Annotated in this window: 100 protein-coding genes, 1 pseudogene and 1 riboswitch (1 of these 102 running past the window's edge); of the genes and pseudogenes, 73 read left to right on the top strand and 28 right to left on the bottom strand. The window is 71.7% G+C overall.

The window, feature by feature from the left end; all coding sequences use genetic code 11:
- On the top strand, positions 1-1,319 hold the 3' portion of the coding sequence (gene ffh, locus ACFYXV_RS00505; RefSeq protein ID WP_383343276.1) for a signal recognition particle protein. Its footprint begins 253 nt before the window's first position; the window shows 1,319 of its 1,572 coding nt (coding positions 254-1,572); its start codon lies beyond the left edge, outside the window; the stop codon is at positions 1,317-1,319.
- Positions 1,320-1,446: 127 nt separating this feature from the next.
- Positions 1,447-3,375 (top strand): ATP-dependent zinc metalloprotease FtsH, encoded by a 1,929-nt coding sequence (gene ftsH, locus ACFYXV_RS00500; protein ID WP_389381699.1) that lies wholly within the window; start codon positions 1,447-1,449, stop codon positions 3,373-3,375.
- Positions 3,376-3,403: 28 nt separating this feature from the next.
- On the opposite strand, the gene ACFYXV_RS00495 is transcribed toward ftsH, so the two are convergent.
- On the bottom strand, positions 3,404-4,081 hold the full coding sequence (locus ACFYXV_RS00495; RefSeq protein ID WP_389381698.1) for a methyltransferase type 11: 678 nt from the start codon (positions 4,079-4,081) through the stop codon (positions 3,404-3,406).
- A gap of 131 nt (positions 4,082-4,212) precedes the next feature.
- On the opposite strand from ACFYXV_RS00495, the gene proS reads away from it, so the two are divergent.
- The 18 genes and pseudogenes from proS (at position 4,213) to ACFYXV_RS00405 (ending at position 18,871) form a co-directional block, all read left to right on the top strand.
- The gene (gene proS / locus ACFYXV_RS00490) at positions 4,213-5,625 is read left to right on the top strand and encodes a proline--tRNA ligase (protein WP_385477387.1); all 1,413 of its coding nucleotides are present in this window, start codon (positions 4,213-4,215) and stop codon (positions 5,623-5,625) included.
- 212 nt (positions 5,626-5,837) lie between these two features.
- Positions 5,838-6,437, top strand: a complete 600-nt coding sequence (locus ACFYXV_RS00485; protein WP_383343287.1) for a hypothetical protein — start codon at positions 5,838-5,840, stop codon at positions 6,435-6,437.
- 179 nt (positions 6,438-6,616) lie between these two features.
- Positions 6,617-7,057, top strand: a complete 441-nt coding sequence (gene rpsP / locus ACFYXV_RS00480; protein WP_030162461.1) for a 30S ribosomal protein S16 — start codon at positions 6,617-6,619, stop codon at positions 7,055-7,057.
- A 2-nt stretch (positions 7,058-7,059) separates the two neighbouring features.
- Positions 7,060-7,299: an RNA-binding protein gene (locus ACFYXV_RS00475; RefSeq protein ID WP_030011889.1), complete on the top strand. Its 240-nt coding sequence runs from the start codon at positions 7,060-7,062 to the stop codon at positions 7,297-7,299.
- A gap of 96 nt (positions 7,300-7,395) precedes the next feature.
- Complete coding sequence (rimM, locus tag ACFYXV_RS00470) at positions 7,396-7,953, top strand: ribosome maturation factor RimM (protein WP_383343291.1); 558 nt, start codon at positions 7,396-7,398, stop codon at positions 7,951-7,953.
- Positions 7,953-8,774 (top strand): tRNA (guanosine(37)-N1)-methyltransferase TrmD, encoded by an 822-nt coding sequence (trmD, locus tag ACFYXV_RS00465; protein WP_383496874.1) that lies wholly within the window; start codon positions 7,953-7,955, stop codon positions 8,772-8,774. Before rimM ends, trmD begins: the two co-directional genes overlap by 1 nt.
- A 133-nt stretch (positions 8,775-8,907) precedes the next feature.
- Positions 8,908-9,258, top strand: coding sequence for a 50S ribosomal protein L19 (gene rplS, locus ACFYXV_RS00460; protein WP_008737520.1), 351 nt, complete (start codon positions 8,908-8,910; stop codon positions 9,256-9,258).
- A 44-nt stretch (positions 9,259-9,302) separates the two neighbouring features.
- The gene (gene lepB, locus ACFYXV_RS00455) at positions 9,303-10,073 is read left to right on the top strand and encodes a signal peptidase I (protein ID WP_385468100.1); all 771 of its coding nucleotides are present in this window, start codon (positions 9,303-9,305) and stop codon (positions 10,071-10,073) included.
- A gap of 202 nt (positions 10,074-10,275) precedes the next feature.
- Positions 10,276-11,250: pseudogene (gene lepB / locus ACFYXV_RS00450) on the top strand (signal peptidase I); the annotation flags it as partial.
- Positions 11,222-12,121: a signal peptidase I gene (gene lepB / locus ACFYXV_RS00445; protein WP_385468267.1), complete on the top strand. Its 900-nt coding sequence runs from the start codon at positions 11,222-11,224 to the stop codon at positions 12,119-12,121. The pseudogene lepB (ACFYXV_RS00450) and the gene lepB (ACFYXV_RS00445), both read left to right, overlap by 29 nt.
- A 44-nt stretch (positions 12,122-12,165) precedes the next feature.
- Positions 12,166-12,969: a signal peptidase I gene (gene lepB / locus ACFYXV_RS00440; protein ID WP_389381697.1), complete on the top strand. Its 804-nt coding sequence runs from the start codon at positions 12,166-12,168 to the stop codon at positions 12,967-12,969.
- Positions 12,959-13,465, top strand: a complete 507-nt coding sequence (locus tag ACFYXV_RS00435) for an NUDIX hydrolase (RefSeq protein ID WP_389381696.1) — start codon at positions 12,959-12,961, stop codon at positions 13,463-13,465. The genes lepB (ACFYXV_RS00440) and ACFYXV_RS00435 overlap by 11 nt, the downstream gene beginning before the upstream one ends.
- A gap of 55 nt (positions 13,466-13,520) precedes the next feature.
- Complete coding sequence (locus ACFYXV_RS00430) at positions 13,521-13,829, top strand: DUF2469 domain-containing protein (protein WP_006139554.1); 309 nt, start codon at positions 13,521-13,523, stop codon at positions 13,827-13,829.
- A 163-nt stretch (positions 13,830-13,992) separates the two neighbouring features.
- Positions 13,993-14,364: a YraN family protein gene (locus ACFYXV_RS00425; protein WP_385468108.1), complete on the top strand. Its 372-nt coding sequence runs from the start codon at positions 13,993-13,995 to the stop codon at positions 14,362-14,364.
- Positions 14,364-16,004, top strand: coding sequence for a YifB family Mg chelatase-like AAA ATPase (locus ACFYXV_RS00420; protein WP_389381695.1), 1,641 nt, complete (start codon positions 14,364-14,366; stop codon positions 16,002-16,004). The genes ACFYXV_RS00425 and ACFYXV_RS00420 overlap by 1 nt, the downstream gene beginning before the upstream one ends.
- Positions 16,001-17,215: a DNA-processing protein DprA gene (gene dprA, locus ACFYXV_RS00415; RefSeq protein WP_385468114.1), complete on the top strand. Its 1,215-nt coding sequence runs from the start codon at positions 16,001-16,003 to the stop codon at positions 17,213-17,215. Before ACFYXV_RS00420 ends, dprA begins: the two co-directional genes overlap by 4 nt.
- A gap of 209 nt (positions 17,216-17,424) precedes the next feature.
- Positions 17,425-18,261, top strand: a complete 837-nt coding sequence (gene whiG, locus ACFYXV_RS00410) for an RNA polymerase sigma factor WhiG (protein ID WP_383343321.1) — start codon at positions 17,425-17,427, stop codon at positions 18,259-18,261.
- Positions 18,262-18,313: 52 nt separating this feature from the next.
- The gene (locus tag ACFYXV_RS00405) at positions 18,314-18,871 is read left to right on the top strand and encodes a TetR/AcrR family transcriptional regulator (protein ID WP_385468270.1); all 558 of its coding nucleotides are present in this window, start codon (positions 18,314-18,316) and stop codon (positions 18,869-18,871) included.
- 133 nt (positions 18,872-19,004) lie between these two features.
- On the opposite strand, the gene ACFYXV_RS00400 is transcribed toward ACFYXV_RS00405, so the two are convergent.
- Positions 19,005-19,469 (bottom strand): M23 family metallopeptidase, encoded by a 465-nt coding sequence (locus ACFYXV_RS00400; protein WP_385468117.1) that lies wholly within the window; start codon positions 19,467-19,469, stop codon positions 19,005-19,007.
- A gap of 250 nt (positions 19,470-19,719) precedes the next feature.
- On the opposite strand from ACFYXV_RS00400, the gene rpsB reads away from it, so the two are divergent.
- From rpsB to ACFYXV_RS00355, 9 genes are all read left to right on the top strand, one after another.
- Positions 19,720-20,625, top strand: a complete 906-nt coding sequence (gene rpsB, locus ACFYXV_RS00395; protein WP_389381694.1) for a 30S ribosomal protein S2 — start codon at positions 19,720-19,722, stop codon at positions 20,623-20,625.
- Positions 20,626-20,760: 135 nt separating this feature from the next.
- Positions 20,761-21,597, top strand: coding sequence for a translation elongation factor Ts (tsf, locus tag ACFYXV_RS00390; RefSeq protein ID WP_030162520.1), 837 nt, complete (start codon positions 20,761-20,763; stop codon positions 21,595-21,597).
- Positions 21,598-21,760: 163 nt separating this feature from the next.
- The gene (gene pyrH / locus ACFYXV_RS00385) at positions 21,761-22,540 is read left to right on the top strand and encodes a UMP kinase (RefSeq protein ID WP_030162523.1); all 780 of its coding nucleotides are present in this window, start codon (positions 21,761-21,763) and stop codon (positions 22,538-22,540) included.
- Between the two features lie 85 nt (positions 22,541-22,625).
- Positions 22,626-23,183 carry a ribosome recycling factor gene (frr, locus tag ACFYXV_RS00380; protein ID WP_030162526.1) on the top strand — a complete coding sequence of 186 codons (558 nt, stop codon included), beginning with the start codon at positions 22,626-22,628 and terminating at the stop codon, positions 23,181-23,183.
- The gene (locus ACFYXV_RS00375) at positions 23,183-24,256 is read left to right on the top strand and encodes a phosphatidate cytidylyltransferase (protein ID WP_385468124.1); all 1,074 of its coding nucleotides are present in this window, start codon (positions 23,183-23,185) and stop codon (positions 24,254-24,256) included. Before frr ends, ACFYXV_RS00375 begins: the two co-directional genes overlap by 1 nt.
- A 161-nt stretch (positions 24,257-24,417) precedes the next feature.
- Entirely contained in the window at positions 24,418-25,530 is a 1,113-nt protein-coding gene (rlmN, locus tag ACFYXV_RS00370) for a 23S rRNA (adenine(2503)-C(2))-methyltransferase RlmN (protein ID WP_030859822.1), read from the top strand.
- 74 nt (positions 25,531-25,604) lie between these two features.
- Positions 25,605-25,714, top strand: a riboswitch (TPP riboswitch).
- Positions 25,715-25,798: 84 nt separating this feature from the next.
- The gene (locus ACFYXV_RS00365; RefSeq protein WP_385468127.1) at positions 25,799-26,896 is read left to right on the top strand and encodes a thiamine ABC transporter substrate binding subunit; all 1,098 of its coding nucleotides are present in this window, start codon (positions 25,799-25,801) and stop codon (positions 26,894-26,896) included.
- A gap of 41 nt (positions 26,897-26,937) precedes the next feature.
- Positions 26,938-28,554 carry an ABC transporter permease gene (locus ACFYXV_RS00360; RefSeq protein WP_385468273.1) on the top strand — a complete coding sequence of 539 codons (1,617 nt, stop codon included), beginning with the start codon at positions 26,938-26,940 and terminating at the stop codon, positions 28,552-28,554.
- Positions 28,554-29,588 carry an ABC transporter ATP-binding protein gene (locus tag ACFYXV_RS00355; RefSeq protein ID WP_389381693.1) on the top strand — a complete coding sequence of 345 codons (1,035 nt, stop codon included), beginning with the start codon at positions 28,554-28,556 and terminating at the stop codon, positions 29,586-29,588. Before ACFYXV_RS00360 ends, ACFYXV_RS00355 begins: the two co-directional genes overlap by 1 nt.
- A 70-nt stretch (positions 29,589-29,658) precedes the next feature.
- Here ACFYXV_RS00355 and ACFYXV_RS00350 read toward each other — a convergent pair whose 3' ends face one another.
- The 6 genes from ACFYXV_RS00350 to ACFYXV_RS00325 form a co-directional block, all read right to left on the bottom strand.
- Complete coding sequence (locus ACFYXV_RS00350; protein WP_383343341.1) at positions 29,659-30,561, bottom strand: hypothetical protein; 903 nt, start codon at positions 30,559-30,561, stop codon at positions 29,659-29,661.
- 95 nt (positions 30,562-30,656) lie between these two features.
- On the bottom strand, positions 30,657-31,775 hold the full coding sequence (locus ACFYXV_RS00345) for an LOG family protein (RefSeq protein WP_389381692.1): 1,119 nt from the start codon (positions 31,773-31,775) through the stop codon (positions 30,657-30,659).
- Positions 31,776-31,801: 26 nt separating this feature from the next.
- Positions 31,802-32,875 (bottom strand): hypothetical protein, encoded by a 1,074-nt coding sequence (locus ACFYXV_RS00340; protein ID WP_389381691.1) that lies wholly within the window; start codon positions 32,873-32,875, stop codon positions 31,802-31,804.
- Positions 32,857-33,657: an ABC transporter ATP-binding protein gene (locus tag ACFYXV_RS00335; protein WP_389381690.1), complete on the bottom strand. Its 801-nt coding sequence runs from the start codon at positions 33,655-33,657 to the stop codon at positions 32,857-32,859. The genes ACFYXV_RS00340 and ACFYXV_RS00335 overlap by 19 nt, the downstream gene beginning before the upstream one ends.
- Positions 33,658-33,840: 183 nt before the next feature.
- Positions 33,841-35,202, bottom strand: a complete 1,362-nt coding sequence (locus ACFYXV_RS00330) for an aspartate aminotransferase family protein (RefSeq protein ID WP_030162551.1) — start codon at positions 35,200-35,202, stop codon at positions 33,841-33,843.
- 3 nt (positions 35,203-35,205) lie between these two features.
- Complete coding sequence (locus ACFYXV_RS00325) at positions 35,206-35,709, bottom strand: Lrp/AsnC family transcriptional regulator (RefSeq protein ID WP_030298396.1); 504 nt, start codon at positions 35,707-35,709, stop codon at positions 35,206-35,208.
- Between the two features lie 169 nt (positions 35,710-35,878).
- Here ACFYXV_RS00325 and ACFYXV_RS00320 point away from each other — a divergent pair, with 169 nt between their 5' ends.
- From ACFYXV_RS00320 to ACFYXV_RS00310, 3 genes are all read left to right on the top strand, one after another.
- Complete coding sequence (locus ACFYXV_RS00320) at positions 35,879-37,318, top strand: gamma-aminobutyraldehyde dehydrogenase (RefSeq protein ID WP_389381689.1); 1,440 nt, start codon at positions 35,879-35,881, stop codon at positions 37,316-37,318.
- A gap of 115 nt (positions 37,319-37,433) precedes the next feature.
- Positions 37,434-38,612 carry a PotD/PotF family extracellular solute-binding protein gene (locus ACFYXV_RS00315; protein ID WP_385468149.1) on the top strand — a complete coding sequence of 393 codons (1,179 nt, stop codon included), beginning with the start codon at positions 37,434-37,436 and terminating at the stop codon, positions 38,610-38,612.
- 105 nt (positions 38,613-38,717) lie between these two features.
- Entirely contained in the window at positions 38,718-39,218 is a 501-nt protein-coding gene (locus ACFYXV_RS00310; protein ID WP_389381688.1) for a hypothetical protein, read from the top strand.
- On the opposite strand, the gene ACFYXV_RS00305 is transcribed toward ACFYXV_RS00310, so the two are convergent.
- The 5 genes from ACFYXV_RS00305 to ACFYXV_RS00285 form a co-directional block, all read right to left on the bottom strand.
- Entirely contained in the window at positions 39,185-40,390 is a 1,206-nt protein-coding gene (locus ACFYXV_RS00305) for a serine hydrolase domain-containing protein (RefSeq protein ID WP_389381687.1), read from the bottom strand. The genes ACFYXV_RS00310 and ACFYXV_RS00305 overlap by 34 nt on opposite strands.
- Positions 40,391-40,536: 146 nt before the next feature.
- Positions 40,537-41,274, bottom strand: a complete 738-nt coding sequence (locus ACFYXV_RS00300; RefSeq protein WP_389381686.1) for a response regulator — start codon at positions 41,272-41,274, stop codon at positions 40,537-40,539.
- Positions 41,271-42,458 (bottom strand): sensor histidine kinase, encoded by a 1,188-nt coding sequence (locus tag ACFYXV_RS00295; RefSeq protein WP_385468276.1) that lies wholly within the window; start codon positions 42,456-42,458, stop codon positions 41,271-41,273. The genes ACFYXV_RS00300 and ACFYXV_RS00295 overlap by 4 nt, the downstream gene beginning before the upstream one ends.
- Complete coding sequence (locus tag ACFYXV_RS00290; protein WP_385468161.1) at positions 42,458-43,165, bottom strand: glycerophosphodiester phosphodiesterase; 708 nt, start codon at positions 43,163-43,165, stop codon at positions 42,458-42,460. The genes ACFYXV_RS00295 and ACFYXV_RS00290 overlap by 1 nt, the downstream gene beginning before the upstream one ends.
- Positions 43,166-43,187: 22 nt before the next feature.
- On the bottom strand, positions 43,188-44,213 hold the full coding sequence (locus tag ACFYXV_RS00285) for an adenosine deaminase (RefSeq protein WP_383343370.1): 1,026 nt from the start codon (positions 44,211-44,213) through the stop codon (positions 43,188-43,190).
- Between the two features lie 108 nt (positions 44,214-44,321).
- Here ACFYXV_RS00285 and ACFYXV_RS00280 point away from each other — a divergent pair, with 108 nt between their 5' ends.
- The gene (locus ACFYXV_RS00280) at positions 44,322-45,011 is read left to right on the top strand and encodes a DUF4190 domain-containing protein (RefSeq protein ID WP_389381685.1); all 690 of its coding nucleotides are present in this window, start codon (positions 44,322-44,324) and stop codon (positions 45,009-45,011) included.
- A 4-nt stretch (positions 45,012-45,015) separates the two neighbouring features.
- Here the strand turns inward: ACFYXV_RS00280 and ACFYXV_RS00275 are convergent, their stop codons facing one another.
- Positions 45,016-46,611, bottom strand: coding sequence for a TROVE domain-containing protein (locus tag ACFYXV_RS00275; RefSeq protein WP_389381684.1), 1,596 nt, complete (start codon positions 46,609-46,611; stop codon positions 45,016-45,018).
- A 459-nt stretch (positions 46,612-47,070) separates the two neighbouring features.
- The gene (locus tag ACFYXV_RS00270) at positions 47,071-47,622 is read right to left on the bottom strand and encodes an NADAR family protein (protein WP_389381683.1); all 552 of its coding nucleotides are present in this window, start codon (positions 47,620-47,622) and stop codon (positions 47,071-47,073) included.
- A gap of 182 nt (positions 47,623-47,804) precedes the next feature.
- Between ACFYXV_RS00270 and ACFYXV_RS00265 the strand changes: the two genes are divergently transcribed.
- The 8 genes from ACFYXV_RS00265 to ACFYXV_RS00230 all read left to right on the top strand — a co-directional run bounded on the left by ACFYXV_RS00265 (position 47,805) and on the right by ACFYXV_RS00230 (position 57,608).
- A complete protein-coding gene (locus tag ACFYXV_RS00265; RefSeq protein ID WP_389381682.1) occupies positions 47,805-49,322 on the top strand; it encodes a gamma-aminobutyraldehyde dehydrogenase in 1,518 nt (505 codons plus the stop codon).
- A gap of 72 nt (positions 49,323-49,394) precedes the next feature.
- Entirely contained in the window at positions 49,395-50,645 is a 1,251-nt protein-coding gene (locus ACFYXV_RS00260) for a spermidine/putrescine ABC transporter substrate-binding protein (RefSeq protein WP_389381681.1), read from the top strand.
- A 70-nt stretch (positions 50,646-50,715) separates the two neighbouring features.
- Positions 50,716-51,885 carry an ABC transporter ATP-binding protein gene (locus tag ACFYXV_RS00255; RefSeq protein WP_389381680.1) on the top strand — a complete coding sequence of 390 codons (1,170 nt, stop codon included), beginning with the start codon at positions 50,716-50,718 and terminating at the stop codon, positions 51,883-51,885.
- On the top strand, positions 51,882-52,811 hold the full coding sequence (locus ACFYXV_RS00250) for an ABC transporter permease (RefSeq protein ID WP_385468182.1): 930 nt from the start codon (positions 51,882-51,884) through the stop codon (positions 52,809-52,811). Before ACFYXV_RS00255 ends, ACFYXV_RS00250 begins: the two co-directional genes overlap by 4 nt.
- Positions 52,811-53,605, top strand: a complete 795-nt coding sequence (locus ACFYXV_RS00245) for an ABC transporter permease (RefSeq protein WP_366100860.1) — start codon at positions 52,811-52,813, stop codon at positions 53,603-53,605. The genes ACFYXV_RS00250 and ACFYXV_RS00245 overlap by 1 nt, the downstream gene beginning before the upstream one ends.
- A gap of 21 nt (positions 53,606-53,626) precedes the next feature.
- Positions 53,627-55,045, top strand: coding sequence for an NAD(P)/FAD-dependent oxidoreductase (locus ACFYXV_RS00240; RefSeq protein ID WP_385468186.1), 1,419 nt, complete (start codon positions 53,627-53,629; stop codon positions 55,043-55,045).
- Between the two features lie 198 nt (positions 55,046-55,243).
- A complete protein-coding gene (locus tag ACFYXV_RS00235) occupies positions 55,244-55,708 on the top strand; it encodes a hypothetical protein (RefSeq protein ID WP_385468189.1) in 465 nt (154 codons plus the stop codon).
- 97 nt (positions 55,709-55,805) lie between these two features.
- On the top strand, positions 55,806-57,608 hold the full coding sequence (locus ACFYXV_RS00230) for a chitinase (protein WP_389381679.1): 1,803 nt from the start codon (positions 55,806-55,808) through the stop codon (positions 57,606-57,608).
- A gap of 53 nt (positions 57,609-57,661) precedes the next feature.
- On the opposite strand, the gene ACFYXV_RS00225 is transcribed toward ACFYXV_RS00230, so the two are convergent.
- Together ACFYXV_RS00225 and gabT are read right to left on the bottom strand one after the other, a co-directional pair.
- Positions 57,662-58,198: a phosphatase PAP2 family protein gene (locus tag ACFYXV_RS00225; protein ID WP_385468195.1), complete on the bottom strand. Its 537-nt coding sequence runs from the start codon at positions 58,196-58,198 to the stop codon at positions 57,662-57,664.
- A gap of 382 nt (positions 58,199-58,580) precedes the next feature.
- Positions 58,581-59,927, bottom strand: coding sequence for a 4-aminobutyrate--2-oxoglutarate transaminase (gene gabT, locus ACFYXV_RS00220; RefSeq protein ID WP_383343407.1), 1,347 nt, complete (start codon positions 59,925-59,927; stop codon positions 58,581-58,583).
- Between the two features lie 249 nt (positions 59,928-60,176).
- Here gabT and ACFYXV_RS00215 point away from each other — a divergent pair, with 249 nt between their 5' ends.
- The 11 genes from ACFYXV_RS00215 to ACFYXV_RS00165 all read left to right on the top strand — a co-directional run bounded on the left by ACFYXV_RS00215 (position 60,177) and on the right by ACFYXV_RS00165 (position 76,792).
- On the top strand, positions 60,177-62,603 hold the full coding sequence (locus ACFYXV_RS00215; RefSeq protein ID WP_389381678.1) for an ATP/GTP-binding protein: 2,427 nt from the start codon (positions 60,177-60,179) through the stop codon (positions 62,601-62,603).
- Positions 62,604-62,727: 124 nt separating this feature from the next.
- Positions 62,728-64,308, top strand: a complete 1,581-nt coding sequence (locus ACFYXV_RS00210; RefSeq protein ID WP_385468201.1) for a PucR family transcriptional regulator — start codon at positions 62,728-62,730, stop codon at positions 64,306-64,308.
- A 150-nt stretch (positions 64,309-64,458) separates the two neighbouring features.
- Positions 64,459-65,904 (top strand): aldehyde dehydrogenase family protein, encoded by a 1,446-nt coding sequence (locus ACFYXV_RS00205; RefSeq protein WP_389381677.1) that lies wholly within the window; start codon positions 64,459-64,461, stop codon positions 65,902-65,904.
- Positions 65,905-66,057: 153 nt separating this feature from the next.
- A complete protein-coding gene (locus ACFYXV_RS00200) occupies positions 66,058-68,001 on the top strand; it encodes an acyl-CoA dehydrogenase family protein (protein WP_389381676.1) in 1,944 nt (647 codons plus the stop codon).
- Positions 68,002-68,098: 97 nt separating this feature from the next.
- Entirely contained in the window at positions 68,099-69,448 is a 1,350-nt protein-coding gene (locus tag ACFYXV_RS00195) for a hypothetical protein (RefSeq protein ID WP_389381675.1), read from the top strand.
- 21 nt (positions 69,449-69,469) lie between these two features.
- Positions 69,470-70,723, top strand: a complete 1,254-nt coding sequence (gene dxr, locus ACFYXV_RS00190) for a 1-deoxy-D-xylulose-5-phosphate reductoisomerase (RefSeq protein ID WP_385468213.1) — start codon at positions 69,470-69,472, stop codon at positions 70,721-70,723.
- The gene (locus ACFYXV_RS00185) at positions 70,720-72,021 is read left to right on the top strand and encodes a M50 family metallopeptidase (RefSeq protein ID WP_385468216.1); all 1,302 of its coding nucleotides are present in this window, start codon (positions 70,720-70,722) and stop codon (positions 72,019-72,021) included. Before dxr ends, ACFYXV_RS00185 begins: the two co-directional genes overlap by 4 nt.
- Positions 72,022-72,206: 185 nt before the next feature.
- The gene (gene ispG, locus ACFYXV_RS00180; RefSeq protein ID WP_053693180.1) at positions 72,207-73,364 is read left to right on the top strand and encodes a flavodoxin-dependent (E)-4-hydroxy-3-methylbut-2-enyl-diphosphate synthase; all 1,158 of its coding nucleotides are present in this window, start codon (positions 72,207-72,209) and stop codon (positions 73,362-73,364) included.
- A 169-nt stretch (positions 73,365-73,533) separates the two neighbouring features.
- A complete protein-coding gene (locus ACFYXV_RS00175; RefSeq protein ID WP_385468219.1) occupies positions 73,534-74,379 on the top strand; it encodes a GNAT family N-acetyltransferase in 846 nt (281 codons plus the stop codon).
- Positions 74,380-74,479: 100 nt separating this feature from the next.
- Positions 74,480-75,052, top strand: a complete 573-nt coding sequence (locus ACFYXV_RS00170; protein WP_383499880.1) for a GNAT family N-acetyltransferase — start codon at positions 74,480-74,482, stop codon at positions 75,050-75,052.
- Between the two features lie 42 nt (positions 75,053-75,094).
- Positions 75,095-76,792 (top strand): proline--tRNA ligase, encoded by a 1,698-nt coding sequence (locus ACFYXV_RS00165; protein ID WP_385468222.1) that lies wholly within the window; start codon positions 75,095-75,097, stop codon positions 76,790-76,792.
- 10 nt (positions 76,793-76,802) lie between these two features.
- On the opposite strand, the gene ACFYXV_RS00160 is transcribed toward ACFYXV_RS00165, so the two are convergent.
- Genes ACFYXV_RS00160 through ACFYXV_RS00145 form a run of 4 tightly spaced genes read right to left on the bottom strand, consistent with a single transcriptional unit; the run spans position 76,803 to position 79,728 of the window.
- Positions 76,803-77,705, bottom strand: a complete 903-nt coding sequence (locus ACFYXV_RS00160; protein ID WP_385468225.1) for a slipin family protein — start codon at positions 77,703-77,705, stop codon at positions 76,803-76,805.
- A gap of 46 nt (positions 77,706-77,751) precedes the next feature.
- Entirely contained in the window at positions 77,752-78,654 is a 903-nt protein-coding gene (locus tag ACFYXV_RS00155) for an aminoglycoside phosphotransferase family protein (RefSeq protein WP_389381674.1), read from the bottom strand.
- 16 nt (positions 78,655-78,670) lie between these two features.
- Positions 78,671-79,129: a ferritin-like domain-containing protein gene (locus tag ACFYXV_RS00150; protein WP_385468231.1), complete on the bottom strand. Its 459-nt coding sequence runs from the start codon at positions 79,127-79,129 to the stop codon at positions 78,671-78,673.
- Positions 79,126-79,728, bottom strand: coding sequence for a hypothetical protein (locus ACFYXV_RS00145; protein WP_389381673.1), 603 nt, complete (start codon positions 79,726-79,728; stop codon positions 79,126-79,128). Before ACFYXV_RS00145 ends, ACFYXV_RS00150 begins: the two co-directional genes overlap by 4 nt.
- 114 nt (positions 79,729-79,842) lie before the next feature.
- Here ACFYXV_RS00145 and rimP point away from each other — a divergent pair, with 114 nt between their 5' ends.
- The 8 genes from rimP (at position 79,843) to ACFYXV_RS00105 (ending at position 88,150) form a co-directional block, all read left to right on the top strand.
- Positions 79,843-80,340: a ribosome maturation factor RimP gene (rimP, locus tag ACFYXV_RS00140; RefSeq protein ID WP_385468236.1), complete on the top strand. Its 498-nt coding sequence runs from the start codon at positions 79,843-79,845 to the stop codon at positions 80,338-80,340.
- Between the two features lie 2 nt (positions 80,341-80,342).
- Positions 80,343-81,353: a transcription termination factor NusA gene (gene nusA / locus ACFYXV_RS00135; RefSeq protein ID WP_099889207.1), complete on the top strand. Its 1,011-nt coding sequence runs from the start codon at positions 80,343-80,345 to the stop codon at positions 81,351-81,353.
- 119 nt (positions 81,354-81,472) lie between these two features.
- On the top strand, positions 81,473-81,760 hold the full coding sequence (locus ACFYXV_RS00130) for a YlxR family protein (protein WP_078622365.1): 288 nt from the start codon (positions 81,473-81,475) through the stop codon (positions 81,758-81,760).
- Positions 81,761-81,908: 148 nt separating this feature from the next.
- On the top strand, positions 81,909-85,043 hold the full coding sequence (infB, locus tag ACFYXV_RS00125; RefSeq protein ID WP_385468241.1) for a translation initiation factor IF-2: 3,135 nt from the start codon (positions 81,909-81,911) through the stop codon (positions 85,041-85,043).
- A 153-nt stretch (positions 85,044-85,196) separates the two neighbouring features.
- On the top strand, positions 85,197-85,490 hold the full coding sequence (locus ACFYXV_RS00120; RefSeq protein WP_030651158.1) for a DUF503 domain-containing protein: 294 nt from the start codon (positions 85,197-85,199) through the stop codon (positions 85,488-85,490).
- Positions 85,491-85,518: 28 nt separating this feature from the next.
- A complete protein-coding gene (gene rbfA, locus ACFYXV_RS00115; protein WP_030859756.1) occupies positions 85,519-85,971 on the top strand; it encodes a 30S ribosome-binding factor RbfA in 453 nt (150 codons plus the stop codon).
- Positions 85,968-86,879, top strand: a complete 912-nt coding sequence (truB, locus tag ACFYXV_RS00110) for a tRNA pseudouridine(55) synthase TruB (protein WP_389381672.1) — start codon at positions 85,968-85,970, stop codon at positions 86,877-86,879. The genes rbfA and truB overlap by 4 nt, the downstream gene beginning before the upstream one ends.
- Before the next feature lie 314 nt (positions 86,880-87,193).
- Entirely contained in the window at positions 87,194-88,150 is a 957-nt protein-coding gene (locus ACFYXV_RS00105) for a bifunctional riboflavin kinase/FAD synthetase (RefSeq protein ID WP_385468251.1), read from the top strand.
- A gap of 60 nt (positions 88,151-88,210) precedes the next feature.
- Here ACFYXV_RS00105 and ACFYXV_RS00100 read toward each other — a convergent pair whose 3' ends face one another.
- The 3 genes from ACFYXV_RS00100 to eccE form a co-directional block, all read right to left on the bottom strand.
- Positions 88,211-90,676, bottom strand: a complete 2,466-nt coding sequence (locus ACFYXV_RS00100; protein ID WP_389381671.1) for an SCO5717 family growth-regulating ATPase — start codon at positions 90,674-90,676, stop codon at positions 88,211-88,213.
- 224 nt (positions 90,677-90,900) lie between these two features.
- The gene (locus tag ACFYXV_RS00095; protein ID WP_385468257.1) at positions 90,901-91,599 is read right to left on the bottom strand and encodes a hypothetical protein; all 699 of its coding nucleotides are present in this window, start codon (positions 91,597-91,599) and stop codon (positions 90,901-90,903) included.
- On the bottom strand, positions 91,596-92,870 hold the full coding sequence (gene eccE / locus ACFYXV_RS00090; RefSeq protein ID WP_383343468.1) for a type VII secretion protein EccE: 1,275 nt from the start codon (positions 92,868-92,870) through the stop codon (positions 91,596-91,598). The genes ACFYXV_RS00095 and eccE overlap by 4 nt, the downstream gene beginning before the upstream one ends.
- A gap of 277 nt (positions 92,871-93,147) precedes the next feature.
- Between eccE and eccB the strand changes: the two genes are divergently transcribed.
- From eccB to ACFYXV_RS00070, 4 genes are all read left to right on the top strand, one after another.
- Positions 93,148-94,728 carry a type VII secretion protein EccB gene (gene eccB / locus ACFYXV_RS00085; protein WP_385468260.1) on the top strand — a complete coding sequence of 527 codons (1,581 nt, stop codon included), beginning with the start codon at positions 93,148-93,150 and terminating at the stop codon, positions 94,726-94,728.
- An 11-nt stretch (positions 94,729-94,739) separates the two neighbouring features.
- Entirely contained in the window at positions 94,740-96,035 is a 1,296-nt protein-coding gene (mycP, locus tag ACFYXV_RS00080) for a type VII secretion-associated serine protease mycosin (protein WP_389381670.1), read from the top strand.
- A 213-nt stretch (positions 96,036-96,248) separates the two neighbouring features.
- Positions 96,249-96,584: a WXG100 family type VII secretion target gene (locus ACFYXV_RS00075; protein ID WP_054220986.1), complete on the top strand. Its 336-nt coding sequence runs from the start codon at positions 96,249-96,251 to the stop codon at positions 96,582-96,584.
- A 64-nt stretch (positions 96,585-96,648) separates the two neighbouring features.
- On the top strand, positions 96,649-96,960 hold the full coding sequence (locus tag ACFYXV_RS00070; RefSeq protein WP_383343478.1) for a WXG100 family type VII secretion target: 312 nt from the start codon (positions 96,649-96,651) through the stop codon (positions 96,958-96,960).
- A gap of 85 nt (positions 96,961-97,045) precedes the next feature.
- On the opposite strand, the gene ACFYXV_RS00065 is transcribed toward ACFYXV_RS00070, so the two are convergent.
- Entirely contained in the window at positions 97,046-97,291 is a 246-nt protein-coding gene (locus tag ACFYXV_RS00065) for a DUF397 domain-containing protein (RefSeq protein WP_030161442.1), read from the bottom strand.
- 156 nt (positions 97,292-97,447) lie between these two features.
- Positions 97,448-101,413: a type VII secretion protein EccCa gene (gene eccCa / locus ACFYXV_RS00060; RefSeq protein WP_385476652.1), complete on the bottom strand. Its 3,966-nt coding sequence runs from the start codon at positions 101,411-101,413 to the stop codon at positions 97,448-97,450.
- 218 nt (positions 101,414-101,631) lie between these two features.
- Here eccCa and eccD point away from each other — a divergent pair, with 218 nt between their 5' ends.
- From eccD to ACFYXV_RS00030, 6 genes are all read left to right on the top strand, one after another.
- Positions 101,632-103,137: a type VII secretion integral membrane protein EccD gene (eccD, locus tag ACFYXV_RS00055; protein ID WP_385476649.1), complete on the top strand. Its 1,506-nt coding sequence runs from the start codon at positions 101,632-101,634 to the stop codon at positions 103,135-103,137.
- Between the two features lie 173 nt (positions 103,138-103,310).
- Entirely contained in the window at positions 103,311-103,598 is a 288-nt protein-coding gene (gene rpsO, locus ACFYXV_RS00050) for a 30S ribosomal protein S15 (protein ID WP_383351492.1), read from the top strand.
- 310 nt (positions 103,599-103,908) lie between these two features.
- Positions 103,909-106,131 carry a polyribonucleotide nucleotidyltransferase gene (locus ACFYXV_RS00045; protein ID WP_030161432.1) on the top strand — a complete coding sequence of 741 codons (2,223 nt, stop codon included), beginning with the start codon at positions 103,909-103,911 and terminating at the stop codon, positions 106,129-106,131.
- Positions 106,128-107,507 (top strand): M16 family metallopeptidase, encoded by a 1,380-nt coding sequence (locus tag ACFYXV_RS00040; RefSeq protein WP_383351489.1) that lies wholly within the window; start codon positions 106,128-106,130, stop codon positions 107,505-107,507. The genes ACFYXV_RS00045 and ACFYXV_RS00040 overlap by 4 nt, the downstream gene beginning before the upstream one ends.
- A gap of 75 nt (positions 107,508-107,582) precedes the next feature.
- On the top strand, positions 107,583-108,338 hold the full coding sequence (dapB, locus tag ACFYXV_RS00035) for a 4-hydroxy-tetrahydrodipicolinate reductase (RefSeq protein ID WP_385476645.1): 756 nt from the start codon (positions 107,583-107,585) through the stop codon (positions 108,336-108,338).
- Between the two features lie 19 nt (positions 108,339-108,357).
- Positions 108,358-108,825 carry a hypothetical protein gene (locus ACFYXV_RS00030; RefSeq protein ID WP_383351483.1) on the top strand — a complete coding sequence of 156 codons (468 nt, stop codon included), beginning with the start codon at positions 108,358-108,360 and terminating at the stop codon, positions 108,823-108,825.
- 107 nt (positions 108,826-108,932) lie between these two features.
- Here the strand turns inward: ACFYXV_RS00030 and ACFYXV_RS00025 are convergent, their stop codons facing one another.
- Positions 108,933-109,499, bottom strand: coding sequence for a PH domain-containing protein (locus ACFYXV_RS00025; protein WP_385476641.1), 567 nt, complete (start codon positions 109,497-109,499; stop codon positions 108,933-108,935).
- A gap of 47 nt (positions 109,500-109,546) precedes the next feature.
- Positions 109,547-109,786, bottom strand: coding sequence for a hypothetical protein (locus ACFYXV_RS00020; protein WP_385476639.1), 240 nt, complete (start codon positions 109,784-109,786; stop codon positions 109,547-109,549).
- A 246-nt stretch (positions 109,787-110,032) separates the two neighbouring features.
- Between ACFYXV_RS00020 and thyX the strand changes: the two genes are divergently transcribed.
- The 3 genes from thyX (at position 110,033) to ACFYXV_RS00005 (ending at position 113,740) form a co-directional block, all read left to right on the top strand.
- Positions 110,033-110,773, top strand: coding sequence for an FAD-dependent thymidylate synthase (gene thyX, locus ACFYXV_RS00015; RefSeq protein ID WP_359182060.1), 741 nt, complete (start codon positions 110,033-110,035; stop codon positions 110,771-110,773).
- A 248-nt stretch (positions 110,774-111,021) separates the two neighbouring features.
- Entirely contained in the window at positions 111,022-111,921 is a 900-nt protein-coding gene (gene dapA / locus ACFYXV_RS00010; protein ID WP_383351477.1) for a 4-hydroxy-tetrahydrodipicolinate synthase, read from the top strand.
- Between the two features lie 133 nt (positions 111,922-112,054).
- The gene (locus ACFYXV_RS00005; RefSeq protein WP_366100821.1) at positions 112,055-113,740 is read left to right on the top strand and encodes a ribonuclease J; all 1,686 of its coding nucleotides are present in this window, start codon (positions 112,055-112,057) and stop codon (positions 113,738-113,740) included.
- The last annotated feature ends 463 nt before the right edge of the window (positions 113,741-114,203 follow it).

Genomic DNA, 114,203 nt, shown 5'->3' with positions numbered 1-114,203 from the left:
TCCTCGGCGGCGAGACCCGGCGGCTGCGCTTCGCCAAGACCGCGCCCACCGTGATCATGCTCGCCGGCCTCCAGGGTGCCGGTAAGACCACCCTCGCCGGAAAGCTCGGCCTCTGGCTCAAGGGCCAGGGCCACTCCCCGCTGCTCGTCGCCTGCGACCTCCAGCGCCCCAACGCCGTCAACCAGCTCAGCGTCGTCGCCGAGCGCGCCGGAGTCGCGGTCTACGCACCCGCCCCCGGCAACGGTGTCGGCGACCCGGTGCAGGTGGCCAAGGACTCCATCGAGTACGCCCGCACCAAGCAGTACGACATCGTCATCGTCGACACCGCCGGCCGCCTCGGCATCGACGCAGAGCTGATGCAGCAGGCCGCGGACATCCGCGACGCCGTCAGCCCCGACGAGATCCTCTTCGTCGTCGACGCCATGATCGGCCAGGACGCGGTCAACACCGCGGAGGCCTTCCGCGACGGCGTCGGCTTCGACGGCGTCGTGCTCTCCAAGCTCGACGGCGACGCGCGGGGCGGTGCCGCGCTCTCCATCGCGCACGTCACCGGCAAGCAGATCATGTTCGCCTCGAACGGCGAGAAGCTCGACGAGTTCGACGCCTTCCACCCCGACCGCATGGCGGGCCGGATCCTCGACATGGGTGACATGCTCACCCTCATCGAGCAGGCCGAGAAGACCTTCAGCCAGGCCGAGGCCGAGAAGATGGCGGCCAAGCTCCAGAAGGGCCCGAAGGAGTTCACGCTCGACGACTTCCTGGCCCAGATGGAGCAGGTCCGGAAGATGGGCTCCATCTCCAAGCTGCTCGGCATGCTCCCCGGCATGGGGCAGATCAAGGACCAGATCAACAACATCGACGAGCGCGACGTGGACCGCACCGCCGCGATCATCAAGTCGATGACCCCGGCCGAGCGCCAGGACCCGCACCTCATCAACGGCTCGCGCCGCGCCCGTATCGCCAAGGGTTCCGGCGTCGAGGTCAGTGCCGTCAAGAACCTCGTCGAGCGCTTCTTCGAGGCCCGCAAGATGATGTCCCGCATGGCGCAGGGCGGCGGCATGCCGGGGATGCCGGGCATCCCCGGGATGGGCGGCGGCCCCGGCCGGCAGAAGAAGCAGGTCAAGCAGGCCAAGGGCAAGCGCAAGAGCGGCAACCCGATGAAGCGCAAGGAAGAGGAGGCCGCAGCGGCGGCCCGCCGCGAGCAGGGCCCCCAGGCGGTCGAGCCCGCCCCCGGCGGCAACCCCTTCGGCCTTCCCGCCGGCGGCCAGTCCGGCCAGGACTTCGACCTTCCGGACGAGTTCAAGAAGTTCATGAAGTAAGCGCGGTCGTACGCGAGAGGGCCCTGGCCGGATGATCCGGCCAGGGCCCTCTCGCGTACGCCCTGGGGGCGCCGAGGTGCGTTTTGTCCCTTATGGTCGGCCACGAGGACGGCAGTAAGGAGGCCACGTGCCCAGCCCCACCCCCGTACCGCCTCGCGACCGCGCCGACACGCCCTGGCGCTCGGAGGGCGCGCCGCCGGCCCCGCCGCCCAAGAGGAAGATGCCCGGGGGCTGGCGCGGACTCGTCCTCGCCGCACTGATCGTCTTCCTCCTCGCCAACGTGGCCCTGTCGTTCTTCAACCAGGGCGACGAGCCGACCGTCTCCTACACCGAGTTCAGCAAGCAGGTCGCCGACGGCAACGTCTCGAAGATCTACTCCAAGGGCGACGCCATCCAGGGCGAGCTGAAGAACAAGCAGCCGCTGCCCGACGGCGGCAAGGGCGACTACACCAAGTTCGTCACCCAGCGCCCGGCCTTCGCCGACGACGACCTGTGGGCGAACCTCAGCAAGCACAACGTCGTCGTCACGGCCTCCCCGGTCGTCGTCCAGCGCAGCTTCCTGGCCAACCTGCTGATCTCGCTCGCCCCGATGCTGCTGCTGGTCCTCCTGTGGGTGTTCATCGCCCGCCGGATGGGCTCGGCCATGGGCGGCGTCGGCGGCCTCGGCCGCAAACAGCCGCCCAAACCCGTGGAGCTGGACGGCGGCAAGCGCACCACCTTCGCCGACGTGGCCGGCATCGACGAGGTCAAGGGCGAACTGGGCGACATCGTGGACTTCCTCAAGAACCCCGGCCAGTACCGGGCCCTCGGCGCCCGGATGCCCGGCGGGGTCCTGCTCGCCGGACCGCCCGGCACAGGCAAGACCCTGCTGGCGCGGGCGGTCGCGGGCGAGGCCGGGGTGCCCTTCTTCTCCGCCTCCGCCTCCGAGTTCATCGAGATGATCGTCGGCGTGGGCGCCTCCCGGGTCCGCGAACTCTTCTCCGAGGCGCGCAAGGTGGCCCCCTCCATCGTCTTCATCGACGAGATCGACACCATCGGCCGGGCCCGCGGCGGCGGCGCCGCCATGGGCGGCCACGACGAGCGCGAACAGACCCTGAACCAGATCCTGACCGAGATGGACGGGTTCTCCGGCTCGGAGGGCGTCGTCGTCATCGCCGCCACCAACCGGCCCGACGTCCTCGACCCCGCCCTCACCCGCCCCGGCCGCTTCGACCGCACGGTCTCCGTCGCCCCGCCCGACCGGGCCGGCCGCGAGTCCATCCTGCGCATCCACACCCGCGACATCCCGCTCGCCGCCGACGCGGACCTCGACCAGGTGGCCCGCACCACCCCCGGCATGACGGGCGCCGACCTCGCCAACCTCGCCAACGAGGCCGCCCTGCTCGCGGTGAAGCGGAAGCAGACCCAGGTCACCCAGGCCGACTTCATGGACGCCCTGGAGAAGGTCCAGCTGGGTGCGGCACGGTCGCTGGTCATGCCGGAGGAGGAGCGCCGCCGCACGGCCTACCACGAGAGCGGCCACGCCCTGCTCGGCATGCTCCAGCCGGGTGCCGACCCCGTACGCAAGATCACGATCGTGCCGCGCGGCCGGGCGCTCGGCGTCACCCTCTCCACCCCCGACGCGGACCGCTACTCCTACACCGAGGACTACCTCCGCGGCCGCATCATCGGCGCGCTGGGCGGCATGGCCGCCGAGCACGTCGTCTTCCAGGTCATCACCACGGGCGCGGAGAACGACCTGGAACAGGTCACCAACCTCGCCCGCGGCATGGTCGGCCGCTGGGGCATGAGCGAGCGCGTCGGCCGCCTCACCGCGATCCCGGCCGACGCGCAGAGCCCGTACGGGCTGCTCGCGGCCCCCGCCACCCTCGACGTCGTGGACCACGAGATGCGGCGCATCGTCGACGAGTGCTACGAGGAGGCCTGCCGGCTGCTGCGCGAACACCGGCCGAAACTCGACGCGCTGACCGAGGCCCTGCTGGCGAACGAGACCCTGGACGAGCCGGCCGCCTACGAGGCCGCGGGCATCCCCCGCCTCTCGAAGGAGGCCACGTAGCCGCAGCCGCCGCCCGCGACCGTCACGGTCAACGCACGCGGGCGATCACATAGCGAAAGATGTTCGGCAGCCACACGGCGCCGTCCGGGCGCTCGAACGGGTGAAGGGCCTCTGCCAGCTCCTTCTCGACCTGGGCCGGATCGGACGCGGACTCGTACAGCCCCGTCGACAGCAGCCCCCGTACCGCGCTGTCCACGTCCGCGTACCCGAAGGGGCAGAACACCCGCCCCGAACCGTCGGGCGCGAGCCCGGCCCGCTCCACCGCCCCGTCCAGGTCCCGCGGCGCGGGACCGCCGCCCAGCACCGCCGGCACCGTGCACCGCTCCGCCGGACCCCAGTCGGCCAGCACCACCGCCCCGCCCCGCCGGACCGCCGACAGGGCCGCGTCCAGGGCCGCCGCGGACGGCGAGAAGGCCAGCAGCACGTCGTACGGGCGCGCGCCGTCCGGCGGGCCCGGGACCACCTCCAGCAGCCGCTCGCGCGCCAGCGCCCGGCGCGCCGGATCCGCCTCCACCCCCGTGGCGGCGGCTCCCCGGCCCGCGGCCAGCAGCAGGGCCAGCCCGGACCCGCAGTCCAGGCCGAGCAGCCGGTCGCCCGGCCCGACCTCCAGCCGGTCGTAGACCGCTTCGTAGAGCGGTACCAGCATCCGTTCCTGGATCTCCGCCCAGTCACGGGCGACGAGCGTCGCCGTCGGCGTCGGTGTCATCGAAAGAGCGCTCCTGATTCCTTGTCGCCCCCTTGCCCCCGTTGCCAGAGAACTCCCCATTCGCCCCCGCGTCCAGAGGAGTGCGCCACCCGATTCACGCATCGAGTGCCCGGCGCCGTACCATTCGCGCCATGGCAAAGGCACCCGTTCTCACCCCCCAGGCGGAGGATTTCCCCCGCTGGTACCAGGATCTGATCAACAAGGCCGAGCTGGCCGACAACGGTCCGGTACGCGGCACCATGGTCATCCGACCGTACGGCTACGGGCTGTGGGAGCGGATGCAGCAGGAGATGGACGCGCGCATCAAGGACGCGGGCGCCCAGAACGCGTACTTCCCGCTGTTCATCCCGCAGTCGTACCTGACGCGCGAAGCCGAGCACGTCGAGGGCTTCGCCCCCGAGCTCGCGGTCGTCACGCACGGCGGCGGCAAGGAGCTGGACGAGCCGGTCGTCGTCCGGCCCACCTCCGAGACGATCATCAACGACTACTTCTCCAAGTGGGTCCAGAGCTACCGCGACCTGCCCCTGCTGATCAACCAGTGGGCGAACGTGGTCCGCTGGGAGATGCGCCCGCGCGTGTTCCTCCGTACGAGTGAGTTCCTCTGGCAGGAGGGCCACACCGCCCACGCCACGTACGAGGACGCCCGCGACTACGCCGCCCGCATCCACACGGACGTCTACGGCGACTTCATGACGAACGTGCTCGGCATCGACGTCGTGCTCGGCCGCAAGACCGCCAAGGAGCGCTTCGCCGGCGCCATCAACACCCTCACCCTCGAAGGCATGATGGGCGACGGCAAGGCGCTGCAGCTGGGCACGAGCCACGAGCTCGGCACCAACTTCGCCAAGGCCTTCAACACGCAGTACCTGTCGAAGGAAGGCAAGCAGGAGCTCGTCTGGCAGACCTCGTGGGGCGTCTCGACCCGCATGGTCGGCGGTCTGATCATGTCCCACGGCGACGACAACGGCCTGCGCGTCCCGCCGCGCCTGGCCCACGTCCAGGTCGTCGTCATGGCGATCAAGGGCGACGAGGCCGTGGCGAAGGTCCGCGAGCTCGGCGCGCAGCTGAAGGCCGCCGGCATCCGCGTGCACGTGGACGACCGCGTCGACACCCCCTTCGGCCGCCGCGCCGTGGACTGGGAGCTCAAGGGCGTTCCGGTGCGCGTGGAGATCGGCCCCCGCGACCTGGAGGCCGGCACCGCGATGCTGGCCCGCCGGATCCCGGGCGGCAAGGAGCCCGTGCAGATCGACGCGCTCGCCGACCTGCTGCCCAAGGTGCTCGACGAGGACCAGGCGCAGCTGCTGCGCGAGTCCCGCGAGCGCCGCCTGGCCCGCACCTCCGACGTCTCCACCATCGAGGAGGCCGCCGAGGCCGCCGTCGCGGGCGGCTGGGCGCGGATCCCGTGGGCCGACCTCGGCCCCGAGGGCGAGGCCAAGCTGGGCGAGCAGGCCGTCTCCGTACGCTGCCTGATCGCCGAGGACGGGTCGGTTCCGGAGGCGGACGACGCCCCCGGTACCCTCGCCGTCGTCGCGCGCTCGTACTGACCGCCACCGTCTGATCCAGGGCCCGGGCCCGGCGCACGGCACGAGCCGTGCGCCGGGGCCGGGCCTTTTGGTCGACGTTACGTACCGACTCCTCCTGGGATCGGCGCACCCGTCCTCGTCGGGACGCATGAGACTGAACTGACTGGTACGTGCAAAAAATTTGGAATGGCCCGGAATCGGAACACCGGGGGCCCCCGGCTCGTTGTCACGACGTGAGCACGACACCACCTGTTCTCGCCGCAGAGCTGGCGCAGGCGTGGGCCGACATTCAGCGGTACCACCCCGAGCTGCCTGACCTTGCCGCGCCCGAGTCCCTGATCGGAGAGTCCTCGTCCGCCTGTGGCGCCGAGCTCTCCTTCGAGCGACTGCTGCACGAGGCAGTCCACGGCATCGCCGCCGCCCGCGGAGTACGCGACACCTCGCGGGCAGGCCGCTACCACAACCGCAGATTCCTCGCGATCGCCGAGGAGATGGGGCTGGACCACTCCGACGAGCCGCATGCCAGCAGCGGCTTCTCACTGGTCACGCTCAACCCCGAGGCGAAGAAGCGCTACCGCCCCACCATGGAGCGGCTGCAGCGCGCGCTCAAGGCGCATACGGCCGCGACGGCCGCCGACACCAAGCGAAGCTTCCGCGGGCCAGCCGCCCGGCACGGCTCCTCCGGTGGCGGCGTCCGCGTCAAGGCGGTCTGCGACTGCGGGCGCAACGTGCGGGTGGTCCCCTCCGTGCTGGCCCAGGCGCCGATCGTGTGCGGCGGCTGCATGAAGCCGTTCCGCATCCCCGAGGTGGCCCTCTCCGCCGCTGCTTCCTGAGCCCGGCCGACTCCCCGCGAGAAGCGCCGCAGGCATGTGGCACAATGGCTAGCTGTACTCGACAGTCGCATAGGACCCCTCTCTCCTCCGGCTGACGCGTCCATCGGGCACCCGAGTACCGCAACCCCACGTGGCATCTCATGTGCCCAACCACGTCAAGTTCAGGAGACACCACTCCAGTGGCAGTCAAGATCAAGCTCAAGCGCCTCGGCAAGATTCGCCAGCCGCACTACCGCATCGTCGTCGCCGACGCCCGTACCCGTCGGGACGGTCGCGCGATCGAAGAGATCGGTATCTACCACCCGACGTACAACCCGTCGCGCATCGAGGTCAACGCCGAGCGTGCGCAGTACTGGCTGTCGGTCGGCGCCCAGCCCACCGAGGCTGTGCTCGCCATCCTGAAGCTGACCGGTGACTGGCAGGCGCACAAGGGCCTCCCGGCCCCCGCGCCGCTGCTGCAGCCGGAGACGAAGGAGAGCAAGCGTCGCTCCTTCGACGAGTTCGCCAAGGCCCTTGAGGGCATCGGCGAGACCAAGGGCGAGGCCATCACGCAGAAGGCCAAGAAGGCCGACAAGAAGGCGGACGAGGCTGAGGCCGCCGCCGAGTCGACCGAGGCCTGATCATGCTCGAGGAGGCTCTTGAGCACCTCGTGAAGGGCATTGTGGACAACCCCGACGAAGTGCAGGTCGCCTCGCGCAACCTGCGTCGCGGGCAGGTGCTTGAGGTCCGGGTTCACCCGGACGACCTCGGGAAGGTGATCGGCCGCAACGGCCGCACCGCACGTGCTCTGCGTACCGTCGTGGGCGCCATCGGCGGCCGGGGGATCCGCGTCGACCTCGTCGACGTGGACCAGGTCCGCTGAGACTTGGTTCATTGAGAACGTGAATCACCGGCACGGGCCGGGGAGGGCATTCGTGCCCGCCCCGGCCCGTCGTCGTCTGAACAGGAGAAAACACAAGTGGAGCTGGTTGTCGCGCGGATCGGCCGCGCCCACGGGATCAAGGGTGAGGTCACCGTCGAGGTGCGGACCGACGAGCCGGAGCTGCGGCTCTCGCCCGGCGCCGTTCTGCGGACCGAACCGGCGTCGGCGGGTCCGCTGACCATCGAGACGGGCCGCGTGCACAGCGGGAGGCTCATGCTCCGCTTCGCCGGCGTCAAGGACCGCACCGGCGCCGAGGCGTTGCGCAACATCCTCCTGATCGCCGACGTCGACCCGACGGAGCTCCCCGAGGAGGAAGACGAGTACTACGACCACCAGCTGATGGACCTGGACGTCGTGCTCGAAGACGGCACCGAGATCGGCCGGATCACCGAGATCTCCCACCTGCCCTCGCAGGACCTGTTCATCGTGGAGCGCCCCGACGGCACCGAGGTGATGATCCCCTTCGTCGAGGAGATCGTCGCCGAGATCGACCTGGAGGAGCAGCGCTGCGTCATCACGCCCCCGCCCGGGCTGATCGACGACCGCGCCGAGATCGTCTCCACGCGCGACGCCGAGCCCGAGGGCGAAGCCTGATGCGTCTCGACGTCGTCACGATCTTCCCCGAGTACCTGGAGCCGCTGAACGTCTCCCTCGTCGGCAAGGCGCGGGCCCGCGGGCAGCTCGACGTACACGTCCACGACCTGCGGGACTGGACGTACGACCGGCACAACACGGTCGACGACACCCCGTACGGCGGCGGTCCCGGCATGGTCATGAAGACCGAGCCGTGGGGCGAGGCCCTGGACGAGGCCCTGGCCGACGGGTACGAGTCCGGTGCGCACGGGCCGGTCATGGTCGTCCCGACGCCCAGCGGCCGCCCCTTCACCCAGGAACTGGCCGTCGAGCTCTCCGAGCGGCCCTGGCTGATCTTCACGCCGGCCCGGTACGAGGGCATCGACCGCCGCGTCATGGACGAGTACGCCACGCGCATGCCGGTCTACGAGGTCTCCATCGGCGACTACGTGCTGGCGGGCGGCGAGGCCGCCGTCCTGGTGGTCACCGAGGCCGTGGCCCGGCTGCTGCCCGGCGTGCTCGGCAACGCCGAATCGCACCGCGACGATTCCTTCGCCCCCGGCGACATGGCGAACCTGCTGGAGGGGCCGGTCTACACGAAGCCCCCGCAGTGGCGCGGCCGGGAGATCCCGGACGTGCTGCTCAGCGGCCACCACGGGAAGATCGCCCGCTGGCGCCGGGACGAGGCCTTCCGCCGTACCGCGCGGCACCGCCCCGACCTGATCGAGCGCTGCGAGGCCTCCGCCTTCGACAAGAAGGACCGCGAGATCCTGAGCATCCTGGGCTGGCGCCCGGCCGCCGACGGCCGATTTTGGCGTAGGCCGGAGGCCGTGGAAGAATAGGCGGCTGCTGTGTGCTCGCGGACGCCCCTGCCACAGGGGGACAGTCGTCCGGCGAGTGACGCGGCTCCCGAATTCTCTCCGGAAACCCGCACCGGCGGCCTGTGGCGTCGTGCGAAGAAAGCAGACGAAGAACATGTCTCACCTGCTCGATGGCGTCAACGCCGCCTCGATCCGCTCCGACGTCCCGGCCTTCCGCCCGGGTGACACGATCAACGTGCACGTCCGCGTCATCGAGGGCAACCGCTCCCGTATCCAGCAGTTCAAGGGCGTCGTCATCCGTCGCCAGGGCTCCGGCGTCTCCGAGACCTTCACCGTTCGCAAGGTCTCCTTCAGCGTCGGCGTCGAGCGCACCTTCCCGGTGAACTCCCCGATCTTCGAGAAGATCGAGCTCGTCACCCGCGGTGACGTGCGTCGCGCCAAGCTGTACTTCCTCCGTGAGCTCCGCGGCAAGGCCGCGAAGATCAAGGAGAAGCGCGACCGCTGATCTCCTCTCCGGGTCCCGGAGGCGGCCGGATAGGCTCGCCCTCGATGGACACGGAAGCAGAGCTCACACCACGCGGCCACTCCTCCCCCGAAACGGGGGAGGGGCGGCCGCGTTTGGCGTTGTGGGGGCGGCGCCCGCTCCCCGGGTGGCGGGCCTTCCTGACGCTGCGGGGGGCCGCGGTGCTCGGCGTGCTCTGCACGGCCTTCCTGCTGCTGCTCAGCAATTTCGTCGTACAGCCCTTCCTGATCCCGAGCCGGTCGATGGAGCCGACGCTGCGGGTCGGGGACCGGGTGCTGGTGAACAAGCTGGCGTACCGTTCCGGAGACCGGCCGAAGCGCGGGGACGTGGTGGTCTTCGACGGCACGGGGTCCTTCGTACGGGAGAGCGCCGGGGGCAATCCGATCGGCGAGGCCCTGCACGGCGCGGCCTCCGCGCTCGGGATCGGCGAGCCGTCCGAGACCGACTTCGTCAAGCGGGTCGTGGGTGTCGGCGGGGACGACGTGGTGTGCTGCGACGCCGGCGGCCGGATCAAGGTGAACGGGGTCCCGGTGGAAGAGCCGTACGTGTACCCGGGCGACGCGCCCTCGAAGGTGCCCTTCCGGATCGTCGTGCCCCTTGGGACCCTGTGGGTCATGGGTGATCATCGATCCCAGTCCCGGGACTCCCGGGACCACCTGGGAGAACCGGGCGGGGGGATGGTGCCGGTGGAGAAGGTGATCGGACGGGCCGACTGGATCGGCTGGCCGGTGTCGCGCTGGGGATCCCTTCCCGCGGCTCCCGCCCCGACCGTGTCCTCCGGCGGCGGTCATGGGTAGCCGGGGGCGTTCCAGAGGCGGCCGGATCCCCGAGCCGGATCCGGAGCCCGAGTCGAGACGGACGCCCCAGCCCCCGACCCGGTCCACGCCCGCGCCCGCGCCCGCGCCCCGATTCTGGCGTGCGCCCGAGACTCCGGGCGGCCCCGAGCCCCGGTGGGAGCCCGAGCCCGAGGCGGCCCCCGAGGCGGCCCCCGAGCGGCCCGTGCGGGAGCCCGGGTCGCGGCGAGGGGCCACGGCGCAGCCCGTCGCGGCCGAGACCGGCGGCCGGGCGGCGCGGCGCCGGCTGGCCCGGCGGGTCAAGCGGCGCAGACGCACCCGCCGCGTGGGTGAGGTGCCGCTGCTGATCATCGTGGCGCTGTGCATAGCGCTCGTCCTCAAGACCTTCCTCGTCCAGGCCTTCTTCATCCCGTCCGGATCCATGGAGCAGACCATCCGGATCGGCGACCGCGTGCTGGTCGACAAACTGACCCCGTGGTTCGGCTCCAAGATCGAGCGCGGCCAGGTCGTGGTGTTCAAGGACCCCGGAGGCTGGCTCAAGGGCGAGGCCGCGCGCCCGCCCGAGGACCCGGTGGGCGTCAAACAGATCAAGGAGACGCTGACCTTCATCGGCCTGCTCCCCTCCGCCGACGAACAGGACCTGATCAAGCGGGTCATCGGCGTCGGCGGCGACACCGTCGTGTGCTGCGACGCCGAGGGCCGCGTCACCGTCAACGGGACGGCGCTCGACGAGCCGTACGTGAGCCCCGGCAACGCACCCTCCGAAATCCGGTTCGAGGTGCGCGTCCCCAAGGGCCGGCTCTTCGTGATGGGAGACCACCGGGCCAATTCGGCCGATTCCCGCTACCACCTCGACGAGGCCTTCGACGGCACCATCGACGAGAACGGTGTCGTGGGGCAGGCCGTCGTCATCGCCTGGCCGTTCGACCACTGGCGGAAGCTCGAACAGCCGGCCACCTTCCGTTCGGTCCCCGATCCGGCCCCGGGCGGGCGACGCGGCCGCCGCGGGCGCCGACGGGGCCCGCCGTTCGCATAGTGTGTCCTCGGTCTCCCGCGCCTTAGGGAACTCCCGCTCGTTAAGGGAGGGGAGGGCCCGTGCCTGCTTCGGCGCGGGCGGCGATCTGCGAGGTTGAGGAGTGGATGTGGGGGATGTGGCGGTAGGCGCGCGATCCGGACGCGATGAAGGCGAGGAGCGGCCGGACGATGCCGAGCGCGGAGCCGAGGACGAGGACAGCGGTGTAGAGGCGAAGCCGCACCGCTCGTTCTGGAAGGAGCTCCCGCTCCTCATCGGCATCGCCCTGCTGCTCGCCCTGCTGATCAAGACCTTCCTGGTGCAGGCGTTCTCGATCCCGTCCGACTCGATGCAGAACACCCTGCAGCGCGGTGACCGGGTCCTCGTGGACAAGCTGACCCCGTGGTTCGGCTCGGAGCCCGAGCGCGGCGAGGTCGTGGTCTTCCACGACCCCGCGAGCTGGCTGGCCGGGGAGCCCACCCCGGAGCCCAACTTCGCGCAGACGATCCTCAGCAAGATCGGCCTGATGCCCTCCGCGGACGAGAAGGACCTGATCAAGCGGACCATCGCCATCGGCGGTGACACGGTCGAGTGCAAGAAGGGCGGACCGGTCGTCGTCAACGGCAAGGAGCTCGACGAGCCGTACATCTACCCGGGCAACACCCCGTGCGACGACGCCCCGTTCGGTCCGATCACGGTGCCCAAGGGCAAGATCTGGGTGATGGGCGACCACCGCCAGAACTCGCAGGACTCCCGCTACCACATGCAGGACTCCACCCAGGGCTTCGTGCCGGTCGACAAGGTCGTCGGGCGGGCCGTGGTCGTGGCCTGGCCGATCACCCGCTGGGCGACCCTGCCCATCCCGGACACCTTCGACCAGCCGGGCATCGGGAACCAGACCAAGGCCACCGCGATGGGTCTCGGGGCGGCCGGGCTGGCGCCCGTCGGACTGGGCCCGGCCGCGCTCGGCCTGGCCGGAGCGGTGCCGGTCGTGATGTGGCGCCGGCGGAGGCTGACCAGCGGGACTACCGGCAGGTAGGGTGCCGCCCAGGTCGTCGATCCCGGAAGCATGGGGGCGCTGCAATGGGCGAAACGCTGCAAACGCAGACAAGCGGTACTGAAGGAATACGCGGTGCCAAGGACGGCCGCGGCGGTCTCGGCAACGTACTGTCGGGAGTCGCCGTGGCCGTCGGCTTCGTGCTCTTCCTGGGAGCCTTCGCGTGGGGGGCCTTCGTCTACCGGCCGTACACCGTGCCCACCGACTCGATGATGCCGACGGTGAACCCCGGGGACCGCGTGATCGCTCAGCGGATCGACGGCGGTCAGGTGCGGCGCGGCGACGTGGTCGTCTTCACCGACCACCTGTGGAGCGACACGCCGATGGTCAAGCGGGTCGTCGCCATCGGAGGCGACACCGTGAAGTGCTGCGGGGCGGGCGGCCGCCTCACCGTGAACGGCAACGAGCTCGACGAGCCGTACCTCGAGCACGCCCTGCCCGAGGGGGCGGCCGAGAGCAGCGCCGCCGTGCCGGCCTCCGACATCCCCTTCGAGGTCAAGGTGCCCGAGGGCAACCTCTTCCTGCTCGGCGACCAGCGCGCCGCCTCCCTCGACTCCCGGGCCCACCTCCAGGAGGCCGGCCAGGGCACCGTGCCCCGCTCCGCGGTCCAGGCCCGGGTCGACGCCCTCGCCTGGCCCTCGATGAAGATGCTCGAACGGCCCGCCACCTACGCCTCCCTGCCCGGCGGGATCTCCCGGCCCGGCCCGCTTCGCCTCCAGCTGGCCGCAGTGGCGGCCGGAGCCGCCCTGGTGCTGCTGGGAGCCGCGTACGGGCCCCTCGTACGGATCCTCGGGCGAGGGCGGCGGCGGGAGCCGGCCGGTGCCCGCTGACGCGGCCGCCGCGGGCGGCCCCCGCCAGGTGTCCCGGGTGATCCTGCTGGACCCCTCGGACCGGATCCTGCTGCTCCACGGTTTCGAACCGGACAATCCCGCGGACCACTGGTGGTTCACCCCGGGCGGCGGACTCGAAGGCGGCGAGACCCGGGAGCAGGCCGCACTGCGGGAGCTTGCCGAGGAGACGGGGATCACAGAGGTGGACCTGGGGCCCGTCCTGTGGCAGCGCTACTGCTCCTTCCCCTTCGACGGGCGCCGCTGGGAGCAGGACGAGTGGTACTACCTGGCCCGGACCACGCGGACGCGGACCGACATGGGCGGCCTCACCGAGCTGGAGCGGCGCAGCGTCAGCGGTGCCAGGTGGTGGACCTCCGAGGAACTTCTCTCGGCCCATGAGACGGTGTACCCGACCAGACTCGCCGAGCTGCTCCGTACGCTGCTCGACGACGGTCCTCCGGGTGCGCCGGTGGTCCTGGCCCCGGAAATCGTTTAGGGGCGCGGGGGCCTGGCGCACAATAGGGGGACGCACGGCTGAAGGGGAACATGCCATGAGCGCCGAGGACCTCGAGAAGTACGAGACCGAGATGGAGCTGAAGCTCTATCGCGAGTACCGCGACGTCGTCGGGCTGTTCAAGTACGTGATCGAGACGGAACGTCGTTTCTACCTCACGAACGACTACGAGATGCAGGTGCACTCGGTTCAGGGGGAGGTGTTCTTCGAGGTCACGATGGCCGACGCCTGGGTGTGGGACATGTACCGGCCGGCCCGGTTCGTGAAGCAGGTGCGCGTGCTGACCTTCAAGGACGTGAACATCGAGGAGCTCAACAAGAGCGATCTCGAACTGCCCGGCAGCTGACGCCCGGCCCCGAGCCGCCCGCGCCCCGCCCGCACGCCCACCGCCCCGGCCTCCCCGGCCTCACCCCCAAGGGTGAGCCGGTTGTCCACAACGCCCTCGCCGTCCACCAAGATCCACAGGGTGGGCGGGGCCACGGGATCGTCGGGGGCGGAGGTGGTGCCCGATGGACGCGAAGAGCGCGGCACGGCAGGCATTGGGGCGGTACGGCGAGGAACTGGCGGCACGACGGCTCACCGAATCCGGGATGACGGTCATCGCCCGCAACTGGCGGTGCCGCAGCGGAGAGATCGACATCGTCGCGCGGGACGGGGACGCCCTCGTCGTGTGCGAGGTCAAAACACGCCGCACGGGGGATTTCGAACACCCCATGGCCGCCGTCCGGCCCGGCAAGGCCGAGCGCCTGCGCCGGCTCGCCGGGCGCTGGCTCGCCGACCACGGCGGACCACCCCCCGGCGGAGTACGGATCGACCTCGTGGGAGTCCTGCTGCCACGGCGCGGCGCACCCGTCGTGGAGCACGCCCGGGGGGTGGCGTGATGGGGTTCGCACGAGCCTGCTCGGTCGCCCTGGTCGGCGTCGACGGCGTGGTGGTCGAGGTCCAGGCCGACCTGGAACCCGGGCTCGCCGCCTTCACCCTCGTGGGGCTGCCCGACAAGACCCTGACCGAAAGCCGCGACCGGGTGCGCGCCGCCATCGTGAACTCCGGCGCCACCTGGCCCCAGAAGAAACTCACGGTCGGGCTCAGCCCGGCCTCCGTACCGAAATCGGGCGCCGGATTCGACCTCGCCGTCGCATCGGCCGTGCTGGGCGCCGCCGAAGTGATCGACCCCGCCGCCATCGCCGACCTGGTACTCATCGGCGAACTGGGACTGGACGGCCGGGTACGACCGGTGCGCGGCATCCTGCCGGCCGTCCTCGCCGCGGCCGACGCCGGCTACCGGAACCTGGTGGTGCCACAGCAATGCGCCGCCGAGGCCATGCTCGTCCCCGATGTCAGCGTGCTCGGCGTCCGCAGCCTGCGCCAGCTCATCGCCGTCCTCACCGACGCGGAGCTCCCCGAGGAGGAACCACCGGATCGACTCGGGCGGCCCGATCCCATGCTGGCCGGACTGGTGGTCCCGGGCGCGGGCATCGGCACCGGAATCTCCCGCGGCGCCGGCCGCGCCGGGGACGGCGAGACCCCCGACTACCCCGACCTCTCCGACGTCGCCGGACAGCACGGCGCCCGCCGCGCCCTCGAAGTGGCGGCCTCGGGGGGCCACCACATCTTCCTCAGCGGCCCCCCGGGAGCCGGCAAGACCATGCTGGCCGAACGCATCCCCTGGATCCTCCCGCCGCTCCGCCGACAGGACTCCCTGGAGGTCACCGCCGTCCACTCCGTCGCCGGGCTCCTGCCGCCCGGCGAACCGCTCGTCGCCCGGCCCCCGTACTGCGCACCCCACCATTCGGCGACCATGCAGTCCCTGGTCGGCGGCGGAGCGGGCGTACCGCGCCCGGGAGCGGTCTCCCTCGCCCACCGCGGCGTGCTCTTCCTGGACGAGGCCGCCGAGTTCAGCACGAAGGCGCTGGACGCGCTGCGCCAGCCCCTCGAATCGGGGCACGTGGTCATCGCCCGGGCCGCCGGCGTGGTCCGGCTGCCGGCCAGGTTCCTGATGGTCCTCGCGGCGAACCCCTGCCCCTGCGGGCGGCACACCCTGCTCGGCACCGGCTGCGAATGCCCGGCCTCGGTGATCCGGCGCTACCAGGCCCGGCTGTCGGGGCCGCTGCTGGACCGGGTCGACCTGCGCGTGGAAGTCGAGCCCGTCACCCGCTCCGACCTCCTGGGGCACGGCGGCCGCGGGGAGAGCACCGCGGCCGTCGCCGACCGGGTGCGCGAAGCCAGGGACCGCACCGCGGCCCGGCTCGCCGACACCCCGTGGCAGCTCAACGCCGAAGTACCGGGACACGAGCTGCGCACCCGCTGGCAAGCCGCCCCCGGGGCACTGGCCCAAGCCGAGCGGGACCTGGAGCGCGGACTGCTCACCGCCCGCGGCCTCGACCGGGTGCTGCGCGTCGCCTGGACCGTGGCCGACCTGCGCGGCCGCGACCGCCCCGAGGCCCTGGACGTGGCCGTCGCCCTGGAACTGCGCACCGGCATCGCCCGCGGCGCCACCCTGGCCATGGGAGCCCAGCCATGACCGCCACCGGAACCGGACCGCAGAGCGCATCCCGGGCGCACACCGAGCCCGATCCGGAGTCGCTGGCGCGGGCCGCGCTGACGCGGGTGCTGGAGCCCGGCGACGAGACCGGAGGGCGATGGCTGCGCGAACACGGAGCCGTCGGGCTGATACGGCTGCTGACCGGCCCGGACGGCGAGACGGCGACCCTGACCGGGGTGCGCGAGGCGCGGCTCGCGGGCTATCGCAGACGGGCCGCGCTCGCCGACCCCCGCCGGGACCTGGCGGCCGCCGCCCGCACCGGAGGCCGGTTCATCCGCCCCGGCTCCCCGCAATGGCCGACCCAGCTGGACGACCTCGGCGACGCCCGGCCCATCGGACTCTGGCTGCGGGGCAGGCCGGACCTGCGGACCTGGGCACTGCGCTCCGTCGCCGTGGTCGGAGCGCGGGCCTGCACCCCGTACGGGGCACACATGGCCCAGACCCTGGCCGCCGGCCTCGCCGAACGGGGCTGGGTGGTGGTCTCGGGGGCGGCGTACGGAGTCGACGGCGCGGCCCACCGAGGAGCCCTCGCCTCCGGCGGCGCCACCGCCGCGGTGCTCGCCTGCGGCGCGGACGTCGCCTACCCGCGCGGCCACGCCGAGTTGCTCGGCCGGATCGCCGAGCAGGGGATCGTCCTGGGGGAGCTGCCACCGGGAAGCCACCCGACCCCGAGCCGGTTCGTCCTGCGCAACCGGGTCATCGCCGCCCTGACCCGGGGCACCGTGGTCGTCGAGGCGGCCCACCGCAGCGGCTCCCTGGTCACCGCCCGCCGGGCCCAGCGGCTCGGGCGGGCCACCATGGGCGTCCCCGGACCGGCCACCAGCGGGCTCTCGGGAGGGGTCCACGAACTGCTGCGCGGCGAAGCCGTGCTCGTCACGGACGCCGCGGAAGTCATCGAGCTCGTCGGAGACATGGGCGAACTGGCCCCGGAGCGGCGCGGCCCGGTGCTCGCCCGGGACCTGCTGGACCCGGACACCGCCCGCGTGCTCGAAGCCCTCCCGGCCGGCCGCCCCGCCCACGCGGACGAAGTGGCCCTCGCCGCGGGCACCGACACCGATGAAGTCATCGGCAGACTGTACGAACTTCACTCTCTGGGGTTCGTCGAACGGCAGGGCGAGGGCTGGCAGTTGACCACACAATCACCTGAAGGAGGCACACAAACCGGTGGCACCCGGCGAGGCGGTCATTGACCTGGGGTGTTCCGGTGAAAGAGTGAAGCCGATGAGAGACGCGGTCTCCCCGGTGGCAGCGGCCGGGACCGAGCGCCAGGCGCCGGTCCCGGGTCGCCCGCGCGAGTCAGGACGCCCCGGTGGCCGTGCGCGATCCCGTACTCTTCGCGCACCGCGACACTTCCGTCACGCTACGCTCCCACCCAATCCCGCTCCGGCAAAGGCGAAGCATGCCCCAGCACACCTCAGGGTCTGACCGCGCTGCGGTGCCCCCCGCTGCCCGCGGCAGCGGGCGGACCACCGCGCCCTCGTCCCTTGAGGTGCTGTGGCGCACGTACAAGGAGAGCGGTGACGAGCGGCTGCGGGAGCAGCTGATCCTGCACTACTCGCCCCTGGTGAAGTACGTGGCCGGCCGGGTCAGCGTGGGCCTGCCGCCCAATGTGGAACAGGCCGACTTCGTCTCCTCCGGCGTCTTCGGGCTGATCGACGCCATCGAGAAGTTCGACATCGACCGGTCCATCAAGTTCGAGACGTACGCGATCACCCGCATCCGGGGCGCGATGATCGACGAGCTGCGCGCACTGGACTGGATCCCGCGCTCGGTCCGGCAGAAGGCGAGGGCCGTGGAGCGCGCCTACGCCACCCTCGAAGCCCAGCTTCGCCGCACCCCGACCGAACACGAGGTGGCCGGGGAAATGGGCATCGCCGTGGAGGAACTCCACGCCGTGTTCAGCCAGTTGTCGCTGGCCAACGTCGTCGCCCTGGAGGAGCTGCTGCACGTCGGCGGCGAGGGCGGAGACCGCCTCTCACTGATGGACACCCTGGAGGACACCGCCGCCGACAACCCGGTCGCGGTGGCCGAGGACCGCGAGCTGCGCAGACTCCTGGCCAGGGCGATCAACACCCTGCCGGAGCGGGAGAAGACCGTCGTCACGCTCTACTACTACGAGGGCCTCACACTGGCCGAGATCGGCAACGTGCTCGGGGTCACCGAGAGCCGGGTCAGCCAGATCCACACCAAGTCGGTGCTCCAACTGCGCGCCAAGCTGGCGGATGTCGGACGATGAGCTTGCGCCACCTCCGTAGAGTGGAGGTGTGCCCAGGATTCGAGCGGCCTCCGTGGCCGAGCACCGGTCGATGCAGCGAGGCGCCCTGCTGGACGCCGCGCGCTCCCTGCTGTCCGAAGGCGGAACGGAAGCGCTGACCTTCCCCGCCCTGGCGGAGCGCACCGGCCTCGCCCGGTCCTCCGTGTACGAATACTTCCGCTCCCGCGCGGCAGTGGTCGAAGAGCTGTGCGCGGTGGACTTCCCCGTGTGGGCCGCCGAGATCGAGGCGGCGATGGAGCGGGCCGATGCGCCGGAGGCCAAGGTCGAGGCCTATGTGCGCAGCCAGCTGGGACTCGTCGGGGACCGGCGGCACCGGGCGGTGGTCGCGATCTCGGCCAGTGAGCTGGACGCGGGGGCGCGGGAGAAGATCCGCGCCGCGCACGGGGGGCTCGTGGCGATGATCGTGGAGGCGCTGGGCGCCCTCGGGCACGAGCAGCCCCGCCTCGCGGCGATGCTGCTCCAGGGAGTCGTCGACGCGGCGGTGCGGCGCATCGAGCTGGGCGCCGCCGAGGACCCCGGTGTGGTGACGGAGGCGGCCGTGACCATGGCACTCCGGGGCGTGCAGGGCTGAGGCCGGGAGGCTCATCCCCCCGCCCCCCCGGCCCCCCCCGCCCCCTCACCCCCTGCCCCCTGCCCCGCCCCTCGCCCTCCCGGAGCCCCGCCCTCGCGGCGTGCTCCCCCGGCCCCGGCCCGCGTCGCCCCCCTCAGTCGTCCTGGGGTGTGAGGGGCAGGAGTCTTGGTGTCGGGCGGGGGAGGACCGTCAGGGGGTTCAGGTACGTCGTGCCTGAGAGGAGCCCCCAGTGGAGGCAGGGGGTCGCGCAGTGCGTGCCCTCCGTGAGGACCGCCACCAGCTGGCCGGCCGTGACCTCCTCGCCCTCCGCGACCAGCGGCCGGACCGGTTCGTACGTGGTGCGCAGGCCGCCCGGGAGGGTCAGGGACAGGACCCCGCGGCCGGCCACCGGCCCCGCGTGGTGCACCCGGCCCGGGCCCACCGCCCGGAGCTCCGCGCCCACCGGGGCGGCCAGGTCCACCCCTCGGTGCCCCGCCGCGTACGGGGTCGGGGGAGGGTCCCACCAGCGCGTCACCACCAGGGGCGGCGGCAGTGGCCGGGCCCCCGGGGAGAACGCCTGGGCGAGGGTCAGGAGCAGGGTGAGCAGCAGTGTCGTCATGCCGTCCAGGTTGCCGCCGGGTCGCGCCGCGTGAGCGGGGCTGTGGACGACCGGCCGGGTGTGGACAACGGCGTCACCTGGCATACCGCCCGGTCCCGTACACTTCTTACGGCGATCCGGGTCACCGGGTCGACTTCGCACGCCCCAGCACCAGCCGCTCAGGCCGGGTGAAAGCGTCTCTCGGTCCCCTCGTCGGGGGCAGGACGCGGTGGGGCGTCAGGAACCAAACCGAGAAACCAAGGAGATGGCCATGGCCGTCGTAACGATGCGGGAGCTGCTGGAAAGCGGCGTCCACTTCGGTCACCAGACCCGTCGCTGGAACCCGAAGATGAAGCGCTTCATCTTCACCGAGCGCAACGGCATCTACATCATCGACCTGCTCCAGTCGCTGTCGTACATCGACCGCGCCTACGAGTTCGTCAAGGAGACCGTCGCCCACGGCGGCTCCATCATGTTCGTCGGTACCAAGAAGCAGGCCCAGGAGGCCATCGCCGAGCAGGCGACGCGCGTTGGTATGCCGTACGTCAACCAGCGCTGGCTGGGTGGCATGCTCACCAACTTCTCCACCGTCTACAAGCGCCTCCAGCGTCTGAAGGAGCTTGAGGCGATCGACTTCGAGGACGTCGCCGCCTCGGGTCTCACCAAGAAGGAGCTCCTGGTCCTCTCCCGCGAGAAGATCAAGCTGGAGAAGACCCTCGGTGGTATCCGCGAGATGTCGAAGGTTCCCAGCGCCGTCTGGATCGTCGACACCAAGAAGGAGCACATCGCCGTCGGTGAGGCGCGCAAGCTCCACATCCCGGTCGTCGCGATCCTCGACACCAACTGCGACCCCGACGAGGTCGACTACAAGATCCCGGGCAACGACGACGCGATCCGCTCCGTCACCCTGCTCACCCGCGTGATCGCCGACGCCGTCGCCGAGGGCCTCATCGCCCGCTCCGGCGCTGCGACCGGTGACTCGAAGCCGGGCGAGAAGGCCGCCGCCGAGCCGCTCGCCGAGTGGGAGCGCGACCTGCTTGAGGGCGAGAAGAAGGCCGACGAGACCGAGGCCGCTCCGGCTGCCGAGGCTGTCGCCGAGGCCCCGGCCGCCGAGGCCGAGGCTGCCGAGGCTGCCGAGGCTGTCGAGGCTCCGGCCGCCGACGCCGAGCAGGCCTGACCCTCTGAGAGCGCCCGGCGTTCATCCGCCGGGCACTCGCAGCACGGACGATGACGGCGGGGGAGCCGCGCCACGAGCGCGCCTCCTCCGCCGTTCACCCGTAGATCTACGACTTCGAGAGAGAATCACAGACTCATGGCGAACTACACCGCCGCTGACGTCAAGAAGCTCCGCGAGCTCACCGGCGCCGGCATGCTGGACTGCAAGAACGCGCTGGTCGACTCCGACGGTGACGTCGACAAGGCCGTCGAGGCGCTCCGTATCAAGGGCCAGAAGGGCGTCGCCAAGCGCGAGGGCCGTTCTGCCGAGAACGGTGCCGTCGTGTCCCTCATCGCCGACGACAACACCTCCGGTGTCATCGTCGAGCTGAAGTGCGAGACGGACTTCGTCGCGAAGGGCGAGAAGTTCCTCGCCGTCGCCAACGAGCTGGCCGCGCACGTCGCCGCCACCTCCCCGGCCGACATCGAGACGCTGCTCGCGTCCGAGATCGCCCCGGGCAAGACCGTCACGGCCTTCGTGGACGAGGCGAACGCCAACCTCGGCGAGAAGATCGTCCTGGACCGCTTCGCGCAGTTCACCGGCGGTTACGTCACCTCGTACATGCACCGCACCATGCCCGACCTGCCGTTCCAGATCGGTGTCCTGGTCGAGCTCGACAAGGAGAACGCCGAGGTCGCCCGCGGCGTCGCGCAGCACATCGCCGCGTTCGCGCCGAAGTGGCTGTCCGCCGAGGACGTCCCGGCCGAGGTCGTCGAGTCCGAGCGCCGCGTCGCCGAAGAGGTCACCCGCGCGGAGGGCAAGCCCGAGGCCGCCCTGCCGAAGATCGTCGAGGGTCGTGTCAACGGCTTCTTCCGCGACAACACGCTGCTCGGCCAGGCGTACGCCCTGGACGCCAAGAAGTCCGTCCAGAAGGTCCTGGACGAGGCCGGTGTCACCCTGGTGCGTTTCTCGCGCATCAAGGTCGGCATCTGAGTCCGTCCTTACAACGACGGACACCGGACCCCGGTAGGGTCTGAAGCAGTCGTCCGCGTGCGCGCGGAACGACCGCAGATCTGACGAGGAGGCCATTGCCGTAGAGGGAACCGCGAGGACCCACCGGCAATGGCCTTCTTCGTATGTGCACGAGGAGATCTCCATGAATCAGGGCGTGGACCCCCACACCGCTTCCGACGACAAGAGCGACCACGACAAGAAGGGCCGCCGCTTCATGCTGAAGCTGTCGGGCGAAGCCTTCTCCGGTGGTGGAGGACTGGGCGTCGACCCCGACGTCGTCCATGCCATCGCGCGCGAAATCGCCGCGGTGGTCCGTGACGGCGCGGAGATCGCCGTCGTGATCGGCGGCGGAAACTTCTTCCGCGGCGCCGAACTCCAGCAGCGCGGCATGGACCGTGCGCGGTCCGACTACATGGGCATGCTGGGCACCGTCATGAACTGCCTCGCCCTCCAGGACTTCCTGGAGAAGGAAGGCATCGACTCCCGCGTGCAGACCGCCATCACCATGGGCCAGGTCGCGGAGCCGTACATCCCGCTGCGCGCCGTACGGCACCTGGAGAAGGGCCGCGTCGTGATCTTCGGCGCCGGCATGGGCATGCCGTACTTCTCCACCGACACCACGGCCGCCCAGCGGGCCCTGGAGATCGACGCCGAGGCCCTGCTCATGGGCAAGAACGGCGTCGACGGGGTCTACGACTCCGACCCGAAGAAGAACCCCGACGCGGTGAAGTTCGACGCGCTGGAGTACAGCGAGGTGCTGTCCCGCGACCTCAAGGTCGCCGACGCCACCGCCATCACGCTGTGCCGCGACAACAAGCTGCCGATCCTGGTCTTCGAGCTGCTCGCCGAGGGCAATATCGCCCGCGCCGTCAAGGGTGAGAAGATCGGCACGCTCGTGAGCGACCAGGGCACCCGGGCCTGAGCGTCCCGACGCCGGGCCCGGCCCCGCTGGGCCGAGCCCGTCCCGCCCGCCTGAACCATCCATATCTGACATGCAGGAGCACGTGGTGATCGAAGAAATCCTCCTCGAGGCCGAGGAGAAGATGGAGAAGGCCGTCGTCGTCGCCAAGGAAGACTTCGCGGCGATCCGCACCGGTCGTGCGCACCCGGCGATGTTCAACAAGATCGTGGCGGACTACTACGGCGCCATCACGCCCATCAACCAGCTCGCGTCCTTCTCGGTGCCCGAGCCGCGCATGGCGATCGTGACCCCGTTCGACAAGAGCGCCCTGCGCAACATCGAGCAGGCCATCCGCGACTCCGACCTGGGTGTCAACCCCAGCAACGACGGCAACATCATCCGGGTGACCTTCCCCGAGCTGACGCAGGACCGCCGCAAGGAGTACATCAAGGTCGCGCGCACCAAGGCCGAGGACTCCAAGGTCTCGATCCGCGCCGTCCGCCGCAAGGCGAAGGACTCCCTCGACAAGCTCGTCAAGGACAAGGAGTCCGGCGAGGACGAGGTGCGCCGCGCGGAGAAGGAGCTCGACGACACCACCGCGAAGTACGTCGCGCAGGTCGACGAGCTGCTCAAGCACAAGGAAGCCGAGCTCCTCGAGGTCTGATGAACGACTCTCCCTGGGCCACGGAGCCGGTTCCGGCGGGTCCCGCATACGATGCGCTGGTGGGCCCGCACACTCGGCCCATGCCCATCGTGCCCGATGCCGCCGGCCGTGACTTCGACGACCGGGAAGCACGCGATCGGGGGGCCGCCGCCGAAGGCGGCCCCCCCTTCCGCGCCGAGACGCCGCCGCAGGAGCCCATGCCCAGCCCCCCGCCCCCGCCCTCGCAGGCACCGCAGGACGCCACGCCCCCGCCGAAGAAGCGGGCGGGGCGAGACCTGCGTGCTGCCATAGGGGTCGGTGTCGGCCTCGGTGCGGTGATCTTCGCTTCGCTGTTCATCGTCAAGGCGGTCTTCGTCGGCGTCATCGTCGTCGCGGTCGTCGTGGGCCTGTGGGAGCTCACCTCCCGGCTCCAGGAGAAGAAGGGCATCAAGGCCCCGCTCGTCCCGCTCGCGGTCGGCGGCGCCGCGATGGTCATCGCCGGGTACGTCCGGGGTGCCGAGGGCGCCTGGGTGGCCATGGCCCTGACGGCACTGGCGGTCCTGGTCTGGCGGATGACGGAGCCGCCCGAGGACTACCTCAAGGACGTCACCGCAGGCGTCTTCGCGGCCTTCTACGTGCCCTTCCTGGCCACCTTCGTCGCGATGCTGCTCACCGCCGAAGACGGCCCGGAGCGCGTGGTCACCTTCCTGCTGCTGACCGTGGTCAGCGACACCGGGGCGTACGCGGTGGGCTGGCGCTTCGGCAAGACGAAGCTGGCGCCGCGCATCAGCCCCGGCAAGACCCGCGAGGGGCTGTTCGGCGCGGTGGCCTTCGCGATGGCGGCCGGCGCGCTGTGCATGGAGTTCCTGATCGACGGGGGCGCCTGGTGGCAGGGCCTGCTGCTCGGTCTCGCGGTCGCGGTCAGCGCCACGCTGGGCGACCTCGGCGAGTCGATGATCAAGCGGGACCTGGGCATCAAGGACATGGGCACGCTGCTCCCGGGCCACGGCGGCATCATGGACCGCCTCGACTCCCTGCTGCCGACCGCCCCGGTGGTGTGGCTGCTGCTCGCCGCTTTCGTCGGCACCGGCTGAAACCGGGCCCCCGCAGCTTCCGGCCGGCGGGCGGTTCACCAGGGCAACCCCGCTGAGCTGGGACGACGTACGTCTGAAGGCTTTGGGTGGGTCCGGGCGGTTACTCTTGAAGGGCGCGCTGCTTCTGCGGCGCGCCTTTCGTCTTACGAGGAGTACCAGCCATGGCCCGCCCTGTCCCGGGAGAGCTCACCTTCGTCGCCCCTCGCGGGGCCAAGAAGCCGCCCCGGCATCTCGCCGACCTCACCCCCGAGGAGCGTCGCGAGGCGGTCGCCGCGATCGGCGAGAAGCCCTTCCGGGCCAAGCAGCTCTCGCAGCACTACTTCGCCCGGTACGCGCACGACCCGGCCGAGTGGACCGACATCCCGGCGGGCTCGCGCGAGAAGCTCCGCGACGAGCTGCTGCCGGACCTGATGAGCGTCATCCGCCACATCTCGTGCGACGACGACACCACGCGCAAGACCCTGTGGAAGCTGCACGACGGAACGCTCGTCGAGTCCGTGCTCATGCGCTACCCCGACCGGGTCACCATGTGCATCTCCTCGCAGGCCGGCTGCGGCATGAACTGCCCGTTCTGCGCAACCGGCCAGGCGGGCCTGGACCGCAACCTGTCCACCGCCGAGATCGTCCACCAGATCGTCGACGGCATGCGCGCGCTGCGCGACGGCGAGGTCCCCGGCGGCCCGGCCCGGCTGTCCAACATCGTCTTCATGGGCATGGGCGAGCCGCTGGCCAACTACAAGCGGGTCGTCGGCGCCATCCGCCGCCTCACCGACCCCGAGCCCGACGGCCTGGGCCTGTCGCAGCGCGGCATCACGGTCTCCACCGTCGGCCTGGTCCCGGCGATGCTGCGCTTCGCCGACGAGGGCTTCAAGTGCCGCCTCGCGGTCTCCCTGCACGCCCCGGACGACGAGCTGCGCGACACCCTCGTCCCCGTGAACACCCGCTGGAAGGTCCGCGAGGTCCTCGACGCGGCCTGGGAGTACGCCGAGAAGTCCGGCCGCCGGATCTCCATCGAGTACGCCCTGATCCGCGACATCAACGACCAGGCCTGGCGCGGCGACCTCCTCGGCCGTCTGCTCAAGGGCAAGCGCGTCCACGTCAACCTGATCCCGCTGAACCCGACGCCGGGCTCGAAGTGGACCGCCTCGCGCCCGGAGGACGAGAAGGCCTTCGTCGAGGCCATCGCCCGCCACGGGGTGCCGGTGACCGTACGGGACACCCGCGGCCAGGAGATCGACGGCGCGTGCGGCCAGCTGGCCGCCTCGGAGCGCTAGCCTGCGGTTTTCGCGGGCCTGCGGGCCCGCGGGGCCGATTCGGCCTCGGGGTACCCTGTGGCCGAACCAATTGCATATTCCGACAGGGGAGCGCCACAGCGCTGAGAGTGCGGTAACCGTCATCCGCAGACCCTCTGAACCTCGCCCCGGTCATTCGGGGTAGGAAGTTCGGTCATCACTCAAGCTGTTGCGCCCTGCCCGGCGACCGCTCGCACTGAGCGCCGGGCAGGGCCGCGTCTTCTCCTGGTCATCCCAGGAGGAATCACCAGTGAGCACCACCAAGAAGTTCGCGGGCGCTGCGCTCGCGGCCGCGCTCGGCGTCGCCACGCTCAGCGCCTGCGGCGGCGCCAAGGACGAGTCCGCGTCCGGCGCCAGTGACGCGCCGAAGTCCAAGACCGTCACGCTCGTCTCGCACGACTCCTTCAACGTGACCGACACGGTTCTCAAGGAGTTCGAGCAGCAGAGCGGCTACACCGTCAAGGTCCTGAAGTCCGGGGACGCGGGCGCCGCCCTCAACCAGGAGATCCTCACCAAGGGCTCGCCGCGCGGCGACGTGTTCTTCGGCGTGGACAACACCCTGCTCTCCCGCGCCCTCGACAACGGCATCTTCACGCCGTACGAGGTCAAGGGCCTGGCCGACGTGAAGCCCGAGTACGTGCTCGACAAGGAGCACCGGGTCACGCCCGTCGACTCCGGCGACATCTGCGTCAACTACGACAAGGCCTACTTCGCCGAGAAGAAGATCGCCCCGCCGCAGACGCTGGACGACCTGGTCAAGCCGGAGTACAAGAACCTGCTGGTCACCGAGAACGCGGCGACCTCCTCGCCGGGCCTCGGCTTCCTGCTCGCCTCCGTCGGCAAGTACGGCGAGGAGGGCTGGAAGGACTACTGGAGCAAGCTCAAGGCCAACGGCGTCGAGGTCGTCGACGGCTGGGAGCAGGCCTACAACGAGCGCTTCTCCGGCTCCGCGGGCGGCAAGAAGGCCAAGGGCGACCGGCCGCTGGTCGTCTCGTACGCCTCCAGCCCGCCGGTCGAGGTCCTGTACGGGGAGCCGCAGCCGGCCGAGGCCCCCACGGGCGTGGCCACCGGCACCTGCTTCCGCCAGGTCGAGTTCGCGGGCCTGCTCAAGGGCGCGAAGAACGAGGAGGGCGGCAAGGCGCTCCTCGACTTCCTGGTGGGCAAGAAGTTCCAGGAGGACATGCCGCTCCAGATGTTCGTGAACCCGGTGGTCAAGGACGCCAAGCTGCCGGAGTTGTTCACGAAGCACGGCGTGGTCGTCGAGAAGCCCGAGAACGTCGCTCCCGAGACCATCGCCAAGAACCGTGAGCAGTGGGTCAAGACATGGTCCTCGCTCGTCGTGAAGTAGGACGCGAGAGCGCACGCGGTACGGCCGTCCGGCTCGCGCTGATGGCCGTACCGCTCGCCTTCTTCGGGCTGTTCTTCGCGTATCCCGTGGCCGCGATCGTCGGGCGCGGGATCAAGACCGACGAGGGCTGGCAGTTCGGCCGGATCGGCGAGGTGCTGGCCCGGCCGGACATCGCCGACGTGCTCTGGTTCACCACCTGGCAGGCGCTCGCGTCCACGGCGCTCACGCTCCTGATCGCACTCCCCGGCGCGTACGTGTTCGCGCGCTTCGAGTTCCCCGGCAAGCAGCTGCTACGGGCGGTGGTCACCGTTCCGTTCGTGCTGCCGACGGTGGTCGTCGGCACCGCCTTCCTGGCGCTGGTCGGGCGGGGCGGGCTGCTGGACGAGCTGTGGGGCGTCCGGCTCGACACCACCGTGTGGGCGATCCTGCTCGCGCACGTCTTCTTCAACTACGCCGTCGTCGTACGGACGGTCGGCGGGCTCTGGGCGCAGCTGGACCCGCGCCAGGAGGAGGCCGCCCGGGTGCTCGGCGCCGGGCGGTTCGCCGCCTGGCGGCGGGTGACGCTGCCCGCGCTCGGGCCCGCGGTGGCCGCCGCCTCGCTGATGGTGTTCCTGTTCACCTTCACCTCCTTCGGCGTCGTGCAGATCCTCGGCGGGCCCTCGTACGCCACCTTGGAGGTGGAGGTCTACCGGCAGACCGCGCAGCTGCTGGACCTGCCTACGGCCGCCGTCCTCACGATGGTCCAGTTCGTGGCGGTCGGCCTGATCCTCGGGATCCACGCCTGGACGGTGCGCCGGCGGGAGACGGCCCTGCGGCTCGTCGATCCGGCGCGGACCGCGCACCGGGTCGCCGGGCCGGGGCAGCGCGCCCTGCTGGGCGGGGTGCTGCTGACGGTGGCACTGCTGATCGTGGCCCCGCTGGCGGTGCTGGTGGAGCGCTCCCTCGACGTGCCCGGCGGGTACGGGTTCGGCTTCTACCGGGCGCTCCAGGACGTGGGCGCGGGTGGCGGAACGTTCCTGGTGCCCCCGCTGGAGGCGATCTGGAACTCCCTCCAGTACGCGCTCGCCGCCACCGCCATCGCCCTGGGTGTCGGGGGGCTCGCGGCGGCGGCACTGACCCGGCGTGCGGGCCGGTTCGTGCGCGGGTTCGACGCGCTGCTGATGCTTCCGCTGGGGGTGTCGGCGGTGACGGTCGGCTTCGGGTTCCTGATCACCCTGGACGAGCCCCCGCTGGACCTGCGGACCTCGTGGATCCTGGTGCCGCTCGCGCAGGCGCTGGTGGGCGTGCCCTTCGTCGTACGGACCATGCTGCCGGTACTGCGGGCCGTGGACGGGCGGCTGCGCGAGGCCGCCGCCGTGCTCGGGGCCTCCCCGCTGCGGGCCTGGCGGGAGGTGGACCTGCCGCTGGTGCGGCGGGCGCTGCTGATCGCGGCCGGATTCGCCTTCGCCGTATCGCTGGGGGAGTTCGGGGCGACCGTCTTCATCGCGCGGCCCGACCGTCCGACGCTGCCGGTGGCCGTGGCGCGGCTGCTGGGGCGGGCCGGTGAGCTGAACTACGGGCAGGCGATGGCCCTGAGCACGATTTTGATGCTGGTGTGCGCGGTGTCCCTGCTGGTGCTGGAGCGGCTGCGCCCCGACAAGACCTCGGGAGAGTTCTGATGACGTTGCTCGAACTGGCCGGGGTGTCGGTGCGCTTCGGCGAGCGTGCCGTCGTCGACGCGGTCGACCTGGAGGTCGCCGAGCACGAGATCGTGTGCGTGCTCGGGCCCAGCGGCAGCGGCAAGTCCACGCTGCTGCGGGTGGTGGCCGGGCTGCAGCCGGTCTCGGCGGGGCGGGTGCTGCTGGGCGGGGCGGACCAGGCGCGGGTGCCGGTGCACCGGCGCGGGGTCGGCCTGATGTTCCAGGACCACCAGCTGTTCCCGCACCGGGACGTGGGCGGCAACGTCGGGTTCGGGCTGCGCATGCGGGGCTCGGCCCGGGGGTCCGGACGTACGTCGTACGAGTCCCGGGTCGCGGAGTTGCTGGAGCTGGTCGGACTCCCCGGGGCCCAGGGCCGCTCGGTGGCTTCGCTGTCGGGCGGTGAGCAGCAGCGGGTCGCCCTGGCGCGGGCGCTGGCGCCGTCGCCGAGGCTGCTGATGCTGGACGAGCCGCTGGGGCAGCTGGACCGCGGGCTTCGGGAGCGGCTGGTGGTGGAGCTGCGGGAGCTGTTCTCCCGGCTGGGGACCACGGTGCTGGCCGTCACCCACGACCAGGGGGAGGCCTTCGCGCTGGCCGACCGGGTGGTGGTGATGCGGGAGGGGCGGATCGCGCAGGCCGGGACCCCGCTGGAGGTGTGGCAGCGGCCGGCCTCGGAGTTCGTGGCGCGCTTCCTCGGCTTCGAGAACGTCATCCCGGCGGTGGTGGCGGGCGGGGCCGCGGTGACGGCGTGGGGGAAGGTGCGGGTGCCGGCGGGATCGCCGCAGGGGGAGCAGAACCTTCTGATCCGTCCGGCCGGGGTGGTGCAGGCGGCCGCGGGGCTGCGGTGCGAGGTGCTGTCGCGGACGTTTCGCGGGACGCACGTCGCGCTGCGTTTGCGGCCGGAGGCGGGGCCGGAGCTGGAGGCGGAGTGCGGGCTGGCCGGGGCTCCGGGGGTGGGGGAGCGGGTCGCGGTGGCCTTCTCGCCGGCCGAGGTGGTCGTGCTCCCGGCGGCGTAGCCGCTGCGCCGGGCCCCGGACCCGGCCCCGGCCCCGCCGCCGGGCAGGTCCGGGGCGGGACCCGGCTACCTCAGACGCCGGCGGGGGCGGGTTCCTTCGCAGGGGTCTCGGCGCCCTCGTGGTTGCCGTACCAGGCGACGGCCACGGCGCCCGCGACGGCCAGGACGAAGCCGAGGACCGCCAGCCAGGCCAGGCCCGGGCGGGAGGCGTCGCCCAGCCACAGGACGCCGATCGCACCCGGCAGGACGGTCTCGCCGACCACCAGCGCGGCCGTCGCGCCGTTCACCGAGCCGATCTGGAGGGCGACCGTGTGCAGGTACATGCCGCCGACGCCGGCCAGCACGATCGCGTAGAGGGCCGGGTCGGCGAGCAGCGTGCCCAGGTCGAACGGGTCGATGCCGTCGAGGATCCGGACGCCGACGCCCAGCGCGCCGAAGGCCAGGCCCGACAGCAGGCCCGCCAGGATCGCCGCCCGGGAGCCGAGGAGGCGCACGGCCACCGTGCCGCCCGCGATGATCAGCAGGGTCACCGCGAACAGCCACCAGTGCGTGGACATCGGGGCGTGGTGGCCGCCCTCGTGGCCCGCCGCCGTCGCCAGCAGCACCAGCGCCGCGCAGACGACGCCGATCGAGGTCCATTCCTTACGGGTCAGCCGGATGCCCAGCATCTTCACGCTGAGCACGGCCGTGATCACCAGGTTGGCGCTGATCACGGTCTGCGAGAGGAACAGCGGCAGCAGCCGGGCGGCCAGCGCGCCCAGCCCGAAGCCCACGAAGTCCAGGATGGTGCCGACGATGAACTCCCACGTCATCGCCGCCTTCGCGGTGGACGAGAGGTTCGGGCCGCCGTGCGCGGTCACCCCCGCGGCGGCCGGGGACATCCGCGCCGCCCTGCGGGAGCCCACGGCTTGAAGGACGGACCCCGTGCCGTAGCAGATGGACGCCGCGATCGCGGTCAGCAGGCCTATGAGCACCGAGGGCTCCGTTCACGTCTGGCAGGTTTTGCGAGTTGATTACCTATGGCAGACGTGTGATCGGGCCGGGAAGTTGCCTCGGGCCGGCCGATAGTTCAGTTCGTCCCGTCGGCCGCCGTCATCGCCGCGAGTGCCGCGGGGACCTCGTCCACCGAGTCGACCAGCGCGATACGCGACTCCATCGCGCGGCCGCGCGCCAGCGCCCGCAGCAGCGGCCACGCCGGAAGGTGCTCGGTCCAGTGCGTACGGTCGACCAGCACCATCGGGGTCGGCTCGCCCCGCGACCCGTAGTAGTTCGGTGTCGCGTTGTCGAATATCTCCTGGAGGGTGCCGGCGGCACCCGGCAGGAAGACCACGCCCGCGTTCGACCGGGCCAGCAATCCGTCCTCGCGGGTGGCGTTCGCGAAGTACTTGGCGATGTGGCCGGCGAAGGCGTTCGGCGGCTCGTGCCCGTAGAACCAGGTGGGGATGCCCACCGAGTCGCCGCCGCCGGGCCAGCGCTCGCGCACGGCGAACGCCGCCCGCGCCCAGTCGGAGACCGAGGGGACGAAGGAAGGGGCCTTGGCCAGGATCTCCAGGGCCTCCGCCAGGGCCTCGTCCGGGGCCGCCGCCAGGTAGGCGCCGAGGTTCGCCGCCTCCATCGCACCCGGGCCGCCGCCGGTGGCCACCGTCAGCCCGGACCGGGCCAGCTTCCGGCCGAGCTCGGCCGCGCCCTGGTAGTCGAGGCCGCCGCGGGACATCGCGTGGCCGCCCATGACGCCCACCACCCGGGCGCCGGCGAGGTGTTCGTCGAGGGCGTCGGAGATCGCGTCGTCGTGGATGGACCGCAGCATCGAGGAGAAGACGTCGCCGTCCGCCTTGGTCTCCTGGAACCAGGCGTACGACTGGGCGTCCGGAGTGGTCTCGTAGCCCGCGGGCAGCCCCGTGAACAGCTCGTCGGCGCTGTACAGGAGGCCGCGGTAGGGGTTGAACGGGAGGTCCGGGACGGGCGGGAAGACGAGCGCGCCGTCGGCGCGCACCTTCGCCGAGGCGTCGGGCTCCATCGCGCAGCCGAGGAAGACGGCCGCGGAGGTGTCGCAGGACAGCAGGGCGAACGTGCGCTCCAGCAGGTTGACCGACTGGACCCGGTAGCCGCTGAGCGAGCCGCGGGCCGCGACCCGGTCGAATTCGGCGAGCGTCTCGATCTCGATGTCTGCGTTGTCTGCGTTGACCATTCGGCCCACCCTATGGGCTGCCCTCGTCAGCGGGTCAATGCCAGAGACGTCAGCTGTGCCACACCCCACACGACCGGTCCGCACACGGCCACCAGGGCGGTCGCGCGCAGGGTCGCGGCCGTGCGCAGGACTCCGCCGGGGGTGCCCATGTCGCGCAGTGCGGTCCGGGTGGCCGAGCGGTCCTGGCGGACCTCGACGGCCCGGGTGATCAGGGTCGCCGCCGCGCACAGCACGACCAGGGCGCAGGCCGGTCCGGTCAGCGGGCCCGGCGGGACGCCGAGGCCGCCGCGGGCGCGCAGGGCCGCGGCGGTGAGGGCGCCCGCGGCGATCGCGCACAGGACTCCGAGGGGTCGGCCCAGCCGGGGCGCCTCTTCCTGGAGGGTCCGCCCGGCCAGCAGTCGCATGGCGCCCGGGCGGACCGCCTGGACCAGCGCTCCGCAGGCGTAGGCGAGTCCGGGGCCCGCGAGGGAGAGGCCGACGGCGGTGAGGGCCCAGCCGGCCGGCGTCCCGGCGCGGCCCGGGCCCGCGTACGCCAGGGCCGCCAGTCCGCAGGCGGTGAGGGCGATGCCCCAGGGCAGGGCGGTCTGCGGGGCCAGCGGCGGGTGCGGGCGCAGGGCGAGCGCGGTGGCGGCGGAGGCGCTCAGCGGGATCAGGGCCAGCAGGGTGAGGGCGGCCGCCACGGGCAGCGGCCGGTCGGCGTGCAGCAGTCCGGCCGCGGCCCCGTCGAAGGGCAGGCCGGTGAGCTCGCCCCGCAGGTGCAGGAAGGCTGCCAGGGCCAGGGCGCTGCCCAGGGTGCACGCGATGGCGGTGGAGACCGTCGCGACGAGGGTGAGCCGTACGGGTCCCAGCCCGACGGCGTCCAGCCCCTCGCGGGGCCGGGTCGCGGGGTCGGTCCGCGCGACGGCGACGGCGAACTGCACGGTGACGGCGAGCGGGACCATGGCCCACAGCAGACGGGGGAACGATCCGGCAGGCCGGGCGGTGGCTTCCGCGAGCACGTACAGCAGGAGGAAGCCGGTGCCGGCGCAGGCGGCGGCGACCAGCAGCCGGCGCAGCTGGACGAGCGGGCGGGACCCGCGGGCTAGGCGGAGAGCGAGCACGCGGCCTGGCCCTCCGGGGTCTCGTCGGAAGGACCGCCCACGCCGCCGGCACCGCCCGCGTCGCCCACGCCGCCGATGGCGTGGGTGGCGTGGGTGGCGTGGCGGCCGTCGAGCAGTTCGACGCTGCGGTCGGCGACGGCCGCGCTCTCCTCGTCGTGGGTGGCCAGCAGCACGGTGATCCCGTGCGAGCGGGCCGCGGTGGTGAGCGTACGGAGCAGCAGGGAGCGCTCGGCCCGGTGCAGCGGGGCGGTCGGCTCGTCGGCGAAGACCACCGACGGCTCCTTGACCAGGGCCCGGGCGAGGGCGACCCGCTGGGATTCGGCACGGGTCAGCGCGCCGGGGCGCTTGCGGGCGAAGGCGCCGATGTCGAGCCGGTCCAGCCATTCGCAGGCGGCGGCCTTGGCGGTGCGGTGGGAGGCGCCGGAGACCAGCAGCGGCAGCGCCGCGTTCTCCCACACCTTGAGCTCGGGCAGCAGCAGGGGATCGGGGCCGATCCAGCCGAACCGGTCGCGGCGCAGCCGTTCGCGGGCCACGGCGCCCATGGTGTGGACGGGCACGCTGTTGAACCAGATCTCGCCCTGCTCGGGCACCAGATGCCCGGACAGGCAGCGCAGCAGGGTGGTCTTCCCACTGCCTCGCGGGCCGGTCAGGGCCAGGATCTCGCCCTGGCGGACGCCCACCGAGACCCCGATCAGGCCGGGGGAACCGCTGTGGGAGTAGTGAACGGACCGTGCCCAGAGGACGTCATTGTCCGGTGGGGCGTTGTCCGGTGGAGCCACCATGGCGTACACCTCCGTCCGGGGGAACGAAGCGGAACCGGCTTAAGTCACTGGCGCCGCAATGAGATGTAAAGAGATGAACGTCTTGGATGGTGACAGCACACGGCCCGGACCCCCGCGTTCTCACTCGAACGGGGGATCCGGGCCGTGTGGTTCGGACTGTTCACTGCTCGTCGGCAGCGCTTTTTACAGCTTGGTCCACGCCTCGGTGAGCACCGAGCGCAGGATGCCCTCGATCTCGTCGAAGGTGCCCTGGTCCGCGATGAGCGGCGGGGCCAGCTGGATGACCGGGTCGCCGCGGTCGTCGGCCCGGCAGTACAGGCCGTTCTCGAAGAGCGCCTTGGAGAGGAAGCCGTAGAGCACGCGCTCCGTCTCCTCGTCCGTGAAGGACTCCTTGGTGACCTTGTCCTTGACGAGCTCGATGCCGTAGAAGAAGCCGTTGCCGCGGACGTCGCCGACGATGGGCAGGTCGTGCAGCTTCTTCAGCGTCGAGAAGAAGGCGTCCTCGTTGTCCAGCACGTGCTGGTTGAGGCCTTCCTTGTCGAAGATGTCGAGGTTGGCGAGCGCCACCGCGGAGGACACCGGGTGTCCGCCGAAGGTGTAGCCGTGCAGGAAGGTGTTGTCGCCCTTGTAGAACGGTTCGGCGATGCGGTCCGAGACGATGCAGGCACCGATCGGGGAGTAGCCCGAGGTCATGCCCTTGGCGCAGGTGATCATGTCGGGCACGTAGCCGAACTTGTCACAGGCGAACATCGTGCCGAGGCGGCCGAAGGCGCAGATCGTCTCGTCGGAGACGAGGAGCACGTCGTACTCGTCGCAGATCTCGCGGACGCGCTGGAAGTACCCGGGCGGCGGCGGGAAGCAGCCGCCGGCGTTCTGCACCGGCTCCAGGAAGACGGCGGCGACGGTGTCGGCGCCCTCGAACAGGATCTCCTGCTCGATCTGGTCGGCGCACCAGCGGCCGAAGGCCTCGGGGTCGTCGCCGTAGATCGGGGCGCGGTAGATGTTGGTGTTCGGCACCTTGTGCGCGCCGGGGACCAGCGGCTCGAAGGGGGCCTTCAGGGCCGGCAGACCGGTGATGGACAGGGCGCCCTGCGGGGTGCCGTGGTAGGCGACCGCACGCGAGATGACCTTGTACTTGGTGTGCTTGCCCTGCAGCTTGAAGTACTGCTTGGCCAGCTTCCAGGCGGTCTCGACGGCCTCGCCGCCGCCGGTGGTGAAGAAGACCTTGTTCAGGTCGCCCGGGGCGTAGTCGGCGAGGCGCTCGGCGAGCTCCACGGCCTTGGGGTGCGCGTACGACCAGATGGGGAAGAACGCGAGTTCCTGCGCCTGCTTGTAGGCGACCTCGGCCAGTTCCTTGCGGCCGTGACCGGCGTTGACCACGAACAGTCCGGCGAGACCGTCCAGGTAGCGCTTGCCCTTGTCGTCGAAGATGTAGGTGCCCTCACCCCGCACGATGGTGGGGACGGGGGAGTTCTCGTACGACGACATGCGGGTGAAGTGCATCCACAGGTGGTCGTACGCGGTCTTGGAGAGGTCCTGGCTCACGGGCTATCGAGTTCCCCACATGTAGGTCTGCTTCTTCAGCTTCAGATAAACGAAGCTTTCGGTTGATCGCACGCCGGGGAGCGCGCGGATCTTCTTGTTGATCGTCTCCAGCAGGTGGTCGTCGTCCTCGCAGACGATCTCCACCATCAGGTCGAACGAGCCCGCGGTCATGACCACGTACTCGCACTCGGCCATCTGGGTCAGTGCGTCGGCCACCGGGTCGAGGTCTCCCTCGACGTTGATGCCGACCATGGCCTGGCGTCGCAGGCCCACGGTGAGCGGGTCGGTGACGGCGACGATCTGCATGACGCCCTGGTCGAGCAGCTTCTGCACGCGCTGGCGCACGGCCGCCTCCGACAGGCCGACGGCCTTGCCGATCGCTGCGTAGGGACGGCGCCCGTCCTCCTGCAGTTGCTCGATGATCGCCAGGGACACAGCATCGACCGAAGGGGACGGTTGTCTGTTCCTGGAATCTGCGCTTCGACTGACCACGACCTCACTGTGCACGAGGAGTCGTCTGTTCCGCAAGACGGAATCGATGAAATCCGTTGTTTGGCATCCCGGATCTCACTGATTTCGTAGTTGGTGGCATCCGGCCCTGCCGAAAGCGTCCGCCTAGGGGCTAGGATTGGGATTCGTCTCAATCGTTGGACATGTGATCAGGAGTGTGGCTGGAGTGACCACCGAACTGCGTCGTCTGCGCAACTACATCGGCGGAGAGTTCAAGGACGCCGCCGACGGGCGGACCACCGAGGTGGTCAACCCCGCCACCGGCGAGGTGTACGCCACCGCCCCGCTCTCCGGCCAGGCCGATGTCGACGCCGCCATGGCCGCCGCCGCGGCCGCCTTCCCGGGCTGGCGCGACACGACCCCGTCGGAGCGCCAGAAGGCCCTGCTCAAGATCGCGGACGCCTTCGAGGCGCGCGCGGACGAGCTCGTGGCCACCGAGTCGGAGAACACCGGCAAGCCGCTGGGCCTCACGGCCAGCGAGGAGCTGCCGCCGATGGTGGACCAGATCCGCTTCTTCGCGGGTGCGGCCCGCCTCCTGGAGGGCCGCTCGGCCGGCGAGTACATGGACGGGATGACCTCGATCATCCGCCGCGAGCCGGTCGGCGTGTGCGCCCAGGTCGCGCCGTGGAACTACCCGATGATGATGGCCGTGTGGAAGTTCGCCCCGGCCATCGCCGCGGGCAACACCGTGGTGCTCAAGCCCTCGGACACCACCCCGGCCTCCACCGTCCTGATGGCGGAGATCATCGACTCGATCCTGCCCAAGGGCGTCTTCAACGTCGTGTGCGGCGACCGTGAGACCGGCAAGGCCATGGTCGAGCACTCCACCCCGGCGATGGCCTCCATCACCGGCTCGGTGCGCGCCGGCATGCAGGTCGCCGAGAGCGCCTCGAAGGACGTCAAGCGCGTCCACCTGGAGCTCGGCGGCAAGGCCCCGGTCGTCGTCTTCGAGGACGCCGACCTCGCCAAGGCCGTGGAGGACATCGCGGTCGCCGGCTACTTCAACGCCGGCCAGGACTGCACCGCCGCGACCCGCGTGCTGGTGCACGAGTCCATCCACGACGAGTTCGTGACCGCCCTCGCCAAGGCCGCCGCCGACACCAAGACCGGCGCCCCGGACGACGAGGACGTGCTCTACGGCCCGCTGAACAACCCGAACCAGCTGAAGCAGGTCGCGGGCTTCATCGAGCGCCTCCCGGCGCACGCCAAGGTCGAGGCCGGCGGCCACCGGGTCGGCGACAAGGGCTACTTCTACGCCCCGACCGTGGTCTCGGGCCTCAAGCAGGACGACGAGATCATCCAGAACGAGGTCTTCGGCCCCGTCATCACCGTCCAGTCCTTCACGGACGAGGCCCAGGCCCTGGAGTACGCGAACGGCGTCGAGTTCGCCCTCGCCTCCTCCGTGTGGACCAAGGACCACGGCCGCGCGATGCGGATGTCCAAGAACCTCGACTTCGGCTGCGTGTGGATCAACACCCACATCCCGCTCGTCGCCGAGATGCCCCACGGCGGCTTCAAGAAGTCCGGCTACGGCAAGGACCTCTCCGCCTACGGCTTCGAGGACTACACCCGCATCAAGCACGTGATGACCTCGCTCGACGGCTGACGGTCTCCACGGGGGTCTCCGCAGGGATCGCATCGATCACCGGAGGGGCTTGAGAGGGCGGGCAGTAGACAACATGTCTATTGCCCGCCCTCCTGTGTTCCCCGAGGCTTTGCCCATGCCTGAACTCGCCTTCTCCCGCCGCGCGGCGCTGCGCGGCATCGGTGCCGCCGGCCTGTTCGCGGCCCTGACCGGCTGCGGTGTGCCCGCCGCGTTCGTCCCCGAGGACCGGCGGGAGGGCCCGGACCGCTCCGAGCGGGACAAGCGGGTCGCCTTCTCGAACTGGCCGCTCTACATCGACACCGACGAAGAGGACGAGGAGCGCCGGCCCACGCTGGACGCCTTCTCGGAGAAGACCGGCATCGAGGTCCGGTACTCCGAGGAGATCAACGACAACGACGAGTTCTTCGGCAAGGTCAGCCCGGCCCTGATGAACCACCAGGAGACCGGCCACGACCTGGTGGTCGTCAGCGACTGGATGGCCGCCCGCTTCGTCCACCTGGGCTGGGCCCAGAAGATGGACCGCTCGGCGCAGCCCAACGTGGCCGCCCACCTCGACCCGCAGCTGCGGTCCCCCGCCTTCGACGAGGGCCGCCTGCACACCGTCCCGTGGCAGTCGGGCATCACCGGCATCGCCTACAACCGCAAGGCGCTGGGCCGGGAGATCAAGTCGGTGGGCGACCTGTGGCAGCCGGACCTGGCCGGCAAGGTCACCCTCTTCTCCGGCCTGGACGAGTCCTTCGCCCTGCTGATGCAGGGCGACGGCGTGGACGTCACCCGGTGGACCGAGTCCGACTTCCACCGGATGTGCGACCAGGTGGAGAGCATGGTGAAGAAGAAGCACATCCGCCGCTTCACCGGCAACGACTACACCTCCGACCTGAGCAAGGGCGACGTCCTGGCCTGCCAGGCGTACTCCGGTGACGCCATCCAGCTCCAGGCCGACAACCCGGACATCGAGTTCGTCGTCCCGGAGGAGGGTGCCGAGCTCTGGGCGGAGAGCCTGCTCGTCCCCAACCTGGCCCGGCACAAGGCTAACGCCGAGGCCCTGGTCGACTACTACTACGCGCCGGAGGTGGCCGCCGAGCTCGCCGCCTCCGTCAACTACGTCTGCCCCGTCCCGGCCGCCCGCGAGGTCCTGGCCGCCTCCGAGGACAAGGAGACCGCCGAACTCGCGGAGAACCCGCTGATCTTCCCCGACGCGGAGATGCGCAAGCGGCTCGTGGTGGCCCGGGACATCTCCTCGGCCGAGCGCCGCTCCCTCGCCCAGCGCTGGAACGCCATCGTCGGCCTCTGAGCACCGGCCGGGGCCGGAACGATCACGATCGCGACCCCGTCACGGAACTGAACATGTTCAGCAATTTGGCTGAACGCGTTCAGAAACGGGCGTAGGCTTCCTTCCATGAGCGAGAGAAGCGCCCTTCAGCGGCGTATCCGTGCCTGGCTGGTCCTGTTCATCGTCTGCCTCGTGCTCAGCGGCCTCACCGCCTTCCCCCTCGTCAGCGAACTCCACTGGGCCAACTCCCTGGTGTCCCACGCGTGGCTGCGGCGGGTGGGGGACGGACTGGACCAAGCCGACCGGGACCACCCCTTCCTCCTCTACGGCACCGACTGGCTCGCCTTCGCCCACCTGGTGATCGCGGTCTTCTTCTACGGGGTCCACCGCGACCCCGTCCGCAACGTCTGGATCGTCGAAGCCGGCATGATCGCCTGCGCCGGTGTGATCCCCCTGGCCCTGATCTGCGGACCCGTCCGGGGCATCCCCTTCGGGTGGAGCCTCATCGACATCTCGTTCGGCGTCTTCGGGGTCGTACCCCTGCTGGTGCTCCGCCGCATGATCAAGCGCCTGGAGGCCATGCCGGGCGAGGGCTACCGGGCGAAGGCCGCCATCACGATCCCGTAGGCCACCTTGTTCATGTCCTGCCCCTTCGCATCGGTGGAGTTGACGGAGTAGACGAGGGTGCGCGAGAGATCGCGCGCCCCGCCGATCACCGTGCTGTAGCCGTACCGGGAGCCCGTCTTGCCGTAGACCACCGTGCCGTCGGGCAGGACGAACCGCTTCATCCCCGCGGTCTGCACCGCGTCCTCCCCGGAGTCGAAGTCCTTGACCGCGGGAACCGTGAACATCTCCTCCAGCTGTGCCTTCGGCACCACCCGGCCTGCGAACAGGGCCTGGGTGAACCTCTCCAGGTCCTCCGTGGTGGATATCAGGTCCCCGGCGGCCCAGTTGGACGAGGAGTTCCAGTCGGTCACGTCCACCAGGGTGCTCCCACCGCCGGGCTCCTCCACGGCCTGGTAGCCGTGGTGGTGCGGGCCCGGTATCCGGTTCTCCCCGCGCGCCGGAACCGAGGTGTGGCGCAGGCCGAGCGGCTTCAGGATCCGCTCGGACAGGGCCTGTTCGTACGTCGTCCCCGTCAGCTTCTCGATCAGCACGGCCAGGACCGTGTAGTCGATGTTGAGGTAGTGCTGCTTCTCGCCCGGCTTGAACTCGGGTCCCTTCGCCACCGCCTCGGCGATCAGCGCGTGCGGATCGACCACGTCGAACCGGTGCGCGTACTGCGCCTCGAAGGAATCCCCCGGCCCCTCGGCCGGCTGTATGCCGCTCGTGTAGTTCAGCAACTGCCGCACGCTGATGGGCTCGAAGCCCTTCGGTCCCGACGGCAGCAGCCCGGGCAGGTACTGCTGCACGGGCCTGTCCAGATCCACCCTGCCCTCGGCGGCAAGCCGGAGCACCAGCGCCGCCGTGAACGTCTTCGTCACCGAACCGGCCCGGAACCGGGCGTCGTCGAATGCCTTGCGTCCGGTGCGGACATCGGCCACACCGGCACGGCCCACCCATTGGCCGCTCGTACCGCCCACCCGGACCAGCGCGGCCGTCGCGTCCCCGTTGCCCGGGCCGATGCCGGCGATCGCCTTGCGCAGCGCCGTCGCATCGGGCGCGGTCGTGTACACGGGCGGGTCCACATCGCGGGCCGACATCGGCACGGCGGCCGGAGCGGCATGGGCCACGGCCGGTCCGGCCGCGATGCCCAGGACCAGGGCGGTGGCGATCAGTGCGCGCGTACGTACCTTCATGACGGAATCCCCCCGGTTGTCATCCGGGCCCCAGCGGCCCCGATGACTCAATGCTGCAGGTCACAGGGGTCCTCGCGGATCACCACCAAGAGGGGTCTTCACCGGTACGACAACTCACCGGCGCGAGGGAGCCCGCCCCCGCCCCCTCACTCCCCGGAGGGAGATACCCCAGAGGTACCCGCGCCCCCGGCCCCCGCCCCGGCCCCCGCCCCGGTCCCCACTCCGGCCGCGATCAGACCCGTCTCGTACGCGCAGATCACCGCCTGGATCCGGTCCCGCAGCCCCAGCTTCGCCAGCACGTTGCCCACGTGCGACTTCACGGTGTGCTCGCTCACCACCAGCGCGGCGGCGATCTCCGCGTTCGACAGCCCCCGCCCCAGGTGCAGCAGAGTCTCCCGCTCCCGCGCCGTGAGCACCTCCAGCCGCTGCACGGACAGCGCCCCCACCGCCGCCGGCCGCGCCGTCACCGCCGTGTACTCCTCGATCAGCCGCCGCGCCACCGAAGGCGCCAGCAGCGAATCGCCCGCCGCCACCACCCGTACCGCGTGCACCAGATCGTCCCGCCGCACGTCCTTCAGCAGGAACCCGCTCGCCCCCGCGTGCAGCGCCTCGTACACGTACTCGTCCGAATCGAAGGTCGTCAGCATCACCGTCCGGCACGAGGTCCCGCCGGAGATCGCCCGGCAGGCCTCGATCCCGTCGAGCACCGGCATCCGCACGTCCAGCAGCGCCACGTCCGGCCGCAGCTCCCGCACCGCCGCCACCGCCGCCGCGCCGTCCCCGGCCTCCGCGACGACCTCGACGTCCTCCTGCGCGTCCAGGATCATCGCGAATCCGCTGCGCACCAGCTCCTGGTCGTCCGCCACCACCACACGAATCGTCAACGCCCCACCTCCAGCGGCGAGGTTACAAGGACGACGCGCAGCGAGAACCCCCGGCCGCCTGGCCCCGGGCCGTACTCCGCCGTACCGCCGTGCGCCGCCGCCCGCTCCCGGATCCCGATCAGCCCGTGCCCGCCCGCGGCGGCGGCCGCCGGTCCCGGACCCCGCCCGTCGTCCGTCACCCTCACCGTGAGCGCCCGCTCCCCGTACTCCAGCCGCACGGACACCACCGACGCCCCGGCGTGCTTCACCACGTTCGTCAGCGCCTCCTGCACCACCCGGTGCACCGTCGCCTCCAGCGCCGCCGGCAGCGCGCGCACCGCCCCCGTCCGCTCGTACGACACCCGCTGCCCGCTGCCCCGGACCCGCTCCAGCAGCCCCGCCAGCTCCGCGATCCCGGGCTGCGGGGACCGCGGAGCGGCCTCCTGCGCCGCCGCCCGGTCCGTCCGCAGCACGCCCAGCATCGTCCGCAGCTGCGCCATCGCGTCCCGCCCCGTCTCGGCGATCGCCTCGAAGGCCGCCTCCGCCCGCTCCGGGGCCCTGCGCACCGCCACCGGGCCGGCCTCCGCCTGCACGATCATGATGCTGACCGCGTGCGAGAGGATGTCGTGCATCTCCCGTGCGATGCGGGCCCGTTCACGCGCGGCCGCCTGCTCCGCCTCGATCCGGTTCGCCCGCTCCAGCTCGGCGGCCCGCGCCTCGACGGCTTCGGTGTACGCCTGCCGGGTGTACTGGAGCCGCCCCAGCGCGAACGCCGCCGCGAAGACGAACAGCGCGAACAGCAGCTCCCTGGCCGTCCCCGTGTTGAGCGCCACGGAGGCGAGGATCAGCCCGGTCAGCGTCACGCCCATCGCGATCCGCACCCGGGCCGGGCACAGCAGCGCCATCGTGTACACGCCGATCAGCGGGGCGTAAGGCAGCGGCTGGCCGGGGCCGTCCAGCGCCAGCGTGTAGAGCGTGCCGGCCGCGACCATCCCGAAGATCGCCGGCACGGGCGCCCGCCGCCGCCACACCAGCGGCACGTTGCCGAGCGTGGTCAGCAGGTACGCGGGCCAGGTGGCCGGCGAATCCAGCGGATCGCGCGGCACGACGAACGGAATCGTCGTCGCCACCTGGACCAGCAGCGTCAGCCCCAGGTCCTGCCACCGCGGATCCGCCCGCCGGATCCGTTCCCCCCAGGCGCGTATCACCGGCCCGGTACGCCGAGTTCCGCCCGTACGCGGGCCAGTGCGTCCAGCCGGTTGGTGGTGATCGCGTCCACCCCGGCCGCCACCAGCCCGCGCATCGCCCGCGTCGTGTCCGCGGTCCAGGCCGAGACCAGCAGGCCCTCCCGGTGGAGGGCGTCCGTCAGCTCCCGGTCCACCAGCCCGAAGCGGTAGTTGAGCCAGGACGGCGCCACCGCGTCGATCAGCACCCGGCGCGGCGGCGCCAGCGTGGTCCAGGTCAGCGCGATCTCGGCGCCCGGATCGGCGGCGCGCACGGCCAGCATCGTGTCCGGGCCCGCGCAGTAGTACGTACGGTCGCGGGCCCCGCACTCCCGGACCTGCCCGACGACCGTCCGCACGGCCTCGGCCGTGGCTCCGGGCAGGTCGATCATCACCCGGCCCGCGCCGGCCGCCATCAGGGCCTCGCGCAGCGTCGGGATCCCGCCCCGCGTCAGCTCCTTCAGCTGTGCGGCCGTGACGGCGTCGAGCCGCACGTCATGGCCCCACAGCCGCTGGAGCGTCTCGTCGTGGAGCAGGACCGGCTGCCCGTCGCGGGTCAGCCGTACGTCGATCTCCACCGCGTCCGCCCCGCGTGCGAAGGCGGAGCGGATCGAGGGGAGGGTGTTCTCGCGGACACGGTAGGGATCGCCGCGGTGGCCCACGGCCGTCAGGGTGCGCATGACCGCCATTGTCGGCGTTCCCGGCGGTCCGTCAGCGTGCGAGCCAGGCGGAGGTGTACGTGTCGATCTCCGCGGTGAGCTTCGCCTTGCCGGCCTCGTCCAGGAAGGAGGCCTCGACGGCGTTCTTCGCCAGCTGCGCGAGCCCGCGCTCGTCGAGGTCGAGGAGGCGCGCGGCCACCGCGTACTCGTTGTTGAGGTCGGAGCCGAACATCGGCGGGTCGTCGCTGTTGATGGTGACGAGCACGCCCGCCCGCACCATCTCCTTGACGGGGTGGAGGTCCAGGTCGGTCACGGCGCGCGTGGCGATGTTGGAGGTCGGGCAGACCTCCAGCGCGATCCGGTGCTCGGCGAGGTAGGCGAGGAGCTCCGGGTCCTGCGTGGCGCTGGTGCCGTGGCCGATGCGCTCGGCGCCCAGCTCGCGGATGGAGTCCCAGATGGTCTCCGGACCGGTGGTCTCGCCGGCGTGCGGCACGCTGTGCAGGCCGGCCGCGCGGGCGGCGTCGAAGTACGGCTTGAACTGCGGGCGCGGCACGCCGATTTCCGGGCCGCCGAGGCCGAAGGAGACCAGGCCCTCCGGACGCAGCTCGACGGCGAGGCGCGCGGTCTCGGCGGCGGCTTCCAGGCCGGCCTCGCCGGGGATGTCGAAGCACCAGCGCAGGATGACGCCGAGCTCGGTCTCGGCGGCCTTGCGGGCGTCCTCGATGGCCTCCATGAAGGCCTTCTCGTCGATGCCGCGGCGGGTGGAGGAGTACGGGGTGATGGTCAGCTCGGCGTAGCGGATGTTCTGCCGGGCCATGTCGCGGGCGACCTCGTACGTGAGGGTGCGTACGTCGTCGGGAGTGCGGACCAGGTCGACGACGGACAGGTAGACCTCGATGAAGTGCGCGAAGTCGGTGAACGTGAAGTAGTCGGCGAGCGCCTCGGGGTCCGTGGGGACCTTGGAGTCGGGGTGGCGGGAGGCGAGTTCGGCCACGATGCGCGGGGAGGCGGAGCCGACGTGGTGGACGTGGAGTTCCGCCTTGGGCAGCCCCGCGATGAAGGGGTTCAAGTCGGGCATGAGGGAGCCTCCGGGAGGACGGGTGCGGACAGATCGGGCTTCATCGTAGGCAGCTCCGGGACCGTCGGTGGCAGCACATAGCATGGGCGTACGAGAGGGGGGCGCCGCATGACCGATCAGAGCCCCGAGCCGCAGGACCCGTGGGCGCCGCCGGAGCGGCCGGCGGTGGAGCTCGGCAAACCGCAGGCCGCACCGGGGATGTCAGGGCCGCCGTCCGTGCACGACCAGCCGACGATCGCGGGGATGCCGGGGGGCGACACCCCGCCGGCGCAGATACCCGGGCCGGCGCCGGCCACCGCTCCGGCGCCCGCTCCCGCGCCGGGCGCGGCGCTGCCGCCCGCGTACGGGTACCCGGCGCAGCCGGACCCCGGGGGCTACGCGTACCCCGGACCGCCGCCCGCGCAGCCGGCGTACGGCTATCCCGGCCAGCAGGGCTATCCGGGGTACCCCGGGTACCCGGGCTACGGATATCCGGCCAAGAGCAACGGCTTCGGGATCACCGCCATGGTCCTCGGCATCATCGGCGTGGTCACCTGCTACCTGGGCGTGCTGTTCGGCGTCCCGGCGCTCGTCTTCGGCATCCTGGGCCGCAAGAAGGCCCAGCGCGGCGAGGCCGACAACGGCTCGATGGCGCTGGCCGGCATCATCCTGGGCGCGATCGGCATCGTGATCAGCATCCTGATGATCGGCCTCGTCATCGCCGGCGTCCTGCTCGGCGGCTCGGGGAACGGCTCCGGTTCCGACTACGACTACGACTACGACGGCGGCTCGTCCTCGCACGTGCGCGAGCACGTCTGACGGCCTACGCCGCCCACGGCCAGTCGGCGTCCCGGCCGCCCTCGATCAGGGAGACCATCCGGAAGGCCGCGTCGCTGAGCCCGCCGAAGGTGTGCCGGTTCGCGGAGCCGGAGGGCGCGTGGCCCGTCCGGTACCCGGCCAGGTTCCAGGTGTACACCGGGACCTCGTCCGGGACGAGGGCCGTCGGGTCGCCGCCGTGGTGGTACGCCGCCTGCTCGTCGGTGACGATCAGGACCCGGTCGTGTCCCCTGTAGTACCGCCGCACGGCCTCGGAGGTGTTGGTGCCGCCGAGGTCCTCGAACCGCTCCAGCACCTTCAGCACGGACTCGCCCCGGTCGTAGGGGACCTGCTTGCTGTCCGTGCCGAACTGCACCAGGTCCGCGTCCTCGGCGCGCAGCGCGAGCGCGGCGCCGAAGACGGCGGCCGCGTCCGCCCGGTTGAGCTCGGAGCGGTCCGACAGCCGCGCCCACATCGACCCCGAGCGGTCCACGAGGACCAGCGTCCGCCCCGGCAGGGCCGGTACGTTGGCCAGCGAGTGGCGCAGCGCCCGCTCCAGCGGGTACGCCCAGCGCAGCGAGGGGGCGTGCTGGTAGGCGGCGAGGTAGCGGAACGGGAACTGCCGGGACCGGGCGACGACCTCGGGGTCGGCGATCTTCGCCGCGACCCGCGCGGCCACCTCGTCCGAGACGCCGGCCTGGTCGAAGTTGCGCAGGTTGCGCAGCAGCGCCATCGCGCCCATGGACGGGATGACCGCCTCCCAGGCGGCTGCGTCCATCGGCCCCTGGAGCCAGCCGGCCAGCGCCTCCCAGGTGATGCCCGCGGCGGCGAGCCTCTCGGCTCCGTCGGGCGCGGTCACCACGGCCCGGCGCTCCTCCACCGGCAGTTCCATGAGCTCCCGGTGCGCGAGCAGGGTGCGGTGTGCGGCCGGCACCTCGGCCGTCTCCGGGTGGTGCCGCCGGTCGAGGGCGTAGCGGAACAGCTCGCCCTGCCAGGGCTTGGCGGGATCGGGGGAGGCGTGCACGAGGTTCAGCACGTCGCCGAAGCGGAAGCCCTTGGAGGCGGTGTCGTACTTCAGCAGCGAGGTGGCGCCGTAGAGCCTGCGCACGGCATCGGCGATACCGCGCTTGACGGGCTTGGGGACGCTGCGCCCGTACGTCGCCGTCCAGTAGGCCAGCAGCTCGCCGGGCTCGTCCGCGCGCCGCAGCACGGAGTCCACGACCGTGCGGTTGGACGGCCCGCCGGTGGCTCCGGCGTCGAGCCGCGCCTTCACGTACTCGGCCGCTCCGACCAGCGAGGCCGTGCGCATGTTCCCCTCGGTGCGCAGCCAGCCGAGCAGGCCCGCGGTCCACGCGGGGTCCTCGACGGCGAGGCGGCGCACGAGCGCGGAGAACCGGTCGTCGCGGGCCTCGCCGCTCTCGTAGAAGGTCCGCTGCGTCACGAAGTTGGCGACGGCGAGCAGGAGCAGCTCGGAGCGCGCGTCGCGGACGAAGCCGCGGCCGCCCTGGTGGTTGGCGGCGCGGCTGCCGGTGGAGCGCACGGGAGAGGCGGGCCCCGCCGCGGCGGAAGCCTTCTTGGGTGCGCGCAGGTTGAAGCGAGCCATGGTGAATCCCCCCGAATCCAGTGGAACGTGGGGGAGGCGTGACGTGCGGGATGCCCGAGATCGGAATCGGCGGCGGACTTTTATCCAGGCGAGCTGCCGAGCTGCTCCACCGGCCGGAGCCGGGCGGGATTCGAACCCGCGACCTCCTGGTCCCCGAAGCAACCGTCGCCTGCGCACCGGGCGTCCCGCACGCGTGCCTCCCGAGATCAAGGTGGCGGCGGCTTGGGTTTCTTGGGAAGAAGGAGCCGCAGCCCGCGCACCGGGAGGTGCGTGACGTAGGTGTCCAGAGATCGAGGTCGGCGAAACCGACGTGCTGCTCTGCCAACTGAGCTACACCGGCCCGGAAGCCGGTGGCGGGACTCGAACCCGCGACCTGCCCATTAAGAGTGGAAGTAGGTCTCGCCTGCGCACCTGGACGAGTCTTACCGTAGGCGGGCCGCTCGCCCGCCCGCCACGCATTTACGCCGCCGTGCGCAGCCGCTCGCGGGCCTCCATCAGCGCGAAGCCCAGCAGGTTCAGCCCGCGCCAGCGCGAGGGGTCCAGGGCGCGCTCGTCGTCCGCCGCGAGTCCGATGCCCCAGATGCGGTCCATCGGGCTCGCCTCCACCAGCACCCGGTCCCCGGTGGTCAGCAGGTACGCGCGCAGCGCGGGGGTGGACGCGAACTTGTGCACGCTGCCCTCCACCACGAGCGCGAACCGCTCCCGCGCCCATGTCGCGTCGTCGAAACCGCGCACCAGGCGACCGGCCTTCTTGGCTTCCGCCGGGGTCTTCGCCTCCAGCGCGATGCGCTCCGCGTCGGCGTCCCCGAACAGCCGGGCCTTGCCGGCCATCATCCAGTGCTCGGCCGTGTCGTAGCGGACGTCACCCACGGTGAACGGCGACGGCCACCACTGGCTCATACAGCTGGGGCCGAGCGTCCCGTCGGGGCGCGGCCGGTGCCCCCAGAACGGCAGGTACTTCACCCGCTCACCACGGCTGACCTGCTCGATCAAATTGTCGATCTTCTCCATGCACGCGAGTGTGGCAGTCGCCACTGACACTTCGTACGGGATTTGCGGCGCGCCTCGACACATGGTCGACCGATTCCGTCGCGTAATCAAAAGGCAACAACGGAATCACTTGGCGGTGGGGAACACCTCTGCCAGGATCGGCACTCAATTCGAGCTGAAGCTACGGAGAGCGTGAGAGCGTCATGGGTAATCGCTTCCAGGTCAAGGACCGCTTCGCAGACGGCGCGCAGTACATCGACGGACAGCTGAGGTCCGGCACGTCCGGGCAGTCGCACACCGTCGTCAACCCCGCCACGGGCGAGGAGGTGCTCACGTACGAGCTGGCCTCCGCCGCCGACGTCGACGAGGCCGTCGCCGCCGCCAAGCGGGCCTTCCCGGCCTGGTCCGCGGCCACCCCCGGCGAGCGCTCCGACGCCCTGCACCGGCTGGCCGCCGTGCTGGCGGAGCAGGCGGAGGACTTCGCGTACGCGGAATCCCTGCAGTGCGGCAAGCCGATCAAGCTGTCCACCGAGTTCGACGTACCGGGGACCATCGACAACACCGCCTTCTTCGCGGGCGCCGCCCGGCACCTCCAGGGGCAGGCGGCAGCTGAATACTCAGGAGACCACACCTCCTACGTGCGCCGCGAGGCCATCGGGGTCGTCGGTTCCATCGCGCCCTGGAACTATCCGCTCCAGATGGCCGCCTGGAAGATCCTCCCGGCGATCGCCGCGGGCAACACGATCGTCCTCAAGCCCGCCGAGCTGACCCCGCTGACCTCCCTGATGTTCGCCCAGGCGGCCAAGGACGCGGGCCTGCCCGACGGCGTGGTCAACATCGTCACCGGCGCCGGCCGGGACGCGGGCGAGCACCTGGTGGGCCACCCCGACGTGGTCATGACCTCCTTCACCGGCTCCACCGCGGTGGGCAAGCGGGTCGCCGAGATCGCCACCGCCACCGTCAAGCGGCTCCACCTGGAACTCGGCGGCAAGGCGCCCTTCCTGGTCTTCGACGACGCCGACCTGGAGGCCGCCGCGCACGGCGCCGTCGCCGCCTCCCTGATCAACACCGGCCAGGACTGCACCGCCGCCACCCGCGCGTACGTCCAGCGCCCCCTGCACGACGCCTTCGTCGCCCGCGTGGCCGAGCTGATGGAGACGGTCCGCCTGGGCGATCCCTTCGACTGGGCCACCGACCTCGGTCCGCTGGTCTCACACGCCCAGCGCGACCGGGTCGCGGGCTTCGTGGAGCGCGCCCGCGGCTACGCCACCGTCGTCACCGGCGGCGAGGTTCCGGGAGGCGAGCTCGCCGAGGGCGCGTACTACCGGCCCACGCTCGTCTCCGGCGCCGCCCAGGACAGCGAGGTCGTCCAGTCCGAGATCTTCGGGCCGGTCCTCGTCGTCCTGCCCTTCGACACCGACGACGAGGGCATCGCACTGGCCAACGACACCCCCTACGGACTGGCCGCCTCCGCCTGGAGCCGCGACGTCTACCGGGCCGGGCGCGCGACCCGCGAGATCAAGGCGGGCTGCGTCTGGGTCAACGACCACATTCCGATCATCAGCGAGATGCCCCACGGCGGCTACAAGGCGAGTGGCTTCGGAAAGGACATGAGCGCCTACTCCTTCGAGGAGTACACGCAGGTCAAGCACGTCATGTACGACAACACCGCGGTGGCCGCCAAGGACTGGCACCGCACCATCTTCGGGGACCGCACCTAACCGTCTTCGGCTGCCGCCGAGTGGCAGCCGGCCGCCCGACCAGCGGCGCCACCCCTCCCGAAAGGGCAGCTCATGGAGCAGTTCGAGCCCGACCGCCTCTCGGCGGCGCAACTCGCCGCGATGCGGCGCAGCATCACCGGCGGGCGCGGCGCCCTCACCCGCCGCTCACTGCTGCGCGCCTCCGGAGTCGGAGCGCTCACCCTCGGCGGCCTGGCCTCCCTGTCCGCCTGCGGCATCCCGCCGGCCAAGCGCGCGGGCGACGCGGCGGTCGCCTCCGACGACCACTCGGACCAGGAGAAGGAGATCAACTTCTCCAACTGGACCGAGTACATGGACACCAGCGAGGACGAGAAGACCCACCCCACGCTGGACGAGTTCGCCAAGCGGACCGGGATCAAGGTCAAGTACACCGAGGACATCAATGACAACGTCGAGTTCTTCGGCAAGGTCCGCCCCCAGCTCGCGGCCGGCCAGGACACCGGCCGCGACCTGATCGTCGTCACCGACTGGCTCGCCGCCCGCATCATCCGGCTCGGCTGGGCGCAGAAGCTGGACCCCTCCCACCTCCCGCACGCCTACGCCAACCTGATCCCGCAGTTCCGCAACCCCGACTGGGACCCGGGCCGCGCGTACAGCTACCCCTGGACCGGCATCGACACCGTCATCGCCTACAACGCGAAGGCCACCGACGGCAAGAAGGTCGACTCCGTCACGCAGCTGCTCGACGACCCCTCGCTCAAGGGCCGCGTCGGCTTCCTCACCGAGATGCGCGACAGCGTCGGGATGACCCTGCTCGACCAGGGCAAGGACCCGGCGAACTTCACCACCGCCGACTTCGACGCCGCCATCGGCCGGCTCCAGAAGGGGGTGGACACCAAGCAGATACGCCGCTTCACCGGCAACGACTACACGGCGGACCTCGACAAGGGCGACATCGCCGCCTGCCTGGCCTGGGCCGGCGACATCATCCAGCTCCAGGCCGGCAACCCGGACATCAAGTACGCGATCCCGGCGCCCGGTTACATCACGTCCAGCGACAACCTGCTGGTCCCCGCCCACGCCCGGCACAAGGCCAACGCCGAGAAGCTGATCGACTTCTACTACGAGCCGCCGAACGCCGCCCGGCTGGCCGCGTTCATCAGCTACGTGTGTCCCGTCGAAGGCGTCAAGGAAGACCTCGCGAAGATCGACCCCGCCCTCGCCGACAACCCCCTGATCATTCCGGACAAGGCGATGTCGGCCAAGGCCCACGCCTTCCGCTCCCTCAGCAGTGAGGAAGAGACCGCGTACGAAGAGAAGTTCGCCAAGCTCATCGGAGCCTGACGCACCCCGCCCGTACCGGCACCCGTGCCCCGCACCCTTCCGACGACACGACCACCGAAGGCCCAGGCCCATGACTGACAAGACCGCGGGCGGCGACGTCCGCCTCGCCGGGATCAGCAAGCACTACGGCTCGTTCACCGCCGTGCACCCGCTGGATCTCACCATCCCCCAGGGCTCCTTCTTCGCCCTGCTCGGCGCCTCGGGCTGCGGGAAGACCACCACCCTGCGCATGATCGCCGGCCTGGAGGAGCCCTCCACCGGCACGGTCAGCCTGGGCGAGCGCGAGGTCACCCACCTGCCGCCGTACAAGCGCCCGGTCAACACGGTGTTCCAGAGCTACGCGCTCTTCCCGCACCTGGACATCTACGAGAACGTGGCCTTCGGACTGCGCCGCCGCGGCATCAAGTCCGTCAAGAAGCAGGTCGAGGACATGCTGGAGCTGGTCGAGCTGGGCCAGTTCGCCCAGCGCAAGCCGCACCAGCTCTCCGGCGGCCAGCAGCAGCGCGTGGCCGTCGCCCGCGCGCTCATCAACCACCCCCAGGTACTCCTCCTCGACGAGCCCCTCGGCGCCCTCGACCTCAAGCTGCGCCGCCAGATGCAGCTGGAGCTCAAGCGCATCCAGACCGAGGTCGGCATCACCTTCGTGCACGTCACGCACGACCAGGAGGAGGCCATGACCATGGCCGACACGGTCGCCGTGATGAACGGCGGCCGCGTCGAGCAGCTGGGCGCCCCCGCCGAGCTGTACGAGAACCCGAAGACCACCTTCGTCGCCAACTTCCTCGGCACCTCCAACCTCATCGAGGCCGAGGTGCTGGAGGCCGGCGGTTCCGACGTGGCGGTCAGCTCGGCGGGGACGAGGCTGCGGCTGCCCGCGGCCCGGTGTTCGACCACGCCCAAGGCCGGCGGGAAGCTGCTGGTCGGGGTGCGTCCCGAGAAGATATCCCTGGTCCACGCGGACGAGGAGGACACCGTCGCGGCCGGCCGCAACAAGGTCCGCGGCACGATAGCCGCCTCCTCCTTCATCGGGGTCTCCACCCAGTTCGTCGTCGACAGCCCCGTCTGTCCGGAGCTGGAGGTGTACGTCCAGAACGTCGAACGCGACGCCCGCCTCGTCCCCGGCGCCGAGGTGGTCCTGCACTGGAACCCGGAGCACACCTTCGGCCTCGATGCCGCCCAGTCCATGCTTGCAGGGACGATGGGCGACGCCGGCATCGAGACGGTCGAGGAGGGCGCATGACCGCCACCGCCGCGCCGCCACAGGCCCAGGCCTCCGCCGAGCCCCCGGTCCACAAGCCGTCCCTGCGCAAGCGGCTCGTCCCGTACTGGCTGCTGCTCCCCGGCATCCTGTGGCTGCTGGTCTTCTTCGTCCTGCCGATGGTCTACCAGGCCTCCACCTCGGTGCAGACCGGCTCCCTCGAAGAGGGCTTCAAGGTCACCTGGCACTTCCAGACCTACTGGGACGCCCTCACCGAGTACTACCCGCAGTTCCTGCGCTCCCTGCTCTACGCCGGCACCGCGACCGTGCTGTGCCTGCTGCTGGGGTACCCGCTGGCCTACCTGATCGCCTTCAAGGCGGGACGCTGGCGCAACCTCCTGCTGGTGCTCGTGATCGCCCCCTTCTTCACCAGCTTCCTGATCCGCACCCTGGCCTGGAAGACGATCCTGGCCGACGGCGGCCCGGTGGTGGGGGTCCTCAACACCCTGCACGTCCTGGACGTCACCAGCTGGCTCGGGATGACCCAGGGGGACCGGGTGCTGGCCACGCCGCTCGCGGTGGTCTGCGGTCTCACGTACAACTTCCTCCCCTTCATGATCCTGCCGCTCTACACCTCGCTGGAGCGCATCGACACCCGTCTCCACGAGGCGGCCGGGGACCTGTACGCCCGCCCGTCGACCACCTTCCGGAAGGTGACCTTCCCGCTCTCCATGCCGGGCGTGGTCTCGGGGACGCTGCTCACCTTCATCCCGGCGAGCGGCGACTACGTGAACGCCGAACTGCTCGGCTCCACGGACACCCGGATGATCGGCAACGTCATCCAGTCGCAGTACCTGCGCATCCTCGACTACCCGACGGCCGCCGCGCTGTCCTTCATCCTCATGGCCATCGTGCTGATCATGGTCACCATCTACATCCGCCGAGCGGGGACGGAGGACCTGGTCTGATGCGTTGGCTCCGGCGCAATCTCGTCGTCATCTTCGGCCTCGGCACGCTCGCGTACATGATCCTGCCGAACGTCGTCGTGACCGTCTTCTCCTTCAACAACCCCGCCGGGCGGTTCAACTACGCCTGGCAGGAGTTCTCCCTCGACGCCTGGAAGGACCCCTGCGGTGTCGCCGACCTGTGCGGCTCGCTGTCCCTGTCGCTCCAGATCGCCGTATGGGCCACCCTCGGCGCGACCGTCCTCGGCACGGCCATCGCCTTCGCGCTGGTGCGCTACCGCTTCCGGGCGCGCGGCGCGGTGAACTCGCTGATCTTCCTGCCGATGGCCATGCCCGAGATCGTCATGGCCGCCTCGCTGCTCGCCCTGTTCCTGAACATGGGCATCCAGCTGGGCTTCTGGACGATCCTGATCGCCCACGTCATGTTCTGCCTCAGCTTCGTCGTCGCCGCGGTCAAGGCGCGCGTCCTGTCGATGGACCCGCGGCTGGAGGAGGCCGCCCGCGACCTCTACGCGGGCCCGGTGCAGACCTTCATGCGGGTGACCCTGCCCATCGCGGCACCCGGTATCGCGGCGGGCGCGCTGCTCTCGTTCGCGCTCTCGTTCGACGACTTCATCATCACCAACTTCAACTCGGGCAACACCGTCACCTTCCCCATGTTCGTGTGGGGATCGGCCCAGCGCGGTACGCCTGTACAGATCAACGTCATCGGTACGGCGATGTTCGTCATCGCGGTGCTGGTGGTGCTCGTCGGCCAGATGGTCGGCAACCGCCGCAAGAACGCACAGCCCAAGTAACTCTGTAGGGAGTTGGAAGACATGGCCCCAGTCGCCATGCGAAGTGTCGCTCAATCGCTTTCCGGAGCACTGCCGGTCTCGTACTGGCTGGACGACCCCGGCAAGCCCGCCGCGCAGCCGGCGCTGACCTCCGACGAGGCCTGCGACCTGCTCGTCATCGGCGGCGGGTACAGCGGACTGTGGACCGCGCTCATCGCCAAGGAGCGCGACCCCGCCCGGGACGTCGTCCTGATCGAGTCGAAGGAGGCGGGCTGGGCCGCCTCCGGCCGCAACGGCGGGTTCTGCGCGGCCTCCCTCACGCACGGCCTGGCCAACGGCATGGCGCGCTGGCCGGGCGAGCTCGCCAAGCTGGAGGAGCTGGGCGCCCGCAACCTCGACGAGATCGAGGCGGCCATCGCCCGCTACGGCATCGACTGCGACTTCGAGCGCACCGGCGAGATCGACGTGGCCACCGAACCCCACCAGGTCGAGGAGCTGCGCGAGCTGTACGAGGAGGCCGCGAAGCTGGGCCTGGCGGGCGGCTCGCGCTGGCTGGACCGCGAGGAACTGCGCGCCGAGGTGGACTCGCCGACCTTCCTCGCGGGCCTGTGGGACACCGACGGCGTCGCCATGCTCAACCCCGCGAAGCTCGCCTGGGGCCTCAAGGAGGCCTGCCTGTCGCTGGGCGTGCGGATCTACGAGAACACCCGGGGGCTGGACCTGGCCGCCTCGGGCGCCGGGATGGCCGTACGCACCCCGTACGGGCGGATCTTCGCCCGGCGCGTGGCGCTCGGCACCAACATCTTCCCCTCGCTGGTCAAGCGGATCCGGCCGTTCACGGTGCCCGTCTACGACTACGCGCTGATGACCGAGCCGCTGACCGCCGACCAGCTCAAGGCGATCGGCTGGAACAACCGCCAGGGCCTGGGCGACAGCGCCAACCAGTTCCACTACTTCCGCATCACCCCGGAGAACCGCATCCTGTGGGGCGGCTACGACGCCATCTACCCCTACCGCGGCAAGCTGGACTCCGAGTACGACCACCGCCCCGAGACGTACCTGAAGCTCGCGCAGCACTTCTTCGCCGCGTTCCCGCAGCTGGAGGGCGTCAAGTTCAGCCACGCCTGGGGCGGGGCCATCGACACCTGCTCGCGCTTCTCGGCCTTCTTCGGGACCGCGCACGGGGGCAAGGTCGCCTACGCGGCCGGCTACACCGGTCTCGGGGTGGGCGCCACCCGCTTCGGCGCGGACGTGATGCTCGACCTCCTCGACGGGGCCCGCACCGAGCGGACCGAGCTGGAGATGGTGAAGTCCCGGCCGATGCCCTTCCCGCCCGAGCCGTTCGCCTGGACCGGGATCACGCTCACCAAGTGGTCACTGGCCCGGGCCGACGCCCGCGGCGGCCGCCGCAACCTGTGGCTGAAGGTCATGGACAAGTTCGGCCTCGGCTTCGACAGCTGACCGACCGCCCGACCGCCCGCCCGACCGCACGCCCGACCGCACGCCCGCCCGACCGCCCCCGCCACGCCCCGGCGCGCGCCGCGCTTCACAGCGTGAGCCGCTTCACCTTCACGGGGTGGGCGAACCCGCGTCATCGCAGGGCCCGGCCCCGCTCTCTTCCGGTGAGGAACCCTCACCCGAGAGAACGGAGGCCGGGCGATGCGCGGCTCGGACATCAAGAGCGCGGTGGAATGGCTCGTATCGGTGGCGCCGGATCCCGACGCCTGCCGGTGGGAGTGGGAGCGAAACCCCCTCGGGGTCGCCCTGCTGCCCGCCGGCCGGCAGTGGGACGTGCTGATCCTGCCCGGCGAGCTGGGGCAGACCGCACTCGACGTACTGACCCTGCTCCTCGACCGGCCCGGCCCGGTGCTCGCCGACTTCGGCGACACGCGGCTGGGCTTCTTCGTGCCTCCGGGGACCGCGTCCCGCTGGCTCGGCACCGGCGTACGGGGGGCGGGGCGCGGGACCTGGATCGTGGTGCCGTACCCCGGCCGGACCACGGGCGGGGTGCACTGGCTGGTGCCCCCGGACGGCAGCGGGAGGCTCACGGACCCCGTGCTGCTGGAACTGGCCATGCACGAGGCGGCGGCCCGGGTGGCGGGGCAGGAGGGCCGCAAACCTTGACAAGGGCATTGGTCTGGACCATGTTGGGCGCCGCTGCCGCATCCCCGGCGGCCTGGCTCCATCCCCCCATGCTCCGGAGGCAGTTGTGCGCAGACGCATGTCCTTCGTTACCGCGGCCGCCCTCGCGGTGGCCGCCTTCCTCGCCGCGGGCCCGCCGGCCGCGGCGGCCGACGCCGACCTCGCCCGCAACGGCGGCTTCGAAGCCGGACTCGACGGCTGGAGCTGCTCGGCCGCCAGCGGATCCGTGGTCACCACCCCCGTCCACGGCGGGAGTTCCGCCCTCAAGGCCACCCCGGCCGGCCAGGACAACGCCCGCTGCTCCCAGACCGTCACCGTCAAGCCCGACTCGGCGTACACGCTGGCCGCCTGGGTGCAGGGCGCGTACGTCTACCTCGGCGCGGCCGGGACCGGCACCACCGACGTGTCCACCTGGACGCAGACACCGGGTGCCTGGAAGCAGCTGAGCACGACGTTCCGTACGGGTGCGGCCACCACCTCCGTGACGATCTACACGCACGGCTGGTACGGACAGGGCGCCCACCTCACGGACGACGTCACGCTCGTCGGCCCCGACCCGGGCGGCACCGGACCTGGCCAGCCCCAGCCCCCGGCCGCCCCCACCGGCCTGACCGCCTCCGGCGCCACCGCGAGCAGCCTGAACCTCTCCTGGTCGGCCACCTCCGGCGCCACTTCGTACACGCTCTACCGGGACGGCGCCGCGCCCGTGAGCGTCACGGGGACCTCGACGACGGTCACCGGGCTCGCCGCGTCCACCTCGTACACCTTCCGGGTCGGCGCGGTGAACGCGGCCGGCGAGTCCCCGAAGAGCGCCCCGGTCACCGCCTCCACCACGAGCGGCGGAGGCGGCCCGGGCAACCCCGGCCTGCCGACCCACGCCCTGGTCGGCTACCTCCACGCGAGCTTCGCCAACGGCTCCGGCTACATGCGGATGGCCGACGTGCCCGCATCCTGGGACGTCATCAACCTCGCCTTCGGCGAACCGACGTCGGTGACCTCGGGGGACATCCGCTTCTCGCTCTGCCCGGTCGTTGAATGCCCGAACGCGGAGACGGCGGCCGAGTTCAAGGCGGCCGTCAAGGCCAAGCAGGCGGCGGGCAAGAAGGTGCTGATCTCGATCGGCGGCCAGAACGGCCAGGTCCAGCTCGCCACCACGGCCGCCCGCGACACCTTCGTCTCCTCGGTCAGCAAGATCATCGACGAGTACGGGCTCAACGGGCTCGACATCGACTTCGAGGGCCACTCGCTCTCCCTCGCGACGGGGGACACCGACTTCAGGGCCCCCACCACCCCCGTGATCACCAACTTGATCGCCGCCGTGAAGACGCTCAAGGCCAGGTACGGCCCGGACTTCGTCCTGACCATGGCCCCCGAGACCTTCTTCGTCCAGCTGGGCTACCAGTACTACGGCTCCGGCCCCTGGGGCGGCCAGGACCCGCGCGCCGGCGCCTACCTCCCCGTCATCCACGCCCTGCGCGACGACCTCACCCTGCTCCACGTCCAGGACTACAACTCGGGCTCGATCATGGGCCTCGACAACCAGTACCACTCCATGGGCGGCGCCGACTTCCACATCGCCATGACCGACATGCTGCTCACCGGTTTCCCGGTCGCGGGCAACGCGGCGCGCGTCTTCCCGCCGCTGCGCCCCGACCAGGTGGCCATCGGCCTCCCGGCCACCACCAACGCGGGCAACGGGCACACCCCGCCCGCCGAGGTGAACACGGCCCTGGACTGCCTGACGAGGAAGGCGAACTGCGGGACCTACCAGACCCACGGCACCTGGCCCGCCCTGCGCGGCCTGATGACCTGGTCGATCAACTGGGACCGCTTCGGCGCCTGGGAGTTCTCGAAGAACTTCGACGCCTACTTCGGCGGCTGACCGCCGCCCGTCCGGCCGGTCCGTGCCCCTCGGGGCCGGACCGGCCCGCGCCGTCAGCCGCGATCGGAGCGGACGCGGGGTCCGGCGGCGCGGCGGACGGCGCGGGCGACGGGCACCAGCAGGAGGGTGCACAGGAAGCAGCTGGCCAGGACGTCCACGGGCCAGTGCCAGCCGCGCAGGATCAGGCCGGCGGCGGTTGCGGCGGTCAGCAGGAGGGCCACGGCCATCGGCCACGGACGGCGCGCGTACGGGGAGACCAGCAGGGCCGCGCCGATGTACGCGACGGCCGAGGTCGCCGTGTGGCCCGAGGGGAAGTAGCCGGCGGCCCACGGCTCCAGGGGCCCCGGGCGGGCGGTCCACTCCTTCAGCGGCACGATCACGGCCGGAACCAGGGCCATCGCCAGTCCGGCCGTCAGTGCCGGGGCCCAGGTCCGCGAGCGGCGGACGGAGTACGCCATCGCCAGGACCAGGACGGGTACGGCGACCGGGACGTTGCCGAGGTCGGAGAGGCGCTCGGTGACGGAGTCGGGGACCGTGCGGACCAGGGCGCGGCTGAGGCGCTCGTCCGGCGTGAGCAGCGGACCCGACACCAGGACCTGCCAGGTCGTCAGGGCGAGCCCCAGCAGGGAGAGAAGGAGGAGGATGGCCGGCCGTCCCGGAACAGGGGGGATGGTTCCGGGACGGCCGCCCGGATCGGGTTGCCGAGCGCCCCGGGGGGTTTGGGGCGAACGGCCGTCCGATCGGTGAGGAGTGTGCGCGAACGCAGGCCCAGTGCGGCGCTGGGGAAGCCCGGTACTGGTGTCGCCACCGGTTTCCCGGGAGCGGGGTGTCTCACTCATCTGCAGAAACCGTACGGCAGCGAAAAGGGGACCGACAGCAGGAACGCGCTCCTGCCATCGGCCCCCCACATCTTCTTCACAGCGCCTGCCCGTTACCGGGGGTAGCGGCGGGCTCCTGTGTTCGGAAGCTAGCTCAGACGTCCGTGCCGATGGCCGCGAACGCCGCCTCGATGAGGTCCAGGCCCTCGTTCAGCAGGTCCTCGCCGATGACGATCGGCGGCAGGAAGCGGAGCACGTTGCCGTAGGTGCCACAGGTGAGGACGAGCAGGCCCTCGGCGTGGCAGGCCTTGGCGAGCGCGCCGGCCGCCTCCGGGAACGGGGTCTTGGAGACCGGGTCCTTGACGAGCTCGATCGCGATCATCGCACCGCGGCCGCGGATGTCGCCGATGATGTCGTACTTCTCCTGCATGGCCGTCAGGCGGGCCTTCATGACGGACTCGATCTTCTTCGCCGCGGCGTTGAGGTCGAGCTCCTTCATCGTCTCGATGGAGCCCAGCGCACCCGCGCAGGCCACCGGGTTGCCGCCGTAGGTGCCGCCCAGGCCGCCCGCGTGCGCGGCGTCCATGATCTCGGCGCGGCCCGTCACGGCGGCGAGCGGCAGACCGCCCGCGATGCCCTTGGCGGTGGTGATCAGGTCCGGGACGATGCCCTCGTCCTCGCACGCGAACCACTGGCCGGTGCGGCAGAAGCCGGACTGGATCTCGTCGGCGACGAAGACGATGCCGTTCTCGTTGGCGAACTTCACGATCGCCGGCAGGAAGCCCTTGGCCGGCTCGATGAAGCCGCCCTCGCCGAGGACCGGCTCGATGATGATCGCGGCGACGTTGTCGGCGCCGATCTGCTTGGTGATCTGGTCGATCGCCTGGGCGGCGGCCTCGGGGCCGCAGTTCTCGGCACCGGTGGGCCAGCGGTAGCCGTAGGCGACCGGGACGCGGTAGACCTCGGGGGCGAACGGGCCGAAGCCGTTCTTGTACGGCATGTTCTTCGAGGTCAGCGCCATCGTCAGGTTCGTACGGCCGTGGTAGCCGTGGTCGAAGACGACGACGGCCTGGCGCTTGGTGTACGCGCGGGCGATCTTGACGGCGTTCTCGACGGCCTCGGCACCGGAGTTGAACAGCGCCGACTTCTTCGCGTGGTCGCCCGGGGTCAGCTCGGCCAGCGCCTCGCAGACCTCGACGTAGCCCTCGTACGGCGTGACCATGAAGCAGGTGTGGGTGAAGTCCGCGAGCTGCGCGGAGGCGCGGCGCACGACGGCCTCGGCGGAGGCGCCGACGGAGGTCACGGCGATGCCCGAACCGAAGTCGATCAGGCGGTTGCCGTCGACGTCCTCGATGATGCCGCCGCCGGCGCGGGCCGTGAAGACGGGGAGCACGGAGCCCACGCCACCGGCCACCGTCTGCAGACGGCGGGCCTGCAGCTCCTGCGACTTGGGGCCGGGGATCGCGGTGACGATCTTGCGCTCCTGCGGAACAGCGGTCATAGAGGGCTCCTGGGGGGTGTTTTCGGACGCACTTGTGTCTTTGTCCGCAGGCTAGGCCCGGGGGAGGGGGTACTGCATGCTCCGTTCGGGAGTGGTGCCCGCGTGTCCTTGTCCGCGACGGCCATAGGAAGGAGCCGCCGCCTGTCTTGTGGACGCTGCGGAGACAGGGGCCCGTACGGGGCCCACGGGCGCCTGCGGGCAACTACATTGAGCGACGCAGCGCAGGCACGGGCAGGGGGCAGGGGTTTCATGGACACCGACGGCACGTACGGCCACAGCCACGGCGGGCCCGCCGGCGCGCCCGACGGGGTGACCGCCGCGGGCCACGTGCCCCGCCCCGCCGGACCGCCGCCCGTGCTCCCGCCCCGGCCGGCCAAGGCTCCGCCGCCCCCCGCCCACGCACCCCGCGCGGGGGCCGGGTCCGCGTTGCCGGCCCAGTCCCCCTTCGCCGCCTGGCTTCGCGCCCCCCGCCCGGCGGCCGAGCCGGGCGTCTGGCGTTACGCCTACATCCCGGCCGGGCCGAAGCCCGCCGGCTCCGAGCGCTCGGTGCTGACCCGGGTCGTCATCGCCTTCCTCGTCTACTTCGTCTGCTGGCGGCTCTTCGTCGCCGGAGAGCTCCCCTTCCTCGGGGCTCCCCTCTATTTCTTCACCCCCGCCGGATGGTGGACCGACGGCCTGACGCGCGCCCCGGTCGACCACCGCGGCATGGCGGCCCTGGAGCTCTACGAACTGCTCGGCACCGTGGGCATGTTCCTCGCCTTCGCCAAGATGGGCGGCTGGCGGGCCGCCTTCGACCGGCTGGTCGCGGCCCGGGGGCCCTGGTTCCGGGCGCTGGGCTCGGCGGCCGCCGCCCTCGTCGTGGTGCTGCTGATCGAGAACCAGACCCTGCCGGTGTACCCCCTGGCGTTCGGGCACCTGCCGTACGCGGAGCTCGGCAGCACCGCCGCCTCGGTGATCACGTACGCCCTGTACGCCCTGATCTACCTCCCCCTCATCCTCGTCTTCGGCCGCCTCGGCGGCTGGGCCGACCTGGCGGCGGGCCTCCTGTCCCCGGCCGCCGCGCCCGCGGCCGCCCCGGACGCGGCGGCGGAGCCGGGCGGGCCGCAGGATCCGGTCGGCTGGCCGCAACTGCGCGCCGCCGGACTGGGCGAGTCCGCCGACCGGCTGGCCGCCGAAGCCGAAGCGGGCCGCATGAACGACGTCGACTCCGCGCGGATCCGCCGCGCCTGGGAGTCCGTGGTGTCGGACCCCTCGCGCCGCGACGCCTTCGACCAGGCCGTGCGGGCCAAGGGCGCGGCCGCCTGCGGCCACCCCTCGGGCGCGCGCGACCTGCCGCTGCGCACCGCCTCCCACGACCTGGCGGTCGCGCAGGTCCGCCTCGGCCGGGTCACCGACGCCGAGCCCAACCCGTACGAGCGGCGCGGCACCGGGTTCGCGCTGGACCCGCAGGTCCTGGGCACCTCGGTCCTCGCCGTCGGACCCTCGGGCGCGGGGAAGACGAGCCTGCTGGTCAGGCCGGTCGTCGAATCCCTGGCGCTCCAGGCCCTCGCCGGACAGGCGGCCGTGGTCGTCGTCGGCGCCGCCGGAAGCCCGCTGGGACCCGACGAGGCCTACGACATCGTGGTCCGCCCCGGTGACCCCGCGTCCGTCCACGACCTCGACCTCTACGGCGGCGCCACCGACCCGGACGAGGCCGCCTCCCTCCTCGCCGACGCCTTCGTCGGGGACGCGCCGGGGATCGACGTACGCCGGGCCGCCACCGCCCTCGCCCAGATCCTGGGCCCCTTCCGGGCCGCGTACGGCCGCTTCCCCACCGTCCCCGAGCTGCGGGCGCTCCTCGACCAGCTGCCGGCCGCCCTGGCGGAACTGCGCCGGGAGCTGGAGAGCGCCGGGCACCCGACGATGCTGCGCGAGCTCGACGCCCGGGTCCGCCAGCACACCGCCCACGGCGATCCGGGCCCGGCCCTCGCCGACCGCGTGGCGCTGCTCGACCGGCCCGCCTTCCACGGCTTCTTCGACAGCGCCGCCACCGGCCGGCCGTTCTCCATGCGCGCCCTCGAACATCCGATCCGGGTCCGCGTCGACCTCCCGGAGCGCGGTCACCCCGACGCGTCCCGGCTGCTGGCCAGGCTGCTGCTCGTACAGTTCAACGCCTCCGCCGCGGCCCGGGCCGACCGCTCCCTCTTCGCCTTCCTCGCCCTCGACGACGCCTCGCACACCCTCACCCCCGATGCCGTGCGCGCGGTGCAGAGGCTGCGCACGGCGAACGCCGGGGTCCTGCTCGCGCTGCGCACCCTGGACGACGTGCCCGAAGCGCTCAGGACACCGCTGCTCGGTGCGGTCGGCTGCCGGATCGCCTTCTCCGGGGTCACCACCTGGGACGGCAAGCGGTTCGCCGACGCCTGGGGCACCGAGCTGGTCGAGACGCGGGACGTCACGAGCCGGACGGTCTACGCGGACCAGCCCTTCACCCGGGCGGTGCACGCCGTCCGCAAGCTCATCACCGGCAAGGCGGTGACGACCGACGCGGTCACGGTGCGACAGGTGGAGCGCGAGCGCTGGTCGGCCTCGGCCCTCGCCAACACCGTTCCCCCGGGGCACGCCGTGCTCTCGCTGACCTCGGTCAAGGGGGAGCGGGCGGCTCCGCTGCTGGTGCGGCTGGTCTCCGCGGGCTGAGCCGACCCGTACGAGGTGGCAGAATCGAGGGGAGCCGTTCATACGACAAGGCGAAATTCCCCCGCTTTCCCCCGCCGCTCCTTTCTGCCGCACCCCCTCCCCCCTCTAAGGCCCCTGGTACCCGATGCCGCTCACGCTCGCCTCACTCGTCCAGCACTCGGCGCTCAAGCTCAGCGTCCGGGCGGGGGAGGACCGCCTCGACACCCCGGTGCGCTGGGCCCACGTCAGCGAGCTCGCCGATCCCGTCCCCTACATGGAGGGCGGCGAGCTGCTCCTGATCACCGCGATGAAGGTGGACGCGGAGGATCCCGAGGAGATGCGCCGCTACGTACGCCGCCTCGCCGCGGCCGGGGTCGTCGGCATCGGCTTCGCCGTCGGCGTGAACTACGAGGCGGTCCCCGAGGCCCTGGTGGAAGCCGCGCGGGCCGAGGACCTGCCGCTGCTGGAGGTGCCGCGCAGGACCCCGTTCCTCGCGATCAGCAAGGCCGTCTCGGCGGCGCTGGCCGCCGACCAGTACCGCGCGGTGACGGCGGGCTTCGAGGCGCAGCGGGAGCTGACCCGGGCCGCGCTCTCCGCCGACGGACCCGCCGAGCTGCTGGCGAAGCTGGCGGCGCACGTGCACGGCTGGGCCGCCCTGTACGACACCTCGGGGGCGGTGGTCGCGGCCGCCCCGGAGTGGGCCGCGCGGCGGGCCGCCCGGCTGACCCCCGACGTGGAGCGGCTGCGGGAGCGGCCGGCACCCGCGAGCGCCGTGGTGGGCGGTTCGGAGGACCGCGTCGAGCTCCAGTCCCTCGGCACGGGCCGGCGCGCCCGCGGCGCGCTCGCCGTGGGCACCGGGGCCCCGCTGGGCACGGCCGAGCGGTACGCGGTGCACTCGGCGGTGGCGCTGCTGACCCTGACCACCGAGCGGTCGCGGTCGCTGCACCACGCCGAGTCGCGGCTGGGGGCGGCGGTGCTGCGGATGCTCCTGGACGGGGAGGCCGAGCACGCGAAGGCCGTGGCCGGTGACCTGTACGGGGCGCTTCTGGAGGCGCCGTTCCGGCTCATCGTGGCCGAGCCGGCGCTGGCGGGCACGGCGCAGCCGGAGGGGCTGGCGCTGCTGGCCGACGCGGTGGAGTCGGCGGCGGCCCGGGCGGGCGAGGCGCTGCTGGTGGTGCCGGAGGAGGGGCGGCTGGTGGTGCTGGCGGCCGACGGGGGCGCGGCGGTGCAGGCGTCCGTGGACCACGCGGAGGCGCTGGAGGCGCGGCGGGGGCGGGAGGCGACCGGTCCGGAGCCGGACGAACTGGTGGTCGGGCTGTCGGCCGCCGCGGCGCCCTCCGGGGTGGCGGCGGCGTTCAAACAGGCCGACCAGGCGCTGGCCGTGGCCCGGCGGCGGGGGCGGCCGATGGTGGAGCACGAGGACCTGGCGGCGGGCTCGGTGCTGCCGCTGCTCGCGGACGAGGCGGTACGGGCGTTCGCGGACGGCACGCTGCGGGCGCTGCGCGAGCACGACGAGAAGGGGCGCGGGGACCTGGTGGCCTCGCTGCGGGCGTGGCTCTCGCGACACGGGCAGTGGGACGCGGCGGCGGCCGACCTCGGGGTGCACCGGCACACGCTGCGCTACCGGATGCGCAGGGTCGAGGAGATCCTCGGGCGCTCCCTCGACGACCCGGACGTCCGCATGGAGCTGTGGCTCGCCCTGAAGGCCACCTCGCCCGCCGCCTAGGTCTGTCTCGCCCACGCCCCGCCCCGACACTGACAAAGCGGCGCGGGCGGGGCTCCGCACACTCCACCCCGGCTAAACGCCGAAACCCGGACGGAGTCCTACGGTGGAGGGGACAAGGACCCCGCACACACTCGAAGGGCCGGGATTCGCATGACTTCCACCCACGCCTTCTGGCTCGCCGGCCGCCAGGCCACCGGCGAGGACAGCTTCGACGTCCACTCCCCGTGGGACAACCGGCTCGTCGGAACCGTCAGCGTGCCCACCGACGCCCAGGTCGAAGAGGCCGTGGCCGCGGCGTACGCCGTGACGGCGGAGTTCTCCGCGACTCCCGCCCACGTCCGTGCCGCCGCCCTGGACCACGTGTCCAAGCGCCTCGCCGAGCGCACCGAGGAGATCGCCCAGCTGATCTCGGCCGAGAACGGCAAGCCGATCAAGTGGGCCCGCGGTGAGGTCGGCCGTGCCGTGTCCGTGTTCCGCTTCGCCGCCGAAGAGGCCCGCCGCTTCAACGGCGGAGAGGCCCAGCGCCTCGACACCGACGCCGGTGGCGTCGGCCGTCTCGCCCTGACCCGCCGCTTCGTCAAGGGCCCGGTCCTCGGCATCGCGCCGTTCAACTTCCCGCTGAACCTGTGCGCCCACAAGGTGGCCCCCGCCATCGCCGTCGGCGCGCCGATCATCCTGAAGCCGGCCCCGGCCACCCCGCTCTCCGGCCTGATCCTGGGCGAGCTGCTCGCCGAGACCGACCTCCCGGCCGGCTCCTGGTCGGTCCTGCCGGTCGCCAACGACAAGATGCCGGCCCTGGTGAAGGACGAGCGCCTGCCCGTCATCTCCTTCACCGGCTCCGACAAGGTCGGCTACGCCATCCAGCAGTCGGTGCCCCACAAGCACTGCACCCTGGAGCTCGGCGGAAACGCCGCCGCCGTGGTCCTGGACGACTGGTCCTCCGAGGCCGACCTCGACTGGGCCGCGACCCGCATCGCGACCTTCTCGAACTACCAGGCCGGCCAGTCCTGCATCTCCGTGCAGCGCGTGATCGCCGACGCCTCCGTCTACGACCGCCTCGTCGAGAAGGTCGTCGCGAAGGTCCAGGAGCAGGTCACCGGCGACCCGTCCGACTCCGCCACCGACGTCGGCCCCCTGGTCTCCGAGGACGCCGCCAAGCGCGTGGAGTCCTGGGTCGACGAGGCCGTCTCCGCCGGGGCCAAGCTGCTCACCGGCGGCAAGCGCGAGGGCGCCTCGTACGAGCCGACCGTGATCGCCGACCTGCCGGCCGACACCACCCTCGCCGTCGAGGAGGTCTTCGGGCCGGTGTTGACGCTGACCAGGGTCGAGAACACCGACGAGGCCTTCGCCGCCGTCAACGACTCGAAGTTCGGCCTCCAGACCGGTGTCTTCACCCGCAACATCCAGACCGCCTTCCGCGCCCACCGCGAGCTGGAGGTCGGCGGCGTGATCGTCGGCGACGCGCCGTCCTACCGCGCCGACCAGATGCCGTACGGCGGCGTCAAGCAGTCGGGTGTCGGCCGCGAGGGTGTCCGCTATGCGATGGACGACTACACGTACGAGCGAGTCCTGGTCCTGACCGGCCTCGACATCTGATTCGCGTACGGCCAAAAAGCCGACGGCCGGAGCCCACTGTGCGGGGGCTCCGGCCGTCCCCCTTTTCCCGCGGGCACGGAGTGGGTACGACTCACAGGTAGCACCGGCCAGTAGGCCGGTACCACCGACTCCGGCGGCGAGGTGAGCCCCCTCATGTCCGCAACACAGCCCGTACAGCCCAAGGTGACCGAGCGCGAGGCACGGCAGGTCGCGGAAGCGGCCCGGGAACAGGACTGGCGCAAGCCCAGCTTCGCCAAGGAACTCTTCCTGGGGCACTTCCGCCTCGACCTGATCCACCCGCACCCGATGCCCGCGGACGAGGACGTCCGGCGCGGCGAGGCCTTCCTGGCCCGGCTGCGGGCGTTCTGCGAGACCGAGATCGACAGCGCGCGCATCGAGCGCGAGGCCAAGATCCCCGACGAGACCGTGCGCGGGCTCAAGGAACTCGGCGCCCTCGGCATGAAGATCGACCCCAAGTACGGGGGCCTGGGCCTCACCCAGGTGTACTACAACAAGGCGCTGGCCCTCGTCGGCTCCGTCAGCCCCGCCATCGGGGCCCTGCTCTCCGCGCACCAGTCGATCGGCGTCCCGCAGCCGCTGAAGATGTTCGGCACGCAGGAGCAGAAGGAAACCTTCCTGCCGCGCTGCGCGACCACCGCCATCAGCGCCTTCCTGCTGACCGAGCCGGACGTCGGCTCCGACCCGGCGCGCCTGGCCACCACCGCCGTCCCGGACGGGGAGGACGCGTACGTCCTCGACGGGGTGAAGCTCTGGACCACCAACGGGGTCGTCGCGGACCTGCTGGTGGTGATGGCCCGCGTGCCGAAGTCGGAGAACCACCGCGGCGGGATCACCGCCTTCGTCGTCGAGGCCGATTCCCCCGGCATCACCGTCGAGCACCGCAACGCCTTCATGGGCCTGCGCGGCCTGGAGAACGGCGTCACCCGCTTCCACCGGGTGCGGGTGCCCGCCGGGCAGCGCATCGGCGCCGAGGGCGCCGGCCTGAAGATCGCGCTGACCACGCTGAACACCGGCCGGCTGTCCCTGCCCGCCATGTGCGTCGGCGCCGGGAAGTGGTGCCTGAAGATCGCCCGCGAATGGTCCGCCGTCCGCGAGCAGTGGGGCCGCCCGGTCGCCCGGCACGAGGCGGTCGGCGCCAAGATCTCCTTCATCGCCGCCACCACCTTCGCCCTCGAAGCCGTCGTGGACCTGGCCTCCCAGATGGCCGACGAGGACCGCAACGACATCCGCATCGAGGCCGCCCTCGCCAAGCTCTACGGCAGCGAGATGGCCTGCCTGATGGCCGACGAGCTCGTCCAGATCCGCGGCGGGCGCGGCTTCGAGACCGCCGCATCGCTGGCCGCCCGCGGCGAGCGGGCCGTCCCCGCCGAGCAGATGCTGCGCGACCTGCGCATCAACCGCATCTTCGAGGGCTCCACCGAGATCATGCACCTGCTGATCGCCCGCGAGGCCGTGGACGCCCACCTGTCGGTCGCCGGCGACCTCATCGATCCCGAGAAGGCGCTCGGCGACAAGGCCAAGGCCGGAGCCCGCGCCGCCGGGTTCTACGCCCGCTGGCTGCCCAAGCTGGCCACCGGTCCCGGCCACGTCCCCGGCACCTACCGGGCCTTCCACCCGGGCGGCCACCCCGACCTCTCCGTCCACTTGCGCTACGTCGAGCGCAGCGCCCGCAAACTCGCCCGGTCCACCTTCTACGCGATGTCCCGCTGGCAGGGCCGCATGGAGACCAAGCAGGGCTTCCTCGGCCGGATCGTCGACATCGGCGCCGAGCTCTTCGCGATGAGCGCGGCCTGCGTGCGCGCCGAGCACCTGCGGGCCTCCGGGGACCACGGCCGCGAGGCCTATCAGCTGGCGGACGCCTTCTGCCGGCAGTCCCGGATCCGTGTCGAGGAGCTCTTCGGCCGGCTCTGGTCCAACACCGACGACCTGGACCGCAAGGTCGTCGCGGGGGTGCTCTCCGGCACCTACACCTGGCTTGAGGAGGGCGTGCTCGACCCCTCGGGGGACGGCCCCTGGATCGCGGACGCCGCTCCCGGCCCCTCGACTCACAAAAACGAGCACCGTCCCCTCCGCTGACCTGAGAGGATCGGCATCAGGCGCACTGATGTACGGGCGCACGGGTACGGGTGGGCGTGTGCGTACGCCCACCGGCACGAGGGCAAGGCGGACAGCGATGTCGACGGCCGTGGAAGACCGGGACAGCCGGCGGCTGGCCTGGTGCGTGGCGCACGTCCTGCGCCACGCACCGGACCACATCGCCCTGGACCTGCTGGGCCGGCTCGACCGGCCGACCCGCAAGTACCTCTGCCGCGACGAGTGGCTCCCCGCCTCGGCCGTGACGCTGCTCCTGCGCCACGGCACCGAGGCGGACCGCCACTTCATCGCCCGCAACCCCCGCGTCGTCGGGCGGCCCCTGCCCGGGCTGCCCGGCCCCGCCCGGTACGCCCGCCGCGAGACCCCGCCCGAACTGCTGCCCGTACTGCGCGCGGAGCTCGGCCGGGACCCCGAGCGGTCCCCCCTGAGCAGCGGGGAGCTGATCGGCCTGCTGCGCCGGCACGGCATACGCAGGCCCCGCGTCGCCCTCGACGTCCTGTGCCTGCCGTACGTACTGGACCCGGCCGAGCTCGCCGCCGAGCACGCCCGGCAGCCGCTGCCGGCGGGCGCCGTCGAGGCGCTGCTGCTCGTCGCGGAGCTCCCCGGGGAGACCGTACGGGCGCTGCTCGCCACCCCCGCCGCCGCGCGGGGCGCGCGCTCCCGGCACCGCCCCGCCGTCCGCGCCGTCCGGATGGGCCGGCTCACCCAGGAGGAGCTCGTCGCCTGCGTGGCCCCGGCCCGTGACACGCTGCTCCTCGGCCACCTCCCGCCCGGTCCGGGCCTGCGCTGGACGCTGCCCGAACAGGCCGGCATGCGGACGGCCGTCACCCGGGCGCTGACCCCGCTGGGGGACGACCCCCGGCTCTGGTCCGAACTGCTGCGGCACGCCCCCGCCTTCGAGGGGTCCCTGCCGGACCTGGTGGCCGCCGTGGCCGCCGGGGGCCCGCCCGGGCCCCGCGGCGCGGCCGCCCCGGCCGCCCCCGCGGAGCCCGACGAGGCCCTCGTACGGGCCGTGCGCCACCTGGCCCCGACGGCCGCCGAGCCGGCGACCGGGGGAGTGGAGCGGGAACTCGCCCTGGCCAGCCTCGCCGTTCCCATGGAGACCGTGCAGGAGGACATCCGCTGGGTACGGGACTGCCTGGACCGGTCCCTGCTCACCGGCGCCGACGTGGTCCGCCACAAACTGCCCGCCTGCTGGGCCCTGGACGAGGACCACTGGCTCGGCGACGTGGACCACCCCGACCGGCACGACCGCCCGGAGGCCGTGCTCGCCGCCCGCGCCGAGGCGGACCGGCTGTTCGCCCTGGCCCTCGGCGAGGACCCGGAGGCCTGGTGGCGGGTGGCCCGCACCCTCCCCGACTTCGCCGGGACCCTCCCGCACCTGCTGCTGCGGGTCACCGACGGGGACTCCGTGTCCACGCGCCCCTGAGTTGCGGCAACAATGGGGGGCATGAGCGACCGCCCAGCCCCCCTCGCCGATCCGCACCTCCTCTTCGACCCCGCGGCCGGCCGGCGGGACATCGTCATCCTCGGATCCACCGGTTCCATCGGGACCCAGGCCATCGACCTCGCCCTGCGCAACCCGGACCGGTTCCGCGTGACCGCGCTGTCCGCCGCCGGCGGACGCGTCGGGCTGCTGGCCGAGCAGGCCCGGCAGCTGCGCGTGAACACCGTGGCCGTCGCCCGCGAAGACGCCGTACCGGCCCTGAAGGAGGCCCTGAACGCCCAGTACGGCGCTTCGGAGCCGCTGCCCGAGATCCTGGCCGGGCCCGACGCGGCGACCGAGCTCGCCGCCTCCGAGTGCCACACCGTCCTCAACGGCATCACCGGCTCCATCGGCCTCGCGCCCACCCTCGCCGCGCTGCGCGCCGGCCGGACCCTGGCCCTGGCCAACAAGGAGTCGCTGATCGTCGGCGGCCCGCTGGTCAAGGCCCTCGCGAAGCCCGGCCAGATCATCCCGGTCGACTCCGAGCACGCGGCCCTCTTCCAGGCCCTCGCCGCCGGCACCCGGGCCGACGTGCGCAAGCTGGTGGTCACCGCCTCCGGCGGGCCCTTCCGCGGCCGTACCCGCGCCGAGCTGGCCGCCGTCACCGTCGAGGACGCCCTCGCGCACCCCACCTGGGCCATGGGCCCGGTGATCACCATCAATTCGGCGACGCTGGTCAACAAGGGGCTGGAGGTCATCGAGGCGCACCTGCTCTACGACATCCCCTTCGACCGCATCGAGGTCGTGGTCCATCCGCAGTCCTACGTCCACTCGATGGTGGAGTTCTCCGACGGCTCCACGCTCGCCCAGGCCACCCCGCCGGACATGGGCGGCCCCATCGCGATCGGCCTCGGCTGGCCCCAGCGGGTCCCCGACGCGGCCCCCGCGTTCGACTGGACCAAGGCGTCGACCTGGGAGTTCTTCCCGCTGGACACCGAGGCCTTCCCCTCGGTGGGACTGGCCCGGCACGTGGGCACCCTGGGCTCCACCGCCCCCGCGGTGTTCAATGCGGCGAACGAGGAGTGCGTCGAGGCGTTCCTGGCCGGTCGGCTGCCGTTCACAGCAATCATGGATACGGTCTCTGCCGTGGTCGATGAGCACGGGACGCCGGACGCGGGAACTTCCCTGACGGTCGCGGACGTCCTCGAAGCGGAGACCTGGGCCAGGGCCCGGGCACAGGAGATGGCGGCCCGTGCCGCCGTGGAGGCGCGCGCATGACAGCACTCATGACGGTGCTCGGAATACTCATCTTCGTATTCGGGCTGCTCGTCTCCATCGCGTGGCACGAGCTGGGCCATCTCTCCACGGCCAAGCTCTTCGGCATCCGCGTGCCCCAGTACATGGTCGGTTTCGGCCCGACCGTCTGGTCGCGGAAGAAGGGCGAGACCGAGTACGGGATCAAGGCCATCCCGATGGGCGGCTACATCCGCATGATCGGGATGTTCCCGCCCGGCGAGGACGGGAAGGTGACCGCCCGGTCGACCTCCCCGTTCCGCTCGATGATCGAGGACGCGCGCTCGGCGGCCTACGAGGAGCTCCAGGCCGGCGACGAGTCGCGGCTGTTCTACACGCGCAGGCCGTGGAAGCGCGTGATCGTGATGTTCGCGGGCCCGTTCATGAACCTGGTGCTGGCTCTGGCGATCTTCTTCGGCGTCTGGATGAGCTTCGGCATCAACCAGACGACCACGCAGGTCGCGACCGTCTCGCCCTGCGTCATCCAGCAGAGCGAGAAGCGCGAGGTCTGCAAGGACGGCGACCCGGTCGCCCCGGCCAAGGCCGCCGGGCTCCGGGCGGGCGACCGGATCGTGGCGTTCAACGGCCACAAGGTGACCGACTGGGCCGCCCTGCAGAAGCAGATCCGCGACACCATCGGCCCCGCCACCGTCACGGTGGTCCGCGACGGGCAGCAGCAGACCCTCCCGGTCAAGCTGATCGAGAACAAGGTCGCCAGGACCGACGGCCACGGCGGATACGTCAAGGGCGAGTACGTGACGGCCGGCTGGCTCGGCTTCAGCCCGAAGAGCGAGATCGCGCCCCTGTCCTTCGGCCAGTCCGTGGACCACATGGGCGAGGTCGCCGACAACAGCGTCCAGGGGCTGCTCAAGCTGCCCGCCAAGATCCCGGCCCTGTGGAACGCGGCGTTCAGCGGAGCCGAGCGCGAGCCCGACTCCCCGATGGGCATCGTCGGCGCGGCCCGGATCAGCGGCGAGATCGCCACTCTGGACATCCCGGCCGAGCAGCGTCTGGTGTTCTTCCTCCAGCTCGTCGGGTTCTTCAACCTCTCGCTGTTCCTGTTCAACATGCTCCCGCTGCTGCCGCTGGACGGCGGTCACATCGCGGGCGCCCTGTGGGAGTCGGTCCGGCGCACCGTGGCACGCGTGTTCCGCCGTCCCGACCCCGGCCCGTTCGACGTGGCGAAGCTGATGCCCGCCGCGTACGTGGTGGCCGGAGTGTTCGTCTGCTTCACGCTGCTCGTGCTCGTGGCCGACGTGGTGAACCCGATCAAGATCACCTAGTACGTCCGCACCCGTGCGCGACGTACAGCAGCCGTAGAGGAGCCGGGCACGCTTCGTGCCCGGCTCCCTACGTTCGGGTGTTCCGGCCCCTCGGATGCGTGAGCGCCCCCGTGATTGGCGTAATCTCGAAGCCTGGAGCCCGCCGATCTCGGGACCATGATCCACACCTTGGGGTTGCACAGCAGATGACTGCCATCTCTCTCGGAATGCCGGCCGTGCCGACGAAGCTTGCCGACCGCAGGGTCAGCCGCAAGATCCAGGTCGGCTCGGTGGCCGTCGGCGGCGACTCACAGATCTCGGTGCAGTCGATGACGACCACCAGGACCTCCGACATCGGCGCCACGCTCCAGCAGATCGCAGAGCTGACCGCCTCCGGCTGCGACATCGTGCGCGTGGCCTGCCCCACGCAGGACGACGCCGACGCGCTCGCCGTGATCGCGAAGAAGTCGCAGATCCCGGTCATCGCCGACATCCACTTCCAGCCCAAGTACGTGTTCGCCGCGATCGACGCCGGCTGCGCCGCCGTCCGCGTGAACCCGGGCAACATCAAGCAGTTCGACGACAAGGTCAAGGAGATCGCGCGGGCCGCCAAGGACGCGGGCACCCCGATCCGCATCGGCGTCAACGCCGGCTCCCTCGACGCGCGACTGCTGAAGAAGTACGGCAAGGCCACCCCCGAGGCGCTGGTCGAATCCGCGCTGTGGGAGGCCTCCCTCTTCGAGGAGCACGGCTTCAGCGACATCAAGATCTCGGTCAAGCACAACGACCCGGTCGTCATGGTCAACGCCTACCGCCAGCTCGCCGCCCAGTGCGAGTACCCGCTGCACCTCGGCGTCACCGAGGCCGGCCCCGCCTTCCAGGGCACCATCAAGTCCGCCGTCGCCTTCGGCGCACTGCTCTCCGAGGGCATCGGCGACACCATCCGCGTCTCGCTGTCGGCCCCGCCGGTCGAGGAGATCAAGGTCGGCATCCAGATCCTGGAGTCGCTGAACCTCAAGCCCCGCCGCCTGGAGATCGTCTCCTGCCCCTCCTGCGGCCGCGCCCAGGTGGACGTCTACAAGCTGGCCGAGGAGGTCACGGCGGGCCTCACGGGCATGGAGGTCCCGCTGCGCGTCGCGGTCATGGGCTGCGTCGTGAACGGCCCGGGCGAGGCCCGCGAGGCCGACCTCGGCGTCGCCTCCGGCAACGGCAAGGGCCAGATCTTCGTGAAGGGCGAGGTCATCAAGACCGTCCCCGAGTCGAAGATCGTGGAGACCCTCATCGAAGAGGCGATGAAGATCGCCGAGCAGATGGAGAAGGACGGCATCGCCTCCGGCGAGCCCACCGTGGCCATCGGCGTCTGAGCACGGCCGCCGCCGGGCCCCGCGCCCGGCCCCCGCACGCACCGGCCCCGGCCCCGTTCCCGCAGCTCGCGGGCGGGGCCGGGGCTTTTTCGTGACCCGTGGGACCAGGCATCCTCAGGTGACGCCGGGTACAGTGCGGAGATCAGCAGACTTGTATGGTGAGGCCCCAGTGTTGACGCAGACCACCACCCGGGTCCTTGAGCCCAGTGATCTCGACGCCGCCCTCGAAGTCCTCGGACGCGAGCCGGTCGAGAACGCCTTCGTCACCTCCCGGGTCCAGGTCGCCGGACTCGACCCGTGGCGCCTGGGCGGCGAGATGTGGGGCTACTACGCCGACGGCCGACTGCGCTCCCTCTGCTACGCCGGCGCCAACCTGGTCCCCGTCTGCGCAGGCCCCGACGCCGTCCGCGCCTTCGCCGACCGGGCCCGCCGCACCGGCCGCCGCTGCTCCTCCATCGTCGGCCCCGCCGAGGCCACGCGGCTGCTGTGGCGGATCCTGGAGCCCAGCTGGGGACCCGCCCGCGACGTACGCTCCCACCAGCCGCTCATGGTCACCGAGCAGCCGTCCGCCGACGTGCGCCCCGATCCGCTCGTGCGGCGCATCCGCAAGGACGAGATGGACCTGATCATGCCCGCCTGCGTGGCCATGTTCACCGAAGAGGTCGGCGTCTCGCCGATGGCGGGTGACGGCGGGCTGCTCTACCAGGCCCGCGTCGCCGAGCTGGTCGCCGGCGGCCGCTCCTTCGCCCGCATCGAGGACGGCAAGGTCGTCTTCAAGGCCGAGATCGGCGCCGCGACCGCCCGCGCCTGCCAGATCCAGGGCGTATGGGTGGCCCCCGAGTTCCGCGGCCGCGGGCACTCCGAGACCGGCATGGCCGCCGTCGTCGACTTCGCACTGCGCGACGTCGCCCCCGTGGTCAGCCTCTACGTGAACGACTTCAACACCGCCGCCCGCGCCGCCTACCACCGCGTCGGCTTCCGCGAGGTGGGCGCGTTCATGAGCGTGCTGTTCTGACGGGACCGCGCCGCCCGCGGCGGCGCGGAGCGCGGTCAGCGCGGGAGCGGGGGCGGGGGCCGTACGGACGGCACGGGGGTACGCCCAGTAAGGTCGCCGCATGCTGCCTACCCCCGAGGGCGACGGCCCCGACCGGCCCGCCGGACTCCGCATCGGTCCCCTCGACCTCGCCGACCGCGTGGACGAGGCCCTGCGCGTGCAGGCCGTGGCCTTCGGGCTCAGCTCGGAGGAGGTCGGCATCCGGCGCTACATCGTGCAGCGCCACATGACCTGCCGCGGAGCCCGGGCCCTCGGCGCCTTCACCGAGGACGGGGCCCTCGCAGGGTTCGTGTACGGCATGCCCAACGACCGGGCGTACTGGTGGTCCTCGGTCGTCGAACCGTACCTGCGGGCCGAGGGCCAGGGCGGCTGGCTCGACGGCTCCTTCGTCATCACCGAGCTGCACGTCCACCCCGGATTCCAGGGCCGCGGCGTCGGCCGTACCCTCATCACCCGGCTCACCGACGCCGCCGGGGAACCCCGCTCCATCCTCTCCGCCATCGACACCGAGAGCCCGGCCCGCGGGCTCTACCGCGCCCTCGGCTACACGGACCTGGCCCGCCAGGTCCACTTCCCGAGCGCGAGCCTCCCGTACGCCGTGATGGGCGCCCCGCTGCCGCTGCGCCGCCCCTGAAACGGTTTCCGGGGGGCCCGGCGCCCCCGGTAGCCTCCCGGCATGTCATCGCAACACGTGCAGCGCATGTCCCGCCTCATGGCCAAGACCCTCCGCGAGGACCCGGCCGACGCCGAGACCCTCAGCCACCGGCTCCTCGTCCGCGCCGGATACGTCCGCCGCAGCTCCGCCGGCGTGTGGACCTGGCTGCCGCTCGGCAAGAAGGTCCTCGACAACGTCTCGCGCATCGTCCGCGAGGAGATGGACGCCATCGGCGCCCAGGAGGTGCTGCTCCCGGCGCTGCTGCCGAAGGAGCCGTACGAGGTCAGCGGGCGCTGGTCGGAGTACGGGGACCTGCTCTTCCGGCTCAAGGACCGCAAGGGCGCGGACTACCTGCTCGGCCCCACCCACGAGGAGATCTTCACCCTCGTGGTGAAGGACCAGTGCACGTCCTACAAGGACCTGCCCGTCATGCTCTACCAGATCCAGACCAAGTACCGCGACGAGGCCCGGCCCCGGTCCGGCGTGCTGCGCGGCCGCGAGTTCCAGATGAAGGACTCGTACTCCTTCGACGTGAGCGACGAGGGCCTCGCCGAGTCCTACGCCCTCCACCGGGCCGCGTACCAGCGGATCTTCGAGCGACTCGGCCTGGACCACCGCATCGTGTCCGCGGTCTCGGGCGCGATGGGCGGCTCGGCGTCGGAGGAGTTCCTCGCGCCCGCCGCGGCGGGCGAGGACACCTTCGTGGACTGCCCGTCCTGCGACTACGCGGCGAACACCGAGGCCGTGACCTTCGCACTGGCCCCGGTGGAGGCCGGGCACCCCGCGATCGAGGAGGTCGACACCCCCGACACCCCGACGATCGAGACCCTCGCCGCGCACCTCGGCGTACCCGCCTCGGCCACGCTGAAGAACCTCCTGGTGAAGGTCGACGGCGAGATCACGGCCGTGGGCGTACCCGGCGACCGCGAGGTGGACCTCGGCAAGCTGGGCGAGCACCTGGCCCCGGCCGTGGTCGAGTTGGTGACCGCCGAGGACTTCACCGACCGCCCCGACCTGGTACGCGGCTACGTGGGCCCGCAGGGCCTCGGCAAGGTCCGCTACCTCGCCGACCCCCGTGTCGCGCCCGGCACTTCGTGGGTGACCGGCGCCAACAAGGCCGACACGCACGCCCGGAACGTGGTCTGCGGGCGGGACTTCGAGGTCGACCAGTACCTCGACGTGGTCGTCGTCGAACCCGGCGACCCCTGCCCGCGCTGCGGCGCCGGGCTCCGGCTGGACCGGGCGATCGAGATCGGGCACATCTTCCAGCTGGGCCGCAAGTACGCGGACGCGTTCGGCCTGGACGTGCTCGGACGCGAGGGCAAGCCGGTGCGGGTCACGATGGGCTCGTACGGCATCGGCGTCTCGCGGGCGGTGGCCGCGCTGGCCGAACAGAGCGCCGACGAGAAGGGCCTGGCCTGGCCGGCGGCGGTGGCTCCGGCCGACGTCCACGTGGTGGCGGCGGGCAAGGCCGTACAGCTCGCGCTGGCCGAGCGCGCGGCCGAGACCCTGGCGGGGTCCGGGCTGCGGGTCCTGCTGGACGACCGCGCGGGGCTGTCCCCGGGCGTGAAGCTCACGGACGCCGAGCTGATCGGCGTCCCGTGGATCCTGGTGGCGGGCCGCCGCTCCGCCGACGAGGTGGTCGAACTCCAGCACCGCGCCACGGGCACCCGCGAGGAACTCCCCCTGGCGGAGGCCCTCGCCCGTCTGACGGCGTAGACGGCGTAGGTCAGTCCGCCTCCGGGCCGCCCTCGGGTTCGTCCTCCGCGTCCTCCGCGTCCTGCGCGACCCCGGTGACCAGGGGCGGGGGAGGGGGCGGCGGCGCGGTGCCCCCGGGCGGGGCCTGCGGCGCCGCCTCCGCCCCGCCCGGCGGCGGGGCCGCGCGCTCCAGGAAGCGCAGCAGCTCCACGGGGAACGGCAGGACCAGCGTGGAGTTCTTCTCCGCGGCCACCGCCACCACCGTCTGCAGCAGCCGCAGCTGCAGCGCCGCCGGCTGCTCCGACATCACCGCCGCGGCCTGCGCCAGCTTCTTCGAAGCCTGCAGCTCCGCATCGGCGTTGATGACGCGCGCCCGCCGCTCGCGGTCCGCCTCCGCCTGCCGGGCCATCGACCGCTTCATCGTCTCCGGCAGCGAGACGTCCTTGATCTCGACCCGGTCGATCTGCACGCCCCAGCCCACCGCCGGGCTGTCGATCATCAGCTCCAGCCCCTGGTTCAGCTGCTCCCGGTTGGACAGCAGATCGTCCAGGTCGGACTTGCCGATGATGGAGCGCAGCGAGGTCTGCGCCATCTGGGAGACCGCGAAGCGGTAGTCCTCGACCTCGATGATCGCGTTCGCCGGGTCCACGACCTTGAAGTACACGACCGCGTCCACCCGCACCGTGACGTTGTCCCGCGTGATGCCCTCCTGCGCGGGCACGGGCAGCGTCACGATCTGCATGTTCACCTTGTGCAGGCGGTCGACGAACGGAAGGATCATGGTGAAGCCCGGCCCCCGGACCCCCTGCCGCAGGCGGCCGAAGCGGAAGACCAGACCCCGCTCGTACTGCCGCACCACCCGCGCGGCCACACCCGAGTACACCGCGACCGCCGCGCCGGCCGCGATCGCCGCTGTCAGCAGTTCCTGGACCATGACGGCCTCCTGCGGGGCACTTACCCGCCCGTATCCACGGTATGCCCTACAGCCAGGCCGCGAACTCCAGCAGCATCTCCGCCTCCCGGCGCCGCCCCGCGGCCAGCGCCCGGTTGCCGGACTCCACCGCGCGGAACAGGGTCCAGCCGCGCAGCCGGTCGCGGTCCACTTCCAGGGAGTCCGCCAGCCTGTTCACCCGGCGCCGGGCCCCCGCCGCCCCCGCCGAGGAGGCGACCTGGTCCTCCAGCCGGTCCCGGACCAGCCGCGCCAGGTCGTACGCCCGGTCCCCGACCAGCGGATCGGGCCCCACCGCCAGCCACGGCGCGCGCTCGCCCGCCAGCACCTTGCCCTGCCGGAAGTTCCCGTGCAGCAGCAGCTCCTCACCGGGCAGCGCGGTCAGCTCCTCGCGGACCGCGAGCGCCGAGGAGGCCAGCGCCTCCGCCTCCGGCGGAGCCTTGCGCAGGAGCTCCGCCTGCTGCGCCGTGCGCTCGGCCACCGTCTCGAACGGGTGCCCGGCCGGCGGGGTCACCCAGAGCCTGCGCAGCGTCCCGCACGCCTCCAGCAGGGCCTTCGTGTCCGGGAGCGAGCGCAGCGAGACCTCCGGGTGGAGCCGCTCCAGCAGCAGCGCCCCGTCCTCCTCGTGGTGCCGGGTGTCGAGCACCCGTACGGCGCCGAAACCGCCCCAGTGCGCCAGCGCGGCCAGCTCCCGGTCGGGCCGGGCCAGCGGGGGAGCCAGCTTCAGCGCGGCCGGCGTCCCGTCGGCGTAGTGGACGAGGAGGACCAGACTGCTCCGGCCACCGGGGGCCTGCACCCGCTGGACCCGCACCCCACGCCGGGCCGGCGCCTCCTCGGCGAGCCGGGGCAACTGCCCCAGCCAGTCCGCGTTCTGCGCCGAATCCGGCGTCTCGCCGAGCGCCCGTACAAGCCGCTGCGGCGGTTCGAAAGCCATGCGTGCGTGATCCCTTTCAGCTGGTCCGGGCTCGTTCTCCGCGTTCCGTGAGCCCAGGGAAGGCTACGCCGACCCCGCGCCAGCGTGCCGCGCGGACGGCCGCGGCGCTCAGCGCGTCGGCCGCCTCGCGGCGCAGCCGGCCGTCCGCCGCCCGCACCAGATCGGAATACGCGCCCGCCACCCGGTCCTCGATCTCGGCGGCCAGCCGCTCGGCGTCGGCCGGGCCGCGCACCTCGAACGGCAGCGCGTACGCCGCCTCGGCGGGCCTCGGCGAGCCGCCCAGCTCGCGTACGGTCCGGGCGAGCGCGTCCCTTCGGGAGAGATGGCCGCCGTACGCCTCGCGGGCTTCCGCCGACCGGGCGGCGGCGGTCCGGGCGCCGATGACCCCGTAGCCGTAGGCGGCCGCGTGCTCGGCGCCGAGCGCGGCCTGAGCCGCCTCCAGGGCGCGGCTCGCGGAGGAGGGTTCGGGGGTCACGGCTTGTCTCCCTGGGGCGAGGTCAGCAGGTAGGCGTGTACGGCACCGCAGGCGGCCACCGAGGCCAGCAGCCGGGCCAGCTCCCCGGGCGCCCCGGCGAGGGTGACGGTCCGCGCCTCGGCGAGGCTCCGCTCGGAGTCCGCGAGGGCGGTCAGGGCCTCTTCGGGCGCCGGCGGAACGGGCTCGCCGCTCGCCGCGGCGGCCCCGGCCGGGGCGGCCGAGGACGATGCGGGCGGCGGTGCTCCGATCGGGCTCCTGGAGGCCGCGGGGCCTGCCGGGGCCAGCGCCCCGACGTGCGCGGCGACCGCCATGCGCAGCGGAGCGAGGCGCGCGGCCAGGGCCGGATGGGCGGCGGCGGTGGCGTCGTAACGTTCCAGCAGCCGTTCGCTCTCTCGAACGGCCGTCTCGCGCATCCGCCGTTCGAGTGGAACCGCGGTGTCGGCGTCCGGCGAGCCGGACCCGCCGGAACACCCGGTGAGCAGCGCGGTGCCGGCCACACCGGCGGCGCCGGCGAGCAGGCTCCTGCGAGAGGGCCGCGAAGGCGGAGTCCAGGGCACGGCGACGTCCTCGGAGGTGGTGGCGGGGCAGGGTGTGATCACCGTACCCGGGGCCCCGTCCCGAGGGCGGACGGCAACACCCTCCGCGACCGGATACCCTTTGACCTGACACGCGACGTAAACCACAACAGCACACGCGGCCGAGGAGTCACCCGGATGAGCACCACCCAGAGCGACAGGCTGCGCGGATTGCTGGAGCCGCTCGTCGCCGCCAAGGGCCTGGACCTCGAGGACATCGAGATGTCCAAGGCCGGCAAGCGCCGGATGCTGCGCGTCATCGTGGACTCCGACGAGGGCGTGGAACTGGACGCGTGTGCCGAGCTGAGCCGTGAGGTCTCCGACAGGCTCGACGAATCCGACGTGATGGGCGAGGACGAGTACGTCCTCGAAGTGAGCTCGCCGGGCGCCGACCGCCCGCTGACCGAGCACCGTCACTACGTCCGGGCGATCGACCGCCTCGTGAAGTTCCAGCTCGCGGAGGGCGGGGAACTGATCGCCCGCATCCTCGACGTGGACGACGAGGGAATGGACCTGGAGGTCCCGGGCGTGAAGGGCCGCAAGGCCACCGCCCGCCGCATTGCTTTCACCGACATCGCCAAGGCGCGGGTCGAGATCGAGTTCAACCGCAAGGACAAGAAGGAAGAGGAGGCGTAGCCGTGGACATCGACATGAGTGCCCTGCGGGGTCTGGTCCGGGAGAAGGAGATCTCCTTCGACCTGCTCGTCGAGGCGATCGAGTCGGCCCTCCTCATCGCGTACCACCGCACCGAGGGCAGTTTCCGGCGCGCACGCGTGGTGCTGGACCGCACCAACGGCCACGTCGTCGTCTGGGCGACGGAGGACCCGCGGGACCTGGAGGAGGGGCAGGAGGCCAAGGAGTTCGACGACACCCCGTCGGACTTCGGCCGGATCGCCGCGACGACCGCCAAGCAGGTGATCCTGCAGCGTCTGCGCGACGCCGAGGACGACCTCACTTTCGGCGAGTTCGCCGGCCGTGAGGGCGACGTCATCACCGGTGTCGTCCAGCAGGGCAAGGACCCCAAGAACGTCCTCGTCGACATCGGCAAGCTGGAGGCCATCCTGCCGGTGCAGGAGCAGGTCCCCGGCGAGGAGTACACGCACGGCCTGCGCATCAAGGCGTACGTCGTACGGGTGGCGAAGGGCGTCCGCGGTCCGTCCGTGACCCTCTCGCGCACCCACCCCAACCTGGTGAAGAAGCTCTTCGCGCTGGAGGTCCCGGAGATCGCGGACGGCAGCGTCGAGATCTCGGCGATCGCCCGCGAGGCCGGCCACCGCACCAAGATCGCCGTACGGTCCACCCGCTCGGGCCTCAACCCCAAGGGCGCCTGCATCGGCCCGATGGGCGCCCGTGTGCGCAACGTCATGGCCGAGCTGCACGGCGAGAAGATCGACATCGTCGACTGGTCGGACGACCCGGCGGAGATGGTCGCGAACGCGCTGTCACCCGCCCGGGTGAGCAAGGTCGAGGTCGTCGACTGGGACTCGCGCTCCGCCCGGGTGACCGTGCCCGACTACCAGCTGTCGCTGGCCATCGGCAAGGAGGGCCAGAACGCCCGCCTCGCCGCGCGGCTCACCGGCTGGCGCATCGACATCCGCCCCGACACCGAGGCGTCCCCGGACGCCGACCGGGCCCGGGGCGGGGAATAAATCCGGTACCCGCCGGAGCTGTCCGGCGGGTAGACAGGATCAAGACAGCAGATCTCGACAACATCCGTTCGATTTTTCGCCCGAAGGGGTGAGGTCGGTGCGGGGAGGTAGACTTAGGCGTGTCTGGCCGGACGCAAGCCCGCGCATGCCCCGAACGCACCTGTGTGGGGTGTCGGGAGCGAGCGGCCAAGAGCGATCTGCTGCGCATCGTGGCGATCGGGGACGAATGCGTCCCTGATCCAAGCGGTACGCTGCCCGGCCGGGGCGCCTATGTGCACCCTGCCGTGGTCTGTCTGGACAAGGCGGTCCGTCGCAGAGCGTTCCCCCGGGCCCTTCGGTCCCCGGGAGCACTCGACACGACCGGACTGAGCAAAGCCGTGGCCGTCGTGGCCGAGGCGACACCGTAAGAAGTAGTACGGCACGGATACCCCGTGCGGTCAGGTACCTCGCGAGTTGGAAGTAGGTCGAGATTGCGATGAGCACTCGATGAGTACGCGATGAGTACGCCCATGAAGTAGCGACGGTCCGGCGTAACCCGGACCTAAAAGGAGCGAAGTGGCTAAGGTCCGGGTATACGAACTCGCCAAGGAGTTCGGAGTTGAGAGCAAGGTCGTCATGGCCAAGCTCCAGGAACTCGGTGAGTTCGTCCGTTCGGCGTCCTCGACGATCGAGGCGCCGGTTGTACGCAAGTTGACTGACGCACTGCAGGGGCCCGGCGGCAACGCCGGCAAGTCCGCTGCGAAGCCGGGCGCGCCCCGCAAGGCCGCGCCCGCCAAGCCCGGGGTTCCCACCCCTGGCGCCGTTGCACGTCCCGCTGCCCCGAAGCCCGGCGCCCCGGCCCCCAAGCCGGCCGCCGCAGAGGCTCCGGCCCCCAGCGCGCCCGCCCCGGTGACTCCGGCCGCTTCCGGCCCGCGTCCCGGTCCCAAGGCTCCGGCCGCCCCGAAGCCCGCTCCGGCGGCGCCCGTGGCGACCGAGTTCTCCGCGCCTCCGGCGGCCCCGGCCGCCCCGGCGCGCACCGAGCGTCCCGCCGGTCCCGGCGCGACCCCCGGCCCGCGTCCGGCGCAGCAGCGTCCCGCGGCCCAGGGCGGCCAGGCCGGCGCCCGTCCCGGCGCCCCGCGCCCGGCAGGCACCGCCCCCGGTCAGGGACAGCGTCCCTCCGGTCCCGGTTCCCAGGCCCCGCGTCCGCAGGGCGCCCGTCCGGCCGGTCCCCGTCCGGGCAACAACCCGTTCACCTCTGGTGGCTCCACCGGCATGGCGCGCCCGCAGGCGCCCCGTCCGGCCGGCGCTCCCCGTCCCGGTGCCCCCGGCGCCGGCGGCGGCCAGGGTGCTCCCCGCCCGCAGGGTGGTCCCGGTGGCGCTCCGCGCCCGCAGGGTCCCGGTGCGGGTCGTCCGACCCCGGGCGGCATGCCCCGTCCGCAGGGCGGCGCCCCGCGTCCCGGTGGTGCTCCCGGCGGTAACCGTCCGAACCCGGGCATGATGCCGCAGCGTCCCGCTGCCGGTGGTCCCGGTCCCCGTCCCGGCGGCGGCCCCGGTGGCCGTGGTCCCGGTGCCGGTGGCCCGCGTCCCGGTGGTGGCGCCGGTCGTCCCGGTGGCGGCGGCTTCGCCGGCCGTCCGGCCGGTCCCGGCTCGCGTCCCGCGGGCGGCGGCGGCTTCGGCGGCCCGCGTCCGGGTGGCGGCGGCTTCGGCGGCGGCCCGGCCGGCGCCGGTGGCGGCGGTCGTCCCGGCTTCGGTGGCCGTCCCGGCGGTCCCGGTGCCCGCGGTGGCACGCAGGGTGCGTTCGGCCGTCCCGGCGGGCCCGCCCGTCGCGGTCGCAAGTCGAAGCGCCAGAGGCGCCAGGAGTACGAGGCCATGCAGGCCCCGTCGGTCGGCGGCGTGATGCTGCCCCGCGGCAACGGCGAGACCGTTCGCCTGTCGCGCGGTGCGTCCCTCACCGACTTCGCGGAGAAGATCAACGCCAACCCGGCGTCGCTGGTCGCGGTCATGATGAACCTCGGCGAGATGGTCACTGCCACGCAGTCCGTCTCCGACGAGACCCTCCAGCTCCTCGCGGGCGAGATGAACTACCAGGTTCAGATCGTCAGCCCGGAGGAGGAGGACCGCGAGCTCCTCGAGACCTTCGACATCGAGTTCGGCGAGGACGAGGGCGGCGAGGAATACCTCATGCCGCGTCCCCCGGTCGTCACCGTCATGGGTCACGTCGACCACGGCAAGACCCGACTGCTCGACGCCATCCGCAAGACGAACGTCGTCGCGGGCGAGGCCGGCGGCATCACCCAGCACATCGGTGCCTACCAGGTGGGCACCAACGTCAACGGTGAAGACCGCAAGATCACCTTCATCGACACCCCCGGTCACGAGGCGTTCACCGCCATGCGTGCCCGTGGTGCCAAGTCGACCGACATCGCGATCCTCGTGGTCGCGGCCAACGACGGCGTCATGCCGCAGACGATCGAGGCGCTGAACCACGCCAAGGCCGCCGGCGTCCCGATCGTCGTCGCGGTCAACAAGATCGACGTCGAGGGTGCCGACCCGGTCAAGGTGCGCGGTCAGCTCACCGAGTTCGGTCTGGTCGCCGAGGAGTACGGCGGCGACACGATGTTCGTCGACATCTCCGCCAAGCAGGGTCTGCACATCGACTCCCTGCTGGAGGCCGTCGTCCTCACCGCCGACGCCTCGCTCGACCTGCGCGCCAACCCCGAGCAGGACGCTCAGGGTATTGCGATCGAGTCCCACCTCGACCGCGGCCGCGGTGCCGTCGCCACCGTCCTCGTCCAGCGCGGTACCCTCCGCGTCGGCGACACGATGGTCGTGGGCGACGCCTACGGCCGTGTGCGCGCCATGCTCGACGACAAGGGCAACAACGTCGAGGAAGCGGGTCCGTCGACCCCCGTCCTGGTCCTGGGTCTCACCAACGTCCCCGGCGCCGGCGACAACTTCCTCGTCGTCGACGAGGACCGCACCGCCCGTCAGATCGCCGAGAAGCGTGCTGCGCGTGAGCGCAACGCCAACTTCGCCAAGCGCGTCCGCCGGGTGTCCCTGGAAGACCTCGACTCGGTCCTCAAGGCCGGTCTGGTCCAGGAACTCAACCTCATCATCAAGGGCGACGCGTCCGGTGCGGTCGAGGCCCTCGAGTCCTCGCTGCTCCAGCTCGACGTCGGCGAAGAGGTCGACATCCGCGTCCTGCACCGCGGTGTGGGTGCGGTCACCGAGTCCGACATCGCCCTGGCGATGGGCTCCGACGCCATCGTCATCGGTTACAACGTCCGTGCGGCCGGCCGTGCCGCGCAGATGGCGGACCGCGAGGGCGTCGACGTCCGCTACTACTCGGTGATCTACCAGGCCATCGAGGAGATCGAGGCGGCCCTCAAGGGTCTGCTCAAGCCGGAGTACGAAGAGGTCGAGCTCGGTACGGCGGAGGTCCGCGAGATCTTCCGCTCGTCCAAGCTGGGCAACATCGCGGGTGTCCTCATCCGCTCCGGCGAGGTCAAGCGCAACACCAAGGCGCGGCTCCTGCGCGATGGCAAGGTCATCGCCGAGAACCTCACCATCTCCGGTCTGCGCCGCTTCAAGGACGACGTCACCGAGATCCGCGAGGGCTTCGAGGGTGGTATCAACCTCGGTTCCTTCAACGACATCAAGATCGACGACGTCATCGCGACGTACGAGATGCGCGAGAAGCCCCGCGCGTAAGCGCGAGGCGGTTCGCACCGTGTCGTAAGCCCGGGGCCGGTCGGCGGAATATCCGTCGATCGGCCCCGGCCGTTGCGTGTACGGTTCTGGTGACCCTGCCGCGCGACGGCCGGCAGGCCACCGAACCCGCACCGGCGGGATATCCGGAACTGAATGTACGTGGGGACTCTGTCCTTCGATCTGCTCCTCGGCGACGTCCACTCGCTGAAGGAGAAACGCTCTGTCGTCCGGCCCATCGTCGCCGAGCTCCAACGCAAGTTCTCCGTGAGCGCGGCCGAAGTGGGCGACCAGGATCTGCACCGCAGGGCCCGTATCGGGGTCGCTCTGGTCAGCGGGGACGCGGGGTTCCTCTCGGACGTACTGGACCGCTGCGAGCGGCTGGTCGCGGCACGTCCGGAAGTGGAGCTGCTGTCGGTGAGACGGCGGCTGCACGGTGATGAAGACTGACTGCAAGACATAAGAAGGAGACGGACCAGTGGCCGACAATGCGCGGGCGAAGAAGCTGGCGGACCTCATCCGGGAGGTGGTGGCCGAGAAGCTGCAGCGCGGTGTCAAGGACCCCCGCCTCGGTACGCACGTGACCATCACGGACACCCGGGTCACCGGCGACCTGCGGGAGGCCACGGTCTTCTACACGGTCTACGGTGACGACGAGGACCGCGCCAGCGCGGCGGCGGGCCTCGAAAGCGCCAAGGGCGTACTGCGCTCCGCGGTCGGCCGGGCGGCGGGAACCAAGTTCACGCCCACCCTGACCTTCGTCGCGGACGCCCTCCCGGAGAACGCCAAGACCATCGAGGACCTCCTCGAGAAGGCGCGCACCTCCGACGCCCAGGTGCGCGAGGTGTCCTCGGGCGCCCAGTACGCCGGCGACGCCGACCCGTACAAGAAGCCGGGCGACGAGGACGACGAGGACGCAGCCTCCGAATGAGCAACAACGCAGGGAAGACGACGCCGGACGGCCTGGTCATCGTCGACAAGCCGTCCGGCTTCACTTCGCACGACGTGGTCGCCAAGATGCGCGGGATCGCCAAGACCCGCCGCGTGGGCCACGCCGGCACGCTCGACCCGATGGCGACGGGAGTCCTCGTCCTGGGCGTCGAGAAGGCCACCAAGCTCCTCGGCCACCTCGCGCTCACCGAGAAGGAATACCTCGGGACGATCCGCCTCGGCCAGAACACGCTGACGGACGACGCGGAGGGTGAGATCACCTCCTCGGCGGACGCCTCGGCGGTGACCCGCGAGGCCGTGGACAAGGGCATCGCCAAGCTGTCCGGCGAGATCATGCAGGTCCCGTCGAAGGTCAGCGCCATCAAGATCAAGGGAGTGCGCTCGTACAAGCGCGCCCGCGACGGCGAGGACTTCGAGATCCCGGCCCGGCCGGTGACCATCTCGTCGTTCCAGGTGTACGACATGCGGGACGCGGAGGCCGAGGACGGCACCAAGGTCGTCGACCTCGTCGTCTCCGTCGTCTGCTCCAGCGGTACGTACATCCGCGCGCTCGCCCGTGACCTGGGCGCCGACCTCGGCGTCGGCGGGCACCTCACCGCGCTGCGGCGTACCCGCGTGGGCCCGTACAAGATCGACCGGGCGCGGACCCTGGACCAGCTCCAGGAGGAGCTGACCGTCATGCCCATCGGCGAGGCGGCGGCCGCGGCCTTCCCGCGCTGGGACCTCGACGCCCGGCGTGCCTCGCTGCTCGGCAACGGCGTGCGGATCGACATGCCGGACGCGTACGCCGCGGGGCAGACGGTCGCGGTCTTCGGGCCGGACGGCGTGCTGCTCGGGCTGGTAGAGAACAAGGGCGGCAAGGCGAAGTCGCTGGCCGTCTTCGCCTGATCCGTTGTGACGTGGAGCGGCGAGCGCACATCGCCTGCCGCTCACCGCTCCACGACCCCCCTCGGGTAGGTCTCTATCCAGCCCGGCCCTCGTATTCACCCGTCCGGGCAGGCGCGCGGAGTGACTGGAGGGAGTGCAAGGGGGCGCTTTCACGGTCCGCGCTCCTCTCCGCCGGGGCGCCGCCCGCCGGAGGTGACGGAGAGCGGCCCCAGCCAGATGCCGATGCGGGGCCCCGGGCACCGGCATGGCAGTCTTAGACCAGCAAACGGCAACCAGGACAGGGCCATCAACGGTTCGGGCGAGGAGCGGTCACAGTGCAGCGCTGGCGTGGCTTGGAGGACATCCCCCAGGACTGGGGACGCAGCGTCGTCACCATCGGCTCGTACGACGGTGTGCACCGGGGCCATCAGCTCATCATCGGGCGCGCCGTGGCCAAGGCCCGCGCGCTCGGCGTCCCCTCCGTCGTCGTCACCTTCAGCCCGCACCCGAGCGAGGTCGTTCGCCCCGGCAGCCACCCGCCGATCCTGGCCCCGTACGACCGCCGTGCCGAACTGATGGCCGGGCTGGGTGTGGACGCGCTGCTGATCCTGCCGTTCACGGCGGAGTTCTCGCAGCTCTCCCCGGCCGACTTCATCGTGAAGGTGCTCGTCGACAAGCTGCACGCGCGGGCCGTCATCGAGGGCCCGAACTTCCGCTTCGGCCACCGGGCCGCCGGGAACGTCGACTTCCTGCGCGAGCTGGGCGCCACGTACGACTACGAGGTCGAGGTCGTGGACCTGGTCGAGCGCGGCGCGGCGGGCGGTGGCGTGCCCTTCTCCTCCACCCTGGCCCGCAGGCTGGTCGCCGAGGGCGACATGGACGGCGCGGCCGAGATCCTGGGCCGCCCGCACCGGGTCGAGGGCGTCGTCGTGCGCGGCGCCCAGCGCGGGCGCGAGCTCGGCTTCCCGACGGCCAACGTCGAGACGCCGCCGCACACCGCGATCCCGGCGGACGGGGTGTACGCGGGCTGGCTCACGGCGGGCGGCGAGCGGATGCCGGCCGCGATCTCGGTCGGCACGAACCTCCAGTTCGACGCCACCGAGCGGACCGTGGAGGCCTACGCGATCGACCGGGTCGGCCTGGACCTGTACGGCATGCACGTGACGGTGGACTTCCTCGCGTACGTGCGCGGCATGGCCAAGTTCGACTCGCTGGACGGCCTCCTCGAAGCCATCGCGGACGACGTGAAGCGGGCGCGGACGCTGACCGAGACGTACGACGCGGAGCACTGAGCCGAACGCGAAGGGCCCGTACCTCCCCGGAGGTACGGGCCCTTCGCGCTGCCGTCTTCGTCAGCCGAGGCGCGGGTCGCGCGGGGGCTGCTGAGGGGGCTGGGGCTGCGGCTGCTGCTGGGGCTGCCAGGGCTGGCCGGGCTGCGGATAGGGCTGGGCGTACGGCTGCGGAGGCTGCTGGTACGGGGAGGGGCCCTGGGGCTGGCCGTACGGCTGGCCCTGCGGCTGCGGCTGCTGCGGAGGCTGCTGGTACGCCTGCGGCTGCTGGGGCTGGGGCTGCTGAGGTGCTCCCCAGTGGCTCTGGGGAGCCTGCTGGGCGGCGCGGACGAAGTCCTCGGCGACGAGCGCGGAGAGGTTGAAGTACGCCTCCCGGGTCTTGGGCCGCAGCAGGTCGAGGTCGACCTCGGCGCCGGCCGCGAGGTGCTCGTCGAACGGCACCACGACCACGCCCCGGCAGCGGGTCTCGAAATGCTGCACGATGTCCTCGACCTTGATCATCTTGGCGGTCTCGCGGACCCCGGAGATGACGGTGATCGAGCGGGAGACGAGATCGGCGTACCCGTGCGCGGAGAGCCAGTCGAGCGTGGTGCTCGCGCTGCTGGCGCCGTCCACCGACGGGGTCGAGATGATGATCAGCTGATCGGCCAGGTCCAGGACCCCGCGCATGGCGGAGTAGAGGAGGCCGGTGCCCGAGTCGGTGAGGATGATCGGGTACTGGCGGCCGAGCGTGTCTATGACGCGGCGGTAGTCCTCGTCGTTGAAGGTCGTCGAGACGGCCGGGTCGACGTCGTTGGCGATGATCTCCAGGCCGGAGGGGGCCTGGGAGGTGAACCGCCTGATGTCCATGTACGAGTTCAGGTACGGGATCGCCTGGACGAGGTCCCGGATCGTGGCCCCGGTCTCGCGGCGCACGCGACGGCCGAGGGTGCCGGCGTCGGGGTTCGCGTCGATGGCCAGGATCTTGTCCTGGCGCTCGCTGGCGAGGGTGGCGCCGAGGGCCGTGGTGGTCGTGGTCTTGCCCACGCCGCCCTTGAGGCTGATGACGGCGATGCGGTAGCAGGACATCACCGGGGTGCGGATCAGTTCCAGCTTGCGCAGGCGATCGGCCTCGGCGGCCTTGCCGCCGAAACGGAAGCCGGAGCGCTGGGGCCGGGGCTTCTGCTTTCCGCGCAGCAGGCGGTCGGAGGACAGCTCGACGGCGGCGGTGTAGCCGAGGGGTGCGCCGCCGCCGGTGCCGGGACCCGGCTGGTAGCGCGGGTCGTGCGGCTGCGGGCCCGGCTGGGGCCCGGCGGACCACTGGGCGCCGGTACGGGGGTCGTACTGCGGCTGCTGGTGCGGCTGATGATGCTGCTCGGCCTGCGGCGGTACGGGCGCGTGCTGCGCGGGCGGGAAGGCGTAGTCGCCCGAGGCGAGGGGCGGCTGGGGCTGCGGCATCGGCTGGGCCGGCGCGGGAGCCGGGGGAAAGCCGTAGCCCTCCTGCGGCGCGGGCGTCGGCGCGGCGGGGCCGGGGTTCGGGGGAAAGCCGTAGCCGTCCTGCGGCGCGGGCGCGGGCGCGGGGCCGGGGGCCGGGGGGAATCCGTACCCCTGCGAGGGCGGCGTCGAGGCCGGGCCCGGGGCGGGCGGGAATCCGTACCCGTCCTGGGGCGGCGCGGTGGAGGGGAACGCGGGCGGCAGCGCCGGGAGTTCGCCTCCGGGTCCCCCGAAGGGGGCTCCCTCGGACGGGTGAACCGCGTCCGCGGGGCTGACGGGCTGCGGAGCCTCCGGCGCGGGGACGGCGTCGCGGGGCTCGTCCCGCGCAGCCGGGGGCGCGGGCTCGGGGTGCGCGAACGGGACGGGCACCCCGTCGGGCGGGGTGTCCTGCCGCTGTACGGGGACGGGCGCCCCGGACGAGGGCTTCACGAAGGTTCCGGGCGCGTCAGAGGGCTCGGCGGCGAAGGGCGCCGCAGCGGGCGGCGCGGCTGCCTCGACCGGCGCCGCAGCCGGCAGTGCGGGCACCTCGGCCGGAGCCGGGAGGGCGGGGGGCGTCCCCGCGTCGGCGAAGGGCGCCGGGGCCGGCGGGACGGGTGCCTCGGCGGCGGGAGCGTCGGCCGCAGCCGCGAAGGGAGCCGGCGCCGGTGCCGGGTACGGCGCGGGCAGGGAGGCGCCGCCGGCCGGGGCCGCGAACGGCGCGGCGTCTTCGGCGGGCGCCGGGACCGGCGGGGCCGGGGGAGTGTCGGCGGGGGTGCCGAAGGGGGCGGGCGCCGGGAAGGAGGACGGGACGCCCGCGCCGTCCGACGGGGTGCGCGGGGCCGGCGGGGCGATCCGCATCGTCGGGGGCGCGGTGACGTCCGACGGGCGGTGGGGTTCGAAACCGCTGCCCTCGGGGAGCTCCGGTACGGGCGTGGCCGGGGCCGCGCCCTGCGTGTACCAGGCCGGCGGGGTGTAGTCGATGGTGAACTCGCCCGTCATCTCGGGCTCCGCGTCGGACTGATCGTCCGTCGGGACGTCCCACGTCCCGCCGCGCCTCTCGTTCCGATCGCCGCTCACTGGTCCTCCTGGTCTGTCGAACACTGGTCCGGCGCCCACCTCGACGCCGCGCCCACGCTCAGCCTAATCGTGTGCGCAGACACCGGTGTCCGCCCCCGTGGAACGGGCCGCGGGGCCCGGCCCCGCGGGCCGGCGCCGGTGGCCTCGTCCTTCCCGTCCTGCCTACAGGGTGGCCGTCTCCTGAGCAACCGTCACCGGCTCCGGCCGACGGGGCCGGATGCCGCTCAGTCGATGCGCCGGGACGGGCCCAGGAGGCCGGTCTCGGCCTCCGTGCCCTGCGTCATCACGAACTGGCGGTCCCGGGGCGTGCACCACAGGGTGACCCCGTCACCCAGCGTCGGCAGCGAATCCACCGCCGCCCGCGTCAGGTTCATCAGGCGGCCGAGCTGCTCCGCCTCGTCAGGGGACACCCGCTGGACGCCCACCAGCGAGGAGTTCTGCAGCAGCCGCGGCGCCGTCGGGCTGAGGTAGGGCAACAGGGTCAGCACCGACTGCCAGGGCCCCGCCACCACGCGCCCGCGCGGCGGCCGCATCCCGCAGTCCCGGATCACCAGCACGGGGCTGCCCGCCGACGCGCCCTGCGGGGGCACCCGGCCGACCTCGTGCAGCGTCACGCACTGCTGCCCGCCGCCCGCCGCCTGGGCCAGCCCCGACCACACCTGCCCGCGCCCGGTCTCCACCGCCACGCGCGCTCCCGTGGCCGCCGCGCGCAGCGCGAGCACCTGGGCCGTCCACAGGCCGCCGATCAGCGTCACCTCGTAGGGCGTGGGCCGGTTGATGCCGAGCACCGCCGGACGCCCCTCGGCGTCCACGCCGATGACCACCCCGTCGTCGCCGACGGGCAGTGCCAGCACGTCCAGCTCCACCGCCGGGACCGTGTGCCGTTCCCGGCGCGGGCCGATCAGCCCGAAGCCGCCCCTCATCGCGCCCCTCCCAGCGGCAGCGAGGCCAGCAGCCCCGGCACCTGTTCACGGTCGAGCCTGACCAGCCCGGTGCGCACGCCGCGCGCCGTCCGCTCCAGTTCACGGCGGGCGGCCACGAGTTCCTCGTCACTGCGCCCGGTGACCCGTACGTGGCCCGTCAGCGTCACGCCCTGGCGCTCCGCCGGAGCGATCGTCAGGCTGAAGTTCGTCGCCAGCGCCGGCAGCGAGGTCAGCAGCGCCACGAACTGCGGCAGGGACGCCGCCCCGCTGCCGCCGAGCTGCGGCCAGCGGGCTATCCAGTACGTGGTGTGCCGCCGGTCGTCGCAGCGCCAGATGCGCGCCGTCTCCTCCGTCCGCCGGCCGGTGCTCGCCGAGCGCCCCGCCTGCGTGATCGCCATCGGGTTCGCGCACGAGGACGTGGCCAGCGCGCCCGTCAGCTCCTGCTCGGTGAGCACGGTGGCCCGGAAACCGGCCCCGGTCAGCCGGCTCGCCAACTGGTCGGCGGCACGCACCACACAGCGCTGCGCGCCCGCGAGCCCGCCGCCGCGCGCGGTGACCGCCTCGGGGCACAGTTCCGGATCCAGCTTGAGCGCGATCCAGGTCAGCCGCACCGCCGGGGTGCCCGTGGCGGCCTGGAGCGGCGCGTAGTTGCGGGTGGCCATCGACTGGGCCGGCAGGTGCGGCGCCGGCGCGGGCTGCGTGTGCTGCACCAGCTGCGCCGACTCCAGCCGGATGCCGTCCACTTCGAGGATGTCCCGTACGAGGCCCAGGGGCAGCGGCCGCGCGCCGCGGTCGGGCCGCAGCGCGGTGGCGTCCATGTCCACCTGGACGACGGCGGTCAGGAACGTCCCGTCGCCGACCATCCCGACGGGCCGCCGGTCGCGGTCGCTGAACGTGAGGGTCCGCAGCGCCGGATCCGCCTCGACGAGCGGTGCCAGCCCCGGCTCGGTCCCCGCGGGCAGCGTGAACGAGGCGGCCCGGCGGCGGCGCGCGCGCAGTTCGAGGGCGCCGCCGAGCCACTCGGGCAGGGAGCGCTGGTGGCGGCGTACGACGGCGAGCACCACCAGGGCGAGCGCCAGGACACCGGCGGGCACCAGCAGCATCGGCTCCACGACCCAGGCCACCAGCAGGGCGGCCGCGGCGATCTGGAGCAGTACGAGCTGTTGCAATCGGAACGGGCCGAAACGGCCCGGGCTCGACTTCGGATTCGGCGTCACCCCGCCGCGTGCGGATGCGGGTGCACCCGTCTGCGGCTGCGTCGCGGTGGCCATCACGCGCCCACCTCCCCTTCCCGGGGCCGTACCCCGTGAGTGCCGGAGCCGGACGCTGCCCGCCGCATGACCCCGGAATCTCCCCAATCCACCCCAACAAGCCCTGATGCCCCGACGGCCCGTGAATTCGCGCGGTCCGGAAGGCAGGAAGCGGCGGCCTCACCCTACCCGGCCCGAACCCGCCCTCCGTCAAGAGGCATAGTAGGTGCCCGGTCCGACAATCGAGGCCCGGGGACCGTACTCACCGACCGGGCCGTGCGGGGAGAAGCAGGCGGTCATGGCATCACGACGTGATGAACTCAACGCGTACACCTTTGCGAAGCGGCGCACGGTGGCCGCGTTCCTCCAGCCTTCCGCAACGGGCTCCGAGGAGGGCGCGCCGCGGCCGCTGCGCGCGGTCCTGCCCGGGCTGGTGGCGGGGGCGCTCGTACTCGCCGCGTTCGGTGCCTGGGGGATGTTCAAGCCGCAGGCTCCCAAGGGCTGGGACGAGGCCGGTACGAAGGTCATCGTCGGCAAGCAGTCGACGACCCGCTACGTGGTGCTGACGACGAAGGTGAACGGCAAGGACCAGACCCGGCTGCACCCGGTGCTCAACCTCGCCTCGGCCCGACTCCTGCTGGATCCGCAGAAGTTCAAGGTCATCCAGATCGACGACAAGGTCCTGGACGCGGGCAGGCCGCCGCGCGGGCCCATCATCGGCATCCCGTACGCCCCCGACCGGCTCCCGGCCCCGCAGGACGCGGGCAAGGCCAAGCGGTGGGCCGTCTGCCAGGCGCCGGGCGGCAACGGCAAGACCGTGCAGACCGCGACGTTCGTCCTCGCCGACCGCGAGGCGGGGCTGATGGACGACGCGCGCAAGCTCGGCGACACGCAGATGCTGTACGTGCAGAACACCGGCGGGGCCAAGGAGCGCTACCTGGTCGACGCCTCGGGGACGAAGTACAAGTTCCCCGAAGGCGGCGCGGACGCGGGCAAGATGACCAACGCACTGGTCGGCAGCACCGGCGCCACCCCGCAGCAGGTGACCGAGTCGTGGCTGGCCACCCTCAACTCCGGTGAGGACCTGGCCTTCCCGCAACTGCCCGTCCCGGCGGGCACGAAGGCCGACGTCCAGGGCCTGACCACCGCCGACAACAAGGTCGGCATGGTGCTGAAGGCGCAGACCGGCTCAGGTGCGCAGCACTACGTCGTGCTGCCGGGGAAGGTCGCCCCCGTCTCCGACTTCGTGGCGTGGCTGCTGATCTCGGCGCCCGCGACCGACGGCCTCAACATGCACGGCAAGCCCCACGAGGTGGACCTCCAGTCCCTCAACCCGGACGCCACGGCGTTCAAGGGCGAGGCCAAGTGGCCGCAGAAGAAGACGGACCGGATCAACATGACGGCCGCCGCCGAGGCCGGGGCCCGGGGCGGCGACCGCGACACGGTCTGCAACGTGCTGCGCTCGGTCGACGGACAGGGCGGCCAGACGCTGAGCACGTGGGCCGGGACCGGATTCCCCATCGACATCACCGCCAGCGGCACCAGCGCGTACGTCACACCGGGCTCGGGACTGCTCTACACGCAGGTCCAGGGCCGGCAGACCACGGCGGGCGGCGCCCTGTTCCTGGTCACCGACACGGGCCTGCGGTACGCGGTGCAGGCCAACGGGGACAGCGACGCCGAGAAGTCGAAGATCGGCGCCCCCGACCAGCAGAACGGCCAGGCGGCCCCGGACGGGCGCCCCGAGGCCAGCCAGGCGCAGATCCGGCTCGGCTACGGGACGGTCACCCCGGCCCTGGTGCCCATCGCGTGGTCCGAGTTCCTCTCGAAGGGGCCGCGCCTGGACACCAACTCAGCCCGTCAGCCGCAGGGTTCGTGAGGAAGCCGCCGATGCCCAAGCCGACGCTCAAGCCGATGCCCGCCTCCCCGTACGCGCGCGGCGCGCTCTTCACCGCCGCGCTCGCCGTCGCCGCCCTGTCCGGTACGGCCGCCGCGGCCGACGCGGCTCCGCACCCGCAGCCGCCGCGCGCCCCGGCCGCCGCAGCGGCCCCCCTGCGCCTCGCGGGCGCCGGCGAGTGCACCTTCCCCATGAAGAAGCAGATCGCCGACCGGCCCTGGGCCCTTCAGAGGCTGCTGCTCGACGCGCTCTGGGCGCGGACCAAGGGTAAGGACAAGAACGGCAAGCCCGTCCGCGTCGCGGTCATCGACACCGGCGTCGACCGGGCGAACCCGCAGCTCAGCGGGGCCATCGACGTGGGAGCGGGCAAGGACTTCATCGACCCCAAGGGCGGCGACGGCACCACCGACACGGTCGGCCACGGCACCAAGGTCGCCGGGCTGATCGCGGCCCGCCCGCAGGAGGGCACCGGCTTCGTGGGCCTCGCCCCCGAAGCCGTGATCATCCCGATCCGGCAGAACGACGGGCAGGGCAAGGGCAACGCCCTCTCGCTCGGCCAGGCGATCGACCACGCGGTGTCCAAGGGCGCGCAGGTCATCAACATCTCCCAGGACACCGACGTCCCCCTGACCGCCGACTCCGACCTGGCCAAGGCCGTCCAGCGGGCCGTCGACGCCAAGGTGGTGGTCGTGGCCTCCGCGGGCAACGACGGCATGACCGGCGAGAAGCGCAAGACCTACCCGGCGGCCTTCCCCGGGGTCCTCGCCGTGGCCTCCTCGGACCGCAACAACGAGCGGGCCGCGTTCTCCCAGCCCGGCGACTTCATCGGGGTCGCCGCGCCCGGCGTGGACATGGTCTCCACCGTCCCCGGCTTCGGCCAGTGCATCGACAACGGCACCAGCTTCTCGGCGCCGTACGTCGCCGGGGTCGCCGCCCTGCTGCGCGCCGAGCACGAGGACTGGACCCCGCAGCAGATCGTCTGGCAGATCCAGGGCACCGCCGAGCGCTCGGTCAACGGCCGTGACGACTACGTCGGTTGGGGGGTCGTCGACCCGGTCCGCGCCGTCAGCCAGGACCACGAGGTCCCCAGGGCCCCGGTCCCGGATCCCGGCCCGCCCCCGGCGGCCGCCCCCGAGGCGGCGGCGCTGCGGCTGACCGAGACGGCGCAGGAGCGGGAGGAGCGGTTCGGCACGTACGCTCTCGGCATCGCGGGCGTGCTGATCGCGGTCATCGCGGGCACGGCGACGGTGGTGCGCGACGCCCGCAAGCGCCGCGGCCGTTTGCAGTGAACCGTCACGGTTCGTCAACGGAAGCGGCCCACCGGTGTTGGGGCTGGAAGATGAACTGGCTAGAGTGACACCAGGCTTCACGAATGTGATCGGGGGATCGCGTGAGGCGGAGGGGATTTCCGGTGGCGCGTGGCTCAGATCCGCGCCCGGAACCTCCCTTCCGCTGCGCAATCCGCCGGTTCTGCCGGCGAATTGAGAAGTGAGGAGCTTCGGATGAGCAATTTCGGACTCGCAGACGATCCGATCGTCCAGGCGAAGAACAAGATCGAGACGACGGCCCGCGCCGTCACCACCCAGTCCCGCGAGCTGGCCGACATCCTCGCCACGGTGAGCGCCGGCTGGACCGGTGTGGGTGCCTCGGGCTTCGTTTCCGCCCAGACGGTCGTCAACGAGGACCACGACGAGATCCGTCGTCTGCTCGGGGTGCTGCACAACGCGGTCGCGCAGACCAAGAACCTCAGCAACGCGCAGGACGACGACGTGCGCGCGGCGTTCAAGACGGTGCAGGCCGGCGCCGGCCAGGGCGGCTCGGGGCTCAACAGCATCTGACCTGCCGCCCAGGTCCCTTCGGCGTCACGTCGTTCCCACTCAACTCAGCGTGAAGGAGTACAACATGTCCGGTCCCGACGGCGGGCACACCAAGGTCCGGTATGAGAGCGTCCAGGAGATGGCGAACCGCATCCGCGTCGTCTCGAAGAAGATCATGACGGACCTGGAGGAGATGGACCAGGCCCTCAAGGTCGTCACGGACACCTGGGACGGTGAGGCGCACCAGGCGTACGTCACCCTCCAGGGGAAGTACAAGGGCAAGGCCGACCACATGCACAAGCAGCTGGAGCAGGTCGCCAAGCTCATCGAGCAGGGCAAGGGCGACTACCGCGCCACCGACGTGAAGGCCTCGCGCCTGTTCACCGAGGCCTACTGAGCCCGGTCGGCCACATGCGAAGAGGGGCGCGCCCGGGCCGGGCGCGCCCCTCTTCGCCGTGTACGGGCTCAGCCGTGTACGGGACTCAGCGCGGGCCGCGGTCGAGGTCGAACTCCCCGTCCCTGGCCCCGAGTACGAAGGCCTCCCACTCGGCCGCCGTGTAGCGCAGGACGGTGTCCCGGTCGAGCGAGGACCGCATGGCCACCGCGCCCTCGGGCAGCCGCGCGATCTCGACCCGCTCCTCGTCGGGGCTGGACCCCGGAGGGCCCTCCCACTCCACGCCGCTGATGTCGAGCGCGTACAGCTCGTCCTTCTCCTGCTGAGTGCCCATGTGCGGCCTTTCCCTCGGCGGTGCGGTGCTCCCGCGGTCTTCCCACCCGATTATCGACGCTCCGGCCGCGGCCGGGGGAGCGTTTCCCGCCGATCACGCGGAAGCGGGGCCCGGTCCACCGGGCCCCGCTTCCGCGTCCGTGCTCGTCGCGCGCCCCTACACGTCCGCCAGGCGGCCCAGCTGGACCAGGGACGTGCCGCGCTTGCGCGAGGAGAAGTACGCGCGGCCCGGGGGCATCGGGCGCGGACGCACGTTGCCGATCAGGTCTCCCTCGGACGGGTCGCCCGACAGGACCACGCCCTGCGCGCCGAGCTCCTTGAAGCGCTGCATGAACGGCTCGTACATCGAACGCGAGGCGCCCGCCGAGTTGCGCGCGATGATGAAGCGGACACCCGTGTCCCGGGCGAAGGGCAGGTACTCCACCAGCGGGGCCAGCGGATTGCCCTGGCTGGTCGCCACCAGGTCGTAGTCGTCGATCACGATGAACACGTCCGGGCCCGTCCACCAGCTGCGGTCGCGCAGCTGCTGCGGAGTGACGTCCGGCGGCGGCTGGCGCCGGGAGAAGACCCCGCCCAGCGCCTCCATGTGCGTCTGCAGCGAGCTCGCCATCGGCGCGTACTCCAGCAGGTGCTCCTCCGGCAGCGACCCGAGCAGGCTGCGCCGGTAGTCGCCGACGACCAGGCGCGCCTGGTCCGGGGTGTACCGCTCCGCGATCTGCCGGCAGATCAGCCGCAGCAGGTTCGTCTTGCCGGACTCGCTCTCGCCGAACACCAGGAAGAACGGGTCGCTCTCGAAGTCGACGAAGACCGGCTCCAGGTCCGTCTCGTCGATGCCGATGGCCAGCCCGCGGCCGGGCTGGTCCCCGCCCCGGGGCAGCTGCTCCGCGTGCAGCAGCCGCGGCAGCAGCCGCACGCCGGGAGCCGGGGCCCCGGTCCAGTTCTGCTTCACCGCCGACACGAACGCGGCCGTCGCCTCCGACAGCTCCTCCGGATCGTGCGCCCCGTCGACCCGCGGCAGCGCGCCCAGGAAGTGCAGCTTCTCCGCGACCTGGCCGCGGCCCGGCATCCCCGTCGGCACGTTCGCCGCGACCTTGCGGTCGAACTCGGAGTCCATGACGTCGCCGAGGCGCAGCTCCAGCCGGTTCAGCATCTGGTCCTTGAGCGCGGCCCGCACCTCCATGTACCGCGCCGCCGTGATCACCACGTGGATGCCGTAGCCCAGACCCCGGGAGGCGATGTCCGTGACCACCGGCTCCAGGCCCTCGTACTCGGTCCGGAAGCCGCCCCAGCCGTCGATGACGAGGAACACGTCGCCCCACGCCTCGCCGGGCAGGTCGCCCGCCGCGCGCCGGCGCCGGTAGGTGCCGATCGAGTCGACGTTGTTCGCGCGGAAGAACTCCTCGCGGCGGTTGAGGATGCCCCCCACCTCCGCGACCGTGCGCCGCACCCGCTCCGGGTCCAGGCGCGAGGCGATCCCGCCCACGTGCGGCAGCTCGGCGATCGAGGACATGCTGCCGCCGCCGAAGTCGAGCCCGTAGAACTGCACCTCGCGCGGGGTGTGCGTCAGCGCGAACGAGGAGATCAGCGTGCGCATCAGCGTCGATTTGCCCGACTGCGGACCGCCGACCACCATCATGTGGCCCGCCGCACCCGAGAAGTCCCGGTACAGCACCTCGCGCCGCTGCTCGAACGGCTTGTCGATGAGGCCGAGCGGTACGACGAGCCCGCCGGGCCGCGTGTACCCCTCCGCGTGCAGCCCCCGCTCCGCCGAAGGCGCCAGCGCCGGCAGCAGCTGGTCCAGGGGCGGGGCCTGGTCGAGCGGCGGCAGCCACACCTGGTGCGCCGGCACCCCCTGGCCCTCCAGCCGGCCCACGATCACGTCGAGCACCGTGTCCGCGAGGGCGTCGTCCTCCCGCTGCGACTGCGCCGCCAGGTACGCCGGGTCCGGGGCCGCGTACACGACCGGCACCGGCGTGGCCGTGAACAGTGCGGGCCGCCGCTCCACCGGGAACAGCCCGACCGACAGGTCCGGACCTCCCGAGCGGTAGGTGCCCGAGACGTACGCCGCCTTGAAGCGCGTCATCTCGTCCGTACCGAACTTCAGGTAGCCCGAACCCGGCACCGAGGGCAGGTGGTACGCGTCCGGCACGCCGATCGCGGTCCGCGACTCCGCCGCCGAGAAGGTCCGCAGACCGATCCGGTACGACAGGTAGGTGTCCAGCCCGCGCAGCTTGCCCTCCTCCAGGCGCTGCGAGGCCAGCAGCAGGTGCACGCCCAGCGAACGGCCGATGCGGCCGATCTGGATGAACATGTCGATGAAGTCGGGCTTCGCGGTCAGCAGCTCGCTGAACTCGTCGATGACCAGGACCAGCGAGGCCAGCGGCTCCAGCGGGGCGCCCGCCGCGCGCGCCTTCTCGTAGTCGTGGATGTTCGCGTAGTTGCCCGCCGAGCGCAGCAGCTCCTGGCGGCGCTGCAGCTCGCCCCGGATCGAGTCGCCCATGCGGTCCACGAGGGTGAGGTCGTCCGCCAGGTTGGTGATGACCGCCGCCACGTGCGGCATCTGCCCCATGCCCGTGAAGGTCGCACCGCCCTTGAAGTCCGCGAGGACGAAGTTCAGCGTCTCCGAGGTGTGCGTGACCGCGAGTCCCAGCACCAGGGTGCGCAGCAGCTCCGACTTTCCGGAACCGGTCGCGCCCACGCACAGGCCGTGCGGGCCCATGCCCTCCTGCGCCGCCTCCTTCAGGTCCAGCATGACCGGCGCGCCGTCCTCGCCGACGCCGATCGGCACGCGCAGCCGCTCGCCGGCCGAGCGCGGACGCCAGGTCCGGGCCACGTCGATCGAGGCCGCGTCGCCCAGGTTCAGCAGGTCCGTGAAGTCCAGGTTGGCCAGCAGCGGTTCGTCGTCGTCCCCGCCGCCCGTGCGCAGCGGCGCCAGCTGGCGGGCGAGCGCCTCCGCGGCCGGCAGCGACAGCGTGTCCGGCACGCCCTCGTACGCGACCCCCGCTCCCGACTCCAGCCGCAGCCGGCCCGGCCGCACCACGACCGACAGCCCGCCGCGCGGCTCGTCCAGCTCACCCGCGACCACCTCGACGATGGTCACGCCCTGCAGCCCCTCGGCCGCGGCGAACGCCGAGTCCGGCGGCACCAGGCCGCCGCGCGAGTTGGCGTCCAGTACGACGACCAGGTGCGGCTGGTCCAGCACCGGGGACACGTCCCGGCTGAACCGCGGGCGCCCCTCCAGCCGGGGCGCCAGCAGCCCCTCCAGCTCGGTCAGGTCATCGCTGAACAGCCGCTTCGTACCGGCCCCGTCGACCTGCCCGGGCACCTGCGTGTGCGGCAGCCACTTCGTCCAGTCCCAGGACGGAACCGCCCCGGGCGCCGCCACCACGGCCACCACCAGGTCCTCGGGGGAGTGCAGCGTCGCCAGCTGCGCCACCAGCGCCCGCGCCGCCCCGCGCGCCGACTCCGGCTCGCCGGAGACCGTCACGTGGTAGAACGCCCGCAGCGACACCGCCACCGGCAGTCCGTCCAGCGAGGAGTGCACCTTCAGGAAGCGCTGCATCGCGCCCGCCGTGAGCGGCTCCAGCTCGTCCACCGGCGCCGTGTCCGGCGCCACCAGCGGGGTCGCCAGGCGCTGAGCGCCCAGCCCCAGCCGGGCCTGCCCGAAGTCCTCGTCGCCCACGCGCCGCTCCCACAGCCGCGAGCCCTCCGCCACCACCGACCACAACTGCTCCGGGGCCGGGTGCAGATACAGCTGCGCGTCGCGCTGCGCCCGGGCGGTCCTGCGGACCTGACGGCGGGTCTGCGCGAGGTACTTCAGGTAGTCCCGCCGGACATCGGCCATTTGCCCCTGCGTACCGCGCCGGTGGCGCACCAGCTGGGCCAGGACCATGCCCACCGTGGACACCAGCATCAGCACACCCATGATGCGCATGAAGGGCGCCGCACCCGGCATGAAGAAGAAGACGACCGACGAGCCCATGCCGAGCATCGGCAGGAGCTGCATCAGCATGCCCTCCTGCTGCCCGCGCGGAAGCTCCGGCGGAGCCTCCAGTCTCAGCTCGTCCGAAGGAACTTCGGGCGGCAAGGACCGCGGCGGGCGTTTGACGACGATCTGACTCACCGGAGCATCAATCCCTCGAAAACGGACGGGACGTCGCAACCGGCGCCCCCAAGTCCCGGGCGCGAAGGGGGTCTCCCCTGCGCGACGGTGATCCTACTTGCCGACAGTCACTCATACGCCCGGTAGGGTGGCCCGCGCAGTATGCGCATCCGCGAATCCACGGCGAATCCAAGGCACCGGTGCATGCACCCGCTTCGCCAACCAGGGGGGTCACACAGGTGAGTACGGCCGCAACGACGGGCTTCTGCAGGGTCACCGTCGTGGCTCCCGACAGCCGCATCGACGTCGCCCTCCCCGAGGACATCGCCGTCGCCGACGTCTACCCGGAACTGCTGCGCCTCACCGGCCAGACCCAGCCCGTCGGCGCCCCCACCGGCTTCCACCTGGTCCGCCGCGACGGCACCGTACTCGACGGCGCCCGCACCCTCGCGGCCCAGCAGGTGCTCGACGGCGAGGTGCTGAGCCTGCGCCCCTTCGCCGATTCGCTGCCGCCCGCCGTCTTCGACGACGTCTCCGACGCCGTCGCCTCCGCCGTCGTCCGCGACCGCCACCGCTGGAGCGACGACATGCTGCGGGGCGCGGGCCTGATCGGCGCCGCCCTGCTGCTCGTCCTGCTCGGCTTCGTCCTCTGGTACGCCGACCCGGTCCGCCACGACATGCACGGCCTGCCCGGCATCATCGCCGGCGCCGCGGGCGTGCTCCTGACCGCCGCCGCCGGCGTGCGCGCCCGGGTCTACCGCGACCGCGGCTCCGCCGTGGCCCTCGGCCTCGGCGCCCTCCCGCTCCTGCTGATCGCCGGCTCCGGCATCGTCGCCGCCGGCGCCGGCGAGGGACCCGGCAAGCTCCAGTTCCTCCTCGGCTGCGTCTGCGTCCTCGTCGCCTCCGTCGCCCTGGTCGCGCTCACCCCGAACGGGGACGCCCCCTTCGTCGCCGCCACCTTCCTCGCCGTCACCGGAACCCTGGCCACCTTCCTCGCCATCGTCACCGGCGCCTCCGCCACCGCGACCGCCGCCGTCTGCGCCCCCGTCGCCATCGGCCTCGTCGCCTTCCTGCCGGGCCTCTCCGCCCGCTTCGCCCGGCTGCCCATCGGGTACGCCGCCCCGCAGAGCGCCGTCGAGGACTACGAGACCCCCGACCGCTACGAGTCCGAGGCATACGCGGACGCCTCCGGCGGCGAGCAGCACGACCCGGGCGCCCCCCTCGACGCCGAGGCCATCGCCGCCCAGGCCCGCCGAGGCCACGAGATGCTGCTCGGCCTGGTCGGCGGCTGCGCCGCGGTCGCGGTCGGCTCCGCCGCCGTCCTCGGCTTCTCCGACAACACCTGGGGCCGGCTGCTCGCGCTCGCCACCGGGCTGGCCATGCTGCTGCGCGCCCGGCTCTTCCGCTACACCTCGCAGGTCGTGTGCACCCTGGTCGCCGGCCTGGCCGCCGTCGCCCTGCTGATCCTGGGCCTGGCCCTGCACCCGCCGGCCGACCTGGTGCGCGAGCTCGTCCAGTACCACGACCGCGGCGGCCTGGACCTCCGTACCATCTGGCTCTCCGCGGCCGTCGCCGCCGGCGCCGCCCTCCTCGCGGGAATTGCGCTTGTCATCCCCCGCAAGGGCCTGTCACCCTTCTGGGGACGGCTGCTCGACCTCACCGAGGCGGCAGTACTGCTCAGTCTTGTCCCGCTGGCCCTCGCCGTGCTGGACGTGTACGCCCGGGCCCGCTCTCTCACCAGCTGAGACGGGGGCCGGGCGGCAGCCTGGTACGCTGTGTGACGGCCGTTTGTGTACGCGCCCCCGGAGACCCTCTGGAGGCTGCGCTCAGCGGACCCCGCCTCCCGAGTTACGGAAGATCCCCAGAGAATTCGACCTGGGGCACTCGGTGGCCACGAAGACCTATACGAGGAGTACGCGTGTCGCTCGACGCCGCTACGAAGAAGCAGATCATCGCCGAGTTTGGTGCCAAGGAGGGCGACACCGGCTCCCCCGAGGTCCAGGTCGCGATGCTCTCCAAGCGCATCTCGGACCTGACCGAGCACCTCAAGACCCACAAGCACGACCACCACTCCCGTCGTGGTCTGCTGATCCTGGTCGGCCAGCGTCGCCGCCTGCTGCAGTACCTGGCCAAGAAGGACATCCAGCGCTTCCGTACGCTGGTCGAGCGCCTCGGCATCCGCCGCGGTGCGGCCGGCGTCAAGTAAAGACGCTGTGAAGGGAGCGGTTCCCACACCTCGGGGGCCGCTCCCTTTGCTGTACGTGCGCTCGCTCTACGTGCGGGACGTACCGGACGCTTTGTAGTCTGGACAACGTGCACGGCGAACCACGTGCACAACTGAAGAGGAGGAGCGCCCTCCCAGGCCGCCGGTCCTCGGTAGTGGTACCCGGAAAGCCCCACGGGCACCGAACCGGGTACTTCGATCGAAGACCGGCCCGCACGCAAGGAGCGCTTCTCCGCACCGTCCGCAGCCACACGGGCAGCGGACGGAGACGACGAAAATGGAGAAAACGCTAGTGGAGAACGAGACCCACTACGCCGAGGCCGTCATTGACAACGGTTCCTTCGGCACCCGCACCATCCGCTTCGAGACGGGCCGTCTGGCCCGCCAGGCCGCCGGCTCCGCCGTTGCCTACCTGGACGACGACACGATGGTGCTTTCCGCCACCACCGCGTCGAAGAAGCCCAAGGACCAGCTCGACTTCTTCCCCCTGACGGTGGACGTCGAGGAGCGCCAGTACGCGGCCGGCAAGATCCCCGGATCCTTCTTCCGCCGCGAGGGCCGCCCCTCCGAGGACGCGATCCTCACCTGCCGCCTGATCGACCGCCCGCTGCGCCCGTCCTTCAAGAAGGGCCTGCGCAACGAGATCCAGGTCGTCGCCACCGTCATGGCGCTCAACCCGGACCACCTGTACGACGTCATCGCGATCAACGCCGCGTCCGCGTCCACGCAGCTGGCCGGCCTGCCCTTCTCCGGCCCGATCGGCGGCGTCCGCGTCGCGCTGATCCGCGGCCAGTGGGTGGCCTTCCCGACGCACACCGAGCTTGAGGACGCCGTCTTCGACATGGTCGTCGCGGGCCGCGTCCTGGAGGACGGCGACGTCGCGATCATGATGGTCGAGGCCGAGGCCACCGAGAAGACCATCGCCCTGGTCAAGGGCGGCGCCGAGGCGCCGACCGAGGAGATCGTGGCCGCCGGCCTCGACGCCTCGAAGCCCTTCATCAAGGCCCTCTGCAAGGCCCAGGCGGACCTGGCGGCCAAGGCCGCCAAGCCCGAGGGCGAGTTCCCGGTCTTCCTGGACTACCAGGACGACGTGTACGAGGCCCTCGCGGCCGCCGTCAAGGGCGACCTCGCCCAGGCGCTGACCATCGCGGGCAAGCAGGACCGCGAGGCCGAGCTCGACCGCGTCAAGGACATCGCCGCCGAGAAGCTCCTCCCGGCCTTCGAGGGCCGCGAGAAGGAGATCTCCGCCGCCTACCGCAGCCTGACCAAGGCCCTGGTGCGCGAGCGCGTCATCAAGGACAAGGTCCGCATCGACGGCCGCGGGATCACGGACATCCGTACCCTCGCCGCCGAGGTCGAGGCCATCCCGCGCGTGCACGGCTCGGCGCTGTTCGAGCGTGGCGAGACCCAGATCCTGGGCGTCACCACCCTCAACATGCTCCGCATGGAGCAGCAGCTGGACACCCTCTCCCCGGTGACCCGCAAGCGCTACATGCACAACTACAACTTCCCGCCGTACTCCGTCGGTGAGACCGGCCGCGTGGGCTCGCCCAAGCGCCGCGAGATCGGCCACGGCGCGCTCGCCGAGCGCGCGATCGTGCCGGTCCTCCCGACCCGCGAGGAGTTCCCGTACGCGATCCGCCAGGTGTCCGAGGCCCTCGGCTCCAACGGTTCGACGTCCATGGGCTCGGTCTGCGCCTCCACCATGTCGCTGCTGAACGCCGGTGTGCCGCTCAAGGCCCCCGTCGCCGGCATCGCCATGGGTCTGATCTCCCAGGAGATCGACGGCAAGACCCACTACGTCGCCCTCACCGACATCCTCGGTGCGGAGGACGCCTTCGGCGACATGGACTTCAAGGTCGCCGGCACCAAGGAGTTCGTGACCGCGCTCCAGCTGGACACCAAGCTGGACGGCATCCCGGCCTCCGTCCTGGCCGCGGCCCTCAAGCAGGCCCGCGACGCCCGCCTCCACATCCTCGACGTGATGATGGAAGCGATCGACACGCCGGACGAGATGTCCCCGAACGCCCCGCGGATCATCACCGTCAAGATCCCGGTGGACAAGATCGGTGAGGTCATCGGCCCCAAGGGCAAGATGATCAACCAGATCCAGGAGGACACCGGCGCCGAGATCACGATCGAGGACGACGGCACCATCTACATCGGTGCCGCCGACGGCCCGGCCGCCGAGGCCGCCCGCGCCACGATCAACGGCATCGCCAACCCGACCATGCCGGAGGTCGGCGAGCGCTACCTGGGTACGGTCGTCAAGACCACCACCTTCGGTGCCTTCGTCTCCCTGCTCCCGGGCAAGGACGGCCTGCTGCACATCTCGCAGATCCGCAAGCTGGCCGGTGGCAAGCGCGTGGAGAACGTCGAGGACGTGCTCGCGGTCGGCACCAAGGTCCAGGTGGAGATCGCCGAGATCGACCAGCGCGGCAAGCTCTCCCTGATCCCCGTGATCGACGGCGAGGCCGCCGGTGACGACGCTGACAAGGACGACTCCGACAAGTGACGTCGCGTAGTTCCCGTGTGACGGCCCGCCCCTCTTCGGAGGGGCGGGCCGTCGCCCGTACCCAAACCCTCCTCAAGGGGCAGAACGGCATCGGCACCGTCCGGCGCACCGTCCTCCCCGGCGGACTGCGCATCGTCACGGAGACGCTGCCCTCGGTCCGCTCCGCCACCTTCGGCATCTGGGCGCACGTGGGCTCCCGGGACGAGACGCCCACGCTCAACGGTGCCACGCACTACCTGGAACACCTCCTCTTCAAGGGCACCCACAAGCGCAGCGCCCTCGACATCTCCTCCGCGATCGACGCGGTCGGCGGCGAGATGAACGCCTTCACGGCGAAGGAGTACACCTGCTACTACGCGCGGGTGCTCGACACCGACCTGCCGCTGGCGATCGACGTCGTCTGCGACATGCTCACCGGCTCGCTCATCCGCGAGGAGGACGTCGACGCCGAGCGCGGGGTCATCCTCGAAGAGATCGCGATGACCGAGGACGACCCGGGCGACTGCGTGCACGACCTGTTCGCGCAGACCATGTACGGGGACACCCCGCTCGGCCGCCCGGTCCTCGGCACCGTCGACACGATCAACGCCCTCGGCGCCGACCGGATCCGCCGCTTCTACAAGAAGCACTACGACCCCCGGCACCTGGTCGTGGCCGCGGCCGGCAACGTCGACCACAACAAGGTCGTACGCCAGGTCCGCGCGGCCTTCGAGAAGGCCGGCTCCCTCGGGAACACCGACGCCGAGCCGATCGGCCCGCGCACCGGCACCAAGCGGATCCGCACCTCCGGCCGGGTCGAGCTGATCGACCGCAAGACCGAGCAGGCCCACGTGGTCCTCGGCATGCCCGGCCTCGCCCGCACCGACGAGCGCCGCTGGGCGCTCGGCGTGCTGAACACCGCCCTCGGCGGAGGCATGTCCTCCCGCCTCTTCCAGGAGGTCCGCGAGAAGCGCGGCCTGGCCTACAGCGTGTACTCGTACACCTCGGGCTTCGCCGACACCGGGCTCTTCGGCGTGTACGCGGGCTGCCGCCCCAACCAGGTCCACGACGTCCTGCGGATCTGCCGCGGCGAGCTCGACAAGGTCGTCTCCGAGGGGCTCACCGACGAGGAGATCAAGCGGGCCATCGGCCAGCTGTCCGGCTCCACCGTCCTCGGCCTGGAGGACACCGGCGCGATCATGAACCGCATCGGCAAGAGCGAGCTCTGCTGGGGCGACCAGATGTCCGTCGACGACATGCTGGCCAAGATCGCGTCCGTCACCCCGGACGACGTACGCGCCGTCGCCGCCGACGTACTGGCCCAGCGGCCGTCGCTCGCGGTGATCGGCCCGCTCAAGGAGAAGCAGGCCGCCCGCCTCGGCGAAGCGGTGGCCTGAGACCCTGACACCCCGGGGCCGGGCACAGGCCGCCGCCGGCCGGTGCCCGGCCCGTACGACAGGAAGCGAAGAAGCATGAGCAGCAAGCTGCGGGTAGCGGTTCTCGGAGCCCGGGGGCGCATCGGCTCCGAAGCGGTCAAGGCCGTCGAGGCCGCCGAGGACATGGAGCTGGTCGCCGCCCTCGGGCGCGGCGACAAACTGGAGACGCTGGTCGAGGCCGGCGCCCAGGTCGCGGTCGAGCTGACCACCCCCGCGTCGGTCATGGAGAACCTCGACTTCCTCATCGGCCACGGCATCCACGCGGTCGTCGGCACCACCGGCTGGAACGAGGAGCGCCTCGGCCGGCTGGACACCTGGCTGGCCGGCTCCCCGCAGACCGGTGTGCTCATCGCCCCGAACTTCTCCATCGGCGCCGTCCTGACGATGAAGTTCGCCGCCCAGGCCGCCCGCTACTTCGAGTCCGTCGAGGTCGTCGAGCTCCACCACCCCCGCAAGGTCGACGCCCCCTCCGGCACCGCCACCCGCACGGCGCAGCTCATCGCGGCCGCCCGCGCCGAGGCCGGCTGCGCCCCGCAGCCCGATGCCACCGCCACCGCCCTCGACGGGGCGCGCGGCGCGAACGTCGACGGGGTCCCGGTGCACGCGATCCGCCTGCGCGGCCTGCTGGCCCACCAGGAGGTGCTCCTCGGCGGTGAGGGCGAGACCCTGACCATCCGTCACGACTCCCTGCACCACAGCAGCTTCATGCCGGGCATCCTGCTCGGCGCGCGGCGCGTCGTGCAGCACCCGGGCCTCACGTTCGGCCTGGAAAACTTCCTCGACCTCGGCTGATGAGCAGGCAGTAGTACCCATGCGCGCGAAGATCACTTACTTCCTCACGGCCGCCGTCCTGGTCGTCTACTTCGTCCTGGCCGGCAGCCGGGGCGTCCTGCTGATCCGGCAGGGCACCCCACTGACCGTGGTCTTCGGCGCCGCGGTGCTGATCCTGCCGGTCATCGGCGTCTGGTTCCTCTGGAAGAACACCCAGTTCGTGACCCGGGCGAACCAGCTCGCGACCGAGCTGGAGGCCGAGGGCGGACTGCCCGTCGACGAGCTGGAGCGGGACCAGTACGGCCGGATCCTGCGCGACTCCGCCGACGAGGTCTTCGCGCGCCGCAAGGCCGAGACGGAGGACGCGCCCGGGGACTGGCGCAGCTGGTTCCGCCTCGCCGTGGCCTACCACGACGCCCGCGACACCCCGCGGGCCCGCAAGGCCATGCAGCGCGCCATCGCCCTGCACGGCGGGCCGCGCCGCCAGGCCGCAGGCCAGGGCTCGTGAGCCCCGCAGAGGGCCCGTAGACGACGGAAGCCCGCAGAAACCCCGGAAGCCCGTACAGGCCGCGTGAGCGGATCCCGTACGGGCTTCCGGGGCATGGGGCGTCGGTGTCAGGCGGGCACGGCCCGGTACTCCTCGGCCCAGGCCTCGACCGTGTCGGCGGCCCGGTCGAAGGCCTCGCCGCGCGAGAGGAAATCGGCGTTGTGGTCGGTCAGCAGCACCGGCAGCTCGGCGCCGCCGCGCCCGGCCGCCGTCAGGGCCTGGCCCTGGACGGTCCGCGGCAGTCCCAGCCAGCGCACGGGCTGCTGGACCGTGCGGACCTCGGTGATCTCGTCCCAGGCGATCGAGTGGGTCCGGAAGAAGGACACCCGGCGCAGACCCGAAGGGCTCACCCAGATGCCGGTCCGCAGGATCCGCAGCGCCGAACCGATCACGCAGAGCGCGGCGGCCAGGCAGACGAGGGCTCCGGCCCAGGTGCCCGCGAACGCGATGATCATCGTGGCGAACAGCATGAACGCGGCCAGCAGGAGCAGCACGGCGGCGCCGGCCACCCGCCAGGGCCCGGGCCGGTACGGACGGCGCCAGCGGTCGGGATCGGCGTGGGCGAGGACCTCGTCGCCGTCACCGTCTTCGTGCGCGTCCAACGCGCGGTCGGCCGTCAAGAAGGGCAGGGGCACGGCTGTACCTCACTCACATGCACGTTCGGTTGGGCTTGACCGTGAGGCTACCGCCCCTCGGAGGCCTGCGACTGCTGCGACTTGGCGGGCGCCTGCTGGGGCTGGAGTGCCGGCATGCCGAAGAGCAGGGCGCCGACGAGCCCGGCCACCACGGTCAGCCCGACCAGACTACGGGCGGCCATCTGGGCCGCGCCCAGACGCTCGCGCGGCGGCGGAGTGACATTGCTGCGGAAGCGGTCGGCCTCGGCGACGAAGGCGAACGGGACGGGCTCGCTCCGGCGAAACATAGAGCGACTCTCCTCACGGTCAGGGCCCGGGGGCGGCGGTGACGGGTACGTGTGTCGTGTACTGGGAAAGACGTACGAACCGCCCAATCGGTGCCTGAATTCGGGACATTAACCAAATTTTATGGCTGGGTGTCAGCTGAAGGGGTGAGCGATCCGCCGCCCGTGACGGTGGCAGAGCTGCGCGGGGAGCCGCGGGCCGCGCCGTAGAGTGGGCGCGCCCCAAGAGATCGTTCGGAAGGACCCCCGGTGAGCGAGAACGCCGCTTCAGACCTGAAACCCAGCTTCCGCAGTGATGTGACGGTGGAGCTGGTGAAGCACTCCGCCGCCGACTCCGACGTGCTGTGGGCCGCCCGTGTCTCCACGGCCGGCGAGCAGTCCCTCGAAGAGCTCCGTAAGGACCCGGAGCGCTCCAAGGGCCTCATCAACTACCTGATGCGCGACCGCCACGGCAGCCCGTTCGAGCACAACTCGATGACCTTCTTCATCAGCGCCCCGATCTTCGTCTTCCGCGAGTTCATGCGGCACCGCGTCGGCTGGTCGTACAACGAGGAATCGGGCCGCTACAGGGAGCTGGAGCCGGTCTTCTACGTCCCGGACGCCGAGCGCAAGCTGGTCCAGGAGGGCCGCCCGGGCAAGTACGTCTTCGTCGAGGGCACCGCGGCCCAGCAGGAACTCACGGGCCGGGTCATGGAGGACTCGTACCGTCAGGCCTACGAGGCCTACCAGGAGATGCTCGCGGCGGGCGTGGCCCGCGAGGTTGCCCGTTCGGTCCTGCCGGTCGGACTTTTCTCCTCGATGTACGCCACCTGCAACGCGCGCTCGCTCATGCACTTCCTCGGCCTGCGCACGCAGCACGAGCTCGCGACCACCCCGTCCTTCCCGCAGCGGGAGATCGAGATGGTCGGCGAGAAGATGGAGCGGCACTGGGCCTCGCTCATGCCGCTCACCTACGCCGCCTACAACGCCAACGGCAGGGTCGCCCCGTAAGGGACGGTACGTCCCGATGGGGACGGATGAGCCCCTGGTGTACAGATGTGCGGAGTCAAGTCCGAAGTGTCCGTATTGCCACGTTTCGTAAAGTTCATCTAGGCTGATCAAACGGACCCGGCACTGCTTGAACCCCCGAGCAGGCAGTGCCGGGATCCAACAACCCTCCCGGTCCGTGCCGGGAGCCACACCCTCTTGACGTCCCCCGAGGGGACAACGTGCGCGTGGCAGCGAGTAGCGTGTTACCCATGGCTCCGATCTCGACTCCGCAGACCCCCTTCGGGCGGGTCCTCACCGCCATGATCACGCCGTTCACGGCGGATGGCGCACTCGACCTCGACGGCGCGCAGCGGCTCGCCGTCCACCTGGTGGACGCAGGCAACGACGGCCTGATCGTCAACGGGACCACCGGCGAGTCCCCGACCACCACCGACGCGGAGAAAAACGACCTCGTACGAGCCGTCCTGGAAGCCGTCGGCGACCGGGCCCACGTCGTCGCCGGCATCGGCACCAACGACACCCGCCACACCCTGGAGCTCGCCCGCGAGGCCGAGCGCACCGGCGCCCACGGCCTGCTCGCGGTGACCCCGTACTACAGCAAGCCGCCGCAGGAGGGCCTCTACCGGCACTTCACGGCGATCGCCGACGCCACCGGGCTCCCGGTGATGCTCTACGACATCCCCGGCCGCAGCGGCGTCCCGATCAACACCGAAACCCTGGTGAGGCTCGCCGAGCACCCCCGGATCGTGGCCAACAAGGACGCCAAGGGCGACCTCGGCCGCGCCAGCTGGGCCATCGCCCAGAGCGGACTCGCCTGGTACTCGGGCGATGACATGCTGAACCTGCCGCTGCTGTCCGTCGGCGCCGTCGGCTTCGTCTCCGTGGTCGGCCACGTGGTCACCCCCGAGCTCCGCGCGATGCTCGAAGCCCACCTGGGCGGCGACGTCCAGAAGGCCACCGAGATCCACCAGAAGCTGCTGCCCGTCTTCACCGGCATGTTCCGTACGCAGGGCGTGATCACCACCAAGGGCGCCCTGAACCTCCAGGGCCTGCCCGCGGGCCCGCTCCGCCTCCCCCTGGTCGACCTGACGGCCGAAGAGACGGCCCAGCTCAAGCTCGATCTCGCCGCCGGCGGGGTACAGCTCTGACAACAGACTTCACAACTGAATAAGCAAGACGAACACAACAGACGAATGCACGTGCACGAATGACATGCACGAATGACATGCACGCCACGCGCCTTACGACGAGGTGCCTGGCGTGTGTGGTGAGGAGATACTTTTGAGCCATCCGCACCCTGAACTCGGCCCGCCGCCGAAGCTGCCGAAGGGCGGCCTCCGGGTCACCCCGCTGGGCGGTCTCGGCGAGATCGGCCGCAACATGACCGTCTTCGAGTTCGACGGCCGCCTGCTGATCGTCGACTGCGGCGTTCTCTTCCCCGAGGAGGAGCAGCCGGGCATCGACCTGATCCTGCCGGACTTCTCGTCCATCCGGGACCGGCTCGACGACGTCGAGGGCATCGTCCTCACGCACGGCCACGAGGACCACATCGGCGCCGTCCCCTACCTCCTCCGGGAGAAGCCGGACATCCCGCTGATCGGCTCCAAGCTGACGCTGGCCCTCATCGAGGCCAAGCTCCAGGAGCACCGCATCCGCCCCTACACCCTTGAGGTGAAGGAAGGCGAGCGCGAGAACCTCGGCCCCTTCGACTGCGAGTTCATCGCGGTCAACCACTCCATCCCGGACGCCCTCGCGGTGGCCATCCGCACCGGCGCGGGCATGGTCGTGTGCACCGGCGACTTCAAGATGGACCAGCTCCCGCTGGACAACCGTCTGACCGACCTCCACGCCTTCGCGCGTCTGAGCGAGGAGGGCATCGACCTCCTCCTCTCCGACTCGACGAACGCCGAGGTCCCGGGCTTCGTCCCGCCGGAGCGCGACATCTCCAACGCCATCCGCGGCGTCTTCGCGAGCGCGCAGAAGCGGATCATCGTGGCCTCCTTCGCGAGCCACGTCCACCGCATCCAGCAGATCCTCGACGCCGCCCACGAGTACGGCCGCCGGGTCGCCTTCGTCGGCCGCTCGATGGTCCGCAACATGGGCATCGCCCGTGACCTGGGCTACCTGCGCGTCCCGGCCGGCCTCGTCGTCGACGTCAAGACCCTCGACGACCTGCCGGACGACGAGGTCGTGCTGGTCTGTACGGGTTCCCAGGGCGAGCCGATGGCGGCCCTGTCCCGCATGGCCAACCGCGACCACCAGATCCGGATCGTCCCCGGCGACACCGTGATCCTCGCGTCGTCGCTGATCCCGGGCAACGAGAACGCGGTCTACCGCGTGATCAACGGCCTGACCCGCTGGGGCGCCAACGTCGTGCACAAGGGCAACGCCAAGGTGCACGTCTCCGGCCACGCCTCCGCCGGCGAGCTGCTGTACTTCTACAACATCTGCAAGCCGCGGAACCTCATGCCGGTCCACGGCGAATGGCGCCACCTGCGCGCCAACGCCGAGCTCGGCGCCATGACGGGCGTCCCGAAGGACCGCATCGTCATCGCCGAGGACGGCGTGGTCGTCGACCTGATCGACGGCAAGGCCCGGATCTCCGGCAAGGTCCAGGCGGGGTACGTGTACGTGGACGGCCTGTCGGTCGGCGACGTCACCGAGTCCTCGCTGAAGGACCGCCGGATCCTCGGCGAAGAGGGCATCATCTCGGTCTACGTCGTGGTGGACAGCACCACCGGCAAGGTCGTCAGCGGCCCGAACATCCAGGCCCGCGGCTCCGGCATCGAGGACTCGGCGTTCGCGTCGGTCCTGCCGAAGATCGAGGAAGCCATCGCCCGCGCCGCCGCCGACGGCGTCGCCGAGCCGCACCAGATCCAGCAGCTCATCCGCCGGACCATGGGCAAGTGGGTCTCGGACGGCTACCGCCGCCGCCCGATGATCCTCCCGGTCGTCGTCGAGGTCTGAGCCTCGCCGTAGCGCCGTCACCGGAGCGGGGCAACCGGATTTGCATCCGGGGGCCCCGCTCCAGTACGTTTACGTCTCCACCTCGCACAACACCCGGGCGCACACGTGTGCCCGTACGTGTCATGCGCGAGCGGGTGGGATTCGAGACCAGGGAAACCTGATAAAGTCTGATCCACCCGAAAGGGAAAGGCCTTCCAACGGCCACCGAATTCAATTCCACTCCGGAAACGGAGCGGAAAGAATCTGGTAAGGTTGGAACCGCCGGAAAGGGAAAGCGCGAAAGCGAAGAACCTGGAAAGCAAGCGAGACTGACTCTGATAGAGTCGGAAACGCAAGAACGAAGAACGAAAGCCCGGAGGAAAGCCCGAGAGGGTGAGTACAAAGGAAGCGTCCGTTCCTTGAGAACTCAACAGCGTGCCAAAAATCAACGCCAGAAGTTGATACCCCGTCCACTTCGGTGGAT

Origin of the sequence: Streptomyces sp. NPDC002181 (genome assembly GCF_042890485.1) — a bacterium.
Taxonomy (GTDB): domain Bacteria; phylum Actinomycetota; class Actinomycetes; order Streptomycetales; family Streptomycetaceae; genus Streptomyces.
The sequence above is the reverse complement of the archived record's forward strand: the minus strand, read 5'-3'. Positions and strand labels throughout refer to the sequence as shown.

What these genes read in the sequence shown, in the direction of transcription:
- ACFYXV_RS00495 (WP_389381698.1), bottom strand. Translation starts at nt 4,081, where the DNA reads ATGACACCGACGCCGACGGCGACGCTCGTCGCCCGTGACTGGGCGGAG.
- proS (WP_385477387.1), top strand. Translation starts at nt 4,213, where the DNA reads ATGGCAAAGGCACCCGTTCTCACCCCCCAGGCGGAGGATTTCCCCCGC.
- ACFYXV_RS00475 (WP_030011889.1), top strand. Translation starts at nt 7,060, where the DNA reads ATGCTCGAGGAGGCTCTTGAGCACCTCGTGAAGGGCATTGTGGACAAC.
- trmD (WP_383496874.1), top strand. Translation starts at nt 7,953, where the DNA reads ATGCGTCTCGACGTCGTCACGATCTTCCCCGAGTACCTGGAGCCGCTG.
- rplS (WP_008737520.1), top strand. Translation starts at nt 8,908, where the DNA reads ATGTCTCACCTGCTCGATGGCGTCAACGCCGCCTCGATCCGCTCCGAC.
- lepB (WP_385468100.1), top strand. Translation starts at nt 9,303, where the DNA reads ATGGACACGGAAGCAGAGCTCACACCACGCGGCCACTCCTCCCCCGAA.
- lepB (WP_389381697.1), top strand. Translation starts at nt 12,166, where the DNA reads ATGGGCGAAACGCTGCAAACGCAGACAAGCGGTACTGAAGGAATACGC.
- ACFYXV_RS00430 (WP_006139554.1), top strand. Translation starts at nt 13,521, where the DNA reads ATGAGCGCCGAGGACCTCGAGAAGTACGAGACCGAGATGGAGCTGAAG.
- ACFYXV_RS00425 (WP_385468108.1), top strand. Translation starts at nt 13,993, where the DNA reads ATGGACGCGAAGAGCGCGGCACGGCAGGCATTGGGGCGGTACGGCGAG.
- ACFYXV_RS00420 (WP_389381695.1), top strand. Translation starts at nt 14,364, where the DNA reads ATGGGGTTCGCACGAGCCTGCTCGGTCGCCCTGGTCGGCGTCGACGGC.
- dprA (WP_385468114.1), top strand. Translation starts at nt 16,001, where the DNA reads ATGACCGCCACCGGAACCGGACCGCAGAGCGCATCCCGGGCGCACACC.
- whiG (WP_383343321.1), top strand. Translation starts at nt 17,425, where the DNA reads ATGCCCCAGCACACCTCAGGGTCTGACCGCGCTGCGGTGCCCCCCGCT.
- ACFYXV_RS00400 (WP_385468117.1), bottom strand. Translation starts at nt 19,469, where the DNA reads ATGACGACACTGCTGCTCACCCTGCTCCTGACCCTCGCCCAGGCGTTC.
- rpsB (WP_389381694.1), top strand. Translation starts at nt 19,720, where the DNA reads ATGGCCGTCGTAACGATGCGGGAGCTGCTGGAAAGCGGCGTCCACTTC.
- tsf (WP_030162520.1), top strand. Translation starts at nt 20,761, where the DNA reads ATGGCGAACTACACCGCCGCTGACGTCAAGAAGCTCCGCGAGCTCACC.
- pyrH (WP_030162523.1), top strand. Translation starts at nt 21,761, where the DNA reads ATGAATCAGGGCGTGGACCCCCACACCGCTTCCGACGACAAGAGCGAC.
- ACFYXV_RS00375 (WP_385468124.1), top strand. Translation starts at nt 23,183, where the DNA reads ATGAACGACTCTCCCTGGGCCACGGAGCCGGTTCCGGCGGGTCCCGCA.
- rlmN (WP_030859822.1), top strand. Translation starts at nt 24,418, where the DNA reads ATGGCCCGCCCTGTCCCGGGAGAGCTCACCTTCGTCGCCCCTCGCGGG.
- ACFYXV_RS00360 (WP_385468273.1), top strand. Translation starts at nt 26,938, where the DNA reads ATGGCCGTACCGCTCGCCTTCTTCGGGCTGTTCTTCGCGTATCCCGTG.
- ACFYXV_RS00355 (WP_389381693.1), top strand. Translation starts at nt 28,554, where the DNA reads ATGACGTTGCTCGAACTGGCCGGGGTGTCGGTGCGCTTCGGCGAGCGT.
- ACFYXV_RS00345 (WP_389381692.1), bottom strand. Translation starts at nt 31,775, where the DNA reads ATGGTCAACGCAGACAACGCAGACATCGAGATCGAGACGCTCGCCGAA.
- ACFYXV_RS00335 (WP_389381690.1), bottom strand. Translation starts at nt 33,657, where the DNA reads ATGGTGGCTCCACCGGACAACGCCCCACCGGACAATGACGTCCTCTGG.
- ACFYXV_RS00315 (WP_385468149.1), top strand. Translation starts at nt 37,434, where the DNA reads ATGCCTGAACTCGCCTTCTCCCGCCGCGCGGCGCTGCGCGGCATCGGT.
- ACFYXV_RS00310 (WP_389381688.1), top strand. Translation starts at nt 38,718, where the DNA reads ATGAGCGAGAGAAGCGCCCTTCAGCGGCGTATCCGTGCCTGGCTGGTC.
- ACFYXV_RS00305 (WP_389381687.1), bottom strand. Translation starts at nt 40,390, where the DNA reads ATGAAGGTACGTACGCGCGCACTGATCGCCACCGCCCTGGTCCTGGGC.
- ACFYXV_RS00290 (WP_385468161.1), bottom strand. Translation starts at nt 43,165, where the DNA reads ATGGCGGTCATGCGCACCCTGACGGCCGTGGGCCACCGCGGCGATCCC.
- ACFYXV_RS00285 (WP_383343370.1), bottom strand. Translation starts at nt 44,213, where the DNA reads ATGCCCGACTTGAACCCCTTCATCGCGGGGCTGCCCAAGGCGGAACTC.
- ACFYXV_RS00280 (WP_389381685.1), top strand. Translation starts at nt 44,322, where the DNA reads ATGACCGATCAGAGCCCCGAGCCGCAGGACCCGTGGGCGCCGCCGGAG.
- ACFYXV_RS00275 (WP_389381684.1), bottom strand. Translation starts at nt 46,611, where the DNA reads ATGGCTCGCTTCAACCTGCGCGCACCCAAGAAGGCTTCCGCCGCGGCG.
- ACFYXV_RS00270 (WP_389381683.1), bottom strand. Translation starts at nt 47,622, where the DNA reads ATGGAGAAGATCGACAATTTGATCGAGCAGGTCAGCCGTGGTGAGCGG.
- ACFYXV_RS00265 (WP_389381682.1), top strand. Translation starts at nt 47,805, where the DNA reads ATGGGTAATCGCTTCCAGGTCAAGGACCGCTTCGCAGACGGCGCGCAG.
- ACFYXV_RS00260 (WP_389381681.1), top strand. Translation starts at nt 49,395, where the DNA reads ATGGAGCAGTTCGAGCCCGACCGCCTCTCGGCGGCGCAACTCGCCGCG.
- ACFYXV_RS00255 (WP_389381680.1), top strand. Translation starts at nt 50,716, where the DNA reads ATGACTGACAAGACCGCGGGCGGCGACGTCCGCCTCGCCGGGATCAGC.
- ACFYXV_RS00250 (WP_385468182.1), top strand. Translation starts at nt 51,882, where the DNA reads ATGACCGCCACCGCCGCGCCGCCACAGGCCCAGGCCTCCGCCGAGCCC.
- ACFYXV_RS00245 (WP_366100860.1), top strand. Translation starts at nt 52,811, where the DNA reads ATGCGTTGGCTCCGGCGCAATCTCGTCGTCATCTTCGGCCTCGGCACG.
- ACFYXV_RS00240 (WP_385468186.1), top strand. Translation starts at nt 53,627, where the DNA reads ATGGCCCCAGTCGCCATGCGAAGTGTCGCTCAATCGCTTTCCGGAGCA.
- ACFYXV_RS00235 (WP_385468189.1), top strand. Translation starts at nt 55,244, where the DNA reads ATGCGCGGCTCGGACATCAAGAGCGCGGTGGAATGGCTCGTATCGGTG.
- ACFYXV_RS00230 (WP_389381679.1), top strand. Translation starts at nt 55,806, where the DNA reads ATGTCCTTCGTTACCGCGGCCGCCCTCGCGGTGGCCGCCTTCCTCGCC.
- gabT (WP_383343407.1), bottom strand. Translation starts at nt 59,927, where the DNA reads ATGACCGCTGTTCCGCAGGAGCGCAAGATCGTCACCGCGATCCCCGGC.
- ACFYXV_RS00215 (WP_389381678.1), top strand. Translation starts at nt 60,177, where the DNA reads ATGGACACCGACGGCACGTACGGCCACAGCCACGGCGGGCCCGCCGGC.
- ACFYXV_RS00210 (WP_385468201.1), top strand. Translation starts at nt 62,728, where the DNA reads ATGCCGCTCACGCTCGCCTCACTCGTCCAGCACTCGGCGCTCAAGCTC.
- ACFYXV_RS00205 (WP_389381677.1), top strand. Translation starts at nt 64,459, where the DNA reads ATGACTTCCACCCACGCCTTCTGGCTCGCCGGCCGCCAGGCCACCGGC.
- ACFYXV_RS00200 (WP_389381676.1), top strand. Translation starts at nt 66,058, where the DNA reads ATGTCCGCAACACAGCCCGTACAGCCCAAGGTGACCGAGCGCGAGGCA.
- ACFYXV_RS00195 (WP_389381675.1), top strand. Translation starts at nt 68,099, where the DNA reads ATGTCGACGGCCGTGGAAGACCGGGACAGCCGGCGGCTGGCCTGGTGC.
- dxr (WP_385468213.1), top strand. Translation starts at nt 69,470, where the DNA reads ATGAGCGACCGCCCAGCCCCCCTCGCCGATCCGCACCTCCTCTTCGAC.
- ACFYXV_RS00185 (WP_385468216.1), top strand. Translation starts at nt 70,720, where the DNA reads ATGACAGCACTCATGACGGTGCTCGGAATACTCATCTTCGTATTCGGG.
- ispG (WP_053693180.1), top strand. Translation starts at nt 72,207, where the DNA reads ATGACTGCCATCTCTCTCGGAATGCCGGCCGTGCCGACGAAGCTTGCC.
- ACFYXV_RS00170 (WP_383499880.1), top strand. Translation starts at nt 74,480, where the DNA reads ATGCTGCCTACCCCCGAGGGCGACGGCCCCGACCGGCCCGCCGGACTC.
- ACFYXV_RS00165 (WP_385468222.1), top strand. Translation starts at nt 75,095, where the DNA reads ATGTCATCGCAACACGTGCAGCGCATGTCCCGCCTCATGGCCAAGACC.
- ACFYXV_RS00160 (WP_385468225.1), bottom strand. Translation starts at nt 77,705, where the DNA reads ATGGTCCAGGAACTGCTGACAGCGGCGATCGCGGCCGGCGCGGCGGTC.
- ACFYXV_RS00155 (WP_389381674.1), bottom strand. Translation starts at nt 78,654, where the DNA reads ATGGCTTTCGAACCGCCGCAGCGGCTTGTACGGGCGCTCGGCGAGACG.
- rimP (WP_385468236.1), top strand. Translation starts at nt 79,843, where the DNA reads ATGAGCACCACCCAGAGCGACAGGCTGCGCGGATTGCTGGAGCCGCTC.
- ACFYXV_RS00120 (WP_030651158.1), top strand. Translation starts at nt 85,197, where the DNA reads ATGTACGTGGGGACTCTGTCCTTCGATCTGCTCCTCGGCGACGTCCAC.
- truB (WP_389381672.1), top strand. Translation starts at nt 85,968, where the DNA reads ATGAGCAACAACGCAGGGAAGACGACGCCGGACGGCCTGGTCATCGTC.
- ACFYXV_RS00095 (WP_385468257.1), bottom strand. Translation starts at nt 91,599, where the DNA reads ATGAGGGGCGGCTTCGGGCTGATCGGCCCGCGCCGGGAACGGCACACG.
- eccE (WP_383343468.1), bottom strand. Translation starts at nt 92,870, where the DNA reads ATGGCCACCGCGACGCAGCCGCAGACGGGTGCACCCGCATCCGCACGC.
- eccB (WP_385468260.1), top strand. Translation starts at nt 93,148, where the DNA reads ATGGCATCACGACGTGATGAACTCAACGCGTACACCTTTGCGAAGCGG.
- mycP (WP_389381670.1), top strand. Translation starts at nt 94,740, where the DNA reads ATGCCCAAGCCGACGCTCAAGCCGATGCCCGCCTCCCCGTACGCGCGC.
- ACFYXV_RS00075 (WP_054220986.1), top strand. Translation starts at nt 96,249, where the DNA reads ATGAGCAATTTCGGACTCGCAGACGATCCGATCGTCCAGGCGAAGAAC.
- ACFYXV_RS00070 (WP_383343478.1), top strand. Translation starts at nt 96,649, where the DNA reads ATGTCCGGTCCCGACGGCGGGCACACCAAGGTCCGGTATGAGAGCGTC.
- ACFYXV_RS00065 (WP_030161442.1), bottom strand. Translation starts at nt 97,291, where the DNA reads ATGGGCACTCAGCAGGAGAAGGACGAGCTGTACGCGCTCGACATCAGC.
- dapB (WP_385476645.1), top strand. Translation starts at nt 107,583, where the DNA reads ATGAGCAGCAAGCTGCGGGTAGCGGTTCTCGGAGCCCGGGGGCGCATC.
- ACFYXV_RS00030 (WP_383351483.1), top strand. Translation starts at nt 108,358, where the DNA reads ATGCGCGCGAAGATCACTTACTTCCTCACGGCCGCCGTCCTGGTCGTC.
- ACFYXV_RS00020 (WP_385476639.1), bottom strand. Translation starts at nt 109,786, where the DNA reads ATGTTTCGCCGGAGCGAGCCCGTCCCGTTCGCCTTCGTCGCCGAGGCC.
- dapA (WP_383351477.1), top strand. Translation starts at nt 111,022, where the DNA reads ATGGCTCCGATCTCGACTCCGCAGACCCCCTTCGGGCGGGTCCTCACC.